General features: G+C 66.7%; 92 protein-coding genes, 1 tRNA gene and 1 pseudogene (2 of these 94 running past the window's edge). 44 read left to right on the top strand and 50 right to left on the bottom strand.

The genetic code is table 11. The features are described from left to right. The 6 genes from mdh to ACO06P_RS12480 form a co-directional block, all read left to right on the top strand. Window positions 1-476 carry the final stretch of a malate dehydrogenase gene (gene mdh, locus ACO06P_RS12505; RefSeq protein ID WP_420345573.1) on the top strand. Its footprint begins 538 nt before the window's first position, so only the last 476 of its 1,014 coding nucleotides appear in the window; the start codon falls outside the window, past its left edge; its stop codon occupies window positions 474-476. 288 nt (window positions 477-764) lie between these two features. Further along, entirely contained in the window at window positions 765-1,964 is a 1,200-nt protein-coding gene (sucC, locus tag ACO06P_RS12500; protein WP_420345572.1) for an ADP-forming succinate--CoA ligase subunit beta, read from the top strand. Window position 1,965: 1 nt separating this feature from the next. Beyond that, the gene (gene sucD, locus ACO06P_RS12495; protein WP_420345571.1) at window positions 1,966-2,841 is read left to right on the top strand and encodes a succinate--CoA ligase subunit alpha; all 876 of its coding nucleotides are present in this window, start codon (window positions 1,966-1,968) and stop codon (window positions 2,839-2,841) included. A 60-nt stretch (window positions 2,842-2,901) separates the two neighbouring features. Continuing rightward, window positions 2,902-5,823, top strand: coding sequence for a 2-oxoglutarate dehydrogenase E1 component (locus ACO06P_RS12490; protein WP_420345570.1), 2,922 nt, complete (start codon window positions 2,902-2,904; stop codon window positions 5,821-5,823). A 61-nt stretch (window positions 5,824-5,884) separates the two neighbouring features. Then, window positions 5,885-7,645 (top strand): 2-oxoglutarate dehydrogenase complex dihydrolipoyllysine-residue succinyltransferase, encoded by a 1,761-nt coding sequence (gene odhB, locus ACO06P_RS12485; RefSeq protein ID WP_420345569.1) that lies wholly within the window; start codon window positions 5,885-5,887, stop codon window positions 7,643-7,645. 40 nt (window positions 7,646-7,685) lie between these two features. Then, complete coding sequence (locus tag ACO06P_RS12480; protein WP_420345568.1) at window positions 7,686-8,126, top strand: hypothetical protein; 441 nt, start codon at window positions 7,686-7,688, stop codon at window positions 8,124-8,126. 188 nt (window positions 8,127-8,314) lie between these two features. Here ACO06P_RS12480 and ACO06P_RS12475 read toward each other — a convergent pair whose 3' ends face one another. From ACO06P_RS12475 to ACO06P_RS12445, 7 genes are all read right to left on the bottom strand, one after another. Further along, window positions 8,315-9,454 (bottom strand): ABC transporter permease, encoded by a 1,140-nt coding sequence (locus ACO06P_RS12475; protein ID WP_420345567.1) that lies wholly within the window; start codon window positions 9,452-9,454, stop codon window positions 8,315-8,317. Between the two features lie 11 nt (window positions 9,455-9,465). Further along, complete coding sequence (locus ACO06P_RS12470; protein WP_421935189.1) at window positions 9,466-10,434, bottom strand: ATP-binding cassette domain-containing protein; 969 nt, start codon at window positions 10,432-10,434, stop codon at window positions 9,466-9,468. Continuing rightward, on the bottom strand, window positions 10,431-11,387 hold the full coding sequence (locus ACO06P_RS12465; RefSeq protein WP_420345566.1) for an HlyD family secretion protein: 957 nt from the start codon (window positions 11,385-11,387) through the stop codon (window positions 10,431-10,433). The genes ACO06P_RS12470 and ACO06P_RS12465 overlap by 4 nt, the downstream gene beginning before the upstream one ends. Then, the gene (locus ACO06P_RS12460; RefSeq protein WP_420345565.1) at window positions 11,384-12,016 is read right to left on the bottom strand and encodes a TetR/AcrR family transcriptional regulator; all 633 of its coding nucleotides are present in this window, start codon (window positions 12,014-12,016) and stop codon (window positions 11,384-11,386) included. Before ACO06P_RS12460 ends, ACO06P_RS12465 begins: the two co-directional genes overlap by 4 nt. A 120-nt stretch (window positions 12,017-12,136) precedes the next feature. Next, entirely contained in the window at window positions 12,137-12,955 is an 819-nt protein-coding gene (locus tag ACO06P_RS12455; protein WP_420345564.1) for an alpha/beta fold hydrolase, read from the bottom strand. Window positions 12,956-12,964: 9 nt separating this feature from the next. Then, the gene (locus ACO06P_RS12450; RefSeq protein WP_420345563.1) at window positions 12,965-13,588 is read right to left on the bottom strand and encodes a LysE family translocator; all 624 of its coding nucleotides are present in this window, start codon (window positions 13,586-13,588) and stop codon (window positions 12,965-12,967) included. 10 nt (window positions 13,589-13,598) lie between these two features. After that, the gene (locus ACO06P_RS12445) at window positions 13,599-14,717 is read right to left on the bottom strand and encodes a threonine aldolase family protein (protein ID WP_420345562.1); all 1,119 of its coding nucleotides are present in this window, start codon (window positions 14,715-14,717) and stop codon (window positions 13,599-13,601) included. A 252-nt stretch (window positions 14,718-14,969) separates the two neighbouring features. On the opposite strand from ACO06P_RS12445, the gene lpdA reads away from it, so the two are divergent. Then, the gene (gene lpdA / locus ACO06P_RS12440; protein ID WP_420345561.1) at window positions 14,970-16,379 is read left to right on the top strand and encodes a dihydrolipoyl dehydrogenase; all 1,410 of its coding nucleotides are present in this window, start codon (window positions 14,970-14,972) and stop codon (window positions 16,377-16,379) included. A 52-nt stretch (window positions 16,380-16,431) separates the two neighbouring features. On the opposite strand, the gene ACO06P_RS12435 is transcribed toward lpdA, so the two are convergent. After that, window positions 16,432-17,409: an AraC family transcriptional regulator gene (locus ACO06P_RS12435; RefSeq protein ID WP_420345560.1), complete on the bottom strand. Its 978-nt coding sequence runs from the start codon at window positions 17,407-17,409 to the stop codon at window positions 16,432-16,434. 121 nt (window positions 17,410-17,530) lie between these two features. Between ACO06P_RS12435 and ACO06P_RS12430 the strand changes: the two genes are divergently transcribed. After that, window positions 17,531-18,157, top strand: coding sequence for a LysE family translocator (locus ACO06P_RS12430; protein WP_420345559.1), 627 nt, complete (start codon window positions 17,531-17,533; stop codon window positions 18,155-18,157). Between the two features lie 17 nt (window positions 18,158-18,174). Here ACO06P_RS12430 and ACO06P_RS12425 read toward each other — a convergent pair whose 3' ends face one another. Next, complete coding sequence (locus tag ACO06P_RS12425; RefSeq protein WP_420345558.1) at window positions 18,175-18,852, bottom strand: HAD family hydrolase; 678 nt, start codon at window positions 18,850-18,852, stop codon at window positions 18,175-18,177. Window positions 18,853-19,090: 238 nt separating this feature from the next. Here ACO06P_RS12425 and ACO06P_RS12420 point away from each other — a divergent pair, with 238 nt between their 5' ends. The 3 genes from ACO06P_RS12420 (at window position 19,091) to ACO06P_RS12410 (ending at window position 21,291) form a co-directional block, all read left to right on the top strand. Then, window positions 19,091-19,408 (top strand): TM2 domain-containing protein, encoded by a 318-nt coding sequence (locus ACO06P_RS12420; RefSeq protein ID WP_420345557.1) that lies wholly within the window; start codon window positions 19,091-19,093, stop codon window positions 19,406-19,408. A gap of 111 nt (window positions 19,409-19,519) precedes the next feature. Continuing rightward, window positions 19,520-20,776 (top strand): MFS transporter, encoded by a 1,257-nt coding sequence (locus ACO06P_RS12415; RefSeq protein WP_420345556.1) that lies wholly within the window; start codon window positions 19,520-19,522, stop codon window positions 20,774-20,776. Next, a complete protein-coding gene (locus ACO06P_RS12410; protein WP_420345555.1) occupies window positions 20,773-21,291 on the top strand; it encodes a GNAT family N-acetyltransferase in 519 nt (172 codons plus the stop codon). The genes ACO06P_RS12415 and ACO06P_RS12410 overlap by 4 nt, the downstream gene beginning before the upstream one ends. A 6-nt stretch (window positions 21,292-21,297) precedes the next feature. Here ACO06P_RS12410 and ACO06P_RS12405 read toward each other — a convergent pair whose 3' ends face one another. The 3 genes from ACO06P_RS12405 to fsa are packed head-to-tail and all read right to left on the bottom strand — an operon-like array spanning window position 21,298 to window position 23,799. Then, entirely contained in the window at window positions 21,298-22,317 is a 1,020-nt protein-coding gene (locus ACO06P_RS12405) for a tyrosine recombinase XerC (RefSeq protein WP_420345554.1), read from the bottom strand. Further along, on the bottom strand, window positions 22,290-23,117 hold the full coding sequence (locus tag ACO06P_RS12400) for a DUF484 family protein (protein ID WP_420345553.1): 828 nt from the start codon (window positions 23,115-23,117) through the stop codon (window positions 22,290-22,292). Before ACO06P_RS12400 ends, ACO06P_RS12405 begins: the two co-directional genes overlap by 28 nt. Next, on the bottom strand, window positions 23,110-23,799 hold the full coding sequence (gene fsa / locus ACO06P_RS12395; protein ID WP_420345552.1) for a fructose-6-phosphate aldolase: 690 nt from the start codon (window positions 23,797-23,799) through the stop codon (window positions 23,110-23,112). Before fsa ends, ACO06P_RS12400 begins: the two co-directional genes overlap by 8 nt. 85 nt (window positions 23,800-23,884) lie before the next feature. On the opposite strand from fsa, the gene ACO06P_RS12390 reads away from it, so the two are divergent. The 8 genes from ACO06P_RS12390 to ACO06P_RS12355 all read left to right on the top strand — a co-directional run bounded on the left by ACO06P_RS12390 (window position 23,885) and on the right by ACO06P_RS12355 (window position 33,099). Beyond that, on the top strand, window positions 23,885-26,185 hold the full coding sequence (locus ACO06P_RS12390; RefSeq protein WP_420345551.1) for a primosomal protein N': 2,301 nt from the start codon (window positions 23,885-23,887) through the stop codon (window positions 26,183-26,185). 232 nt (window positions 26,186-26,417) lie between these two features. Further along, window positions 26,418-26,918 (top strand): VOC family protein, encoded by a 501-nt coding sequence (locus tag ACO06P_RS12385; RefSeq protein WP_420345550.1) that lies wholly within the window; start codon window positions 26,418-26,420, stop codon window positions 26,916-26,918. Between the two features lie 204 nt (window positions 26,919-27,122). Then, entirely contained in the window at window positions 27,123-27,683 is a 561-nt protein-coding gene (locus ACO06P_RS12380; protein ID WP_299396260.1) for a F0F1 ATP synthase subunit delta, read from the top strand. Next, window positions 27,683-29,215 (top strand): F0F1 ATP synthase subunit alpha, encoded by a 1,533-nt coding sequence (gene atpA / locus ACO06P_RS12375; protein ID WP_420349630.1) that lies wholly within the window; start codon window positions 27,683-27,685, stop codon window positions 29,213-29,215. Before ACO06P_RS12380 ends, atpA begins: the two co-directional genes overlap by 1 nt. Before the next feature lie 49 nt (window positions 29,216-29,264). Beyond that, window positions 29,265-30,176, top strand: a complete 912-nt coding sequence (locus ACO06P_RS12370) for a F0F1 ATP synthase subunit gamma (protein WP_420345549.1) — start codon at window positions 29,265-29,267, stop codon at window positions 30,174-30,176. A gap of 63 nt (window positions 30,177-30,239) precedes the next feature. Then, window positions 30,240-31,661, top strand: coding sequence for a F0F1 ATP synthase subunit beta (gene atpD / locus ACO06P_RS12365; RefSeq protein WP_420345548.1), 1,422 nt, complete (start codon window positions 30,240-30,242; stop codon window positions 31,659-31,661). A 53-nt stretch (window positions 31,662-31,714) separates the two neighbouring features. Beyond that, window positions 31,715-32,119, top strand: a complete 405-nt coding sequence (locus tag ACO06P_RS12360; RefSeq protein ID WP_420345547.1) for a F0F1 ATP synthase subunit epsilon — start codon at window positions 31,715-31,717, stop codon at window positions 32,117-32,119. Between the two features lie 164 nt (window positions 32,120-32,283). Beyond that, window positions 32,284-33,099: a ferritin-like domain-containing protein gene (locus tag ACO06P_RS12355; RefSeq protein WP_420345546.1), complete on the top strand. Its 816-nt coding sequence runs from the start codon at window positions 32,284-32,286 to the stop codon at window positions 33,097-33,099. A 67-nt stretch (window positions 33,100-33,166) separates the two neighbouring features. Here the strand turns inward: ACO06P_RS12355 and ACO06P_RS12350 are convergent, their stop codons facing one another. From ACO06P_RS12350 to ACO06P_RS12250, 21 genes and pseudogenes are all read right to left on the bottom strand, one after another. Further along, complete coding sequence (locus ACO06P_RS12350) at window positions 33,167-33,658, bottom strand: RNA pyrophosphohydrolase (protein ID WP_420345545.1); 492 nt, start codon at window positions 33,656-33,658, stop codon at window positions 33,167-33,169. Further along, a complete protein-coding gene (locus tag ACO06P_RS12345; RefSeq protein WP_420345544.1) occupies window positions 33,658-35,157 on the bottom strand; it encodes a divergent polysaccharide deacetylase family protein in 1,500 nt (499 codons plus the stop codon). The genes ACO06P_RS12350 and ACO06P_RS12345 overlap by 1 nt, the downstream gene beginning before the upstream one ends. 163 nt (window positions 35,158-35,320) lie before the next feature. Beyond that, window positions 35,321-36,643 (bottom strand): S41 family peptidase, encoded by a 1,323-nt coding sequence (locus ACO06P_RS12340; RefSeq protein WP_420345543.1) that lies wholly within the window; start codon window positions 36,641-36,643, stop codon window positions 35,321-35,323. Beyond that, window positions 36,643-38,112, bottom strand: coding sequence for a murein hydrolase activator EnvC family protein (locus tag ACO06P_RS12335; protein WP_420345542.1), 1,470 nt, complete (start codon window positions 38,110-38,112; stop codon window positions 36,643-36,645). The genes ACO06P_RS12340 and ACO06P_RS12335 overlap by 1 nt, the downstream gene beginning before the upstream one ends. Before the next feature lie 2 nt (window positions 38,113-38,114). Then, window positions 38,115-39,701, bottom strand: coding sequence for a 2,3-bisphosphoglycerate-independent phosphoglycerate mutase (gpmI, locus tag ACO06P_RS12330; protein WP_420345541.1), 1,587 nt, complete (start codon window positions 39,699-39,701; stop codon window positions 38,115-38,117). 145 nt (window positions 39,702-39,846) lie between these two features. Continuing rightward, window positions 39,847-40,305 carry a 23S rRNA (pseudouridine(1915)-N(3))-methyltransferase RlmH gene (rlmH, locus tag ACO06P_RS12325; RefSeq protein ID WP_420345540.1) on the bottom strand — a complete coding sequence of 153 codons (459 nt, stop codon included), beginning with the start codon at window positions 40,303-40,305 and terminating at the stop codon, window positions 39,847-39,849. A gap of 148 nt (window positions 40,306-40,453) precedes the next feature. Then, window positions 40,454-40,759, bottom strand: coding sequence for a ribosome silencing factor (rsfS, locus tag ACO06P_RS12320; RefSeq protein WP_420349629.1), 306 nt, complete (start codon window positions 40,757-40,759; stop codon window positions 40,454-40,456). 115 nt (window positions 40,760-40,874) lie between these two features. Next, window positions 40,875-41,594 (bottom strand): nicotinate-nucleotide adenylyltransferase, encoded by a 720-nt coding sequence (locus tag ACO06P_RS12315; RefSeq protein ID WP_420345539.1) that lies wholly within the window; start codon window positions 41,592-41,594, stop codon window positions 40,875-40,877. After that, window positions 41,591-42,556 carry an ABC transporter ATP-binding protein gene (locus tag ACO06P_RS12310; protein ID WP_420345538.1) on the bottom strand — a complete coding sequence of 322 codons (966 nt, stop codon included), beginning with the start codon at window positions 42,554-42,556 and terminating at the stop codon, window positions 41,591-41,593. The genes ACO06P_RS12315 and ACO06P_RS12310 overlap by 4 nt, the downstream gene beginning before the upstream one ends. Beyond that, window positions 42,553-43,527, bottom strand: coding sequence for an ABC transporter ATP-binding protein (locus ACO06P_RS12305; protein ID WP_420345537.1), 975 nt, complete (start codon window positions 43,525-43,527; stop codon window positions 42,553-42,555). The genes ACO06P_RS12310 and ACO06P_RS12305 overlap by 4 nt, the downstream gene beginning before the upstream one ends. Further along, window positions 43,527-44,441: an ABC transporter permease gene (locus tag ACO06P_RS12300; protein ID WP_420345536.1), complete on the bottom strand. Its 915-nt coding sequence runs from the start codon at window positions 44,439-44,441 to the stop codon at window positions 43,527-43,529. Before ACO06P_RS12300 ends, ACO06P_RS12305 begins: the two co-directional genes overlap by 1 nt. A gap of 4 nt (window positions 44,442-44,445) precedes the next feature. Then, window positions 44,446-45,429, bottom strand: a complete 984-nt coding sequence (locus ACO06P_RS12295) for an ABC transporter permease (RefSeq protein ID WP_420345535.1) — start codon at window positions 45,427-45,429, stop codon at window positions 44,446-44,448. Between the two features lie 103 nt (window positions 45,430-45,532). Next, on the bottom strand, window positions 45,533-47,113 hold the full coding sequence (locus ACO06P_RS12290) for an ABC transporter substrate-binding protein (protein ID WP_420345534.1): 1,581 nt from the start codon (window positions 47,111-47,113) through the stop codon (window positions 45,533-45,535). Between the two features lie 607 nt (window positions 47,114-47,720). Continuing rightward, complete coding sequence (locus ACO06P_RS12285) at window positions 47,721-48,959, bottom strand: glutamate-5-semialdehyde dehydrogenase (protein ID WP_420349628.1); 1,239 nt, start codon at window positions 48,957-48,959, stop codon at window positions 47,721-47,723. A 98-nt stretch (window positions 48,960-49,057) separates the two neighbouring features. Beyond that, window positions 49,058-50,212 (bottom strand): glutamate 5-kinase, encoded by a 1,155-nt coding sequence (gene proB, locus ACO06P_RS12280; protein ID WP_420345533.1) that lies wholly within the window; start codon window positions 50,210-50,212, stop codon window positions 49,058-49,060. After that, the gene (gene obgE, locus ACO06P_RS12275; RefSeq protein WP_420345532.1) at window positions 50,209-51,240 is read right to left on the bottom strand and encodes a GTPase ObgE; all 1,032 of its coding nucleotides are present in this window, start codon (window positions 51,238-51,240) and stop codon (window positions 50,209-50,211) included. The genes proB and obgE overlap by 4 nt, the downstream gene beginning before the upstream one ends. Beyond that, window positions 51,237-51,815, bottom strand: a complete 579-nt coding sequence (locus tag ACO06P_RS12270; RefSeq protein ID WP_420345531.1) for a GNAT family N-acetyltransferase — start codon at window positions 51,813-51,815, stop codon at window positions 51,237-51,239. The genes obgE and ACO06P_RS12270 overlap by 4 nt, the downstream gene beginning before the upstream one ends. A 133-nt stretch (window positions 51,816-51,948) precedes the next feature. Then, window positions 51,949-52,230 carry a 50S ribosomal protein L27 gene (rpmA, locus tag ACO06P_RS12265; RefSeq protein WP_299393550.1) on the bottom strand — a complete coding sequence of 94 codons (282 nt, stop codon included), beginning with the start codon at window positions 52,228-52,230 and terminating at the stop codon, window positions 51,949-51,951. Between the two features lie 216 nt (window positions 52,231-52,446). Further along, window positions 52,447-52,749 (bottom strand): annotated as a pseudogene (gene rplU / locus ACO06P_RS12260) (50S ribosomal protein L21); the annotation flags it as partial. Window positions 52,750-52,933: 184 nt separating this feature from the next. Further along, window positions 52,934-54,529: an alpha/beta fold hydrolase gene (locus ACO06P_RS12255; RefSeq protein WP_420345530.1), complete on the bottom strand. Its 1,596-nt coding sequence runs from the start codon at window positions 54,527-54,529 to the stop codon at window positions 52,934-52,936. Continuing rightward, window positions 54,526-55,566, bottom strand: coding sequence for a hypothetical protein (locus tag ACO06P_RS12250; protein WP_420345529.1), 1,041 nt, complete (start codon window positions 55,564-55,566; stop codon window positions 54,526-54,528). Before ACO06P_RS12250 ends, ACO06P_RS12255 begins: the two co-directional genes overlap by 4 nt. Before the next feature lie 252 nt (window positions 55,567-55,818). On the opposite strand from ACO06P_RS12250, the gene ACO06P_RS12245 reads away from it, so the two are divergent. The 3 genes from ACO06P_RS12245 to ACO06P_RS12235 all read left to right on the top strand — a co-directional run bounded on the left by ACO06P_RS12245 (window position 55,819) and on the right by ACO06P_RS12235 (window position 57,723). Continuing rightward, window positions 55,819-55,908, top strand: a tRNA-Ser gene (locus ACO06P_RS12245). Window positions 55,909-56,090: 182 nt separating this feature from the next. After that, window positions 56,091-56,990: an HNH endonuclease gene (locus ACO06P_RS12240; RefSeq protein ID WP_420345528.1), complete on the top strand. Its 900-nt coding sequence runs from the start codon at window positions 56,091-56,093 to the stop codon at window positions 56,988-56,990. A 397-nt stretch (window positions 56,991-57,387) separates the two neighbouring features. Then, window positions 57,388-57,723, top strand: a complete 336-nt coding sequence (locus ACO06P_RS12235) for a GNAT family N-acetyltransferase (RefSeq protein WP_420345527.1) — start codon at window positions 57,388-57,390, stop codon at window positions 57,721-57,723. A 28-nt stretch (window positions 57,724-57,751) separates the two neighbouring features. On the opposite strand, the gene ACO06P_RS12230 is transcribed toward ACO06P_RS12235, so the two are convergent. From ACO06P_RS12230 to ACO06P_RS12215, 4 genes are all read right to left on the bottom strand, one after another. Further along, window positions 57,752-59,050 carry an HlyD family type I secretion periplasmic adaptor subunit gene (locus ACO06P_RS12230; protein WP_420345526.1) on the bottom strand — a complete coding sequence of 433 codons (1,299 nt, stop codon included), beginning with the start codon at window positions 59,048-59,050 and terminating at the stop codon, window positions 57,752-57,754. Between the two features lies 1 nt (window position 59,051). After that, on the bottom strand, window positions 59,052-60,788 hold the full coding sequence (locus tag ACO06P_RS12225; protein ID WP_420345525.1) for a type I secretion system permease/ATPase: 1,737 nt from the start codon (window positions 60,786-60,788) through the stop codon (window positions 59,052-59,054). Between the two features lie 18 nt (window positions 60,789-60,806). Beyond that, a complete protein-coding gene (locus ACO06P_RS12220) occupies window positions 60,807-74,576 on the bottom strand; it encodes a putative Ig domain-containing protein (RefSeq protein WP_420345524.1) in 13,770 nt (4,589 codons plus the stop codon). 1,206 nt (window positions 74,577-75,782) lie between these two features. Continuing rightward, complete coding sequence (locus ACO06P_RS12215) at window positions 75,783-76,247, bottom strand: fasciclin domain-containing protein (protein WP_420349627.1); 465 nt, start codon at window positions 76,245-76,247, stop codon at window positions 75,783-75,785. A 485-nt stretch (window positions 76,248-76,732) separates the two neighbouring features. Here ACO06P_RS12215 and ACO06P_RS12210 point away from each other — a divergent pair, with 485 nt between their 5' ends. From ACO06P_RS12210 to ACO06P_RS12200, 3 genes are all read left to right on the top strand, one after another. After that, window positions 76,733-77,539: an Fpg/Nei family DNA glycosylase gene (locus ACO06P_RS12210; protein WP_420345523.1), complete on the top strand. Its 807-nt coding sequence runs from the start codon at window positions 76,733-76,735 to the stop codon at window positions 77,537-77,539. A gap of 48 nt (window positions 77,540-77,587) precedes the next feature. Next, complete coding sequence (locus ACO06P_RS12205; protein WP_420345522.1) at window positions 77,588-78,229, top strand: NAD(P)-dependent oxidoreductase; 642 nt, start codon at window positions 77,588-77,590, stop codon at window positions 78,227-78,229. Between the two features lie 260 nt (window positions 78,230-78,489). Then, entirely contained in the window at window positions 78,490-79,497 is a 1,008-nt protein-coding gene (locus ACO06P_RS12200; RefSeq protein WP_420345521.1) for a sodium-dependent bicarbonate transport family permease, read from the top strand. A 38-nt stretch (window positions 79,498-79,535) separates the two neighbouring features. Here ACO06P_RS12200 and ACO06P_RS12195 read toward each other — a convergent pair whose 3' ends face one another. Next, window positions 79,536-79,850 (bottom strand): P-II family nitrogen regulator, encoded by a 315-nt coding sequence (locus ACO06P_RS12195; protein ID WP_420345520.1) that lies wholly within the window; start codon window positions 79,848-79,850, stop codon window positions 79,536-79,538. Window positions 79,851-80,077: 227 nt separating this feature from the next. Between ACO06P_RS12195 and ACO06P_RS12190 the strand changes: the two genes are divergently transcribed. The 4 genes from ACO06P_RS12190 to ACO06P_RS12175 all read left to right on the top strand — a co-directional run bounded on the left by ACO06P_RS12190 (window position 80,078) and on the right by ACO06P_RS12175 (window position 84,537). After that, window positions 80,078-81,577, top strand: a complete 1,500-nt coding sequence (locus ACO06P_RS12190) for an NADP-dependent isocitrate dehydrogenase (protein WP_420345519.1) — start codon at window positions 80,078-80,080, stop codon at window positions 81,575-81,577. A 257-nt stretch (window positions 81,578-81,834) separates the two neighbouring features. Further along, window positions 81,835-83,220 (top strand): FAD-dependent tricarballylate dehydrogenase TcuA, encoded by a 1,386-nt coding sequence (tcuA, locus tag ACO06P_RS12185; protein WP_420345518.1) that lies wholly within the window; start codon window positions 81,835-81,837, stop codon window positions 83,218-83,220. Further along, on the top strand, window positions 83,207-84,310 hold the full coding sequence (tcuB, locus tag ACO06P_RS12180; RefSeq protein ID WP_420345517.1) for a tricarballylate utilization 4Fe-4S protein TcuB: 1,104 nt from the start codon (window positions 83,207-83,209) through the stop codon (window positions 84,308-84,310). Before tcuA ends, tcuB begins: the two co-directional genes overlap by 14 nt. After that, entirely contained in the window at window positions 84,310-84,537 is a 228-nt protein-coding gene (locus ACO06P_RS12175; RefSeq protein WP_420345516.1) for a hypothetical protein, read from the top strand. Before tcuB ends, ACO06P_RS12175 begins: the two co-directional genes overlap by 1 nt. Before the next feature lie 127 nt (window positions 84,538-84,664). On the opposite strand, the gene ACO06P_RS12170 is transcribed toward ACO06P_RS12175, so the two are convergent. Then, window positions 84,665-86,035 (bottom strand): sensor histidine kinase, encoded by a 1,371-nt coding sequence (locus ACO06P_RS12170; protein ID WP_420345515.1) that lies wholly within the window; start codon window positions 86,033-86,035, stop codon window positions 84,665-84,667. Continuing rightward, window positions 86,035-86,703 (bottom strand): response regulator transcription factor, encoded by a 669-nt coding sequence (locus tag ACO06P_RS12165; RefSeq protein ID WP_420345514.1) that lies wholly within the window; start codon window positions 86,701-86,703, stop codon window positions 86,035-86,037. The genes ACO06P_RS12170 and ACO06P_RS12165 overlap by 1 nt, the downstream gene beginning before the upstream one ends. Before the next feature lie 211 nt (window positions 86,704-86,914). On the opposite strand from ACO06P_RS12165, the gene ACO06P_RS12160 reads away from it, so the two are divergent. The 3 genes from ACO06P_RS12160 (at window position 86,915) to ACO06P_RS12150 (ending at window position 91,294) form a co-directional block, all read left to right on the top strand. After that, window positions 86,915-88,009, top strand: coding sequence for a Bug family tripartite tricarboxylate transporter substrate binding protein (locus ACO06P_RS12160; RefSeq protein WP_420345513.1), 1,095 nt, complete (start codon window positions 86,915-86,917; stop codon window positions 88,007-88,009). Between the two features lie 128 nt (window positions 88,010-88,137). Further along, window positions 88,138-90,162: a tripartite tricarboxylate transporter permease gene (locus ACO06P_RS12155; protein ID WP_420345512.1), complete on the top strand. Its 2,025-nt coding sequence runs from the start codon at window positions 88,138-88,140 to the stop codon at window positions 90,160-90,162. Between the two features lie 37 nt (window positions 90,163-90,199). Further along, on the top strand, window positions 90,200-91,294 hold the full coding sequence (locus tag ACO06P_RS12150; protein WP_420345511.1) for a 4-oxalomesaconate tautomerase: 1,095 nt from the start codon (window positions 90,200-90,202) through the stop codon (window positions 91,292-91,294). Window positions 91,295-91,473: 179 nt separating this feature from the next. Here ACO06P_RS12150 and ACO06P_RS12145 read toward each other — a convergent pair whose 3' ends face one another. Beyond that, window positions 91,474-92,496, bottom strand: a complete 1,023-nt coding sequence (locus ACO06P_RS12145) for a ParA family protein (protein ID WP_420345510.1) — start codon at window positions 92,494-92,496, stop codon at window positions 91,474-91,476. A gap of 338 nt (window positions 92,497-92,834) precedes the next feature. Here ACO06P_RS12145 and ACO06P_RS12140 point away from each other — a divergent pair, with 338 nt between their 5' ends. Next, window positions 92,835-94,040 carry a hypothetical protein gene (locus ACO06P_RS12140; RefSeq protein ID WP_420345509.1) on the top strand — a complete coding sequence of 402 codons (1,206 nt, stop codon included), beginning with the start codon at window positions 92,835-92,837 and terminating at the stop codon, window positions 94,038-94,040. On the opposite strand, the gene ACO06P_RS12135 is transcribed toward ACO06P_RS12140, so the two are convergent. From ACO06P_RS12135 to ACO06P_RS12120, 4 genes are all read right to left on the bottom strand, one after another. Next, window positions 94,037-95,242, bottom strand: a complete 1,206-nt coding sequence (locus tag ACO06P_RS12135; RefSeq protein ID WP_420345508.1) for an MFS transporter — start codon at window positions 95,240-95,242, stop codon at window positions 94,037-94,039. The two genes, ACO06P_RS12140 and ACO06P_RS12135, sit on opposite strands and share 4 nt — an antisense overlap. A 118-nt stretch (window positions 95,243-95,360) precedes the next feature. Beyond that, window positions 95,361-95,597 (bottom strand): hypothetical protein, encoded by a 237-nt coding sequence (locus ACO06P_RS12130; RefSeq protein ID WP_420345507.1) that lies wholly within the window; start codon window positions 95,595-95,597, stop codon window positions 95,361-95,363. Between the two features lie 34 nt (window positions 95,598-95,631). Then, a complete protein-coding gene (locus tag ACO06P_RS12125) occupies window positions 95,632-96,402 on the bottom strand; it encodes a TSUP family transporter (protein ID WP_420345506.1) in 771 nt (256 codons plus the stop codon). Then, complete coding sequence (locus ACO06P_RS12120) at window positions 96,399-97,349, bottom strand: D-2-hydroxyacid dehydrogenase family protein (protein ID WP_420345505.1); 951 nt, start codon at window positions 97,347-97,349, stop codon at window positions 96,399-96,401. Before ACO06P_RS12120 ends, ACO06P_RS12125 begins: the two co-directional genes overlap by 4 nt. Window positions 97,350-97,414: 65 nt before the next feature. Here ACO06P_RS12120 and ACO06P_RS12115 point away from each other — a divergent pair, with 65 nt between their 5' ends. Together ACO06P_RS12115 and ACO06P_RS12110 are read left to right on the top strand one after the other, a co-directional pair. After that, window positions 97,415-98,041: a GntR family transcriptional regulator gene (locus tag ACO06P_RS12115; RefSeq protein ID WP_420345504.1), complete on the top strand. Its 627-nt coding sequence runs from the start codon at window positions 97,415-97,417 to the stop codon at window positions 98,039-98,041. A 98-nt stretch (window positions 98,042-98,139) separates the two neighbouring features. Then, window positions 98,140-98,748, top strand: coding sequence for a hypothetical protein (locus ACO06P_RS12110; RefSeq protein ID WP_420345503.1), 609 nt, complete (start codon window positions 98,140-98,142; stop codon window positions 98,746-98,748). Window positions 98,749-98,760: 12 nt separating this feature from the next. Here ACO06P_RS12110 and ACO06P_RS12105 read toward each other — a convergent pair whose 3' ends face one another. Further along, on the bottom strand, window positions 98,761-99,426 hold the full coding sequence (locus ACO06P_RS12105) for a hypothetical protein (protein ID WP_420345502.1): 666 nt from the start codon (window positions 99,424-99,426) through the stop codon (window positions 98,761-98,763). 248 nt (window positions 99,427-99,674) lie between these two features. Between ACO06P_RS12105 and ACO06P_RS12100 the strand changes: the two genes are divergently transcribed. Beyond that, on the top strand, window positions 99,675-100,427 hold the full coding sequence (locus tag ACO06P_RS12100) for a DUF2927 domain-containing protein (protein WP_420345501.1): 753 nt from the start codon (window positions 99,675-99,677) through the stop codon (window positions 100,425-100,427). A 63-nt stretch (window positions 100,428-100,490) separates the two neighbouring features. On the opposite strand, the gene ACO06P_RS12095 is transcribed toward ACO06P_RS12100, so the two are convergent. After that, on the bottom strand, window positions 100,491-102,074 hold the full coding sequence (locus tag ACO06P_RS12095; RefSeq protein WP_420345500.1) for an ATP-binding protein: 1,584 nt from the start codon (window positions 102,072-102,074) through the stop codon (window positions 100,491-100,493). Between the two features lie 273 nt (window positions 102,075-102,347). Between ACO06P_RS12095 and ACO06P_RS12090 the strand changes: the two genes are divergently transcribed. After that, entirely contained in the window at window positions 102,348-103,169 is an 822-nt protein-coding gene (locus ACO06P_RS12090) for a lysophospholipid acyltransferase family protein (RefSeq protein WP_420345499.1), read from the top strand. Between the two features lie 6 nt (window positions 103,170-103,175). On the opposite strand, the gene ACO06P_RS12085 is transcribed toward ACO06P_RS12090, so the two are convergent. Next, window positions 103,176-103,784: a TetR/AcrR family transcriptional regulator gene (locus ACO06P_RS12085; RefSeq protein WP_420345498.1), complete on the bottom strand. Its 609-nt coding sequence runs from the start codon at window positions 103,782-103,784 to the stop codon at window positions 103,176-103,178. Window positions 103,785-104,309: 525 nt separating this feature from the next. Here ACO06P_RS12085 and ACO06P_RS12080 point away from each other — a divergent pair. The 6 genes from ACO06P_RS12080 (at window position 104,310) to ACO06P_RS12055 (ending at window position 113,409) form a co-directional block, all read left to right on the top strand. Continuing rightward, the gene (locus ACO06P_RS12080; protein WP_420345497.1) at window positions 104,310-105,524 is read left to right on the top strand and encodes an RtcB family protein; all 1,215 of its coding nucleotides are present in this window, start codon (window positions 104,310-104,312) and stop codon (window positions 105,522-105,524) included. A gap of 126 nt (window positions 105,525-105,650) precedes the next feature. Beyond that, window positions 105,651-106,475, top strand: a complete 825-nt coding sequence (locus ACO06P_RS12075; protein WP_420345496.1) for a nucleotidyltransferase domain-containing protein — start codon at window positions 105,651-105,653, stop codon at window positions 106,473-106,475. Beyond that, entirely contained in the window at window positions 106,475-107,875 is a 1,401-nt protein-coding gene (locus ACO06P_RS12070; protein ID WP_420345495.1) for a 3' terminal RNA ribose 2'-O-methyltransferase Hen1, read from the top strand. Before ACO06P_RS12075 ends, ACO06P_RS12070 begins: the two co-directional genes overlap by 1 nt. Continuing rightward, the gene (locus ACO06P_RS12065; protein WP_420345494.1) at window positions 107,872-110,436 is read left to right on the top strand and encodes a polynucleotide kinase-phosphatase; all 2,565 of its coding nucleotides are present in this window, start codon (window positions 107,872-107,874) and stop codon (window positions 110,434-110,436) included. The genes ACO06P_RS12070 and ACO06P_RS12065 overlap by 4 nt, the downstream gene beginning before the upstream one ends. 140 nt (window positions 110,437-110,576) lie before the next feature. After that, window positions 110,577-112,490, top strand: a complete 1,914-nt coding sequence (locus ACO06P_RS12060; protein WP_420345493.1) for a C1 family peptidase — start codon at window positions 110,577-110,579, stop codon at window positions 112,488-112,490. Between the two features lie 25 nt (window positions 112,491-112,515). Next, window positions 112,516-113,409: a phosphotransferase gene (locus ACO06P_RS12055; RefSeq protein WP_420345492.1), complete on the top strand. Its 894-nt coding sequence runs from the start codon at window positions 112,516-112,518 to the stop codon at window positions 113,407-113,409. Between the two features lie 208 nt (window positions 113,410-113,617). Here ACO06P_RS12055 and ACO06P_RS12050 read toward each other — a convergent pair whose 3' ends face one another. Both ACO06P_RS12050 and ACO06P_RS12045 read right to left on the bottom strand, forming a co-directional pair. Next, the gene (locus ACO06P_RS12050; RefSeq protein WP_420345491.1) at window positions 113,618-114,121 is read right to left on the bottom strand and encodes an SRPBCC family protein; all 504 of its coding nucleotides are present in this window, start codon (window positions 114,119-114,121) and stop codon (window positions 113,618-113,620) included. Beyond that, window positions 114,114-114,485 (bottom strand): ArsR/SmtB family transcription factor, encoded by a 372-nt coding sequence (locus ACO06P_RS12045; RefSeq protein WP_420345490.1) that lies wholly within the window; start codon window positions 114,483-114,485, stop codon window positions 114,114-114,116. Before ACO06P_RS12045 ends, ACO06P_RS12050 begins: the two co-directional genes overlap by 8 nt. Window positions 114,486-114,600: 115 nt before the next feature. Here ACO06P_RS12045 and ACO06P_RS12040 point away from each other — a divergent pair, with 115 nt between their 5' ends. Further along, window positions 114,601-115,343: the 5' end (the start) of a GcvT family protein gene (locus ACO06P_RS12040; protein WP_420345489.1), read on the top strand. The gene runs 1,705 nt beyond the window's last position; 743 of the gene's 2,448 nt are visible here — the first part of the coding sequence; its start codon is at window positions 114,601-114,603; its stop codon lies off the right edge, out of view.

The following is a 115,343-nucleotide window of genomic DNA, read 5'->3' as shown; positions in this document are numbered from 1 at the left end:
TGGTGCCCATGGTGCGCTATTCCACCGTCGCCGGCATTCCCCTGCCGGACCTCATCAAGATGGGCTGGATCACCAAGAAGCGTCTGGACGAGATCGTGCAACGCACCCGCGACGGCGGTGCGGAGATCGTTGGCCTGCTGAAGACCGGCTCGGCCTTCTACGCGCCGGCTTCATCCGCCATCGCCATGGCGGAGTCCTATCTGAAGGACAAGAAGCGGGTGCTGCCCTGCGCGGCCTACCTGAACGGCCAGTATGGCATCAAGAACCTCTACGTCGGGGTTCCCTGCGTAATCGGGGCCAAGGGCGTCGAGCGCATCGTCGAGCTGGATCTCAACAAGTCCGAACAGTCGATGCTGAAGAAGTCGGTGGGGGCGGTCAGCGGCCTGGTCGACACCTGCAAGAAGATGATGAAGGCCGCGCCCGCGAAGAAGGCGCCCGCTAAGAAGGCTGCCGCCAGGAAAAAGGCCTCGGCCTGACGCGGGCGGACTGCGCACCGCGGACCGCGCCGGCGGCGATGACTCCGGAACCGCCGGAGCCCCCGGAAATCGCAATCTGGGCGGGTTTTCTGCCGGTTGCGCTACCTCGCCGGGGTGCTAAGGTACGCGGGAAAGCGGCACGAAAGGCCGTGTCTCGGTGACTTCGGCGGGGGGCGTCGGGGTGCGGGACGGCACGGTGGCTGGGACCGACGGAATGGAATACATCAGGACAGAGCGCTCTTGCTTCGGCTGTCCCGGCACCTCCAACCACACTAAAGACGGCGGGTCATGAATATTCATGAGTATCAGGCCAAGGCTCTCTTGGCGAAGTTCGGTGTTGCGGTTCCCAAAGGCGGGGTCGCGTTCACGCCGGAGGAAGCGGAAAACGCGGCGCGCGAACTGGGCGGGCCGATCTATGTTGTGAAGTCGCAGATCCATGCGGGGGGCCGCGGCGCCGGGCGTTTTCAGGACGATCCCGACGGCCAGGGCGGCGTGCGGGTCTGCAAGTCGCTGGACGAGGTGCGCGAGAACGCCCGCAAGATGCTGGGCCACGTGCTGGTGACCAAGCAGACCGGACCCGCCGGCAAGGAGGTCAAGCGCCTCTATATCGAGGACGGCTGCGACATCGCCCGGGAGCTTTACCTGGGTATGCTGGTGGACCGGGCGACCAGCCGCATCACCATCATGGCCTCCACCGAGGGCGGCATGGAGATCGAGGAGGTGGCGGCGGCCACGCCGGAGAAGATCCTGAAGCTGGCCATCGATCCGGCCGAGGGCTTCATGCCCTATCACGGCCGCCAGATCGCCTTCGGCCTGGGCCTGGAGGGCAAGCAGGTCGGCGCGGCGGTGAAGTTCCTCGCCGCCATGTACAAGGCCTTTCTCTCGCTCGACGCCTCGATCGTCGAGATCAACCCGCTGGTGGTGACCGGCGGCGGCGAGGTCATCGCCCTGGACGCCAAGATGAACTTCGACGACAACGCGCTGTTCCGCCACAAGGATGTGGCCGACATGCGCGACGAGGACGAAGAAGACGCCATGGAGCTGGAGGCGGCCCGCCACGACCTGAACTACATCAAGCTGGACGGCCAGGTCGGCTGCATGGTGAACGGCGCCGGCCTTGCCATGGCCACCATGGACATCATCAAGCTCTACGGCTCCGAGCCGGCCAACTTCCTGGACGTCGGCGGCGGCGCCACCAAGGAGCGGGTGACCGCCGCCTTCAAGATCATCCTCTCCGACAAGAACGTCGAGGGCATCCTGGTGAACATCTTCGGCGGCATCATGCGCTGCGATGTCATCGCCGAGGGCGTGGTCGCGGCGGCGCGGGACGTGGAGCTCCACGTGCCTCTTGTGGTGCGCCTGGAGGGGACCAATGTTGAACTCGGTAAGAAGATCCTGGCCGACTCCGGTCTGCCGATCGTCTCGGCAGACAATCTGGCCGACGCCGCCGAAAAGGTGGTGAAGGCGGTGAAGGAGGAGGCAGCGTAACATGGCGGTTCTGGTCGACAGGAATACCAAGGTCATCTGCCAGGGCTTCACCGGGGCGCAGGGCACCTTCCATTCCGAGCAGGCGCTGGCCTACGGCACAGCCGTGGTCGGCGGCGTCACCCCGGGCAAGGGCGGCACCACCCATCTGGACCTGCCGGTCTTCAACACCGTGGCCGATGCGGTTGAAAAGACCGGCGCGAATGCCAGCGTGATCTATGTGCCGCCGCCGTTTGCGGCCGACGCCATCCTCGAAGCCATCGATGCCGAGGTGGAGCTCATCGTCTGCATCACCGAGGGCATTCCGGTCCTTGACATGCTGCGCGTTAAGCGGGTATTGGCGGATTCGAAATCGCGCCTGATCGGGCCCAACTGCCCGGGCATCATCACGCCCGAGGAGTGCAAGATCGGCATCATGCCGGGCCATATTCACGCATCCGGCAAGATCGGGGTGGTTTCGCGCTCCGGCACGCTGACCTACGAGGCGGTGGCGCAGACCACGGCCGCCGGGCTGGGCCAGACCACCTGCATCGGGATCGGCGGCGACCCGATCAACGGCACCAACTTCATCGACTGCCTGGAGCTCTTCCTCGCCGATCCGCAGACCGAGGGTATCATCATGATCGGTGAGATCGGCGGCAGCGCCGAGGAAGATGCTGCGGAATTCTACAAGGCGTCAAAGATCAAGAAACCTATCTGTGGTTTCATCGCCGGCGTCACCGCGCCGCCGGGCCGTCGTATGGGCCATGCCGGGGCCATCATCGCCGGCGGCAAGGGCGGCGCCGACGACAAGATCGAAGCGTTGAAATCGGCCGGCTTCCTGGTTGCGGATTCACCGGCCAGTTTGGGATCGACAATGCTGCAGGCCATGGCCGCCTAGGCAGCGCAGAGAGAGAAGGCGGCCCGGTCCGGTTTCGCCCCGGCCGGGCCGGGACAGACAATGACCATCTACTCACCGTCCCAGGCGGCGGTTCTCGCGGATCTCTATCGCCAGTTCAGCCAGGCGCCGGGGTCCGTGGACCCGCAGTGGCAGGCGTTCTTCAGCGACCTGGACCCGGAGGCGAAGGCCGTCATCGAAAAGCTGAACGGCGGCGCGGCCAACGGGGCCGCCGCGGAAGCCGTCGCCGCGGCGCGGCCCGGCCCGGCCGTTGCGGCCGGGACAGGCGCCGATGTCAGCGACGCGGGGGTCAGGGCGGCCACGCTGGATTCCATCCGGGCCCTCATGCTGATCCGGGCCTACCGGGTGCGCGGTCACCTGGAAGCCGATCTCGACCCGCTGGGCCTCAAGCCCGTTGACCCGCATCCGGAGCTCGACCCCAAGAGCTACGGCTTCACCGAGGCGGACATGGACCGCCCGATCTTCATCGACAACGTGCTGGGCCTGGAGACCGCGAGCCTGCACAAGATCGTCGAGGTGGTGCGGGCCACCTACTGCGGCACCATCGGCGTGGAGTTCATGCACATCCAGGACCCGGCGCAGAAGGCCTGGATTCAGGAGCGCATCGAATCGATCCGCAACCAGCCCGACTTCACCGTGAACGGCAAGCGCGCGATCCTGGAACGCCTGACGGCGGCGGAGACCTTCGAGCAGTTCCTCAACAAGAAGTACACCGGCACCAAGCGCTTCGGCCTGGACGGCGGCGAATCCATGATTCCGGCGCTGGAGCAGATCCTGAAGCGCGGCGGCCAGCTCGGCCTGAAAGAGGTGGTCATCGGCATGCCCCACCGCGGGCGCCTGAATGTGCTGGCCAACTTCATGGGCAAGCCCTATTCGGCGATCTTCTCGGAATTCGAGGGCGGCGCCGCCCATCCCGAGGACGTCGGCGGTTCCGGCGATGTGAAGTACCATCTGGGCACGTCGTCCGACCGGGAATTCGACGGCAACGTCATCCACCTTTCCCTGACCGCCAATCCCTCCCACCTGGAGGCCGTGAACCCCGTGGTCGTCGGCAAGGTGCGGGCCAAGCAGGAGCAGGGCAAGTACAAGGACCGCAGCGAGGTCATGGCGCTGCTGATGCACGGCGACGCCGCCTTCGCCGGCCAGGGCCTGGTGCCGGAGACGCTGGACCTCTCCGAGCTCAAGGGCTACCGCATCGGCGGCACCATCCACTTCATCGTCAACAACCAGATCGGCTTCACGACCAATCCGGTGAACTCGCGCTCCGGGCCCTATTGCTCCGACGTGGCGAAGATCATCCAGGCGCCGATCTTCCATGTGAACGGCGATGATCCGGAGGCCGTGACCCACGTGGCGCGCATCGCCACGGAGTTCCGCCAGACGTTCAACAAGGACGTTATCATCGACATGTTCTGCTATCGCCGCTTCGGCCACAACGAGGGCGACGAGCCGGCGTTCACCCAGCCGCTGATGTACAAGGCCATCGCCAAGCACGCGACCACGCGCCAGGTCTACGGCCAGAAGCTGGTGGCGCAGAGCACCTTCACCCAGGAAGAGGTCGACGGCCTGGTGGCCCAGTGGACCGAACGCCTGGAGCAGGACTTCCAGGCCGCCAAGAGCTACAAGCCCAACAAGGCCGATTGGCTGGAGGGCGCCTGGTCGGGCCTGGATGTCGCCCGCGGCTACGACCCGCGCCGCGGCAAGACCGACGTGCCGATGGAGACGCTGACCGAAGTCGGACTTTCGCTCACCAAGGTGCCGGTCGACTTCAAGCTCAACCGCAAGATCGCGCGCCAGCTCGACGCCAAGCGCAAGATGATCGAAAGCGGCGAGGGCATCGACTGGGCAACCGCCGAGGGCCTGGCCTTCGGTACCCTGCTGGTCGAAGGCCATCCCCTGCGCCTTTCCGGCCAGGACAGCAACCGTGGCACCTTCTCCCAGCGCCATGCCGCCTTCATCGATCAGGAGACGGAGGCGACCTACAAGCCGCTGGCCCACATCCGCGACGACCAGGCGCGCCTGGAGATCGTCGACTCGCCGCTCAGCGAGCTGGCGGTGCTCGGCTTCGAATACGGCTTCTCCCTGGCCGAGCCGCGTGCGCTGGTGATGTGGGAGGCGCAATTCGGCGACTTCGTGAACGGCGCGCAGATCATCATCGACCAGTTCATCGCCTCGGGCGAATCCAAGTGGCTGCGGCTCTCCGGCCTGGTGATGCTGCTGCCGCACGGTTACGAGGGACAGGGGCCGGAGCACTCCTCCGCCCGCATCGAACGCTTCCTGCAGCTCTGCGGGGAAGACAACCTTCAGGTCGTGAACTGCACGACTCCGGCCAACTACTTCCATGTGCTGCGGCGCCAGTTGCACCGCGAGTTCCGCAAGCCGCTGATCGTCTTCACGCCGAAGTCGCTGCTGCGCCACAAGCGCTGCGTCTCCAAGCTGGAGGACTTCAGCGCCGGCAGCTGCTTCCACCGGATCCTCTATTGCGACGACCTGCCGAGCCCCAAGGAAGAGGCCAAGCAACTGGTCCTCTGCTCCGGCAAGGTCTACTACGACCTGCTTGAGGAGCGGGAGAAGCGCGGCATCAAGGACGTGCACTTCCTGCGGCTTGAGCAGCTCTATCCCTTCCCGGCCGACGGCATGATGCAGGAGCTGGAGCCCTACAAGCATTGCGATCTGGTCTGGTGCCAGGAAGAGCCCCGCAACATGGGCCCCTGGGGCTTCGTGTCGACCTTCATCGAAGAGGTTGCGGAAGAGGTCGGCTTCAAGTGCCCGCGGCCGCGCTATGCCGGCCGGCCCTCGGCGGCCTCTCCGGCAACCGGTTCGCACAAGCGCCACGTCGCCGAGCAGGCGGCCCTGGTGGACGACGCGCTCACCCTCGGCAAAAAGGCGATGGGCCGGATCCAGTCGCGCAAGGCGGCGGTCGCGGCGCGGCAGAAAAAGAGCAAGGGCGAGGCCGCCGAGTAGCGGGCCTGCGGAATAGCGGAACGGCCCTGCGGCCTGGCGGCAGAAGAGAAACGAGACGGATATGGCGACAGATATCGTGGTGCCCGCGTTGGGCGAGTCGGTGAGCGAAGCGACCGTGGCGCAGTGGCTGAAGCAGCCCGGCGAAGCGGTTGCGGTCGACGAGCCGCTGGTGGAACTGGAAACCGACAAGGTGACGCTGGAAGTCAATGCGACGGCGGCCGGCGTTCTGGCCGAGGTCGTCGCCGGCGAAGGCGACAACGTCGAGGTCGGCGCGGTTCTGGGCCGGATCGGCGAAGGCGAAGGAGCGGCTGCCGCCAGCCCGGCGCCGGCCAAGGTCGAAGCGGCCAAGGTCGAGGCGGCTCCTGCGCCTGAAGCTGCACCCGCGCCGGTCGCGGCTGCGCCTGCTGTTGCGGCGGCCGGCAACGGTGGCAGCCTGGATATCGTCGTCCCGGCGCTCGGCGAATCGGTCAGCGAGGCGACGGTCGCCCAGTGGCTGAAGAAGGCCGGCGATGCGGTGGCCGCCGACGAGCCGCTGGTGGAACTGGAAACCGACAAGGTCACGCTGGAGGTCAACGCGCCGGCCGACGGCAGCCTGCAGTCGATCGCCGCCGAGGAAGGCGCCACGGTAGAGGTCGGGGCCCTGCTCGGCGTGATCGCCGCCGGGGCCGCCGGGACTACCGCCGCGGCTCCTGCCGCTGCCGCACCTGCGCCTGCACCCGCAGCCGCGCCCTCCGCAGACGCCGCCGCGGCTTCCGCGCCCAATGCGGGCGGGGCCGCGCCCATCGCGCTCGATCCGGCGGCGGTGTCGCGCACCGGCGGCAAGATCACCAGGGCGGACCTGGAAGCCTTTCTCGCCGACTCCGCGGTCGGCAGCCTGGGGCCCGCCGTGCGCAAGCTGGTCGAGGAGAACAGCCTCGATCCCGCCGTCATCCCGGCCAGCGGCAAGGACGGCCGCCTGACCAAGGAAGACGTGGTGAACTTCCTGGACGGCAGAACCCAGCCGCTGCAGCCGCCCGTTCCCCCCAGCGCCCCGGCGGGCGCTCCGGCCAGCGCCCCAACCAGCGCGCCTGCTCCCGCTTCTGTACCCGTGCAGGCCCCCGCTGCTCATGCACCTGCGGCGGGGCCGCGCGAGGAACGGGTGCGCATGCCCAAGCTGCGCCAGACCATTGCCCGCCGCCTGAAGGAGGCCCAGAACACCGCGGCCATGCTGACCACCTTCAACGAGGCGGACATGTCGGCGGTGATGGCGCTGAGGGCCCAGTACAAGGAAAGCTTCGAGAAGAAGCACGGCGTGAAGCTGGGCTTCTCGTCGTTCTTCACCAAGGCGGTGGTGGGCGCGCTGCAGGAGCTGCCGGCGGTCAACGCGCGCATCGAGGGCGAGGAGATCGTCTACAATCACTTCTACGACATCGGCATGGCGGTCTCCACGCCCAACGGGCTGATGGTCCCGGTGATACGCGACTGCGACAAGAAGAGCTTCGCCGAGATCGAGAAGTCCCTGGGCGAGCTGGCGGGCAGGGGCCGCGACGGCAAGCTCGGCATGGACGAGATGACCGGCGGCACCTTCACCATCACCAACGGCGGGGTCTTCGGCTCGCTGATGTCGACGCCGATCCTCAACATGCCCCAGTCGGCCATCCTCGGCCTGCACAAGATCCAGCAGCGCCCGATGGCGGTGAACGGCCAGGTGGAGGTCCGCCCGATGATGTACCTGGCCCTGTCCTACGACCACCGCATCATCGACGGCCGTGAGGCGGTGACCTTCCTGGTGCGGGTGAAGGAAGCCATCGAGGATCCGCAACGCCTTCTGATCGGGATGTAATACCCTTGGCGCAACCGGCCGGCTGGGTCACTCTGCGGCGATGAGCGACGACGATTACAACGAGTCCCAGCTGCGCCGGCTGAAGCGGCTGCTCAGCCGATCCGGCGGCAGCGACTATGAACTCGACCTTACCGGCCTGGATCTTGCCCATTCCATCGGCTCCATCGACCGCATGGTCGAGCGCCAGCGCTTCCGCAGCGAGGAACGCCGGGTGACCATCCTGATCGACCCGGCGACGCCGGACAGCGGGGAGACGCAGTTCGGCCATCTCGGCCGCCACCTGCTCGATCTGCTGCGCCGCGGCCTGATCGCCCGCATGGCCCCGATCGATCCCGACCGTGCCGCCGGCTTCGACGTCGAGCTGCCGGCCGGCAAGGAGGCACCGCTCGATGAGACCGCGGGAGCGGAGCCGAACGGCGACGGATCCCTGGTCGATTTGGCCCCGGAACCCGAAGATGACCCCACTCCCGGCGGTACCTAGCAGAAGCCGCATTATCGGAGACCGATGGCCGATGCTTCGAGACGGGCCTTTCGGCCCTCCTCAGCATGAGGCTGTGCCTAGCTGCCACCTTAAGGCCTCATCCTGAGGTGTGGAGCGCAGCGTAGCCTCGAAGGATGCGCCATGTGTCTCCTGCGAAACGACTTATCGCAATGCTTCGCCGGGCGACTTCAGTCCAGGGTGCGCTTGTAGCGCAGCATGGCGATCGTGCCGACGGTGAGGATGAAGAGGGCGATGGCCAGGAAGGCACCCTGCATATCGGTGTAGCCGGCGCCCTTCAGCATCACCCCGCGCACGATGCGCAGAAAGTGGGTTAGCGGCAGCGCCTCGCCGATCACCTGCGCCCAGGCGGGCATGCCGCGGTAGGGGAACATGAAGCCCGACAGCAGGATCGACGGCAGGAAGAAGAAGAAGGTGAGCTGCATCGCCTGCATCTGCGACTTCGCGATGGTGGAGAAGGTGAAGCCGAGGGCCAGGTTGGCGACCAGGAACAGAACGACGCCGCAGAGCAGCAGCCAGAGCGCGCCGGCGAAGGGCACGTCGAAGAGGTAGCGCGCGGCCAGCAGGATGATGGTTGTCTGGACGGCACCGACCCCGATGTAGGGGGCGATCTTGCCGATCATCACCTCCAGGGGCCGGGCGGGCATGGCCAGCAGGTTTTCCATGGTGCCGCGCTCGGCCTCCCGGGTCATGGCGATGCCGGTGATCATCACCAGGGTCATGGTGAGGATCACGCCCAGGAGACCGGGCACGATGTTGTACTGGGTGATGGCCTCCGGGTTGTAGCGCGCATGCACCACCACCTCGACCGGACCTGCGCGGGGTGCGAGGTGGGCGAGGGCGCCTTTCAGGTCGTGCCGCAGGGCGCGGTTGACGATCTCTTCGGCCCGCGCCACCGCATTGGACGAGGCCGAGGGGTCGGAGGCGTCGGCCTCGATCAGGAACTGCGGGCGCTCGCCGCGCACAAGGTCCTCGGTGAAGCCGGCCGGGATCGACACGACGAAGGAGACCTCGCCGCGCGCCAGCAGGGCCGCGCTCTGCCGCGGGTCGTCGGTCTCGAAGACCAGATCGTAGTAGCCGGAGGTCTCCAGCGCCGTCAGCAGGCTGCGCACGATGGGCGTGCGCTCCTCCACGTGCACGGCGGTCGGCAGGTCCTTGGGGTCGGTGTTGATGGCATAGCCGAAGAGCACGAGCTGCAGAACCGGAATGGCCAGCATCATGGCGAAGGTCATCCGGTCGCGGCGCATCTGGATCAGCTCTTTCATGAAGACCGCGAGGATACGCGAGAGGCTGCCGGCGACGGCGTTCATCCCCGGGGCTCTCATCCATGGTCTCGCTGGTCGCCGCCGCTGCGGGCCATCAGGGTGATGAAGACGTCTTCCAGGCTGGGTTCCACCTCTTCCCAGACGGCGCTGTCGCGGCCGATGCCTTCGATGGCCTGCTCAAGCGCGCTGCGCTCCGGACCGCTGATGTGGAGGGCGGCGCCGAAGTAGGCGGCATGCTCGACGCCGGGCGCGCCGCGCAGCCTCTCCGCCAGTTCGCGCACGCCGGCGCCGCGGGCGCGGAAGGTGATAAGCCCTGACTGGGCGATGATCTCGGCCACCGGCCCCTCGGTGACAAGTCTGCCATGGGCCAGGTAGACGATGCGGTCGCAACGTTCGGCCTCGTCCATGTAATGGGTGGACACCAGAACCGTCAGCCCCTCGTCCGAAAGGCGGTGGATCTCGTCCCAGAAATCGCGGCGCGCCTGCGGATCGACGCCGGCGGTCGGCTCGTCGAGCAGCAGCAGCTTGGGTTCGTGCATGGTGACGGCGGCCAGGGCCAGGCGCTGCTTCCAGCCGCCCGAGAGGGCGCCGGCGAGTTGGTGCTGGCGGTGGCTGAGACCGAGGGTCTCCAGGGTCTCGTCGACCCGGCGGCGCAGGCGCGGCATCCGGTAGAGCCGCGCCACGAACTCCAGGTTCTCGCGGATCGTGAGGTCGCCCCAGAAGGAGAACTTCTGGGTCATGTAGCCGGTGGCCAGCTTGATGCGCGCCGACTCCTTCAGGATGTCGAAGCCCAGGCAGCGGCCTTCGCCGGCACTGGGCCGCAGCAGGCCGCAGATCATGCGGATCGTGGTGGTCTTGCCGGAGCCGTTGGGCCCGAGAAAGCCCCAGACCTGGCCCCGCGGCATCTGGATGTCGACCCCGTCGACGGCGGTCTTGTCGTCGAAGCGTTTCACCAGGCCGCGCACGTCGATGGCCAGATCCTGCGGGGCGGCAGGGTCGTTGGCGGCGGCGGCCGCGGCGGTCATGGCAACCGCACGTCGACCGGCAGGCCGGGCCTCAGCGCCGGGCCGGCGAGATGCGCCTCCACCAGGAAAACCAGCTTGTCACGCGATTCCGCGCTGTAGATCACCGGCGGCGTGAACTCGGCGTCGCGGGCGATGTGGGTGATGCGAGCAATGAGCGGTTCGGTCTCTCCATCGACCAGGATCTCCACCCCCGCATCGAGGGCGATGGCGGGCAGTTCGGCCTGGGGGACGAAAAAGCGCACCTTCGAGGCGTCGGCGGGCAACAGCGCCAGCACCGGATCGCCCTCCCGGACGTATTCGCCGGCGCGGTGGAAGACCTCTTCCACCGTGGCCTCGACGCGGGACAGCACGCTGCGTTGGGCAAGCCACCATTCGGCCTGGGCCAGGGCCGCCGCCGCGGCATCCCGCTCGGCGGCTGCGGCCTCGCGGGCGCCGTCGCGGGCGGCCAGGCGGGCGACCCGGATGTCGGCCTGGATGGTCCGCACCCTGGCCAGGGCTGCTTCGTATTCGGAAGTCACCTGATCGCCGCGGGCCTTGGGGGCGGTGCCGCGCGCCACCAGCTCCATCCAGCGCGTCTGTTCCAGCTTGGCGAGCTGCAGGTTCGCCCCGGCTTCCTCGAGCTGGGCCTCCAGGGCCAGGATCTCTTCCGCGCGCGCACCGGTCGAAAGGTCGCGCACCTGGGCCTCGGCCTGGCGCAGGCGGTCTTTGGCTTCGGTCACCTCGGCGTGCTGGCGGTCCTTGTCGAGTTCGAAGAGAACTTGTTCGCGCACCACGCTGTCGCCTTCGCGCAGGGGGGCCGTCACCATCCAACCGGACACCGGGGCGGCGACATAGACCAGTTCCGCCTCCACGTAGCCGGTGAAGCGCCCGGCTTCCGGCGCCGGCTCGCAGGCGGCCAGTGTCGCCAGCAGGGCCAGCGCCAGAAGGCGCGCCGCTGTCCGCCGGGCCGTCACGCCGCCGCTCCGCTGTCGGGCGCCAGGGCTCGCAGCAGCATGCGCTCGTGCTGTGCGAAGAGGGCGTCGAGGTCCACCTTCGCCTCCGGGTCGATTTCGAAGACCACGCGCCAGATGGCCGAGAGGATGACCGGCGCCACCACCAGGCGGGCGGCAAGCTTAGGGTCCTCGACAGCCAGTTCGCCGCTCTCCCGCCCGCGGGCGAGAATGCCGGCGACGATGCCGAGCACCCTGTCGACGATCTGGGTCCTATAGCGGCGCACGACGTCGGGAAAGGACCGCGAATCGGCAAGAATGACCTTGGCAACGCGGGGCAGCGGCGTGTCCCGGATCAGCCGGGGCGCCAGGGTCATCAGGGCGTGCAGCGCCGCCGCCGCCGATGGTGCGGCGGCAGCGGCCCGCTCCAGCCGTTCCACATTGGGCGCCGCGATGGTGTCGATCAGCGCGGTGAAGAGCGCTTCCTTGGACTCGAAGTAGAGGTAGAGCGCGCCCTTGGAGAGGCCCGCGCGGCGCGCGATGTCGTCCATGCGCGCGGCGGCGAAGCCGCGCTCGAAAAACTCGTCCAGGGCGGCGGTCAGAAAGGCCTGACGGCGTTCGTCCTTGGCCTCCAGGGTGCGGGCGCGCAGCATGGCTCCTCCAAATAACTGACTGGTCAGTTATTTAATGCAGCTGTCTGGAGGATTCAAGACCAGTCCTGGCTTTGGTCTTGAGAATTCTTTTAAATCAATAGGTTGTTGCGCGGACGCCCTTCAGGCGAAGAACCGCAGGGCCGCGGCGACGATGGCTTCCGGGGCATCTTCCTGCATCAGGTGCCCGGAGCCCGGGATGCGCTGGAGGGTCGCGCCGGGGATCATCGCCTGTAGCGCTTCGCCGCGCTCCAGGGGGATCCAGGCATCCTCCTCGCCCCAGAGCAGGGCCACCGGGCAGCGGATCTCGCCGTACTTCGGTTCCACCTCGTCGGTGTAGCGCAGGTCCATCTGGACGATCTGGCGGTAGAAGGCCGGCTGGCCGATGGGACCGCGCCAGGGCGCGCGGTAGGGCTCCAGTTCGCCGTCGGAGAGATCGCGGTGGATGGCGCTGCGCAGATAGGCGGTCAGCAGCGCCTCGTGCAGGTAGGGCGGCAGGCCGGTGAAGGCCTCCTCATGGCGGCGCGTGTGCTGCACGAAGGGCGAGCCCCAGGGGCGGATCGCCACCGGGTCGATCAGCAGCAGTCTTTCGTAGTCGCAGCCGTCCAGCAGGTGGGCGCGCAGGCTGGTTGCGCCGCCGAAGTCGTGGGCCAGAACCTTGGGGCGCTCGAGGCCCCAGTGCTCCAGAAGCGCCGCCAGCACCCGGTTCTGCACGCCCAGGGAGACGTCCTGTCCCGCACGCATGGTCGACTGGCCGTAGCCCAGCAGATCGAAGAGGTGGACGCGAAAGCCGCGGGCCAGCTCCCGGGCGATGGCGTGCCAGACGTAGGAGGAAAAGGGCGTTCCATGGACGAGGACCAGAGGCTCGCCCTCGCCCATGACGTCGTAGGCGATCTCGTCGCCCTCGAAGGGGAAGCGCCGGTTGAGGGACCAGTCCGTCATAGCTCGCTCCTAGCTGCGCTCGGCGCGCAGCAGCGACACCCCGAGGCCGACGAGCAGCGCGCCGGTGATCCGGTTCTTCCAGCGCTGCACTCCCGGGCGCGCGAACAGCCGCGCCAGCGTTCGACCGGCCAGGGCATAGAGCCCGAGGGCGGCCATGAAGAGTGCGAGATAGCTGCCGCCCAGCAGCAGCAGGTCGAGGCTGCCGCCCGCCGGGGCGAACTGCGGCAGCAGGGCGAAGTAGAACAGCAGGCCTTTGGGGTTGGTGGTGGAGGTCAGGAAGGCCTGCAGGGCGAGGGCCCGGTAGCGCAGATCCGGCGCCGCCGACGCGGCCCTTGGGAGCGTCAGAGTCGTGGCCGCCCGCCAGTACGATACCCCGAGCCAGATCAGATAGGCGGCGCCGGCGAAACGCAGAACCGTGAAGGCGGTTTGCGAGGCCAGGATCAGCGCGGCAAGGCCGAGCACCGTGACCGCGATCAGCATCAGATTGCCCAGCAGCGCGCCGAGGATGAGGCTGAGCGGCCGGCGCGGATCGCCTGTAAGGGCGTGGGACAGCACCAGCAGCGTCGAGGGCCCCGGCGCCAGCGCCAGCAGGGCCGCCGCGGCGAGGAAGAGCAGATAGGCTGCGGTGTCCACGGCGGCGGCCTCAGGCGACCTTGCCGCCGGCGCTTTGTTCGGCGAGCGCGCGCTGCAGGGCCAGGACGCCTTCGACGATCTCCTCTTCGCTCAACGCCATGGCGCCTTCGCGCACGGTGATCTCGAACACGCCGAGGCCGTCGTAGGGCGAGTCCAGCGGTTCGTTGAAGAGCCAGAGGCCGCTGGACTCGGCTACGTCGAGGGCGGCCTCCATCAGGTCGGCGCCGCCGGTCTCGACGATCACTAGCAGCGCGTTGGCCTGCGGCGGATCGGGGGAAACCCGCACCCCGGGCAGGGCGGCGAGCGCGCGGGCGATGGCCTTGGCTTTTTCGTGGTAGGCCGTCATGCGGGGCAGGCGCTCTTCCAAGCCTTTCATGGCCGCGGCGACATAGGGAAAGAGGTGTATCAGCTGACCGCCGCAGCGCTGGCGCCATAGGCGCACTTCGGCAACGACATCCTCCGGCCCCGCCAGGGCACCGCCGGCAAGCCCGCCCAGACCCTTGTAGAAGGAGACGTAGAGGGAGTCGAAAGGTGCGGCGATTTCCGCCGGGCTGCGTCCGTAAAAGGGCTGGCTCTCCCAGATCCGCGCCGCATCGGCATGAAACGGCAGCCCGCGCGCGCGGGCCAGCGCCGCGAAGGCCTCCACATCCTCCCAGGGATGCAGGCGGCAGCCAAGGCGGCGCAGCGGGATCTCCAGGGCGACGGCGCCCAGGGGCTCGGCGATGGCCTCCAGGTCCTCCGGCCGCGCCAGCCGGTTGGGTACGCCCAGGGCGGAGCCCTGCAGCCCATAGACCCGTTCTGCGGCCTCGGCCTCTTCCGCGACGATGTGGCTCTGGGGGTGCAGCGCAATGGTGTGGCACCCCTTGCGGTCTGCCCAAACCCGGAGCGCGGCGTTCTGCAGCATCTTGCCGCTGGGCCCGAACACGGCGGCTGGCTTGCCGAGCATGGCAGCAATGCGCTGCTCGAAATCCTCGATCACCGCCCCCTTGCCGTAGAAGTCCGCCTCCGCGTCCTCGGGCAGAACCTCCGCCAGGGCGGCCAGCGTCCGGCGCGGGTTCAGCGGCGGGTCGTGCGACAGGAAGCGGTCGCAGGCCCGGCGCAGGGTTTCCTTGTCTCGGCTTGCGGTCATGCGTGTCCTCCGGCGCGGATGCAATGCTTCGGAATGGTGAGCCTGGCGCAGCCTAGCCCCTTCTCCACCCCGGCGCGAGAGCCGGGCAAACTCGAACCCACTATAGGGCCTGAAGAGCCGCAGGCACCATGCATCCGTGGCAGGGCAGGCTTCCGCCTGCGGCAGCCCTTCCGGCCTTGTCCGCCCTGGCGCGATGCGGCAAGCTGCCGAGGCATTCCGCCCTTTTCAGGTGCCGCGAGGGAAAGCGAAGTCATGAGCGATACGCAGTATGATCTGGTGGTGATCGGCGGCGGGCCCGGCGGCTATGTTGCCGCTATCCGGGCCGCGCAGCTCGGCCTCAAAACGGCCTGCGTAGAAGGCCGCGGCGCGCTGGGCGGCACCTGCCTCAACATCGGCTGCATTCCCTCCAAGGCGTTGCTGCAGTCTTCCGAGAAATATGCGGACGCGGCCAAGCACTTCGCCGAGCATGGCATCACGGTGAAGGGCCTGGGTCTCGACCTGCCGGCGATGATGGGTCGCAAGGACAAGGTGGTGAAGGATCTCACCACCGGCATCGAGTTCCTCTTCAAGAAGAACAAGGTGGACTACGTCAAAGGCTGGGGCTCCATCCCCGCGGCCGGCAGCGTCAAGGTGGCGCTCGACGACGGTGGCGAGCAGGTGCTGAACGCAAAGTCCATCCTGATCGCCACGGGTTCGGAATCGACGCCGCTGCCCGGGGTCGACACCGACGAAGAGCAGATCGTCACCTCGACCGGCGCCCTCGCCCTCGACAAGGTGCCGGACCACATGGTGGTGATCGGCGCCGGCGTCATCGGGCTGGAGATGGGTTCGGTCTGGTCGCGCCTCGGCGCCGAGGTGACGGTGGTGGAGTTTCTCGACCGCATTTTGCCGGGCATGGATGCGGAGATCGCCAAGCAGACCCAGCGTGTGCTCACCAAGCAGGGCCTGAAGTTCAAGCTTGGCACCAAGGTGACCGGCGCGGCCAAGGCGAACGGCGCCGTCACCCTGACCCTTGAACCCGCCAAGGGCGGCGATGCCGAGGAGATGAAGGCCGACGTGGTGCTGGTGGCCATCGGCCGGCGGCCCTTCACCGAGGGGCTGGGCCTGAAGGAACTGGGGGTGGCCATGGACAACCGCGGCTTCATCCAGGTCGACAGGCATTTCCAGACCTCGGTGCCGGGGATCTATGCGATCGGCGACTGCGTGCCGGGCCCGATGCTGGCCCACAAGGCCGAGGAAGACGGCGTGGTCGCGGTCGAGGGGCTGGCCGGCCAGGCGAGCCACATCGACTACAACCTCGTGCCGGGGGTGGTCTACACCTGGCCGGAAGTGGCCGGGGTCGGCAAGACGGAAGAGCAGCTGAAGGAAGAGGGCGTCGACTACCGGGTCGGCAAGTTCCCCTTCACCGCCAACAGCCGCGCGCGCGCGGTGGGCGACACCGACGGGCTGGTGAAGATCCTGGCCGACAAGCGCACCGACCGGGTGCTGGGGGTGCACATCCTGGGTCCGTTGGCCGGCGACATCCTGGCCGAAGCGGTGACCATCATGGAATTCGGCGGCTCGGCGGAAGACATCGCCCGCACCTGCCACTCCCACCCCGGCATGGGCGAGGCGGTGAAAGAGGCGGCGCTCGCCGTCGACGGGCGGCCGATCCACATCTGAGGCTGAGGTCCGCCTGAGTGTGGGGTCCGCCTGAGCGTGGGGCCCGCCGCCTTCAGCGGCCGCGCGCGGAACGCCGGAAGGCGCCCGGGCCGATGCCGAAGGCCGCCTTGTGGCGGCGGCTGAAGGCGGGCAGAGAGGCGTAGCCGCAGCGTTCGGCAATCTCCGCCGTCGACAGATCGCTCTCCGCCAGCAGACGGCGCGCCTTCAAGAGGCGCCAGCGGGTGAGATAGCCGATCGCCGTCTGACCGACCATCTTCGCGAACTTCTCCGCAAAGCGTGCCCGCGACATGCCGGCGGTCCTGGCCAGCGCGGCCAGCGTCCAGGCCTTTGCGCAGTCCCGGTGTATGGCCAGCAGGGCCTTTGAAAGCTGCGGATCGGCCAGCGCGGCCATGTATTGCGAGGCGTATTGCGAGGCGTATTGCGAGGCGTATTGCGAGGCCTGCGGGTGTCCGGGCTCGCCGCTCTGGCGCATCGCCTGAATGAAGAGGATCTCCAGCAGCCGCGTGAGGATTCCCTGCATCCCCGCGCCGGCCAGCTCGCTCTCCAGGTCGAGCAGCCGCAAGGTGGCGCGGGTCCAGGGCTGGCGGCCGAGGTCCTGGGGGCGCAGCACCATCAGGGACGGCAGGTTGGCGAGAACCGGATGGTCGATTTCCTCGTCGAACTGGCAGAAGCCGCAGAGCAGCTCGGCGCGCCCGCCGCCTGCGCCGTAGCGCAGCACGCCATCGTCGCCCGGCGGGGCTGCAGCCAGCAAGGCAGGCAGCGGCAGCGGCGCCCGCTCGGCCGTATCGGACAGCACATGGGCGCCGCCGTTGGGCAGAATGACAAGCTCCCCCTCGCCAAGCTCTACCACGGCGCGTCCTTCTTCGGCCCGCACCCAGCATGTGCCGCGGCGCAGGAAATGAAAGCGCACAAGGCGCCGTTCCGCCGGCACTTCGATGGCGAAGGGACCCGCCAGGTCAGCGCGGAAGTAGAGTTCGCTGCGCAGCCGCAAGGTCGCAAAGACCTCACTCAGAAGATCCTGATTATCCATTCCGCATCAATACTGAGACGATCTGATAAAAAGCCTGGACGGACAGACAGTTACGTCTCCAGCCGTTTGGGTCAAGCTCCGATGAAACCGCCCCCGCGAGACTGCCCCGAGCGATTCTGCAATGGACACAAACCTGATCCTGGCCCTGGCCGGCTTTGCCTTCGTGACCTCGGTGACGCCGGGCCCCGGCAACTTCCTGCTCCTGACCTCCGGCGCGAACTTCGGGTTTCGGCGCAGCCTGCCCCTGGTGCTGGGCATCAGCTTCGGCTTCCTCTTCATGGTTCTGGTGATCGGATTGGGCCTCGGCCCCGTCCTGCAGCGCTATCCACTTGCGGCTGCGGTCCTGAAGATTGCCTGCCTCGGCTACGTCTTCTGGCTGGCCTGGAAGATCTTCCGCAGCGCGCCGGCGCCCGGCGACCCTGAGAGCGCCGCAGGGCGGCCGCTGCGGTTTCTGCAGGCCGCCTTGTTGCAATGGCTCAATCCGAAAGCCTGGGCGGTGGCTCTGATCGTCACCGTTTCCTACACCGCCGGCGGCGGATCGACGTCGGACTATGTGGCGCGCCTGGTTCTGGTGATCCTGCTCTTTGGCGCCGTGAACCTGCCCAGCATCAGCCTCTGGGCGGTCTCGGGCGTCGCCCTGCGCCGCCTGCTGGACGATCCGCTACGCCTGCGGCGCTTCAACGCGGCGATGGCGGTTCTGCTGGTGCTGTCCATGGTGCCGGTCATCCTGGACATCTCGATCTTCTAGGGTCAATGGCATGGGGGTCAGTCGGCGGCACCCATCCGGGCGGCGGCGCCGATTCCCAGGAGGCCCGGCAACTCCGCCATGTCGGTGAAGACCTGGCCGCCGGCGGCGGTGAGGGCGTCTGAATCGGTCTCCGCCGCATAGGCCAGAACCCGCATGCCCGCCGCAATTCCCGCCGCGGTGCCGAGCAGGCTGTCCTCGACGACCACGCAGGTCTCCGGCATCTGTCCCATCTGCTCGGCGGCGAAGAGAAAGAGGTCCGGATGCGGCTTGCCGCGTTCGACCATGGAGGCCGAGAAGATGCGCCCGTCGAAGTGATCTTTCAGGCCGGTGAGGCCCAGGGTCAGATCCATTTTTTCCAGACTGCCGGAGGAGGCCACGCAGAGCGGCAGGCCGTTGTCCCGGATCGTCTCGATCGCGGTGGCGACGCCGGGCACGGGCTTCAACTCCGCGCGGAAGGCCGCGTCGCGCCTGGCTTCGAAGTCGGCTTTCCAGTCCGGCGGCAGCGGGCGGCCGAGCCACTGCTCCACCGTGTCGATGACACGCTGCAGGGTGCCGCCGACGAAGCGGCTGCGGCAGTCCTCATAGGTGATCGGCAGGCCTGCGGCGGTGATGCACTCGGCCAATATGCGGTTTGCGATGGCTTCGCTGTCGACCAGCACGCCATCGCAGTCGAAGACGACAAGAGCGGGAAGCATTGTCCGAGTATAGCCGGTTTGGCCCCGGATGCCGATGTTTTCCGCGGGCCCGCTCCGCCCGCCGGTCCGGGCCCCCTTCCTGAAACCCTTTCCGGCTGCCGGAGGCGGCGTTGAACCGCCTGCGGCGGCGAAACGACAAAGAACAGGTCCAGGTTACCCCTCCCTGTGATGCACCGCCCTAAGGGAGCGGCGAACAGGTGCCGTCGTTCCGATTTGTCATCATGGAAAGGAAAGTAGGATGTCTGATATCAAGAATACCGTCTCCGAAGAGGAGGTGCGCTCCGCGCTCAAGTTCTCGATCGGCAGCAAGTCGATCATTCTGGCCTATGTGCTGTGGTTCTTTCTCGGTGTCCTCGGCGTTCACCGCATGTACCTCGGCAAGATGATCTCCGGTGTGATCATGGCGGTTCTGACCGTGGTCGGCTGGTTTACCCTGCCGTTCGTCGTCGGCATGCCCATCCTCGGTGTGGTCTTCCTGTGGTGGGTCGCCGATGCCGTGCTGATGTTCCTGGCGGTCCGCAAGCAGAGCGATATCATCGACAACATCGCCCGGTAACGCCTGCCGGCCCCTCTCTTCCGCACCAGGCATTTTCTCGGCAGTGCCGCCGCAAAGCGGCTAGGCTCTAGGCGATTCGTTTCGTTGGGGGCATTGCCGGAAAGAGCCGATATGGTGCGGGGACTGGAGCTCAAGGGCTGGCGGTTGGTGGCTTTGCTCTGCGTGACCCAGGTTCTGGGCATGCTGAGCAATGCCACCTTTCCCGCGCTCATCCCCGTCTTCCAGCCGCTCTGGTCGCTCAGCAATACGGAAGCCGGCTGGGTCAGCGGCATCTACTATGCCGGCTACACGGCGGCGGTGCCGGTGCTGGTCACCCTCACGGACCGGCAGGATGCGCGCAGCATCTATCTTCTGTCCTGCCTTCTCGGCGGCCTGGCGGCTCTGGGTTTCGCCGTTTTCGCCGACGGCTTCTGGAGCGCCATGGTGTTCCGGTTCTGCGGCGGGATCGGTCTGGCGGGCACCTACATGGTCGGGCTGAAGCTGCTGTCCGACCGCCTGCCGGAGCAGGGGCGTGCCCGCTCCGTCGCCATCTACACCGCGCACTTCGGCATCGGCGCCTCGTTCTCGGTGCTGGCGGCGGGTGAGGTGGCGGCCCTGGCCGGCTGGTCCTGGGCCTTCGTGGTCGGTGCCGCCGGGTCCTTCGCCTCGCTGCTGCTGATCGCGGCCTTCGTGCGGCCGCTGGCGCGCCGTACGGCGGAACCGCTGCCCGCGGTGGCGGTCTTCGATTTCCGCCCGGTCTTCCGCAACCGCCCCGCGCTGGCTTACACCCTGGGTTATGCGGCCCACATCTGGGAATTGTTCGGCTTTCGCGCCTGGCTGGTCGCCTTTCTGGTCTTCGCCTTCACTTGGCAACCGGCCCTGGCGGACAGCAGTTGGACGCCGACCCAGGTGGCGACGGTCCTGCTGCTGCTGGGCCTTCCGGCCTCGATCCTGGGCAACGAGGTCGCCACCACCTTCGGCCGCCGCCGCGTCGTTTCCCTGATTATGATTGGCTCCGGCGGGATCGCGCTGTTCCTCGGGTTCATCGCCGCAGTGCCGCTCTGGCTTCTGGCCGCGGTGCTGCTGGTCTACAGCGTGCTCATCATGGCGGACTCGGGGGCTTTGACCGCCGGCGCGGTCATTGCGGCGAAGCCCGAACGGCGCGGCGCCACCATGGCGCTGCATGCCCTGCTGGGTTTCGGCGCCGGTTTTCTCTCACCGCTGGCCTTCGGTGTGGTGCTGGATCTCGGCGGCGGCGCCGGGGCGGGGCTGGCCTGGGGCTTTGCCTTCGCCTTGCTCGGCCTCGGCGTCCTGGCCGGCCCGGTGATCCTCTATATCCTTGGCCGGCAGAGCCCGGACGGCGGCCAGGAGAGGCCTGTGGTCGGGTGATTCTGGAAACCGAGCGCCTGCTGCTGCGCCCGCCCACGTTGAAGGACGTCCCGGCGCTCTTTGCCTTTCTGGGCGACCCGCAGGCCATGCAGTTCACACATCTCGACCAGTCGCTGCGCCAATGCCGGCGGCGCATCGCCCTGCACGAGCGGCGCCGCCGCCGCGACGGCTGTGCCCCCTGGGCCATCCTGACCCGCGAGGCGAAGCGCATCGTCGGCTGGGGCGGGCTTTACGAGGATCCCTTCGATCCCGGATGGGGCGTGGAGGTCGGCTACGCCTTTCACCCGGAAGCCTGGGGAAAGGGCTATGCGACAGAGTTGGTGACGGCGGCGCTGGACCTGGCCGATGGTGTGCTGGGCCTTCCCGAGGTCAGGGCCTTCGTGCGGGAAAACAACCGGGCTTCGCGCCGGGTGCTGGAGAAGACGGGCTTCGAGGAGCAGCGCTTCGTCCCTGAACTGGGGCGCTTGCTCTACCGCCGCCTGCGCCCGGCCTCGGGTCATACCTTTCCCGCTTAACGTCGTTCAGCGCCCCTTTGCGCGCGCCCGGGCCCGAGGATGCGCCCTGTCGTAGACCGCCAGCAGCCCGGCGACATCGACGTCGGTGTAACGCTGGGTGGTCGAGAGCGAAGCGTGGCCGAGAAGTTCCTGGATGGCGCGCAGGTCGCCGCCGCCGGCCAGGAGGTGGGTGGCGAAGGAGTGGCGCAGGGCATGCGGCGTGGCGCCCTCCGGAAGCCCGAGCAGAGCACGCAGGGCCGCCATCTTTTCCTGAACCCGCCGCGGGCCGAGTGCGCCGCCGCGGGCGCCGCGGAACAGCGGCGCTCCGGCATCGCCGCCGAAGGGGCAGGCGGCCAGATAGTCGGCAACGGCGTCTCCGACCACCGGCAGCAGCGGCACCATGCGCTGCTTGTTGCCCTTGCCGGTGACCAGCAGGCTTTCCTGGCCGGGCTTCGGCGCCTCCCCCCGGGTCAGCGCCAGCGCTTCGCCGATCCTGAGCCCGCAGCCGTAGAGCAGCAGCAGGACTGCGCAGTCGCGCTTGCCGATCCAGTCGGACTCGCTCAGCTCGCCGACACTGTCGACCACTTCGCCCGCCTCCGCAGCGCTCAGCGCCCGCGGCACCGCTTTGGGGACCTTGGGTGTGCGCAGGGTTGCCAGCGCGGCATTCTCGGCAAGGCCGCGCCTTGTCAGCCAGCGGTACAGCCCGCGCAGGCTGGAAAGCGCCCGGGCCGTGGAACTGCGCTCCAGGCCGTCGGCGGCGCGGGCCGCCAGCCAGGCGCGAAAATCGCCGGCGGTCAGGGCGGAGAGGTCCTTCAGGCGCGCCGGCCCGCCGCGGTGTTCGGCGAGGAAGACGAGAAAGTGCTGGAGGTCGCGCCGATAGGCCAGGAGGGTGTGCGGCGAGGCACGCCGCTCGTCCTTCAGCCAGGTCTGCCAGTCGCGAAGGACGGCCTGCAGGTCCGGCGCCGCCGCCGTCAGAACCCCCTGCAGTTGGGTTTCGCGGCGCGGCGCTGCGGCTTTGCCTACAGCCTTTGCGGCAGGTTCAGCCATGACCGGAACGAGACCTCCAGCACCTCGGAGAGGAAGGTCAGCAGCTCGGTCCCCTGTCCGGCATGAAAGGCGCCGGGCTGGCGGGAGCCGAGCGCCAGCAGCGCCGGCGGGGTGGTCTCGCTGATGCTGAGGCGGATCAGGGCGTCGGACTGCACGATCCCGGCGGCGCCGTCGAAGATGGCCGGATCGCCGCTCACTTGGTCGCGCAGCAGAACCGTGCCGCTTGGACCGAGCAGGGCGTCGATGCTGCCCGCTTCCAGGCAGTAAACCCCGGCGGTGGGCCGCCAGGCACCGCCCTCGTCGGTCTTCTCGACACCGATGGTGACCACGTCCAGATCCAGGATCGCCGCCATGTCGGTGGTGATGGTCTCGACGAACTCCTCAAAGCTGCGTGCGTTGAGGATCGCCAGGACCGAGCGGTGAACCCGACTCTGGATCGAGAGGTTGTTGCGTCCGGCGGACAACAGTTCGTCGCGCAGAGAGGTCAGGCTGCCGACCTTGTCGCGCAGGCGCTGGACCTGAAACTGCTGCAGATCGATCACACCGTCGCCCTGGGCGCGCGCCGGCGGTTCCTGGCTGTCCAGAAGATCGGGGTTGGCGGCCAGGAACTCCGGGTGGCGGCGCAGATAGGCTGCCACCTGATCGCCCGAGATCGCTTGCGCGCAGGCACTCTTCGCTGCAGCCGCTTTGCTGGTGTCACCGGTTTCTTTGGGCGCGGCCTTTGCGCTGCCGTTCGCGCCGGCTTCGTTCTCGCGGTTCTTGTCCGGGCCCTCTTCGCCCTGGGTTCCGCTCTCAGGCACTGCGGCGCTCGGCGCTGTCGTCGCGGTGCAGGATGGACTGTCCGGTCTTTGCCCAGTCTGCCAGGAAGGCCTCCAGCCCCTTGTCGGTCAGCGGGTGCTTGTACATGGCGCGGAGCACCGCCGGCGGGATGGTGGCGACATGCGCACCCATCTTCGCGGCCTCGATGATGTGGCCGGAATTGCGCACCGAAGCGACCAGCACCTCGGTGGTGAAGTCCGGGTAGGCCTCGTAGATTTCGACGATGTCGGCAATCAGTTCCAGCCCGTCGATGCCGGTGTCGTCGAGGCGGCCGACGAAGGGCGAGATGTAGGTGGCGCCGGCCTTGGCGGCGAGGATCGCCTGAGCCGCCGAGAAGCAGAGGGTCACGTTGACCTTGGTGCCTTCGTCGGACAGCGTCTTGCAGGCCTTCAGGCCGTCGACGGTCAGCGGCGCCTTGACGACGATGTTGGAGGCCAGTGCCGCCAGCTTGCGGCCTTCGCTCACCATGTCCTCGTAGTCGACGGCCGTCACCTCGGCGCTGACGGGCCCCGGCACGACCGCGCAGATCTCGTGCAGCACCTCGAAGAAGTCGCGTCCGGTCTTGGCGACCAGCGAGGGGTTCGTGGTGATGCCGTCCACCAGGCCGGTGGCCGCCAGCTCGCGGATCTCCGCCACATCGGCGGTGTCGATGAAGAACTTCATGCTTCCAGGTTCGTCCTCTTTGCTGCCGGTGGTCTAGCCTGCCGGGCGATGGCCCTTCCCTTTGGCCTCGGCTAGAGTGTAGCCCATGCCCAAGCGCCTTGCCAGCACTGCCACCCTTCCCCTGGAGGATAGGGCGCCGGAGACACAGCCGCGCCGCGCCGCGGTCCTGCTGCCGCTGCCGCTGGCCGGTGCCTACGATTACCTGATCCCGGAGGATCTGGAGGTCGAGCCCGGGTCGGTGGTCACCGTACCGCTCGGCCAGCGGGAGGTTTTCGGCGTGGTCTGGGACCTGCTGCCGGAGGACGGCCGGCCGGGGGCGGCCGACGGGGGCGGGAAGGCCCTGCCGCTGGGGCGGCTGCGCCCGGTGATCGATGTCTGCCCGGTGCCGCCGCTGACCGCCGTCGCGCGGCGTTTCCTGACCTGGGTGGCGGACTACACCCTGGCGGCGCCCGGCGCCGTTCTGCGCATGGCGCTCAGTTCGCCCTCGGCACTGGAGCCGCCGCGCCCGGTCACGCTCTACCGCCGCGCCGAGCAGCCTCTGTCGGCCGACCTGCGGGTCACGCCGGCGCGGCGCCGCGTTCTGGAAGAGATGGAAGAGTCGCCGGCGCGCCCGCTGGCTGAAATCGCCGCGGCGGCCGGGGTTGGAACCTCGGTGGTGAAGGGGTTGGAGAAAGCCGGCATCGTCGAGGCGGTCTCGGTGCTGCGTGAGGCCCGCTTCGCAGCGCCCGATCCCGACCGCGCCGGGCCGGCGCTTTCCGACAGTCAGGGCGCCGCCGCGGCGGCGCTGCGCCAGAGTGTTGCGGCGGGGGACTTCTCCGTTACGCTGCTGGACGGGGTCACCGGCTCCGGCAAGACCGAGGTCTACTTCGAGGCGCTGGCCGCCGCCCTGGCGACCGGCCGCCAGGCGCTGGTGCTGCTGCCGGAGATCGCGCTGTCCGCCCAGTGGCTGCAGCGCTTCGAGGCGCGCTTCGGAGTCGCGCCGGCGCTCTGGCATTCCGATCTCACCTCGGCCCAGCGCCGCGCCGCCTGGCGGGCGGTCGCCTGCGGCCGCGCGCCGGTAGTGGTGGGCGCGCGCTCGGCGCTCTTCCTGCCGTTTCCCGACCTCGGCCTCATCGTCGTCGACGAGGAGCACGAGGCCGCCTTCAAACAGGAAGACGGTGTGCCCTACCACGCCCGCGACATGGCGGTGGTTCGCGCGCAGTTGGGCGGGGTTCCGGCCGTCCTCGCTTCGGCGACGCCGTCGCTGGAATCGCTCAACAACGTGCGCGGTGGCCGCTACGCCCACCTCCGCCTGCCGGAGCGCCATGGCGGCGCGCGCCTGCCGGAGATATCGCTGGTCGATCTGCGGGCCGACAAGCCGCCGCGCCTCGAAACCCCCGGCGGCTCCCCTGGCGGGGGCCAGGCCTGGCTCTCCGCCGCCCTGCGCGGGGCGATCGCCGAGACCCTGGAGGCCGGGGAACAGGTGCTGCTGTTTCTCAATCGCCGCGGTTATGCGCCGCTGACCCTCTGCCGCGCGTGCGGTCATCGCCTGCAGTGTCCGAACTGCACCGCCTGGCTGGTGGAGCACCGCCTCGCCGGGCGCCTGCAATGCCACCACTGCGGCTTTGTCGGACGGCTGCCGCGCAGCTGCCCCGACTGCGGCACGGAAGGCAGCCTGGTGGCCTGCGGGCCCGGCGTCGAGCGTCTGGCGGAGGAGACGCGGATCCTCTTCCCCGAAGCCCGCACCGGGCTGATGACCAGCGACACCCTGACCGGACCCGACGCAGCGGCCGATCTGGTGCGCGCCGTCCAGCAGCATGAGATCGACCTCCTGATCGGCACCCAGATCGTCGCCAAGGGCCATCACTTCCCTCAGCTCACCCTGGTCGGCGTGGTGGATGCGGACCTCGGGTTGTTCGGCGGCGACCTGCGCGCGGCGGAGCGGACCTATCAGCTGCTCCACCAGGTGGCAGGCCGCGCTGGCCGGGCCGAGCGGCCGGGCCGGGTGCTGCTCCAGACCAGCGAGCCGGACCATCCGGTGATGCAGGCTCTGGCCGGCGGCGGACGCGACGCCTTCCTGGCTGCCGAGGCCGAGGCCCGGCGGGAGGCCGGTCTGCCCCCCTTCGGGCGCCTGGCGGCTGTCATCCTGTCGAGCCCGGACCCGGGACAGGTGGATGCCGTGGCCGCGGCCCTGGCGCGCGCCGCGCCGCGACAGCCGGGTCTGACGGTGCTGGGGCCCGCCCCGGCGCCGCTGGCGGTGCTGCGCGGGCGTCATCGCCGCCGCTTCCTGGTGAAGGCGTCCCGCGGTTTTCGCATCCAGGCGGCGCTTCTGCCCTGGGTTCAGGCGGTCAAACTGCCCTCGAACCTGCGCCTGCAGGTGGATATCGATCCCTACAGCTTTCTTTAGCGGCCTGGCTACCGCACCGCGCACCGCGCCGCCGCGGTCCCGGATCACGCATTTTCGATCCGCGCGCCGTGGCGTGCTGCGCTAGACTGTCCGCGATCACCGCAGTGCAGAGCAGTTTCGCCAGCCGATTGTGCGCTGTGGCTGTGTGACGCCGTCTCGCGCAGAAGGGCCAGCAATCGGCGCCCGGGACCCTCCAACAGGCGGGGTTTCGGGCCAACCCATGGAGGACGAGATGAGCGACCCCGAGACAACCAACACTGGCAGTACGCCGCCTGAAGGCATGCATACGGTCACCCCGCACATCGTGGTGAAGGACGTGCCTGCGGCCATCGCCTACTACGCAAAGGTCTTCGGCGCCCGTGAGATCCTGCGCATGCCGACGCCCGACGGCAGCATGGTGATGCACGCCGAAATCGAAATCGGCGACTCCCGCATCATGATGGCCGAGGAGATGCCCGATTGGGGCAGCACCTCGCCGCTCAGCCTGGGAGGCACTGCCGTCAGCCTGCATCTCTATGTCGAGGATGTCGACGCCACCTTCGAGGCCGCGGTGGCCGCCGGAGCGCAGGGCGTAAACCCGCCGACCGACATGTTCTGGGGCGATCGCTTCGGGCGCATCGTTGACCCCTTTGGGCATTCCTGGGGCCTCGCCAAGCACCTCCGTACCCCCAGCATGGAGGAGATGATGGAGGGCATGAAGGCGGCCATGGGCGCGGCGCCGGAACCGGCCTAAACCCTTTGGCTTTGGGGGCTTTCCGGCTGTCGCCGAGGTTTCTTGCAACGCCCTTTCAGCTATGATACCAAACCCGCGCTCGTCGGCGGGAACCCCGCCGTGTGCAAGGCCCAGGCGGGATCGGACCTCTTCCACGTAACCGATTTCCGGATAATGGGTTAGCCGCGCGGGCAGGGGTAACAAGGACTTTCGAGGAAATCGGGCTTGGCTGGTGATAACACGAGCTTGAGCGACCTGGCAGGGCGCTATGCCTCCGCGTTGCTTGATCTGGCCGATGAGCGCAAAGCGCTCGATGAGGTCGCCGGGGACCTGCAGCAGTTGCGCAGACTCATTGCCGACAGCGGCGATCTGCAGCGCCTGCTGTCCTCTCCGCTGTACTCCCGCGCGCAGCAGAGCAAAGCCATCGCCGCGGTGATGGACCAGGCCGGCATCGGCGAATTGACCCGCCGCTTCGTGCTGGTCGTCGCCGACAACCATCGTCTCTTCGCGCTCTCCGCGATGATCGAAGGCTATCTGGCCGAGCTGGCGCGCCGGCGCGGCGAGGTGACGGCGGAAGTCACCTCGGCCCGCAGCCTCTCCGAAAGCCAGCAGGCAGCCCTTCTCGATGCCCTGCGTTCGACGGCGGGCAACAAGGTGAAGCTCGACCTCAAGGTCGATCCCGCCCTCATCGGCGGCCTCGTCGTGAAGGTCGGCAGCCGCATGATCGACTCGTCCCTGCGCAGCAAACTGCAAAGACTTCAACTCGCCATGAAAGGGGTCGGATGATGGACATCCGCGCCGCGGAAATCTCCGCCATTCTGAAAGACCAGATCGAAAACTTCGGCAACGAGGCGGATGTCGCCGAGGTGGGGCAGGTGCTCTCCGTCGGTGACGGCGTGGCCCGCATCTACGGCCTCGACAACGTCCAGGCCGGCGAGATGGTCGAGTTCCCCGGCGGCATCAAGGGCATGGCGCTGAACCTGGAGGTCGACAACGTCGGTGTCGTGATCTTCGGCGAGGACCGCGGCATCAAGGAAGGCGACACCGTCAAGCGCACAGGCGAGATCGTCGACGTGCCGGTGGGCCGCGGCCTGCTCGGCCGCGTGGTCGACGCCCTGGGCAATCCGATCGACGGCAAGGGCCCGATCGAGGGCGCCGAGCGGCGCCGCGTCGACGTGAAGGCCCCGGGCATCATCCCGCGCAAGTCGGTGCACGAGCCCATGCAGACCGGCCTCAAGGCCATCGACGCGCTGATCCCCATCGGCCGCGGCCAGCGCGAACTCATCATCGGCGACCGCCAGACCGGCAAGACCGCCATCGCGCTCGACACCATCATCAACCAGAAGCCCGTCAACCAGGGCGACGACGAGTCGAAGAAGCTCTACTGCATCTATGTCGCCGTCGGGCAGAAGCGCTCCTCTGTCGCAAAGTTCGTGAAGACCCTGGAGGACTACGGCGCGCTGGAGTACTCCATTGTCGTCTCGGCGACGGCCTCCGAGCCGGCGCCGCTGCAGTTCCTGGCGCCCTACACCGGCTGCACCATGGGCGAGTTCTTCCGCGACAACGGCGCCCATGCGGTCATCATCTACGACGATCTCTCCAAGCAGGCCGTCGCCTACCGCCAGATGTCGCTGCTGCTGCGCCGCCCGCCGGGCCGCGAAGCCTATCCCGGCGACGTTTTCTACCTGCACTCCCGCCTGCTGGAGCGGGCGGCGAAGATGGGCGACGATGCAGGCAACGGCAGCCTGACCGCCCTGCCGGTCATCGAAACCCAGGCCGGCGACGTCTCCGCCTACATCCCCACCAACGTGATCTCCATCACCGACGGCCAGATCTTCCTGGAAACCGGGCTGTTCTATAAGGGCATTCGCCCGGCGCTGAACGTCGGTCTCTCGGTCAGCCGCGTGGGCTCTTCGGCGCAGATCAAGGCGATGAAGCAGGTGGCCGGCACCATCAAGCTGGAGCTGGCCCAATACCGCGAGATGGAGGCCTTCTCCCAGTTCGCCTCCGACCTCGATGCCGCAACCCAGCGTCTGCTGGCACGCGGGTCGCGCCTGACGGAACTGCTGAAGCAGCCGCAGTACTCGCCGCTGACGGTCGAGGAGCAGGTGGCGGTGATCTTCGCCGGCGTGCGCGGCTATGTCGACGGCGTGCCGGTCAACCAGGTTTCGGCCTTCGAGGCCCAGCTTCTGGCGAAGCTGAGGGCCGAAGGGACAGACATCCTGACGGCCATCCGCACCGAACAGGTCATCTCCGAAGCGACCGAGGAAAAGCTCAAGACCTTCCTCGATGCCTTCGCCAAGACCTTCGCCGCCTGATCGCGGACCGGTTTGATCGACTAACAAGAGGGCGGAGCGGGGACGGCTTATGCCGAATCTCAAGGACCTGAAAATCCGGATCGACACCGTCAAGTCGACGCGCAAGATCACCTCGGCCATGAAGATGGTGGCCGCCGCCAAGCTGCGCCGCGCGCAGGAGCAGGCGGAGGCCTCGCGCCCCTATGCGCAGCGCATGGAGCGCATGCTGGGCTCCCTGGCCGCTGCGGCGGCCGGGCAGGCCGGCGCGCCCAAGCTGCTGGCCGGCAGCGGCAGCGACGAGACCCATCTGATCGTGGTGGCCACGGCCGACCGCGGCCTCTGCGGCGGCTTCAATACCTCCATCGTGCGCGAGGCGCGCCGCGCCGCCAACGCCCTGCTGGAGCAGGGCAAGACGGTGAAGATCCTCTGCGTGGGCCGCAAGGGCCGCGACCAGCTGCGCCGCGACCTCGGCGAGCGCATCATCGACACCGTTGAAGACATCGCGCGGCCCAGCCTTTCCTTCGACAAGGCGGCGGCTATCGGCGAGCGGGTGGTGGCGATGTTCGAAGCCGGCGAGTTCGACGTTTGCACCATGTTCTACGCCGAGTTCCGATCGGCCATCTCGCAGATCGTCAAGCCGCAGCAGCTGATCCCCTTCGCGGCGCCGCAAAAGGACGATGACGAGAACGGCGACGATGAAGCGGACGCTGACAGCGGGCTCGACGGGGCGGTCTACGAGTACGAACCCGGCGAGGAGGAGATCCTCACCGCCTTGCTGCCGACCAACATCTCCATTCAGATCTTCAAGGCTCTGTTGGAGAACGCGGCCAGCGAGCACGGCGCCCGCATGACCGCGATGGACAATGCGACGCGCAACGCCGGCGACATGATCAACAACCTGACGCTGGTCTATAACCGCACCCGTCAGGCCGCGATCACCGGCGAACTGATCGAGATTATTTCCGCTAAGGAAGCGATGTAACGGCGGCTGCCGCGGCGCGCTCGTCACGGCGAAGGGCGTAAGCGGCTACCAAGGAGCAAGACAATGGCAGACAACCTCGTTGGCAAAGTTACCCAGGTGATGGGCCCTGTGGTGGACGTGCAGTTCACCGGCGACCTGCCGCCGATCCTCAACGCGCTGGAGACCACCAACGACGGCAAGCGCCTGGTTCTGGAGGTCGCGCAGCACCTGGGCGAGAACATGGTGCGCTCCATCGCAATGGACGCCTCCGAGGGCCTGGTGCGCGGCCAGGAAGTGAAAGACACCGGCAGCCCGATTTCGGTGCCGGTGGGCCCGGAAATGCTGGGGCGCATCATCAACGTGGTGGGCGAGCCCATCGACGAGCGCGGACCCGTGAATACAGCGCGCAGCGCGCCGATCCACCGCGAGGCGCCGGAGTTCGCCGACCAGTCCACCGAAGCCGAGATGCTGGTCACCGGCATCAAGGTCGTCGACTTGCTGGCGCCCTATTCCCGTGGCGGCAAGATCGGCCTCTTCGGCGGCGCCGGCGTCGGCAAGACGGTGCTGATCCAGGAGCTGATCAACAACATTGCGAAAACCCACGGCGGTTATTCGGTTTTCGCCGGGGTCGGCGAGCGGACCCGCGAGGGCAACGACCTCTATCACGAGATGATGGAATCAGGCGTCATCAATCTGGACGGTGACTCCAAGGTGGCCCTGGTCTTCGGCCAGATGAACGAGCCCCCGGGCGCGCGTGCCCGCGTCGCCCTGACCGGCCTGTCCCAGGCGGAGTACTTCCGCGACGAGGAAGGTCAGGACGTGCTGTTCTTCGTGGACAACATCTTCCGCTTCACCCAGGCCGGTTCCGAGGTCTCGGCGCTCTTGGGCCGCATTCCCTCGGCGGTGGGCTATCAGCCGACTCTGGCCACCGACATGGGCACCCTGCAGGAGCGCATCACCACCACCAAGAAGGGCTCCATCACCTCGGTGCAGGCCATCTACGTGCCGGCCGACGATCTGACCGACCCGGCTCCCGCGACTTCCTTCGCCCACCTGGATGCGACGACGGTGCTGTCGCGCCAGATCTCAGAGCTGGGCATCTATCCGGCGGTCGACCCGCTCGACTCCACCAGCCGTATTCTCGACCCCCAGGTGGTCGGCGAGGAACACTACAACGTCGCCCGTGAGGTGCAGCGCATTCTGCAGAGCTACAAGGCGCTGCAGGATATCATCGCGATCCTGGGCATGGACGAGCTCTCGGAAGAGGACAAGCTCACCGTGGCCCGCGCGCGCAAGATCCAGCGCTTCATGTCCCAGCCCTTCGACGTGGCCCAGGTCTTCACCGGCAGCCCCGGCGTGCAGGTCTCCATCGAAGACACCGTGCGCGGCTTCAAGGGCATCTGCGACGGCGAGTACGACCACCTGCCCGAGGCTGCCTTCTACATGGTCGGCCCCATCGAGCAGGCCGTCGAGAAGGCCCGCAAGCTGGCGGCGGAAGCAGCCTAGTTTTTTACGCGCGGGCAAACGAAAGCCTGGAATAAAGGGCGGACGAAAAGGTCATGGCCGAAGGCAAGGTGTCATTCGAACTCGTCTCTCCGGAGCGCCTCCTGCTCTCCGAAGAGGTCGATATGGTCGTGGTTCCGGGTGAGGAAGGCGACTTCGGCGTGCTGACGCGTCACACGCCGCTGATCTCCACCCTCCGGCCCGGTGTGATCCAGGTCCACAACGGCGGAGCGGTCAGCGAATCGATCTTCGTCGCCGGTGGCTTTGCCGAGGTGACGCCCGCCCGCTGCACGGTCTTGGCGGAGGAGGCCGTGGCGGTGGGCGACATCGACCGCGCCGCCACCGAGCAGCGCCTGAGCGACGCCCGCGACGACCTTCTGGACGCCAAGGACGACGCCGAGAAGGCCAGTGCCGAGCGCCGCATCGCGGTTGCCGAGGCCATGCTGCAGGCAGCCGCTTAAGCCCCTTTCGGGGGCGGCCCCTCTTGCGAAAGGCTGCCTTCGTTCGCACCTCATTGTAGTGGTTGATTGTCCGCAACCCTATGTTAGGCTGCGGCGATTCTCCGCGATTCACTAAAGTGTCATAGTGCTGGAACACGGTTTTTTGGTGGGCGTAGGCAATCACGATGGCGGTCGGTCACTGGACTCTCGACGACATTTCCTGGCAGCGCTTCGATCCTGAGAAGGTGGATCCGGAGTTGCTCAAGCTCGTAAAAGCAGCCGGCATGGTCGAGTATAACGGCGGCGTTTATGCCGACTATCTCTGCAATGTCTTTCCCGACGATGCGGAGTTTCAGCAGGCTGCCAAGGTCTGGGCGCGTGAGGAAGTCCAGCACGGCGAAGCGCTCGGCCGCTGGGCGACCCTGGCGGATCCGGACTTCGACTTCGGCGCCTGTTTTGAGCGCTTTCGCGAGGGCTACCAGATTCCGGTGGATGCCGCCGCCTCGGTGCGCGGCTCGCGCTCCGGCGAACTTGTGGCCCGCTGCATCGTGGAGGTCGGAACCTCGTCCTTCTACGCCTCCATGGCATCGATGACCGATGAGCCGGTGCTGAGGGAGATCTGCCGGAAGATCGCGGCGGACGAACTCCGGCACTACAAGCTCTTCTACAATCATCTGAACCGCTACCTGGAGCGGGAGAGGATCGGCCGCTGGCGCCGCATCGGGGTGGCTCTCGGCCGGATCGGCGAAAGCGAGGACGATGAACTCGCCTATGCCTACTACGCGGCCAACGGCGACGGCGCCCCCTACGACCGCAAGCGTTACGGCACCGCCTACCTGCACCGGGTCTACGCCTGTTATCAGCCCGCCCATGTGCAGCGCGCCGTGTCGATGATCTTCAAGGCGGCGGGCCTCAACCCGCAGAGCCGCCTGTCATCGCTGGTGTCCCGGCTGGCCTTTGCCATGCTGCGCCTGCGCAGCCGCCGCGCCGTCGCCGCCTAGAGCGGGTCGGTCACTCAGACCTTAAGGGTTTCACGGTCTTTGGTCGCCGAGGGCGGGCGACCGCGCCTCACGGGACAAGATGCGCGAACTCCCGCAGCACGGCCTGATAGGTGTCGCGCTTGAAGGCGATGGTGAGGTCCGGCAGGCGGTGGAAGTCTTCCCAGCGCCAGTCGCTGAATTCCGGGTGCTCGGTTTCCAGGTTGATCTCGCTGTCGGCGCCGAGGAAGCGCATGGCGAACCACTTCTGTTCCTGCCCGCGGTAGCGCCCGCCGCGCACCCGCTCGATGAGCGCCGGCGGAAAGTCGTAGCGCAGCCAGTCCCGGCTCTCGGCGAGCACCGTCACATTGTCTGTGCCGATCTCCTCGTGCAGTTCCCGCCGCGCCGCCGCCTCCGGGTCTTCCCCCTTGTCGATGCCGCCCTGGGGCATCTGCCAGGCCAGCGGGTTGTCCTTCTTCGCGTCGATCCGCCGGGCGACGAAGACGCGGTTCTCGGTGTTCAAAAGCAGGATGCCGACGCAGGGGCGGTAGGGCAGCTTGGCAATCTTCTTCGCGCTCAGCATCAGCGGCTCTCCTGCCGGCCCACCAGGGCGGAGATCGGCGCGATCACCATGCCCCGGGCCGTGATCTCGGTCGACCAGTCGGCGAGGCGTTGCAGGGTGACGGGGTAGGGCTGGGCCATGGCCACAGCCGATCCTTCGGAAAGCGCGATGCGCTCGATCTGCGCCAGCCGCGCATCGATGGCCACGCGGCTGGCCTGGCGTTCGTCGATGGAGCGGTTGTTGAAGGCGCTCTTCAGGCCGATCTCCGCGGCCACCGCCGGGGCCACCGAGCGTTCGGTGGTGCGGTTGTCGAGGAAGATAAGTCCGCGCGATTTCAGCTCCTGGAGAAGGACTTCCATGTGCGTGCGCGACGCGGTGAAGCGCGAGCCCATGGCACCGGCCACGCCGACATAGGCGCTGCCGCGGCTCAGCACCCAGTCCAGACGGTCGAGGTTGTCCTCTGTGCTGAGGCTGGTGAGCAGGGCCTGCGGACCGGGATCGTCGTTCGGAAAGCTTGCCGGCTCCATCGGCAGATCGATCATCACCTCGTGGCCGCGCGCCCGCGCCAGCGCAATCCAGCGTTCCAGCCCGCGGGCGTAGGGACTGAAGGAGAGGGTGATGGCGGGCGGCAGGTTGTCGATGGCCGCCTGGGTGGCGCTGTCGGAAAGCCCGAGCCCGGTCAGCACGACGGCGATCCGCGGCCGCTGATCCTCTGTGTTGAAGGGCTGGCGAAAGCGCTCCCAGTACGGCAGGTCTTCCGGCGCCGGGGGGATAATAGGCACGCTGACGCTTTGTGGGACGTCGGCTTCTGCTTCCGGCAGCGCGGCCGCCTGATCCGACCCTGGTGGGTTTGGTGTTGCGGCCAGATCGCTTTCGGTCAGCGCTGCAGGAGCGGCCGGCTTGGGCTGCGGCAGGGCGACGCTGGCCGCGTCGCCGCTGCCCAGGGGCGCACCGCCCTCGTCCGGGCTGCCGTCCTCTTCGGGGGCACGATCTTCTTCAGGGATGCTGGTTTCTTCAGGGATACCGGCTTCTTCAGGGATACTGGCCTGCTGGGATGGCTCGGCCGGCTCCGGTGTCCCCGACGCTGGTGTCCCCGACGCTGGTGTTTCCGGCTCGGGTGTCTCCGGTTCGGATATCTCGGGCGCCGTGTCTTCAGCAGCCGCCGTTTCGTCGGTGGCGGACTCTGTGGCCGGCGCCTCGGAAGGTGCAGGGTCGGGCGCTGCCGGGGTCTCGGCGGCGCCGGCGGGTTCGGCTTCTGCGTCCGGACTGCCGGACCCTTCGGTGCCCCTCTCCCCAGTGGGGTCATTCGCGACTTCTTCGGGGGCCGCGGGCGGCCCCTCCGCCGGCGGCTCCAGCGCGACGATCAGGGGTGGAGGGGGTGGCGGAAGCGCGACCTGGACCGGATCGGCCGAGGGTGGCGGAGAGGTGAGCAGGGCGTATGCCACGGCGGCGCCCAGGGCGCCGAGCACCAGCAGCCAGGCGCCGGCCAGCAGCAGGGAACCGGTCGGGAGTCTAGGCAAGACGGTTGCCGCTACCGTGCCGCAGGCCGCGCGCGGTCAACCCACGCGCGGCGCTGTCGCCAGCGAGCTGTCCCAGGACGACTCGTCATGCTTCGATTCCGGGCTCCTATGGCGGCCCGCTCTCCGGCACCCCCTGCGCCGAATCAGCGTTCGTATCCTCTCGCTAGTTTACGACACGCTGGTTGTAAAGGGCCAGACCGCGAAGGAGGTCGATGGCGCGGGCCAGCTGATAGTCCTGCTCCGCCGCTTCGGAGAGCGCGTGGACTTCCGGCTGGTCTCCTTCTGCACCCTCGGGCGCTTCTTCGCCGAGCCCGCTCTCGTCAAGCCCGTTGTCGCCATTGGGATTGCCCAGGGCGCCGCGCAGGTCTGCCTCGCGCCGCCCAGGCCCGTTGTTTTCCTCGGTTTCGATGGTGGCCGGTTCGACGACGATGTCCGGGTCGATGCCGAGCGCCTGAATGGACCGTCCGGAGGGCGTGAAGTAGCGCGCCGTCGTCAGGCGCATGGCGCCGTCGAGGCCGAGAGGAATGATGGTCTGGACCGAGCCCTTTCCAAAGGAGCGCGTGCCCATGATGATCGCCCGGCGGTGGTCCTGCAGCGCTCCGGCCACGATCTCGGAAGCGGAAGCCGAGCCGCCGTTGATCAGCACCACCATCGGCAGGCCCTCGGCCATGTCACCGTCCTTGGCGTTGAAGCGCTGGGAATCATCGACGATGCGTCCGCGCGTCGAAACGATCTCGCCCTGATTGATGAAGGCGTCGGAGACGTCGATGGCCTGATCCAGCAGCCCGCCCGGGTTGTTGCGCAGGTCGATCACATAGCCCTGCAGATCGCTGCCGAGTTCCGCCTTGATCTCTTCGATCGCCGTCTTCAGGCCCGGCGTGGTCTGCTGGTTGAAGGTGGTGATGCGGATGTAGCCGACGTTGTCCTCGACGCGGCTGCGCACGGAGCGGATTCTGATGATGTCGCGGGTGATGGTGAGATCGAAAGGCTCGGAGCCTTCGCGGCGGATCGTCAGTTCCAGATCGGTGTTGACCGGCCCGCGCATCTTGTCGACCGCCTCGTTGAGGGTCAGGCCGAGGATGGGCTCACCATCGAGATGGGTGATGAAGTCACCGGGCTGAACGCCGGCGCGGTGCGCGGGCGTGTCGTCGATCGGCGAAACCACCTTGACGAAGCCGTTCTCCATGGTCACCTCAATGCCCAGCCCGCCGAACTCGCCCTTGGTCTGCACCCGCATGTCGCCGAAGGAATCAGCGTTCAGGTAGCTCGAATGTGGGTCGAGCGTGGAGAGCATGCCCTGAATGGCATACTCGATCAGCTGCTCATCGGTCACCTCCTCGACGTAGTCCGCGCGCACCCGCTCGAAAACGTCGCTGAACAGCTTCAACTGCCGATAGGTGTCCGAACGGTCTTCCTGGGCGATGGAAACCGTAGGCAGGACAATGAGTAATGCGGCCGCAAGTGCCGTAATCTGGAATTTGCGCATTAACCTCGCACCTTGTCATCTTTGGTCGCCAGCCAGGGCAGGGGATTTATAGCCTGCCCGGTGCGGCGAAGTTCCAAATAAAGCTCCGGATTACGGCCCGCCAGGTCGCTCATCTGTGCCACCGGCTCGCCTGCCAGAACCCACTGTCCGACCACGGCATCGATACGATCGAGACCGGCAAGTATGCTATGATATCGCTCGCCGTGGTCGATGATCAAGATTTGGCCATAACCGCGGAATTCCCCGGCATAGGCGATTCGGCCGTCGAAGGGCGCGACAATCTGCGCCCCCGGGCGGCCCTGAATGGTGATCCCCCTGGCAATTTCACCATCTGTTGAACTCTTGTGGCCATAAAGCCGCACGATTTCGCCGCGCATGGGCATGCTCAGGCTGCCGCCGTCGCTGGGGAAGGGCCGCAGGCTGCGCGGCGGGGCCAGGCGGGCGGTCTGCTGGGCGCGTGCGGCCGCATCGGCTCTGGCCCTGGCTTCGGCGGCTTCGCGGCGCGCGGTTTCGGCCCGGCGCTTTTCCTCGGCGGCGCGGCGCTCCGCCTCGGCCAGGCGGCGCTCCTCGGCCAGCCGGCGCTCCTCCGCCAGACGCCGTTCTTCGGCCAGACGGCGCTCCTCGGCCAGGCGCCGCTCCTCCGCCAGCCGCCGCTGCTCTTCCAGGCGGCGCTGTTCTTCCGCTTCTGCCTCCAACTGCGCCATCAGTTCGCGCAGATCGCCGGCCTCCCGGGCCAGACGGGCGAGGCGCCTGTCGGTTTCCTGGCGCTCGCTCTCCCGGCGCTCCTGCAGGGCGCCCTTGCGGGCCAGCAGGGCGGTCAGACGCTCGCCCTCGATCGACAGGGCGCCCTGGGCGGTCTGCAGGTCGTCGCGCTTGATGGCGATGCGGGTCCGCAGGACCGCGAGATCGCCCAGTTCCGCGCGCAGGGTCTCCGCGCGGGCTTCCAGGGCCGGTACGGCGACGCGCAGAAGCATTGCGGCCCGGGCGCTGTCCAGCGGCTGCTCGGCGCGGGTCAGGGCCGCCTCGGGGGGCTGCAGCGCAAGGCGCTGGAGCGCGCCCAGGGTGCGTTCCAACTGGTCGCGGCGGGTCGCAAGGTCGGCTGATTTCGCAGCCTCCTCGGCGTCGAGGCTTGCCAGTTCCCGCTCGGCGGCAGCGATCTCGCTCTCCAGGTCCTGGGCGCGGGCCGCCGCGGCAATGGCCTGCTGGCGCAGCGCGTCGATCTCCTCGGCCAGGGCCCTGGTTTCGCGGGACAAGGCTTCGGCCCGGGCGCGGTCTTCCTTGATCGCGCGCTCCAGGGCCTGCAGGTCGGCGGCGGGCTGTTGGGCCGCGGCCGGTGGCCCCGCGAGAACCGCTACGAGGGCCAGAACTGTTACGGGGGCCAGAACCGCTGCGAGGGACGGCAGGCAGGCGCCCGGAAGGGAGCGCCGCCGATACCCGGCCCTGTCGGCTCGGAGGACCTGGAAAGGCAAGGTTACTCTGCCGCCTCGCCGCGGGTCAGCGCCGGCTTGATCAGGCTGCGGCCGGTCATCACGGCCGGGCGCGGCAGCGCCATGAGATCCAGCACGGTCGGCGCGATGTCGGCGAGGCGCCCGTCGCTCAGTCCCGTAACCCGGTCCGGGCCGGCGATCAGCAGCAGCGGCACCTTGTTCATGGTGTGGGCGGTATGGGCCTGGCCGGTTTTCTCGTCGGTCATCTGCTCGGCGTTGCCGTGGTCGGCCGTCAGCAGGATGCAGCCGCCGGCCTTCTCCACCGCCTCGGCCAGGCGGCCGACACAGGTATCGACACAGGCAACCGCCTTCATCGCGGCGGCGAGATCGCCGGTGTGCCCGACCATGTCGCCGTTGGCGTAGTTCACCACCACCAGGTCGAAGCGGCCGGCGCCGATGGCCTCGACCAGCTCGTCGGTGACCTCCGGCGCCGACATCTCCGGCTTCAGGTCATAGGTAGCCACGTCGGGCGAGGGCACCAGGATGCGCTCCTCCCCCTCGAAGACGTCCTCGCGGCCGCCGTTGAAGAAGAAGGTGACGTGGGCGTACTTCTCGGTCTCGGCGATGCGCAGCTGCCGCTTGCCAGACCTGGACACGACCTCGCCCAGGGTTTCGGCCAGGTCCTCCGGCGGGAACAGGGTTGTGAGGAAGTCATTCAGTTGGGCCGAGTACTCCACCATCCCCAGGGCGCAGGCGAAGGTCGCCTGCTTCTCGCGCTGGAAGCCGTCGAAGGCCGGGTCCAGCAGGGCGGTCAGGATTTCGCGGGCCCGGTCGGCGCGGAAGTTGGCCATGAAGATGCCGTCGCCATCGGCCATACCCGGGTAATCGCCGACGACCGTCGGCAGCACGAATTCGTCGTTGGTGTCCGCCCCATAGCTTTGCTCCACCGCCTGCAGGGCATCGCCGGCACGCTCCCCTTCCGCCTGCATCAGGGCGCGGTAGGCCTTCTCGACCCGCGCCCAGCGCTTGTCGCGGTCCATGGCATAGTAGCGGCCGGAGACCGTGGCGATCGGGGCATTGGGTGCCTTGGCCTGAAAGGCCTTGAGGAAGTCCGTTGCGCTGCGCGGTGGCGTGTCGCGGCCGTCCAGGAAGGCATGCACGGCAACCGGGATGCCGGCCCTGGCCAGAACCTCGGCCAGCGTTGCGATCTGATCCTGGTGGGAGTGCACGCCGCCGGGCGACATCAGGCCCATCACGTGGGCGGTACCGCCGGACTGCTTCAGGGCGGCGATGGCGTCCCGCAGCGGCTGCATCTCGGCGAAGGAGCCGTCGGCGATGGCGGCGTCGATGCGCGGCAGGTCCTGCATCACCACCCGTCCTGCGCCCAGGTTCATGTGGCCGACCTCGGAGTTGCCCATCTGGCCCGACGGCAGGCCGACCTCCCCTTCGGAGGCGTCGACCAGCGCATTCGGCAGCTCCTTGAGCATGCGGTCCAGGTTCGGCGTCGGCCCTTCGCAGATGGCGTTGTTCTCGCAGCTCGTACGGTGGCCCCAGCCGTCCAGGATGCAAAGGACCACCGGTTTTGGCGTCACGCGCTTGGGTGGTCCGGCTCGGTCGGCGGTTTCGGTCATGTCGGTCTACCCAGTTCGTCTCGATGCGGCCGTCGTTGTATCACGTCTGCACATATGGGCCGGTCTCAGGTCCTGTAAATCCTAGGCCCCGTAAATCCTAGGCCCCGTAAACCCCAGGCCCTATAACTCTTAGGCCCCGTAAACCCTAGGCCCGGTGATAGGGGTGGCCGGAGAGAATGCTCTCGGCGCGAAACAACTGCTCCGCCAGAAGGCCGCGGACCAGCATATGGGGCCAGGTCAGCCGGCCCAAGCGGAGAATGACGTCGGCGGCCTGGCGGGCGGTCTCCGAAAGCCCCTCGGCGCCACCGATCATGAAGGCCAGATCCTGCACGCCATCGTCCTGCCAACGGCCGAGCAGACCGGCGAACTCGGCGCTGCTGAAGTCTTTCCCGCGTTCGTCGAGGGCGATCACCTTGGCGCCGCGGGGTAAGGCCGCCAGCAGCAGTTCGCCTTCCTGTTCGCGCAACAGGTCCGGTGTCAGGGGGCGGCGTTCCTCCACCTCCTTCAGGGTCAGTTTCCAGCGCAGCCGCGCGCTGTAGTGCTCGAAGAGTTCTTTCGTGACGCCGGTCTTGGCCTTGCCGACGGCCGTCAGCGTAATCCGCATTTCCGCACCCTAGCCGTCCGCATTTCAGTCTTCCGGCACCGTGCCACCGGTGCCGGCATAAACGCCCGATTGACCAGGGCCGGCGTCTACCTGCCGCCCTGCCGCACATGCGATGCGTTCCGGGGGGCGTTTCTGGGGGCCGCTTGGGTCAGGCGGAGCCGACCGTCACGCCCGCTTCTCCTTCCGCCGGATGCAGATCCACGCCCCACATCTTCTCGAGATTGTAGAACTCCCGGACTTCCGGGCGGAACAGATGAACGATGACATCGCCGCTGTCGATCAGCACCCAGTCGCTGCGCTCCAGGCCCTCCACGGCAACGCCGTGAACGCCTGCGGCCTTCAGCTTTTCGCGCAGATGCTCGGCCATCGCGCCCACCTGCCGCTGCGAGCGGCCGCTGGCGATGACCATGAAATCTGCGATGCTGGATTTTTCGGCGAGATCGATGACGACCATGTCGTCAGCCTTGTCGTCCTCCAGGGAGGACCGGACCAAGTCCAGCAGGTGCCGGCTCCGGGCGAGGGCGTCCTGCTTGTCGGCCTCTAGGGCCCCGGTATCGTGCAGTATGACGTTACATCTCCTGTCTGTTTGCACTTCTGCCAGGCGCCGCTGCCGGGTCTTGCGGTCCGGCCGCGCGGCCTTGGCGGTCGCTCGCTGCCCGGATGTCGGTCGCTGATTGGGGGTTCAAGCGGCATCGAATGAATACCCAAGCCGGCGGCCGCTCCTCCGCCAGGCGCCTCGCCGAACCTTCGTGGAGACGGTACCGGGCAAAGGAAAGCGCTGCTCTTCCAGACAACGCCCTGAAAGCATAGGAGGGGCGGTCAAAAACCGCAACGGCTACGGTGTTAAAGATTTGCTGCCAGTCCTGCCAATGATGAACTTGAATCAAGTTATCTGCACCCATCAGCCAGACCAGGCGCACCCGGGGCAGCAGGCCCGCCAGGGCCCTGAGGGTATCGGCGGTGTAGGTGGTGCCGAGCCTGTCCTCGAGCCCGGTGGGCAGGATTCTGGGGTCCCGCGCCAGCGCGCGGGCACTGGCCAGCCGCTCGGCCATGGGGGCCATGCCGTGACGCGGTTTCAGGGGGTTCTGCGGCGAGACCAGCCACCAGACCCGGTCGAGCCCCAGGCGCTTCAGGGCCTCGCGGCTGATCTCCAGATGCCCCTCATGGGCAGGGTTGAAGGAGCCGCCGAGAAGGCCGATCCGCGCCCCCGCAGGCGGTACCTGGCCGTCCAGGGCGGCGCCCAGGGCGGCGGGGGTCAGCGGCGCGCTGCGGGCCCGACCGACGCTCATTCAGCAACGTGGCAGGCGACCCGGTTCTGGCCGAGTTGGCGCATTTCCGGCCGCTCCTGGGTGCAGCGGTCGATGGCGAAGGGGCAGCGCGGGTGGTAGGCGCAACCTGTGGGCGGATTGATCGGGTCAGGAATCTCGCCCTTGGGCGGCGCCACCTCGCGGCCGAAGCCGTCCAGCTTGGGCGCCGCGGCAAAGAGCATCTGGGTGTAGGGATGCTTTGGGCTTTCAAAGAGCGCGTCGCGGGGCGCTTCTTCCACCAGCCGGCCCAGGTAGAGCACGCCGATGCGGTCGGCCATGTGCTCGACCACCGTCAGGTCGTGGCTGATGAAGAGGTAGGTGAGGCCGAACTCCTCCTTGAGGTCGCTCATCAGGTTCAGCACCTGGGCCTGCACCGAGACGTCGAGCGCCGAGGTCGGCTCGTCGCAGACGATCAGCTTGGGCTCCGAAGCCAGCGCCCGGGCGACGCAGATGCGCTGGCGCTGTCCGCCGGAGAACTCGTGCGGGTACTTGCTGGCATCGCTGGCGGCCAGGCCCACCTGTTCCAGCAGCCGCTCCGCCAGGCCGTCGGCCTTGCCGCCGCGGGCGGTGACCGGCTCGGCGATGATGTCGCGCACCCGCCAGCGCGGATTGAGGCTGGCATAGGGGTCCTGGAAGACCATCTGGATGTCGGTGCGGATCTTCTCGACGCGCACCTGGTCCGCTTCGCGGAAGAGGTCGACGCCTTCGATCTCGATGACGCCGTCCGACGGCGCCAGGAGGCGCACGACCATCTTGCCGATGGTCGACTTGCCCGATCCGCTCTCGCCCACCAGGGCGTAGACGCTGCGCTCCTCGATCTCGAAGCTGACGTCCGAAACCGCATGCAGAAAGGCCTTGGGCTTGCCTTCCAGCAGCCGGTTCAGCCAGGGCTTCGAGACGTCGAAGATCCGGGTCAGGTTCTTGACCGCGACCAGCGCGCTCATGCCACCTCCTCCGTCGCGAACCAACAGGCGGCGCGCCCGCCGCAACCGCTAAGGGTCGGGCCGGGGTCGCTCAGGCACTTGTCCTGAACCTCGGGACAGCGTGGATGAAAGGCGCAGCCATCCGGCAGGCGGGCCAGCGGCGGCATGGCGCCGGGGATCTGGTTCAGGCGCTTATGGCCCTTGGAGGCCAGCGGTGTCGAGGCCATCAGACCGCGGGTATAGGGATGGGCCGGGCGGGTCAGCACCTCGCGCACCGGTCCCAGTTCCGCAAGGCGCCCCGCGTACATCACCGCCACCCGGTCGACGGCCTCGGCGATCACGCCCATGTCGTGGGTCACCAGCATCACCGCGGTGCCGCGCTCCCGGCAGAGCTGCTTCAGGAGCGCGATGATCTGCGCCTGCACCGAGACGTCGAGCGCCGTGGTCGGCTCGTCGGCAATCACCAGTGAGGGTTCGGCGCAGAGCGCGAGGGCGATGACCACACGCTGGCGCATGCCGCCGGAAAACTCGTGCGGGTAGCTGTTGATGCGCGCTGCGGCGGCGGGAATGCCGACCTCCTCCAGGGCGGCGACGGCGCGGTCCTCTGCCTCCTGCTTGCTGACCGGCAGATGCTCCAGGATGGTCTCGGTGAGTTGCTCGCCGATGGGCAGCAGCGGATTGAGGGAGGTCAGCGGGTCCTGGAAGACCATGCCGATCTCCTTGCCCCGGACGCTGCGGATCTGGTCCCTGCGCAGGTTGTCGACACGCTGGCCGTTCAGCCAGATCTCGCCGCTTGCGATGTGGGCCGGGCGGTCGAGCAGGCCGATCACCGCGTTGCCGGTCATGGACTTGCCGGCGCCGCTTTCGCCGACGACACCCAGGATTTCGCCGGGCGCGATGTCAAAACTGACGGCATCGACCGGGCGCAGCACGGCATAGCGGGTCGGGATCTCGACCACCAGGTCGCGCACGCTGAGCACGGGTTGCGCCATCAGCGCAGCCTCGGATTCAGCACGTCGCGCAGCCAGTCGCCCAACAGGTTCACCGAAAGCGCCAGGGCGAGAAGGGTGACCGCAGGAAAGAACAGGATCCACCACTCGCCGGAGAAGAGGAAGCCCTGGCCGATGCGGATCAGGGTGCCGAGGGAGGGCTGGGTCGGCGGTGCGCCGACACCCAGGAAGGAGAGCGTGGCCTCGGCGATGATCGCCAGGGCCAGGCTGATGGTCGCGATCACCAGCACCGGGCTCACCACGTTGGGCAGGATGTGGCGGATCATGATCCCCACCGCCTTGCGGCCGTTGAGGTGGGCGGCCTGGACGTACTCCTTGTTCTTTTCCACCAGGGTGGCGCCGCGCACGACGCGCGCGAACTGCACCCAGTCCGACAGGCCGATGGCCAGGATCAGCACCCAGATGGCCATCTGGTCGCGCAGGTGGACCGGGGTGAAGCCCTTGGCGATGCCGAAGATCAGCATGGCGACCAGGATCGCCGGAAAGGTGAGCTGCACGTCGGCGACGCGCATGATGACAGTGCTCACCATGCCGCCGGAGTAGCCCGCGATCAGCCCGAGGGTGACGCCCAGCACCATGGCGAAGAGCACCGCGCAGAAGCCGACGAAGAGCGAAATGCGCATGCCGTAGAGAATGGTGGAAAAGACATCGCGCCCCTGGTCGTCGGTTCCCAGCCAGAAGACCTCGCCGGTGAAGGCGTTGGGCTGCATCGGCTGGGAAAAGCCGTTCATCAGGTTTAGCGAGGCGGGATCGAAGGGGTTGTGGGGGGCGACCAGCGGCGCAAAGACCGCGCCGAAGACCAGCACCAGAACGACGATGAAGGAGACCACCGCCACCGGAGAGTGGCGGAAGGACCACATGAAATCGGAACGCCAGGCCTGGGCGAGTGCGGTCATCGGCTCAGCCCTTCGCCGTTACGCGGTCGCCGCGCAGGCGCGGATCGATCACGAAGTAGAGCAGGTCGACGACCAGATTGATCGCCACGAAAAGAACGGAGATCAGCATCAGATAGGCGGCCATCACCGGGATGTCGACGAACTGAATGGCGTTGATGAACAGCAGGCCGACGCCCGGCCATTGAAAGACCGTCTCCGTGATGATGGCAAAGGCGATGATGGCGCCGAGCTGCAGCCCTGTTACGGTGATCACCGGCACCAGGGTGTTCTTCAGCGCGTGGCGGAACAGCACGGACTTCTCCTTCAGGCCGCGGGCGCGGGCGAAGCGGATGTAGTCCTGGCGCAGCACCTCCAGCATCTCGGAGCGCACGAGGCGCATGATGAGGGTCATCTGGTAGAGCCCGAGCGTGATGGACGGCAGGATCAGCGCCTTCAGCCCGGACTCGGTCAGGAAGCCGGTGCGCCACCAGCCGAGGTCGACCACCTCGCCGCGCCCGAAGCTGGGCAGCACATTCAGTTCCACCGCGAAGACGTAGATCAGCAGGATGCCGATCAGGAAGGTCGGCAGCGACACGCCGACCAGCGAGAGCGTCATGATGGTGTTCGCGGCCCAACCGTCCCTTCTGATCGCTGTAAAGACGCCCAGCACAAGTCCGAAGAAAATGGCCAACACTGCGGAGACGCCGGCGAGTTCCAGGGTCGCCGGCAGGCGCTCGCCGATGATCTCCGCCACCGGCCGGCCCTGACGGTAGCTGATGCCGAAGTTGCCCTGCACCGCGCCTTCGAGGAAGCGCAGATACTGGACCGGAAAGGGCTGGTCGAGCCCAAGCTGGCTGCGCAGCCGTTCGATGTCGGCGCCGGTGCGTTCCTGGCCCAGCATGTTCTCGATCGGGTCGCCGACGAAACGGAACATGGAAAAGGCGACCAGCCCGACCACGAGCAGGACGACGAAGGACTGGAAAACGCGGCGGATTGTGAAAGCGAGCATCGCGGCAGTTACCGGCTGGTGGCGCTCAGGCCTAACACGCTACGCAGACCCGGCCGGGGCGGCGGGAGGTCCTCCTTGGAGGCCTCCCGCCTGTCAGGCCCTGCTAGTTCAGGGTGAAGTACTTGAACTTGGCCACGTCGTCCGGCGCGACGATGGTTTCGACCTTGTTCGCCATACCCCAGTTCAGCACCTGGTGATGGATCGGCAGGTAGAGCACCTCGTCCTGCACCACCGACCAGATGTTGGCGATCATCAGGTTGCGCTCGTCCAGGTTGGTCTCGGAGGCCAGACGCACGATCTGGGAATCCAGGTCCGGGTTGGAGTAGCGCGTGCCGTTCCAGGAACCGTACTTCTCGCCCTTGGTATGGGCCAGGAAGTTGAAGATGTACTCGGAGTCATAGGTCGGAACGCCCCAGCCGAGCATGTAGAAGTCGGTTTCCAGGTTGTTGATCAGCGGGAAGTGCTGCGCCTTGGGCTTGGCGTCGAGGCGCACGTTGACGCCGATCTGGGCCAGCATGCCCACGGCCGCCTGGCAGATCGCCTCATCGTTGATGTAGCGGTCGTTCGGGCAGTCGAGCTGGATGGAGAAGCCGTCGGCGTAACCCGCGTCGGCCATCAGCGCCTTGGCCTTGGCGATGTCGTTGGCCGGCACCTGGTCGAGGGCTTCGGTCCAGCCGTTGACGAAGGGCGGCATGGCGACGCCGGCCGGGATCGACTGGCCGCGCATCACCACCTGCTTGATGGCATCGCGGTTGATGGCCATGTTCATCGCCTGGCGCACGCGCTTGTCGGCGAAGGGGTTCTTGCCCTCCACGTCGTCGGCCTTGAGGTCCGCATCGCCCTGGTTCATGCCGAAGAAGATGACGCGGTTCTGCGGTGCGGTGATGACCTTCAGGCCGTCGGTCGAGCTGACGCGGCCGAGATCCTGAACCGGCACGTCCTGAATGAAGTCGACCTCGCCGGAGAGCAGGGCGGCCACGCGGGTCGCGGCGTTCTGGATGGGGGTGTAGACGATTTCCGTCACCGCCATCGGGAACTCGTCCTTGCCCCAGTAGTTCTCGTTGATGGTGAGAACCGTCTTGGCGTCGGGCTCGCGGCTGACCAGCTTGTAGGGGCCGGTGCCGTTGGCGTTGCGCGCGGCAAAGGTGTCCTCGCCACCCTCGAAGTCCTGCACCTTCACGGCGTTGTTCGCCTCGGCCCAGTCCTTGTCGATGATGAAGAGGTTGGTCAGATTCGACGGCATGATCGGGTTCGGGCCGTCGGTGACGATCTCGAAGCCGTACTTGCCGTTGGCGCGCACTTCCTTCACCGACGCCAGCAGCTCCTTGAAGTCGCTGTCCGGGCTCATGGCACGATTGAAGGAGAAGACCGCGTCTTCGCTGTCGAACTCCGCGCCGTCGTGGAAGGTCACGCCTTCCCGCAGCTTGAAGAACCAGACATTCGGGTCTTCCTCGCTGGGCGCCCACTCGGTGGCCAGTGCCGGCACGATCTTGCCGGTCATGTCGCGGATCACCAGCGATTCCATGATCTGGTGCGCCAGCGCCGTGGTCGGGCCCTCGTTCTGCGCATGGGGATCTAGGGTCAGGCTGTCGCCGGCGCGGGCCCAGCGAAGGGTCTCAGCGGTGGCAAAGCTGCTCGTGCTGGCCAGCAGTACGGCGGCCAGCAAGGCTGTTTTGGACTTCATTCTTTGTCTCCCTGTTACTTGAGCTTCTACTTTGACGTCATGCTGTCAGCAACCGGACGGAAGGTCCAGGGCCGCTTGGACACTTTGGGATCAATTTAAAGAGGGCGGTCATTGCGCCCCGGGGCGGCCCGCCTTGCGAAGGGACGGCCCCGGTTTTCGCGGTGATTCAGGCTGCAAAGGGGGTTATCGAAGATCGCCGGACAGACCCGGTCCCGCGTTAACCAAACCTGCCTGGGCTTTTACAGCCCGGCGCAGGGCGCCTTCCCCACCGTCGCCAGATCACCCCTTGTTCAAATCGGCCCCACCATCCTCACGCTGCCAAGGTCCCTGTTCTCCCTGGTTCTCCCTGGTTCTTCCTGCGGCTGCCTTTGCGGCTTCTCTGCGCACCTCACGGTGCATGGAGCGGCTATATCGCGCTCTCTCTGAATGTGCAAGCTACAGAGGCTGGAGATTGTATGTCAACGAACAAGAAGCTCGGTCCGGCCCGCAGAAAACTGCGCTTTCTTGTTTGCAGGCAGCCGGTCTGCGGCTCCGACCTCGGCTCTCGGGCCGCCCTCAGGGCCTGCTCTCAGAGCTCGTTCTTAGGGCTCGTTCTCAGGGCTCGTTCTCAGGGCCGGGTCTGGCCGCTGCCGATCACCTTGTACTTGTAGCTTGTCAGCTGCTCCGCCCCGACCGGCCCGCGGGCATGCATCTTGCCGGTGGAGATGCCGATCTCGGCCCCCATGCCGAACTCGCCGCCGTCGGCGAACTGGGTGGAGGTGTTGTGCATGACGATGCCGGCGTCGACTGCGTTCATGAAACGGGCGGCTGCTGCCTCGTCTTCGGTGATGATCGCTTCGGTGTGGTGGGAGCCATGGCTGTTGATGTGGTCGATGGCTTCGTCCAGGCCGCTCACCACCTTCACGGCGATGACCGGGGCCAGGTATTCGGTGTCCCAATCCTCGGCGGTCGCCGGGACGACACCGGGCAGGGCCGCCTGCGCGGCCTCGTCGCCGCGGATCGCGCAGCCCGCCTCCTGCAGGGCGCCCAGCAGCGGCACCAGTTGGCTCTCCGCCGCAGCACGGTCCACCAGCAGCGTCTCCGTCGCCCCGCAGATGCCGACCCGGCGCATCTTGGCGTTGACCACCAGGTCGCGGGCCATGGCCGGGTCCGCCGCCGCGTGGACATAGGTGTGCACCATGCCGTCGAGGTGGGAAAAGACCGGCACCCGGCTTTCCCGCTGCACCCGCTCGATGAGGCCGCGCCCGCCGCGGGGCACGATGACATCCACGGTGTCGCTCATGGTCAGCAGCATGCCGACGGCGGCGCGGTCGGTGGTGGGCAGGCGCTGAATAGCGGTGGCCGGCAGGCCGGCCTCTTCCAGGCCCTGCTGCAGCGCCGCCAGGATCGCGCCGGACGACCGGAAGCTTTCGGAGCCGCCGCGCAGAATGGCGGCATTGCCCGACTTCAGGCAGAGCGCGCCGGCATCGGCGGTGACGTTGGGCCGGCTTTCGTAGATGATGCCGATCACGCCCAGGGGGACAGAAACCCGGGCGATCTTCAGGCCGTTGGGCCGCTCCCACTCGGCCAGCACCCGGCCCACGGGGTCGGGCAGCTCGGCGATGTCCTCCAGGCCCTTGGCCATGGCTTCGATGCGCGGCGCTGTGAGTTCCAGGCGGTCCAGCAGAGCGGCGGTCAGGCCCTTCTCGCGGCCGCCGGCCATGTCTTCGGCGTTTGCGGCGGCGATCTCCGCGGCGCGGGCGCGGATCGCCGCAGCGGCGGCCCGCAGGGCGCGGTTCTTGGTTTCCGGATCTGCCAGCGCCAGATCAGCAGCGGCCGCGCGCGCAGCCTGGCCAAGGGCGGTCATCTGCTGTTGCAGGTCCTGGTCCTGCTCTCCCGCGTGCAGGGGCGCCGCTTCGGCGGACATCATCTCGTTCTCCCTAACAGGCTCTCTGGCTCACGGCTTCACGACACCACCAAGTCGTCCCGGTGGATCAGCTCTTCGCGGCCACGGTAGCCGAGAATGGCTTCGATTTCACGGCTCTTGTGGCCGATGATACGGCGCGCGTCGGCGGCGGAGTAGGCCGCCAGACCCCGGGCCACTTCCTGGCCCGTGGGATCGCAGACCAGCACCGCGTCGCCGCGCTGAAACTCCCCTTCAACGGCGGTCACGCCGGCCGGCAGCAGCGACTTGCCGCTGCGCAGCGCGCTGAGGGCGCCGGCGTCCAGGCGCAGCTTGCCGCTGGGTTTCAGGCTGCCGGCGATCCAGCGCTTGCGGGCGGTGCGCGGCTCTACCGAGGCCAGGAACCAGGTGCAGCGGGCGCCCTCCATGACGGCGGCCAGAGGGTGCAGGCGCTGGCCGTCGGTGATCACCATGCGGCAGCCGGCCCCTGTCGCCACCTTGGCGGCGGAGAGCTTGGTCACCATGCCGCCGTTGGAATAGTCGCTGGGGGCGATGCCCGCCATGGCCTCGATCTCCGGCGTGACGGCGGCCACCTCGGGAATGAAGTCCGCCTCCGGGTTCTGGCGCGGGTCGGCGCTGTAGAGTCCGTCGATGTCCGACAGCAGCACCAGGGTGTCGGCGCCCAGCATGGCCGCGACCCGGGCCGCCAGGCGGTCGTTGTCGCCGACGCGGATCTCGCTGGTGGCCACGGTGTCGTTCTCGTTGATCACCGGCAGGGTGCGCATCTTCAAGAGCGTGTTCAGGGTGGAGCGGGCATTGAGATGGCGCCGCCGTTCCTCGGTGTCGTCCAGGGTCAGCAGGATCTGAGCCACCGAAATGTCGTGGCGGGCCAGGGATTCCTGATAGGCATGGGCGAGGCGGATCTGCCCGGTCGCCGCGGCGGCCTGCTTTTCTTCCAGCTTCAGGCCCGATTGGGTCAGCCCCAGGTGGCGGCGTCCCAGCGCGATCGCGCCGGAGGACACCAGCACCACCTCGGTGCCCGCCGCCATCAGTTCGGCGACGTCGTCGGCCAGCGCGTCCAACCACTGGCGGTGGATCGCCCCGCGCGCGTGGTCGACCAGCAGGGCCGAGCCGATCTTCACCACCAGGCGCCGGGACCGTCCGAGCTCCTGTCCGCCGACCGCCTTTGCGTGCTTCTGCGATTGGGGCGCGCTCATGGCTGGTAGGCCGCCGCCCGGTCTTCGCCACGCTCGGCGCGCGCCGCTTCGATGTGCTGCAGCAGGCGGGCGAGGACGGTATCGACCCCTTCGCCGCTGGCGCCGGAGAGCAGCAGCACCTCCGCTCCCGAGGCCGCCTCCAGTTCGGCCTTTCTGACGTCCCGTTCTTCCGGCGCGAGGACGTCGATCTTGTTGAGGCCGACCACTTCGGTCTTGTCGGCCAGGCCGCCGCCGTAGGCTTCCAGTTCATGGCGCACGGTGCGATAGGCGCCGGCGGCGTCCTCCTGCGTCCCGTCCACCAGGTGCAGCAGCACACCGCAGCGCTCGATGTGGCCGAGGAAGCGGTCGCCCAGGCCGGAGCCTTCGTGGGCGCCTTCGATGAGGCCGGGGATGTCGGCCAGCACGAAGTCCGCCTCGCCCAGCGTGACGACGCCGAGACCCGGATGCAGGGTGGTGAAAGGGTAGTCGGCGATCTTCGGCTTGGCGCGAGAGACGACGGAGAGAAAGGTCGACTTGCCGGCGTTGGGCAGCCCGACGAGCCCGGCGTCTGCAATCAGCTTCAGGCGCAGCCAGACCCAGCACTCCTGCCCCGGCCAGCCCGGGTCTGCACGGCGCGGCGCCTGGTTGGTGGAGGACTTGAAGCGCGCGTTGCCGAAGCCGCCGTCGCCACCCTCCAGAAAGGTGACGCTCTGTCCCTCTTCGGTGAGGTCGGCCAGCACCGTCTGCTTGTCGTCATCCAGCACCTGGGTGCCGACGGGGACCTTGACCACCAGGGGCTTGCCGGCGGCGCCGGTCATGTTGCGACCCTTGCCGTTTTCGCCACGCTTGGCCTTGAAGTGCTGTCGGTAGCGAAAGTCGATCAGGGTGTTGAGGCCGCCCACTGCCTCGAAGACCACGTCACCGCCGCGCCCGCCGTCGCCGCCGTCGGGCCCGCCAAACTCCACGTACTTCTCGCGGCGGAACGACATGCAGCCGTTGCCGCCGTCGCCGCTCTTCAGAAAGACCTTGGCCTCGTCGAGAAACTTCATGACGCCAGGTCCAGGGCGGCCCGCCAGTCCGCGCGCTCCAGGATGAAGCGCCGGCAGGTCACGAAGTCCCGGCGCGCGACGCTCCACTCCTCCGCATCGGAGGTCGGCTGAAAGCCGCATTTTTCGAGCACCCGGCCGGAGGCCGGGTTGTCGGTGAAGTGGCCGGAGGTCACTGCGCTCATCTTGGGGTGGGCGAAGCCATGGGCCAGCAGGGCCCGCGTGGTTTCCGTCGCCAGACCCCGGCCCCAGAACGCCGGCGCCAGCCAGTAGCCGATCTCCGCGGTGTCGGGGCGGTCCTGCTTGGGTTCTGCCCGGTGCAGGCCGGTCGCGCCGACCACGTCTTCGTCCAGGGTGATGGCAAAGACAGACTCGCCGTTTTCCTTCTCCATGGCCGCGTGGCTGTCGATCCACGCGGCGGCCGAGCCCGGCGGATAGGGGTAGGGAATGCGGGTGGTCATGCGCGCGACGTCCCAGAGGCCGGCATAGCGCTGCACGGTCTCGGCGTCGTCGGCGCGAAAGGGGCGCAGCAGCAGCCGCTCGGTTTCAATCTCTCTGCGCTCGATGGACCAGCTCATGGGTTTCGTTCCGATGGTCGGCCCCCTCGAAGGAAATTGGGCGAGGGAAAGGGGCAACAAAAAAGGGAGATGGCGGCCCATCTCCCTCGCATCAGATCCTCAAGATGGGCGCCCCGGTGGACACCCACCGGCGTTATTCAGCAGCGCTCGGCGACGGCTGCTCGGCCGCGTCGACGGAGACATAGGTCCGGCCGCCGGACTTGGTCTGGAAAGAGACGGCGCCGGAGACCTTGGCAAAGAGGGTGTGGTCCTTGCCGATGCCGACATTGCGGCCCGGATGGAACTTGGTGCCGCGCTGGCGCACCAGGATGTTGCCGGCCAGCACCGCCTCGCCGCCGAACTTCTTCACGCCGAGCCGGCGCCCGGCTGAATCCCGGCCGTTGCGTGAACTGCCGCCCGCTTTCTTATGCGCCATGGCTTAGTCTTCCTTCTTCTTCGCCGCAGTTTTCTTGGCGGCGGTCTTCTTGGTGGCGGTCTTTTTCGTCGCGGCCTTCTTGGCGGTCGCCCTTTTTGCGGTCGCCTTCTTTGCCGGCGCTTCCTTGGCGGGTGCGTCCTCGTCCGCCTTGGGCGCTTCCTCGGTCTTAGGGGCCGCCTTCTTGGCCTTGGCCGCCGCCTTCTTGCCGTCGGTCAGAATGTCGGTGATGCGCACCACCGTCAGGTCCTGGCGGTGGCCGTTCAGGCGGCGATGGTTCTTGCGGCGCTTCTTCTTGAAGATCAGCACCTTGTCGCCACGGGTCTGCTCGACGACTTCGGCGGCTACGCTGGCACCTTCCACGAAGGGCGCGCCGGCCTTGGTCTCGGCGCCCTCGCCGACCATAAGCACGGAGTCGAAGGACACGGCCGCACCGGCCTCGCCCTCGAGCTTTTCGATGACGATCACGTCGTCCTTGGCGACTTTGTACTGCTTGCCGCCGGTCTTGATCACTGCAAACATTGCGCTGGCTCGCCCATCTTCGGCTGGACCGTCCCGGCAGGCGCGAAATTGCGCGGTTTTCCGGGGCCGTCAACATAAAACGCCGCGGTCCAGAGGGCCGCGGTTAACGGTCGCGCACTATAGCTCCGCCGCCCGGGCTGTCAACGCCCTTTTCGGCGGTTTTCCGGTGTCTTTCCCATAGCTCTCATGGCCCCTCGCGGCGCCTCGGGAGATCGACGAAATCGCTTGCCGAACAATGGCTTCGCGACGGCGGTCTCAGGGTCTCCAGAAACCGGGCCAGCAGCAGTTGGGCACAAAGGCTTTCATAGAGGACCCCGTGGCTGACGCCCGCCAGGGCATAGGCCCGGCCGTTGGTGAGATGGGCGGCGGCCGACTGCGCCAGGGCCGGCGGCGTAATGGGGTCGCGTTCCCCGGCCAGCAGCAGGGCCGGCACCGCGCTGGCGACCGGTGTGTTTTCGATCGGGTCGGCCTCCCCGGCCGGCCAGTGGTCGCAGAGGTAGCTGGTCCAGGCCCGGTCGATCAGGTGACCCTGGGATCCGGCCGCGGCCACGGCGGCGGCGATCTGCTCGGGCGATTCGAAAGGCGCCTCGTCGTGGCAGACGTGGGAGAGGTAGACGGCCGCGTGTACGCTGTAGGAGATGGTGTAGAGCAGGTAGTCGCGAAACCGCTCCCGCAGGACGGTGGTGCCTCTCTGCGCAGTCTGCTGCAGCAGGCGTGGAATGCCGAGGCGCGCATCGGAGCTGTAGAGGGCATCGAAGAGCAGTTCGTCCAGCGTCGGCTTGTCGAAGAGGATCGCCTGATCGATCCAGTCCGCGTCGTCATCGGGCCTGTAGCGGTAGCGCCGTGTCCCCACCGCGAACTCCGCTTCGACGGGGCCGAAGATCTCCCGAAGGGTGTAGCTCGGCGGACTTGCCTCCAGCCAGGCCCCGGCCGCCGCGTAGGCCGTGCGCAGGTCGCCGTAGCGTTCCCGGCAGGCCGGCGTTGCGGCGCAGTCGTCGAACACGCGCTGCAATGCCGCGTCGAAGTGCTTGGCGAGGTCGACGGTCTGGGTGCTCTCAGGCGGGAACACCGAGTCCAGCACCACGGCGCGCACGCCTTCGGGGTGGTAGCGCAGCGTACTGAGCGCCAGGCGGGTTCCGTAGGAGATGCCGTAGAGCGTCCACTCTTCGATGCCGAGCGCCTCGCGCAGCTCGGCGACATCGGCGGCGCTCTCGCGGCTGTTGTAGGCGGTCAGGTCGACGCCATCCTCGGTGAGTTGCGCCGCGCAGTCCGTCACGGCTTTGATGGTGAGGGCGTGAATGTCCGGGGGTGGCGTGCCCAGGTTGTATGCCAGGAGCCCGACCTCCGGTGTCCCGAACGCATCGCAGCCGAAGTCCGGCTCCTCGAGACCGGTGCCGCGCTGGCCCATGACAATCAGATCGTGGCCCTGAGGAAAGAGGCGGCGCTCCTGCCACCAGCCTTGGATCTGGTGCCGCTCCGCCAGGTAGGCGGAGGCGCCGGGGCCGCCGGTCAGGTAGAGGATCGGCTCCTTCCGAGGGACGTGGCTTTGCGCTTCGAAAACCACCACCGGCAGGCGGATCGTACGGCTCTCCGGGTCGCTGCGGTTTTCCTTGACCACCAGGAAGCCGCAGCGGGCTCCCCCGGTGATACCGGTGGGAAACCAGCAGTCCCGCGCATGGAAGCCGGGCTGGGTCAGTTCCCAGGCCTGCCAGCCGCGGTATCCGGCGAAGGCCAGGATGCCGAGCAGGGCAAGGGCCAGCACGGCCCTGCCTCGGGTCACGGCTCCGCCTTGGCGGCCGAGAGCTCCGTCACTGCCGTGGCCGCGGCGGCTGAACCGTCTTCGGCGGCCTCGAAACCCTGGGCCACGAGGCGGCCGCTGGCGGGCTCGGCGTAGAGCGCCAGGCGGGTGGTCTCATTCAGCACCGGGGGTTTCAACCAGGCCAGATCGGCACCGGCCTCGGCGGCCTCGGCCCGCATCAGCCGGCCCCGCCCTTCGGAATCGACGCCGCGCGGGCGGGCCCGGGGCAGGGGGCCGAGCCAGTGGTTTGCGGCCACCTGCGGGCCCTCATGAACGACGGCGTGGTGCTCGATGCGTTCGATCACCACCTGCTCATCCGGGCCCGGCCCGACGAGGGAGAAGATCGCCGGCATCGCCAACGGGCTCTGGATCAGCTCCTGCTTGGCGTCGGCGAAGCTGCGCGCGCGCTCGAAGACCTGGCGCAGCAGGTGGCCGGGCGGCAGGGCGCGGCGGCGCCAGAGACCGATGCGGTCGAGCCCCCAGTCGATGATCCGCGAAGGGCTGCGCCGGCGCATGGGGGCCTGGTTGAAGGCGGCGGCGAAGCGCCCCGGCGCCATGCCCTGGATCGAGCCGGTGAAGCCGGGCCAGGTGAGGTTGATCCACTCCCCGGCCGGACCGCTCTGCCGGGCCGCGAGGACCTGGGCCCCAAGGCCGTCGAAGGGCCAGTCCAGCACCCGGGTCAGGCGGCTGGCGCGGCCGTCGGCGGTGGGGCCGACGCTGCAGGTGCAGGCCCACTCGTAGGAGAGGTTCAGGAAATAGGCGCCGGGCCGCCCGAGCGCCCGGTCGACCATCTCCACCTCCTCCAGGTAGGGGTTGCCGCTGCGCTCCAGCCAGCGGCGGGAGAGCCGGTCGCCCAGTGCGATCACGGCCTGCGGATAGCTGCGCTCCGCCGCGGCGATCAGCGCATTCAGGCGGCCGCGCTCGGCCTCGAGCAGGCCCGCCATGCCGCCGACCCTGCGCAGCGGAATGGGCGGCAGAGCGGTGCTGCCGGCCGGTTCGGGCCTTGGGGATGGGGTCATGGCTGCGGTGCCTTCGGCGGATCGTTCCGGGTCGGGTCTCTCCAGGTTGGGGCGACTATAGCAACACCGGGGAACGCCATGCTGGGAAATTCGGGGCCGGAGGTTCAACCCAGGCGGAAGCCGGGGTACTTGGGAGGCTCTGGGAGGCCGGCGAAGCCCGTGCTTGCAAGCGGCGCGGCGCTTGGGCTAGTAAAGGCCCGCCGTTCGCGGCGGCCCGGGCTCCTGTCGTTTCCGGTCTGCCGCGTCCCTTGCGGAGGGGTGCCGGAGTGGTTGAACGGGGCGGTCTCGAAAACCGTTGTGCGCGCAAGCGTACCGAGGGTTCGAATCCCTCTCCCTCCGCCATTCTCCAAAGACTTCCCCTGGGCAGCCGGCTTCACTGGTTTGCCGTGCGTGTTTTCGATTAGGTATGTGGCCATCGAGGACTGTTTTCGCGTGGACCCCCGAGTGTCATCACAACAAACATAGACTACAACATAGGCTAGGGCGCCTCTGAGTGGGAACGAGGAGCGGGTGAAGGTTATTGCATGGGTTATTGCGTTTTCATGCTGCGTCCCGATTCGATCTATGACGATAGCCCATCCGAGCGATACCAGTTTCCGAAACAGTATCTCGATCGGGCGAGAACCTCCGTTGGCGACTGGGTCGTGTATCTGGAACCAAAGAAGGTGCGGGAGACCCGTGGATACTTCGCACTTGCACGCGTCGAGAAGATAATACCGGACAATGCGGAGCCCGGACGTTTCTTGGCTTTGATTGAGTCCGGAAGCTATCTCGACTTCGCAAACCCGGTTCCGTTCAATGACGAGGATGGCCCCATCGAGCGTGGTCTCCTCAATGAGCAGGGTAAACTGTCCGGCCGCGCCCAAGCCGCAGTCAGGCCAATATCGCCTGCGGACTTTTTGCGCATCCTCCAGAGAGGACTAGGTCAGACCGATCCGGTGCTGCCTCGTCGGGGAGCCGTCGGTTCAACCGAGGGCTTCGAGGAAGACAGATCTGCTTTTGTTATTGAGCCAGAACGGCAGCGGCTCCAGCACTTGGTTAGCCGCCCGGTGCGGGATCGGGCTTTTCGGAGTGTTGTCCTTCGCGCCTACGATGAGCGATGTGCGTTTACTGGGCTGAAATTCATCAACGGAGGTGGGCGTGCTGAGGTCAATGCCGCCCACATCAAGCCAGTGGAACATGACGGTCCGGATAGTGTTCACAACGGCATTGCGTTGTCGGGCACGGCGCATTGGATGTTTGACCGAGGTCTGGTCAGTTTATCGGACGATCTTGAGATACTGATTTCCAGACAGATTAATGACATCGACAGTGTGCGATCCTTCATCAACAAAAGCGGCCGCGCGACACCACCAATTCGCGCAAAGGATTGGCCCGATCCGCGTTTCCTCGAATGGCACCGAGAAAACGCTTTTAAAAGTTGATGGTGCACCAGTCTTTAACGCTTGGCTCGTCGCCGTAGAGACGGGTTCACAGCAGCCTGCCTGCACCGACAATCCCGCGAGCGCGACTTTGCTTCTCGCAGTCGCCCGGCTGCCGCAGATAACCGCCGCTAACCACCGCTGTGCCGATGGAGCGGGCGCGCGACCCCGGCAGCTTCCCGGCCGGTTCGAAGATCGGTCTCGACCTCCCGCTTCCGCGCGCTCCGGGTGGCACGGAGATAGACAGAGAACGCTCATGCAAGACACTTCCCTGGCTTTTCTGCGGCTTTGCTGCGTCACCGTCGACGACCTTCAGGCACTGAAGGTCCGCGACACGGAATGACACCTGATCGCCCCGAATCCCGAGTGGATCACCCAGGTCGCGTTTCTCGAAGAGACCTTGAGCTTCGGGCTGTTCGCCGGCGGACGAGCGGTCGAGTTGATATCCCTGGTCGATCCCCGGCTGGTCGAGGACACGGAGGACCGCGAACACTTTCAGAGCGATTGTCTTTTCGTCTGGCGTGTCATGGTCGACCGGACGCAGCAGGGACGCGGTTATGGAACCCAGGCGATTCACTTCGCATGCAACTATGCGCGCCTCGTCGGCCTGCAGGGCGTTTCCTTGACGACGATGGACCAGGAAGCCGGCAATGCCCTGCCGTTTTACGAGAGGCTCGGCTTCCATCCGACGGGGCGCCGGCTCGATGGAGAGATCGAGCTCGTTCGGCGCGCCTGATGCGCGCGCTGCCTGCGCTGCACCCGCCTCAGCCGTCACGGAACGCATGGGTGATGTGATCCGACAGCGGCTTGACCAGATAGGACAGGATGGTGCGGGAGCCGGTGTGCACGAAGGCTTCCACCGGCATGCCCGGCAGCAGGGTCTTGCCGTTCAGCCGCGCAAGCTCGTCTTCCGTCAGCGCAAGGCGCGCTCGGTAGTAGGACTCTCCGGTGACCGGGTCCTGCATCAGGTCGGCGGAGACCGTGAGGATTTGCGCTCTCAGCTCCGGCGTCGTGCGCTGATCGAAGCCGGGAAGCCGGATCATGGCCGCCTGGGCGGGCGCCAGCTGGTCGATGTCGGTCGGGGCGACCTGGGCCTCGATCAGGAGCACGTCCTCATGCGGCACGATCAGCATGAGGTCCTCCCCCGGCGCCACTACGCCGCCGACGGTGTGAACGCTCAGCTGATGGACGAAGCCCGTCCGCGGTGCCCGGATGTCGATCCGGTTGAGCTGCTCCTCAGCCGCGACTCTCTCTTCCGTCAGCTGGGCGATTTCGGCGCGCACGGCCTGCAGCTGCTCGACCACCTCCGCCCGCATCTCCTCGTCGATCTGCAGGATCTGAATCCTGCGTTCGGAGATCGCCTGCGCCGCCTGGGACATCTCGGAGACGAAGCCGCCGCGCTCCCCTTCGAGGCGCGCCATATCGCGCTGCAGCCCGGTGATGCGGGACTGCTGGACAAGCCCCTTCTCGAGAAGGCCTGAGAGGTCCTCAAGCTCCTTCGCGACGAGCTGAATCTCCGTGGACTTGGCGTTGCGTTGCGTGCGCAACCCGGTGATCCGCTCCTCGAAGCGCTTGATCTGCTCTGCAAGCTGGGCCTTCCGCCCCTCGCGGGAGGCCAGCCGCGCCTCCAGAAGATTGCGCTGTCCGTCCAGAGCGGCGGCAACCTTGGGGTCCGCCTGATGGGCCGCCAGCGCGCCGGGCACGGTGAGCGTCGGGCGGCCGTCCCGTTCGGCGCCGAGGCGTGCCTCCTGGGCCTGCAGTTCCTGAAGCCGGGCGACGACAACGGCAAGACCCGCGCGGGTCAGCGTATCGTCGAGGCGGACCAGCAGGTCGCCGGCTTCCACCGCTTGCCCCTCACGCACATGGATCTGCTGGACAATGCCGCCTTCCAGATGCTGCACCCGCTTCACATTGGTTTCGACCACCACGCTCCCGGGGGCGATGACCGCGCCGTTGATTTCGACGAAGACCGCCGAGGCGATGATCCCGCCGACCAGCAGCGAAATGGCAAGCAAGGCGACAGCCATGTGCCGGCGCAGGCTCTGTGATATCGCGTGTTCCATCTCAGCCCTCGTTTACGACTTTAAGGCCGACGCCCTCGCGCACGTTGCGCGCAAGCACGGTCTTCAGCACCTCGTCCTTCGGGCCATAGGCTCCGACCTGCCCGTCGGCGAGACACATCAGGGAATCCACCGCGGCAATCGCGCTGGGGCGATGGGCGATGACAACGACCGCGCAGCCGGCCTTGCGCATGCGGCGCAGCGCGTCCGTCAGTGCCGCCTCGCCCTCGGCGTCGAGGTTCGAGTTCGGCTCGTCCAGGACCACCAGAAAGGGATCGCCGTAGAGCGCGCGGGCGAGGGCGATGCGCTGGCGCTGTCCGCCGGAGAGGACGGCGCCGTCCTCGCCCACCTGGGTGTCGTAGCCCTCCGGCAGGCGGGAGATCAGGTCATGGGCGTTGGCCAGGGTGGCGGCCTTGATCACGTCCTCTGTCTTCCAGTCTGGCTGAAAGCGGGCGATGTTCTCGGCCACGGTCCCGGCGAAGAGCTGAACGTCCTGCGGCAGATAGCCTATGGACCGGCCCAGGCGCTCCGGCTCCCAGTGGTACAGGTCGGAGCCGTCGAGACGCACGATGCCCTTTGCCAGTGGCCACACACCGACCAGGGCGCGGCCCAGACTCGACTTGCCCGAGCCTGACGATCCGATGATGCCCAGCGCCTCCCCGGCTTTCAGCTGAAAGTTGACGTTCTGGACAATCGGCGCGGTCATGCCGGGCGCAGTGACAAAGGCGCCCGCCACCTCCACGTTTTGCGTCGGCAGGGGCAGTTCGACCTCCGGCTCCGCCTGCCGCGCGCTGCCCAGCACCTGCTTCAGGCGGGCCAGCGCCTGGCGTGCGCCGAGGAAGCCGCGCCATTGCCCCACCGCCTGTTCGATCGGCGCCACGGCCCGCGAGGTGATGATCGAAGTTGCGATCATGATCCCCGGAGTGATGGCGTCGCCGATGGCGAGATAGGCGCCGAACCCCAGGATCGCCGACTGCAGGACGAAGCGGAATGTCTTGATCATCGAGCCGAGAACGGCGGTGCGATCGGCCGCCTTGCCCTGAAGGGCGAGGAAGGCCTCGTTCTCGGCCAGCCAGCGTGCCCGAAGGCCGGCGACCATCCCCATCGCGCTGGCCGCTTCCGCATTCGCCCTGGCGCCCTCGACAAGCGCATTCCTTCGGAGCGACTGGGCCGCGGCCTCCGCCATCGGTTTTCTGGACAGCACCTCGTTCAGGCCGATCAGCACGCACATGACGAGCGCGCCGCCGGTCGCAATGAAGCCCAGCAAGGGATGGAAGAGAAACACCAGGCCCAGATAGAGGGGCATCCAGGGCATGTCGAAGAAGGCCGAAGGGCCGGAGCCGGAGAGAAACTGGCGCACCGTATCCAGGTCGCGCATCGGCTCCAGCCGCTCGGCGCGGCGTCCCCCCAGCAACGGCAGGGCGACCGAGCGTTCGAAGGTGACCCCGGACAGGCGGGTGTCCAGGCCGGCGCCGATGCGTCCCAGAATCCGGGTGCGCAAGGCCTCCAGAACCCCGAAGAAGGCATAGAGTCCGAGCACGATGCCGGCGAGGGCCAGGAGCGTCGGCACCGACCGGCTGGTCAGCACCCGGTCATAGATCTGCAGCATGAACAGCGGCCCGGTCAGCATCAGCGCGTTGATCACCAGGCTGACGAAGCCGACCCCTCCGAAAGCGGCCCTGCAGGATCTCAGCGCCTCGGCGAGGGCCGGACCTTTCGGCTGCATTTGATGTCCGATCATGGTCCGCTACCCCTCGCCCTAGCTCAGGAACCGGAAGTCGTCGGCCTGCAGGTCTTCCAACTCCACATCCTCGAGCAGAACCGAGTTCTGGTCGTCGAAGGTGATGAGCGTATCGTCGCCGGCTTCGCTCAGCAGCGACTCCAGCTCGGCAAAGTCGGTGATCCCGCGGCCCCTGACCTCGACGATGTCTCCGGCTCCGAAATCGGCGACCTTGTCGTTGCCGAAGTCCTCGCGGAAGACGAAGGTGTCCGCGTCCGCGCCGCCGATCAGCAGATCGTCACCGGCCCCGCCATCCAGCGTGTCCTCGCCGGCGCCGCCGTCCAGGGTCTCGTTGCCATCGGTGCCGGAAAGACTGTCGTCCTGCGCGGTTCCGTTGACGACGTCATCGCCGGCAAGGTCGCTTGCGAAGAGAGCCGTCGCGGCAAAGCTGCTGGCTGCAGCCGCCGAGGGATCGCTGTACTCGATCACAAGCTTCGGTTCGGCGCCCCCGGTCGCTGCGGCGAAGGCCTCGCGCTCCGTCCCGTCGCTGCCGTTGGTGCGCTCGATCCGGAATGCGAGTGCATCGTCGGAGCCCAAGCCGCCGTTCTGGATCAGATCGTTCAGCAGGGCCGAGAGGTCCGGCGTTTGATAGGTCTGGCCGGCCTGCCAATTGGGCACGTCGTTCCAGGCCACGCCATCCGCCGTGGTCACCGCACGCCCTGCGGCCTGCGTGCCGGAGGTGTAGACGGCGGCATTCAGGGAGTCTTCCAGGAAGATCTCGAGGTCGAGAACGCCGGCCTCGTTCGAGGTGGCTTCGAACTCCAGGTAGGCGCTGGTGATGACGGCGCCGGCCGGGATTCCGCTGCCGGTGAAGCGAATGGAGGTCGCCTGGCCGTTTTCGCCAAATTCCAGGGTCGGACTGGTCAGGCTGCCGTCCTCCTCGACATCGTCCGCAGCGGTCTTTGCGGTCCAGACGACACTGCCCGTGGGGTTGCCCCCACCGCCGCCGCCGGTTCCGCCGCCGGGTACCAGTTCGACGTAGTCGAAACGGCCAAGCTCCCCATCGCCGTTGCCGTAGCTGAGCTGCAGCGTGTCGCCGGGAGAAACCGTCACCTGGCCGAGATCGAGCTCCACCCGGTTGGCCGCCTGGCCCGCATTGCCCTGGCCCGTGAAACTGCCGCCGAGGGTGAAGTTGAGGGTCGTCGAGCCGACCGTGACCGAACCGGACCCGGCCCCGTCGTTCTCGTCATAGGCCAGCAGCTTCACGGTATAGGTGCCGGGCGCCACGCTTTGCAGCGAGATCGATGCCGTGCCGCTGTCCGATCCCGGAGCGAGCTTGATGATGTCGGTCTGCTGCGGATCTGCAGTGTCCGGCGCAAAGCCCGAGAGGCTGAAGGTCTCGGCTTCCAGGCGGATCGGATCGCCGGGAACCACGACCGCGCCGACCGTCAGGTCGAACTCGGCGGTTGCGACGTTGCCGTCGTCATCCTGAACCGAAAGCGAGATCGCATAGACGCCCTCGCCGGCGTCGGGCTTGCCGGAGAAGGTTCCCGTCGCCGTGTCGAAGGACATGCCCGGCGGCAGGCTTGGCGGCAGGAAGGTGAGCGTGTCGCCATCCAGATCGTTGAAGGTCGACGCCGGCACGACAAAGGAGAAGTCCTCGTCGGGTGTGATGGTCTGATCGGCAATCGGATTGGCCACGAAAGGCTCTGTATCCCCGAGCGGAATGAACGGTGAATCGCTGCTTCCGACCGCCGGTGCGCCGCCCTTGTAGAGCTCGAAGTAGTCCACGTGGTAGCCCTCGGACCGGCCGGCGAAGGTGATCGTGTGGAAGCCGGGCTCGAGATCGAAGACCGCCGTGAAGTTCGGATCGTCATCGGAGACGCTGTCGATCTGGTTCGAGAATCCGAAGTTGCCCGTCGCATTGCCGAACAGCTTGATGAAGCCGCTGTTGGACACGGCGTTGACGTCGCTGACAAGCAGGCTTTCGGCGTCGTCGTTGATCTTCACCCAGATGTCGTTGCGGGCATCGCCGGGGTCACTCGTGTCGCGCGAAGTCCTCAGACGCAGGGTAAATTCGCCGCCTTCGCCCTCCGGGATGAAGATCTGGTATTCGAGGAAGCTGTCCGCCTCCGGCCCGTTGAGCGCCGTGCTGCCGTTCTCCGAGCCCCAGAAGTAGTACCCGCTGCCCTGGAAGTTGGATTGGTTGCCGGCACCGTCCTGCGCGTCGGCATAGGTCCAGTCGCCGCCGGGATCGGTGCCGCCTGGCCCGTTGGGATCCTCGAACTGGATCTTGAAGCGGGCGGCGTTGCCGCTGCCGATCATCTCGAAGAAGCCGGTGCTGTCGGGCGGTGGGTCGCCGACCACCGGGCCGCCGACATTCTCCAGGTAGATCGGCTGGCTGACCGGACCGACAGGCAGATCGTCGTTGGAGGGATCGATCACCGCGACCGCGAACCCGATGGGCAGGACATCGCTGCCCGTGAAGTCGCTTTCACCGGAGCCGGCGAAGTCGTCGTAGTCGAACTGATCGGAGATGTCGACGGATCCGCCGACCGGGATCACCACATCGACGATCTGGAAATCGACGGCGTTGCTGACGCCGAAGTCGGGATGAGCGTCGTTGAGGCGAGCCTCGACGAGCGCGGCGACCCCCGAAGAATCGTTGGTGACGGGGTTGAAGCCCTTGGTGAGGACCACCCGTACGGTATCGCCGACCTCGCCGGTCACGATGACCGTCGGCAGCGTGCCGCCGTAGGTTCCGGTTCCGCCGTCGTCGACACCGTTGACGGAGAGGGACGCGACCTTGGCGGCCACCTCCGCCTGGGTTGCCAGGGCGTGGGACCCGGCCTGGCTGCCGTCGCTGTGGAGCTCGCCGCTGGCCGTGGTGCCGTCGTCGAAGAGCACAATGAACTTCGATCCGATCAGCTCGGCACCCGACACGCCACCGACGTCCCAACCCAGGATGGCCCCGGTATCGACGCCGTTGGGTCCGCCCTTGAGCAATCCGGCAATGGAATTCGGGTCCATATCGCCTGAAAAGCCGACGATCTCGCCGTTTTCGAAGCCGCCGTCGACGCCGGCGTTGAACTTGATGAGCGTGCCTTCGAAGCCGCCGTTGCTGGCGTTGCCCGTGCCCGTGGTGTTGGGCAGGGGGTCGGCCCCCGGCAGCAGATAGCCGCTGCCGGTCACGAAAGCGCCGGTGCCTCCGTCGGTGTTGATGGTCATCGTCTTGCCGACCGAATCGCCGCCCTGGCCGTCGGGATCGAACACGCTGTCGCCATAGAGGGCGTCGCGCACATCGATGAAGATTGCCGAGATCTTCTTGTCGCCGGTGTTCTCGACCTGGAAGGAGTTTGCACCGAAGTTCGATGACTCGACGTTGTTCTCCCCTTCCATGATGCGCAGCACCGCCGCGCCGACCGCGCCGTCGGCATAGGTGGCATCGGTCACGATGTCGCCCTGGGTGTCCAGGATCTCCTGGACGTCGGCGGGCACGCCACCGACATCGGCCGCGGCGCCGCCCTTGGTGATCTGCAGGTAGTCGTAGGCCGCCTCGAAGCTCGGCCCGCTGCCGATGTTCGTCTGCGTCACGCCGACGCCGTAGGACTCACCGGGGTTGACGATCGCCGCTTCGAGCACGCCGGTCAGCGTCTGCACGGGCGTCACCACATCGTCTCCCAACTGGGCGCCGTTTTCGTCCAGGAACTGCGCGACACCCACGGCCGTTGCCTGGCCGCCGGTGACCGTCACGTCGATCGTCAGGACCACATCCTTGATCTGGTCGATGGTGACGCCGGTCGGCAGCGCCGCAGTTTCCTTGGCCTGGGTGCCGTCGTTCTCGAAGGAGAATTCCAGCGGCGCCCCCGGGTTGCCGAAGGTGAACTTCAGGTACTGGTCCTGATCCAGGCTGATGTTGAGGCCCAGCTGCGAGAAGCTCGCGGGCGGTGCGGAGCCGAACCAGGGGTTCGCGATCTTGGTCTCGACCGAGAGATCGTCGCTGTGATCGATGCTGACGAAGTAATTGTCCTGGGCAGTGTCCGCACCGCCGGCGTCCCCCGTCGTCGTCTGGATGCGCAGCGCCCCGTCCGAGACCACCGCCGTCCCCGTCTCTTCCGACACAAAGAGCGGATCGGGGCTCTGGGTCAGTCCGTCGAAGCCGGCGTTCAGCGGGTCGTTGGTGTCGGTGCTGAAGTTCAGCAGGATGACGTTGGGGTCGGCGCCGACGTCGTCCTCGGTCACCGTGCCGTTGGCCACGGCAGCCGCGCCGTCGATGGCGAACTGCGTATCGTCGACCCCGGTCAGGGTGACTTCCACGGCTTCCGGGCCGTCATCGATGTCGTCGTTGCCCACCGCGACCTCCAGCGTGCCGGCGCCGTTCGTGAAGCTCACGAGCTGCGTCGTCGTGGTGGTGCCGCCGTCCAGGCTGTAGGTCAGCGTCAGATCGCCGCTGAACGCCGGATCGTCGGCCGTGACCGGAAAGGAGAGGACGGTGTCGCTGCCGAGGCCGCCCGCCTCGACCACTTCGCCGGCATCGCCGATGGCGATCAGCGTCGGGATGTCGTCGTCGGTGATGGTTACCGTCGCCGAAGCCGCCGTGGCGTCGACGGCGACCGCGCCGTCGCTGTCCTCCGCGCTGACAATGGCCACCGTGAAATCCTCATCGCCTTCGACGTCCAGATCGTCGGCAATCGCAACGCTCACCGTCGCCGTGAGTTCGCCCGCCAGGATGACCGCCGTCAGCACCGCTGGGGGCGTGAAGTCCGATCCGGCCGTCGCCGTTCCATCGGTCAGCGTGTAGGTGACCGTGATGTCCTTGGCGGGATCGCCTGCACGGGTGAAGACAATCTCCGCGGTGCCGCCGCTCTCATCGACCGTGACGTCGGCGACCGAGATCTCGGCCGGGATGGGATCGACGGTAATGGTGAAGACCTGGGACTTCTGTGCGCCGGAGCCGGTTTCGTCCGTCGCCGTCACCGTGACCTCGTAGTCGCCCGGCAGCGGCGGCTGGCCGACCAGCGCATTGCCGGCCGGGTTGACCGACAGCCAGTCCGCGCCGCTCACGGAGTAGGTCAGCGGGTCTTCCTCGGGGTCGCTGAACGCGCTCAGCAGACTGATGCTGACGTCGGAGCTCTGATCGACGGTGACGTCGTCCAGGGGCAGCGCGACCTGGGGGCCGAAGTTCCCCGCGCCGCCGCCGGTCGGCGTCAGCTCGATGTAGTCGATGCGGACGAATTCCGTGCTGTCGGTCGTGCCGTTGATGGTGATCTGCGAATCGGGGTTCAGCGTCACACCTTCGAAGGTGATGCTGCGCAGGTTGCCGGCCTGGGCGGCATTGCCGGGGCCGTCGTTGTCGAAGATCCAGGAGCCGATGGAGTTGCCGTCGACGAAAACCTCGGCCGAAGACTGGCCGTCGTTCTCATCGAAGTAAGCGATGGTGACGGCATAGCTGCCGGCATCGACGGAACGGCCGGAGAGGTCGAGCTCCGCCTCGCCGCTCTGGTTGAACTGCAGCCGGATCACCTTACCGCCGTCTGCCGCAGTCTGATCCTCGATGAAGAAATCACCGGGATCTTCAATGTTGTCGAAGCTCTCGGCCTGGATGCGCACGGGGTCGCCGCCCGAACCCGCCCCGAAGACATCGATATTGAACACCATCTGCGCGGTCGCGTCGGAAGTGTCCGTCGCCGTCACGACGATCGAGCTGGTGCCAGGCTGGGTCGGCGTGCCGGAGATCGTGTTGGTACTCGGGTCGAAGGTCAGTCCCTCCGGCAGTTCCTCGACCGTCATGGTCAGGACGTCACCCTCGTCGACATCCTCGAACAGGCCATCGGGCAGCTGGAAGCTGAAGAAATCACCGGTCTGCCCTTGCTGGTCCTCGATAGAGCCGGCGACCGTCGGTGCATCGTTGATATCGGCCACCGTCACTTCGAAGCTCGCCGGGATCGAAGTCCCGTCCCCGTCCGTCACGGTGAAGCTGACGACAACCGGGTCGGTCGTGATGTCGTCCTGCTCCGGCGTGCCGGTCAGCAGGCCGTTTTCGTCAAGGCTCAGCCAGGCCGGTCCGTCAACCAGCGCAAATGTCAGCGCCGTCTCTTCGGGATCGACGAAGGCGGTGCTGAGATCGATCGACACAGCCTCGCTCTGCGTGGCGGCGAGATCCGTCAGGGCCCCGGGCACCTCCTGAGGTGCCAGGTTTTCCGAACCATCCTCCTCGACGGGGATGAGCGTGATCGAGTCGACGCGCACGAACTCGCCGCCGTTCGTGACCCCGGCCAGGGTAAAGTTGGTCTGACCCTCCGGGATCGTGATGTCGAACTGCTGGATCCGCTTGTTGTTGAGCGCGGCGATGGAGGAGGGAGTCGCCTCGTCCCAGGTCCACTCGAAGGTCTCGCCGCCGACCGTCACCGAAGCGGTGCTGGCGCCGTCGTTTTCGTCGAAGTAGGCGACCTGGAGCGTGTACTTCCCGGGCTTGATGCCGAAGCCGGCCAGATCGACCGTCAGATCGTCCGATGTGCCGGAAGGCAGGCGGATGACCTGGTTGCCTTCGGCGGCTCCGGAGATTTCAGCGAAGAAGCTCGTGGCTTCGAGCGCCGCCGGCAGAAGGTCTTCGGCCTGAATGGTGACCGGAGCGAGCGACTCCACGGTCAAGACAGCGCCCTCCGGCCCGTTCGTCAGGGTCGGCGTCAGATTGTCCTCATCGAAGGTGATCTTGATCTGGTCGTTGGTTGTCGCCTCGTCGCCGTCGAGATCGATGGTGACGATGGTCGAGCCCGCCTCGACGTTGACGATGGTCGCGTTCTGACCGTCCTCGATGATCACCGAGTCCTCTTCGCCGGCGTTCTTGATCATCGTACCGTCGAGATCCTCGCCCGAGCCGGTGACGGTATCGGCGCCGCCGTCCTCTTGCAGGTCGACAGTGTCCTGGCCGCCGCCGAGCTTGAAGGTGTTGTCTGCGCTGTTGCCGGTGGTGTTGGTGTTGCCCGTGGAACCGGAGGTATCGATGTTCTCGACCATATCCGGCAGCACGTAGGGCGCCTCCGGCGCGCCGACATCCTGGGAGCCTTCGACGATGATCTCGTCCTCGCCGTCCGTTCCGACATCCGGGCCGGGCAGAGCCTCGCCGTCCTCGACGACGTTGCCGACCGGCAGCGCCAGCGGCGCGGAAACGATCGGGCCGCCCTGGTCGTCCTGCGCCGTTACCGCGATGTCGAGGCTTGGATTGGTCTCAAAGTCGAGCGCCGCCCCGGCTTTCAGGAACAGCTCGTTGCCGACGATCTCGAACAGGTCCGCATCGTCACCGGTCACCGCCAAGGTGTTGGTGCCGGTTCCGTCGTCGGTGACGGCGATGTCCGCCACCTTGATCGCGGCAGTCGTGTCGGCGTTTTCCAGAATGGAGGGCAGAACGTTCTCGAGCGCGACCGCGCTGGGCGGGTCGTTGACCGGCGTCACCTCGAGAGCGAAGTCCTCGAACACCGTGCCGCCGCGCTGGTCGTCGGCCGTCACCCGAACGGTGATGGTGCCGACATCCGGATCGTCCGGGGTGCCGGTGAAGGTGGTGCCGTCGAACTGCAGCCAGGCCGGCAGCGGGCTGCCGTCCGCCAGGGTGGCGGTCAGCACCAGCACATCCTCGACATTGGCATCGGCAAAGGCATCCGCCGGAACGGCGAAGGTGAAGTTTGCTTCCTCCGCCGTGGTCTGATCGTCGATCCCCGCATCGACCGTCGGGTCGAAGTTTGGCAGCGGCGCGATGGCGTTGATGGCCAGGCTGTCCCAGGAGCCGGTGAACGAACCGGCACCGCCGAAATCGGTGATCGAGATGCCATAGGCGATGCCGCCGTCGCCGCCGGTCAGCGGGTTCTCGCCGTTCAGTGCCGCGGCAAAGGAGCCGTCGGGGTCGATGGCGCGCACGGCGGTCTGAACGCTGCCGAGCTCGCTGCCGTCATCGCCGAGCAAGGTCGCGGTGCCCTGGACAGTGCCGGCCACCTTGTCGACGGTCAGATTGAAGATCACGTCCTTGATGTCGGCGGGGTCGACCCCGGCGGCCGCGGAGGAAAGCGGGAGGTTCTCCTCCTTATCTCCGGTCAGGCTTGATTCCTGGGCAAGCTGAATGCGCGGGCCGTCACCTGAACCGCCAAGCACGAACTTCATGTAGTCGTCGGTGCCGCCGGCGCCGAGGGTGATGCCGAAGGAGGCGAAGCTCGTGGGTCCGGATGTTCCGAAGAAGGGGTTGGCCGCCTTGGCCTCGACCTCGAAGACGTCGATGCCGGTAACGTCGGCTGCCGACTGGTAGTTGTCCTTGACGATGTTGTTCCCCGCCGTCCCGGTCGAGAACAGGTCGTCGTTCGAAGACTCGACGGTAAGCGCACCGCCGGAGATGGAAACGCCGGACTCCGTCGTGCGGTCGCCGTAGGGATCGTCTGCAGAGGCGCCGGCGGGATCGAACGCCGGGTTGACGATGATCCCGGTGAAGCCGGCCTCGGCGCTGAAGGGATCGCTCGTGTCGGTGTTGAAGTCCTGCACGAAGGAGCCGCCGGGCAGCAGTGCCTTGCTGTCGCCGTTGGTCCCGTCGAAGGCAAAGGGATCGTCGGTGTTGGCGATACCGTCGCTGTCGATATCGTTCGGATCGAAGACATCGTCCTCGGTCACGCTGCCGCTTGCCGTCGCCGCGGTCGGATCGATGGCGAAGTCAGGCTCCACGACAGAATCGAGAGTGACGGAAACCGCTTCCGGACCGTTGTCCTCGTTGTCGTTGGGCACCTCGACCGTCAGCGTGCCCACCCCCGCGGCGAAGCTGACGACACGCTGCTCGGCGACACTGTCGACCGTGACGTTGACGGTGAGGTCGCCGGTGAAGCCGCCTGTTGCGGTCATGCCGAAGACGAGGCTGGTGACACCGGAATCACCGCTTTCGACAACATCACCGGCATCCGCGATCGCCAGGATCGCGCTCGGCAGGCCGGCGATGCTGAGCGGCGTCGAAGAGGTTTCGGCGATGCCGTTGCCGGCTTCGTCGGCCACCGAATCCGCGGCCAGGGTCGCCGTGTAGTCGCCGTCCGCCCAGCCGCCGACCGGGGCCGCGAAGCTGTAGGTCGCCGTATTGGTGTCCGGATCGTAGGAGAAGTCCACCGGGCCCGGCGTGCTGGGGCCGGTAAGTGTAAGGTCGGCAGGCCCCACGCTGGCGTCGTCGAAGGCCTCGTTGTCGGAGAAGACCACCGTCGCGACGATGGGGTCCTTGTCGGTGACCAGCGGCGCAAAGGAGATAGCGGCCTCCGGCGCGGTGGTGTCCGCCGCGACCTCTACTGCTTCGTAGAGCGCGAAAGCCTTGAGCGCCGCATTGTCGGCCGTGGCCGTCATCGAGATGGTCAGGACGCCATCGGACCCGATGGTGACCGGAACGTCGAAGTCCTGCGCCTCGTGCAGCGCGCCGCTCGTCATCAGGTCCAGGTTCTCGATCACCACGACGCCGTTCACCGTGACGCTGAAGACCCGCTCGCCGACGCTGGCATTGGGATCATAGATCTCCGCGAACTTCAGGGTGAGGATCGCGTCGCCTTCGGGCAGACCATCGGCCGTGTAGACCAGCGGAGCGCCGCCCGGCGAACCGCCGAAGCGTTCCGTCGCATAGAGGACATCGTCGCTGTCGGTGTCGCCGTCGCCGTCGTAGTCGCCGCCGACCAGGGCCTCGTCGGGTCCGCCCTGACCGTCGACATAGGTGGTGGAGCCGGTCCAGCTGGTGGCCAGATCCGCCTGATAGACGACGCCGTCGGTGGCGGTGACCTCCGGGCCGCCGACGTTGACGGCCAGCAGTACCGCGCCCTTCTCGATGACGGGCACCTCGTCGTCCTGAATGGTGCCGAGCGCCTGGCCGTCGCCGATGCTGGCTTCGCCGCCGGTCACGCCGGTCAGGTTGACGGTGAACCCGCGGGTCCCGTCGAGCAGGTCGTTGTCGATCGACTGGACGATGACGTTCTGATCCGAGGATCCCTTGGCGATCGTGACCGACCCGGTGATGACCCCATTGCCGTCCGGGGTCTCGCCCGCAACCTGATAGTCCACGCCCGGCTGCGCCGTGTCGGGAACGATCTCGTAGGTGATGGTGACCGGTGCGGCCGCGTCGGCCGGCACCGCCTTGTTGAGCGAAACCGCGAACAGGAGGTCGCCGCCCTCGGTGACCGTGACGTCGCCGATCGATGCTTCCGGCGGGGCGTCGGCTGCGGGGAACTCGATAATCTCGATCCCGTTGATCTTCGGGTTCTGGATCGCCGGATCGTTGTGCAGGAAGGCCAGGTTCAGCGCTGCATCGCCGGGGTCCTGCGTCACGAAGAAGCTGCGCTTGTGGGCGACGCCGAGCTGCGAGGCGGACTCCTCGTAGGGATTGATGTCCGAGAACTCGCTCGGAATGACACCGTTTACCGCAACATCGAATTGCCGCGGACCACCGGTCACGATGCCCGGCCAGTTCTCGGTGTAGTAGATGTTGACGAGATAGGTGCCGCCCCCGGTGACCGGGAAAGTATACTCGAGGATGTCAGCATCATCGGTGTTGTCGGACCGCTCGATGAAGAAGATTGCCTCGGGCACTTCTGTGCCGTCGACATTCGACAGGGCGCTTTCGCCTGCGACGAGGATCTCTCCCGCTTCGTCTGTCGCACCCGAGGTAAAGGTGCTGTCGGTGCCGTCCGAGGTCAGATACTGGCTCGGGTTGCTCACGGCGTCCGCTTCCCAGTTGGGGCCGCCGTCGAGGGCCGCCACCTCGGGACCGCCCGCATTGACGCGGTAGAGCACGTTGCCCGGGCCGCCCGGCAGGGTCACCGTGACGCTGGCCTGCGCCTCGGTCGTCGAGGTGCCGTCGCTCACCACGTAGGTGAAGCCGGCGCCGGACAGACTGGTGGCGGTGAATTCGATCTGCCCGTTCACCAGTTGCACCGTTCCGCCGGTCGCGTCCTTGACCTCGACGATGCTCAGCGTGCCGCCGTCCAGATCCCGGTCGTTGGCGAGCAGTGCCGCCGGGTCGATGGTCAGTGTCTGATTGAACTCCACGCTGCCGGCGTTCTCGCCTTCGACGACCGGTGCGAAGTTGCCGTTGGCGTCCGAAGCCGCGACCAAAAGGTTGTCGAACTCCGGTGCAAAGGTGGTGCCGCTGGGGTCCGATCCCAGGGTGTCGACGCGTCCGTTGATCCCGACCGCCAGGCCGAGGGGAACGCCGAAGCCCTGGCCCAGGTCACCGAAGAGCACGTTGCCCTGTTCACCCGGCGCGTTGGGCTTTTCCCGCGCCAGGAAGCCGCCGTTGGCGGCGCCAAAGAGCGCCTCTTCCAGGTTGTTCAGCGTGGCCGGGTTGTTGTCGGTGTCCAGCGAGATCGGATCGGCGCTGCCGGTGACCGTCCCGCTGCTGGTCTCGTATTCCCAGAACGGCGTCACGGTGCCGGCGTCGCGGTCGATGACGACCCGCATGATCATGTCGGAGTCCAGGCCGTCGAGCAGCCCCGGCGCCGCATAGGTCTCGGTCACGACGGGCACGTCGTTCAGTTCGATGGTGACCTGAACCTCCGCTTCGCCCTGGTCATTGACGCCGAAGTTGAACATCGCGAAGTCGAACTGCGTGCCGGTGCCGAACTGGATGCCCATCGACTGGCCGGGCTGCGGCGTCGACCCGCTCCAGGGGTTGGACATCGTGGATTCGAGAATGATCTTGTCGGAGGCATCGTCGAAGTTCACGCCGGCCTGCAGGGCATAGGTCGCGCTGTTGCCGGTTCCGCCGCCGGAATCCGAACCGACCGCCGTGCCGGTGCCGATCGCGTCGAACTCCAACTGCAGTTTGCCGGCGATACCGCCCTCGAGAATGCCGCCCTTCACCACGCCGGAGGCATTGGTGAAGTACTCGGTGTCGTAGTTGACCATGTGGCCGGTGAAGCCGAGCGCAAAGCCCTGCAGGCCGTTGGGCGTCGGCAGCTCGGTTTCCATCGAAAACTCGAAAACCTCACCGGGGTCGACCTTGCTGTTCTCCCCAAGGCCGTTCTCAGCGTCGAGCTGGAAGGGGTCGAGGTTGTCGAGCAGGTTGTCGTTGTCGTCGTTGTCGGTTTCCTCGACGGGGATGCCTTCGGGGATGAAAGCGAAGATGTTGTTGCCGCCGTGCGCGGCGACCCAGATGGAGCCGCCCGGCCCCACCGTGACATCAAGCGGATTCGCCCCGGGGCTTGCCTGCCAGGCGTTGTTGGAGATCTCGATGTCGACGCGGTTGAGCGCGACGGTGCCGTCTTCGTTGAACTCGACACGCAGGATCTGCTCGTCGAAACCGGTGGCGAAGAGGTTGCCGTCAAACTCCTCCATTGAGGCCGGATGGATCGCCGGATCGTATTCGAAGACGAAAAGGCCGTTGGTCGAACCGTTGTTCAGCACCAGGGTGCCGTCGGAGCTGTTGCCGCCCGGCGCCGGCTTCAGGTAGTGGCCCTCCAGCGGGTCGACGGCGTAGCCGTTCAAAGGATCGTTGACGCCATCGGGCAGGAAGTCCCAAAGCCCCAGAACGTTGGCGCCGGTCGCCGGCTGGTTTGGATCGACAATGAATTCCGGCGCGACCTGGCCGAAGTTGTTGGCGCCGGTTTCGATCTCCGGCTTCAGATAGAGCGGCGTGTCGGGATTGACGCGGCTCGGATTGGGGCTGCCGTAGTAACCGCCCCGCTCGACAATGTGCAGCTGGTCCTGGGCGCCGGGCGCCACCGGCGTGTTGTCCTCCACCACAGGATAGTTGGTCGCGTCCTGTGGGTTGGCTTCGGTCACCGGCACACCGTTGGCATCGAGGGGCGGATCGCCCCAGCCGTTGTTGGCGCCGTTGTCCCAGGTATATACGCGGAAGTTGTCCGGGTTCGGGTTCTGGTCGGTCGGTTCGACGTAGCCGACGTCGCCCGGCTCCAGCTCGACGACCGCGATGTCGTAGGTGTTGCGGAAACCGGTGGCGAAGATGGAGACGGGGCCGCCCGGTTCCAGATAGGCCTGGTTGTAGCCGTCATTGCCGCCGAAGGGATTGTCGGGATTGCTGGAGAAGCCGATTCCCTCGACGTCGTTGCGGCTCGGATCGTCGAGCCTCTCGATGCCCAGCGTCGGCAGGTCGTATTTGTACTCCTGGCCCGACAGATCGGTCTTGGTATCCATGGCCTCGATGGCCGCGACGTCGACTTCGATAATCGCCGCCGAGAGGAAGTACTCCGGCGTGTAGACAAGGTTCTGCGAGGGGGCACCGGTATTGGTGAAACCGCCGACCGCGACCAGCAGCTTGCCTTCGGGCGTGAACTCCAGGCCGTTGACCGAGTGGTTTTCCTCGGAGCGCGGCAGGCCGCGCAGCAGGTCGATCTTGTCGGCGCCCCAGCCGGTATCGGGCACCGAGGCGTCGGCCGGAACCTCGATCGAAACCTTCGACAGCACGCCGGAGTTGGTGTCGAGGTTCTTGTCGTCGACGCTGTTCCCGCCGCCGCCGCCGATGCGCGGATCGCTCGAGGTCACATAGATCTGGATGTCGCCGTTCTCGTCGACCAGCGCCTTGAAGCCGGTGATCTGCCGGTCGGTCACACCCAGATTGACCTGGCCGTCATCGTCGTGATTGAGGATCGTCTTGACGATATCGGTTTCGAAAACCTTGGTTGCCGAGAAGTCCTTGTCGGCACCGCTGCCGGTGCTCGTCACATTCCAGACCGTGAGCGTTCCGTCCTGCTGCGAGGTCACCAGAAGATCCTCGCCGTTCGGCCCTTCTACGAACTGCAGGGACGTGGGGCTGCTGTACCCGGCAATCACCGGATCAAAACCGAAATCGACCATCTGAGTTCTCCCGACTCGAAACGGTTAATGCAACGCTGGGGTCGCCGCGGCACGGCCGCGCCCCCTGCAAGCTGACGTTATGATTGGCAACGAACGCATCCCTCCGCGAAGCCGACATCGCGGTTGGGTACAAGCCGCCGGAACGGCGGCAAGCAGGCGCCTGTCCACCCGAGGCGCGTTCTGCGATCGGGCAGCGGGCGGCTTCACTGTCCAGGGGAACCGGAAGCCGTAGTGTAATGAAGAGGGCAGTACCGGCGCTGCGCCGCTGCGGCGCTTTGCTCCGGTGCTGGCGTTCCCCGGATCTCCACCTCCGGGAAAAACGGCATCCTGCCTGAACTCCGTCTCAGCCTGAGACATCCGCGTTCGCTCCCACCGATCCCGCAGCTCTCACCCAGGCGCACAGCGCCTCGATCAACCGAGGGTTCGTCCTTTGACACTTTTACAAAGGGGGATGACCTGTCCCGCCTCGTTTTCCCTGTGTGGTCGGGCTGTTTGCCCAACTCATTTATGCATACGTTGTCTTATATCGGAGGCGGAAGAATTTTTCAAATAAATTAGCTTAAATCGATCACAAATCACTAATATGAACACAAATAAAAGCCTATTCTTATGAATATGGTAAATTAACCAAAGAATATATCTGACGATACTGATGGTATATTCTAAGTATAAACCGAAGTAATAAGCTCAGAATAAACCAAAGGAATAGGGTGTCTGGTAGATTCTCAACCCGTGCAAGCACTTACAGTTGATATCATTCGCATAGGAATGAGGTGGCGTTTGCGATTCTGTTCCTGATCGCGGCGTGCCCGCCGTTGCCGAGGACGGGAGCGAAACCGCCCTCGACAGCGGGGCCGGTATTGCAGCCGCCAGGCTGAAGAGCCGCTTCGCGAGGGAAGGCGGAATGAAAGGTTGGATCGGTGACGATGTGCGCCAGGTTTTTCCTGCCGGGACGCCCGGGGCCGTACCGGAAGGACCCGCGCTGCCCCACCGCTTCACCGGCCCGCGGGCGACCGCCTTCAGGGGACCGGTCTCACTGCGGCTGCTCTGCCGGCAAGCTGCGCCGCGCGTTGTATGTTGTATATGAAGGCGCGGCCCTGAAGGGCGCGACGGCCGTGCGACGATGAAGGGACGTCGCAGTGGCGATGCGGAGACAAGGAGACCCGCTCCCGGCAGCTGCTGGCCGGAGCGGGTCTCACCCGGCGGTCAGCTTCCCGGGATGATCACGGTGTCGATGACGTGAATGACGCCGTTCGAGGCCTCGATGTCGGCGGCGACAACGGTCGCCTCATCCACCTTCACGCCGCTGGTCGCGTTGATCGCCACCTCGCTGCCTTCAAGCGTCTTGGCCGAGAGCTCCTTGCCAGCCAGATCGCTCGACATCACCTTGCCCGGCACGACGTGGTAGGTGAGGATGGCCACAAGCTGATCCTTGTTTTCCGGCTTGAGCAGGTTTTCGACAGTGCCCTCGGGCAGCTTGGCGAAGGCTTCGTCGGTCGGCGCGAACACGGTCAGCGGACCGTCACCGTTCAGCGCATCGACCAGGCCGGCCGCTTCGACCGCCGCAACCAGAGTGGAGAGGTTTTCGGCCTCAGCCGCATTGGAAACGATGGTTTTTTCGGAAGAGAGGTGGCCACCTGCAAGGGCCGGGACAGCGGTGCCGGCCAGCATGAACGCGGCCGCGATCAGGGTAAAGAAACGACGCATCGAGATTTCTCCTTTGGAACTGACTTGTCTTTTGAGTGCAAGGCCGAGGCGCCGCGTTCAAGTGTCAGGGCAGGCAACGACGAAGCCTGTTGTAAGCCGCACGCGATCTTGTACGCAGACTGTGGTGCTTCGGATGATGCGTCCCGTCACGATCCCGCTGCCGCTGCCGCTGCCGCTGCCGGTGCCGGTGCCGGAGCCGGGGCCGGAGCCGGGGCCGGTCGCATGGCGGAGCCCGGGCCTCGCCTCTGCCGGCTCCGACAGGGTTTTCCGCGTCGGTGTGTTGACGGAACTCCGGCCAGGAATAGCTCCCTGTCTGATGATCGCGCCCCACAGCGGCCGCTTCGCACCGCCGGCTTGGGCGCAGCCCGATCCGATGTTAAGTGTTCGCTGTTGCAACGGCAGCCATCGGACTGCCCCGGTCGTTGAGCTTGGGCGAGAGTTGGGAGAACATGCCGGAAGGTCATACAATCCATCGCGCGGCGCGCGACCATCGCCGGGTACTGGCGGGCCGGGTTCTGGCCGTGTCCTCCCCGCAAGGACGTTTCGCCGAAGGCGCGGGCCGGATCGACGGCAAACGCTGCCTCAGCGTTGAAGCTTATGGGAAGCATCTGCTCTATGGGTTCGAGGGCGGCGAGACGCTGCACATCCACCTCGGCCTGTTCGGCCGCTTTCGTGTTGCCAGGCTGCCCTCGGCCGAGCCGCGTGGCGCCGTGCGGGTCCGGCTTGTCGGCGCGACCCACGTTGTCGATGTGAACGGCCCCAACACCTGCCGCTTGCTCGATGAGCCCGAAAGGTTGGCTCTCGTCGCGCGGATCGGGCCCGATGTCCTGCGCAGTGATGCCGATCCCGACCGCGCCTTCGCGCGCATCAGCGGCAGCCGTGCTGCGATCGGCCGGCTCATCATGGACCAATCGGTGATGGCAGGGATCGGCAACATCTACCGCTCGGAGATCCTCTGGCGCCAGGCGGTCCACCCGGAAACCCCCGGGCGGGCCATCGACCGGGAAACCTTTGACCGAATCTGGCAGGACGCGAAGGCGCTTTTGGCCATCGGGGTCAAGCGCAACGCAATCGTTACGGTGGACGGCGCGCCGGCGTCCAGGACGCGCTATGGGGAGCGGGTGAACATCTTCGGGAAAGACAGCTGCCCCGCCTGTCTTGGGGAGATTCGGCGTTTCGAGATGGACGGACGCCGCGCCTTCGTGTGCGAGCAGTGCCAACCCCTTGAAGCCGCTGCGGAGAAGGTGACCGCCTAGGGCCAAGGCCCTGACCGAGCACGGGATCACGTGAACAAGGAGCTGGGTTTGGCCAGAGTTCTCATCATCGGCGCAAGCAAGGGGATCGGCCTCGCCACCGTGAAGCGGGCGCTGGCCGGCGGGCATCGCGTCCGGGCCATGGCGCGCAGTGCCGGTCAGATCGGCCTCGACCACGACATGCTCGAAAAGATCAAAGGCGATGCGCTGAATGCGGAGGACGTGACGGCCGCGCTCGCCGGAATCGACATCGTGATCCAGGCGCTGGGGGTCCGGCCCGGTCCCCAGATGATCTTCGGGCCGATCACGCTGTTTTCAGAAGCCACGCGTATTCTCGTGCCGGCGATGGAAGCCGCCGGGGTCAGACGTCTGCTTTGCGTGACCGGGTTTGGGGCCGGCGACAGCCGTGCCGCCATCGGCTGCCTGCAGCGCCTTCCCTTTCGGCTGTTTCTCGGCCAGGCCTACGATGACAAGACGGTTCAGGAAGCGATAATCAAGGACAGCGCCCTGGATTGGACCATTGTCAGGCCGGGCGTGCTGACCAAGGGGCGCGAGACGGGGCGCTACCGGGTTCTCGTGGAGCCGCGGCGGTGGCGCAACGGTCTCATATCGCGTGCCGACGTCGCCGACTTCCTGGTGAAGCAGGTCGACGATGACAGCCTGCTGCGCGAGAGCCCCGTGATAGTCTATTGACCAGTCATCGTTTATTGACCGGTGATCGTCTGTTGACCTGTGGCCGCCGTGTGTTTATGCGGCTGCGGCGTTCCTCATTTCGGCAAAGCCGCGGGCAGTTTGTGGTCCGCCCGCTCTGACGCCATACTTGGCAAGGTCATCTCCAAGACTGCGGTCTGCGGTCTCTGGGAGAGTCAACGGGGACGGGGGCTCCGGCCACGGTCCGAGGCGCTTGAGATGCCCGCGGCCTCGGCTGCTGCAACGAATCGGGGGAGCGGCGAATGGATCTGCTGCTGGAGTTTCTGACGCGCTTTGTCACCCAGTTTCAGTCCCCGGCGCTCGCCTTTCTGGTGGGCGGGATGGTGGTGGCCGCCCTCGGCAGCAAGCTGGCAATTCCCGATGCCATCTACCGCTTTGCGGTCTTCATGCTGCTGATGCGCATTGGCATCGACGGCGGCATTTCGATCCGCGAGGCCGATCTGGGCGAGATGCTGCTGCCGGCCGCCTTCGCCGCGGCCCTGGGCTGCGGGATCGTTCTTCTGGGCCGGGTGACCCTGGTGTTCCTGCCGGGGGTCAGGGCCGAGGACGGCATTGCGACGGCGGGCCTGTTCGGCGCGGTCAGCGCGTCGACCCTGGCTGCGGCCATGGTCATTCTCGAGGAGGATGGCATAGCCTATGAGGCCTGGGTCCCCGCCCTCTATCCCTTCATGGACATTCCGGCTCTGGTGCTGGCGATCGTGCTGGCCAACGTCTATCTGACCAAGCGCGAAGGCGGCTCCGATTCAAAGGTGGCGATCTGGCCTATCGTCGTGGAGAGTCTGCGCGGGTCGGCGCTGTCCGCCTTGCTGCTGGGCCTTGCCCTGGGTCTGCTGACCCGCCCCGATCAGATTTTCGAGAGCTTCTACGACCCGCTGTTCCGCGGGCTGCTGTCGGTGCTCATGCTCATCATGGGCATGGAGGCCTACACCCGTCTCAACGAGCTGCGCAAGGTGGCGCACTGGTATGCGGTCTACGCCGCACTGGCGCCGCTGGCGCACGGGCTGCTCGCCTTCGGCCTCGGCTACCTTGCCCATCTGGCCACAGGCTTCAGCCCCGGCGGCGTGATTCTGCTGGCAGTGATGGCCTGCTCCAGTTCCGACATCTCGGGGCCGCCGACGTTGCGGGCCGGCATCCCCTCGGCCAACCCTTCCTCCTACATCGGCGCGTCGACCAGCATCGGCACGCCGGTGGCCGTTGCCCTCGGCATTCCGCTGTTCCTGGCCTTGGGCCAGGCCGTGTTCGCCATGTGAGCGGAAGGGCGCGGTCTGGCGCTGTCTGCGGCGCCCCCCTAAAACTTGTGGACGCGCAGGATCTCCACCTCCTCGAGGTAGGTCACGCCCGAGTAGTTCTCGAAGTATTGCGCGGCCACCTTCTCCGCGATCTGCTCGGCCATTTCCCGGCTGGCGGTGATGACCTCGATCTTCACGTTGGCGAAGGCGTCCACCACGGCCGCCCGTCCGGAGGTCCGCACGCCACGGCTGCCCTTGCCGCCGGCGGCGACCACGGTATAGCCGCTGGCGCCGGCCTCGTCGATGATGCGAACCACACCGTCAAAGATGAGCTTCTCCGTGATGATCACAGTCTTGGTCGCTTTGTGGGTCATGCTCCGCTCTCCTTTGCCGGCCTGCATTCGTCGTAGCCATGCTCTCCGCCCGAGGTCAAGCGGCCTGCGGCCGGGCTTAAGCAGGCTGGCGGCCCGCGACGGCGGCTCTTCATGATCGAGAAATCCAATCAAAGCGCTCGTGTAATTCGATTTTAACAATTCATTAGCGATCCCCACCTGCCGCCAGATTGCTGGATTCCAGAAAAGCGAGACCACGGAGAATGGAGATGAATGTAGAGGTGAAGCTGGGCGACGTCGTCAGGCAGCAGATGGCATCGACCAGCAAGGGGGCCGTGCCGGTCACGGTCGCCTTCGGGGACGGGATCGGCCCGGAGATCATGAACGCCAGCCTGAAGGTGCTGATCTCCGCCGGGGCGGACATCGCCATCGAGCCGATCGACATCGGCGAACAGGTCTATCTGGCCGGCAACAGCGCCGGCATCACCGCCGACGCCTGGGACAGCCTGCGCCGTACCAAGGTCTTCTACAAAGCCCCGATCACCACGCCGCAGGGCGGCGGGTTCAAGAGCCTCAACGTCACGGTGCGCAAGTCGCTCGGCCTCTTCGCCAACGTGCGCCCCTGCAATGCCTACATGCCCTTCGTCGCCAGCAAGCACCCGGGTATGGACGTGGTCGTGATCCGTGAGAACGAGGAGGATCTCTACGCCGGCATCGAGCATCGCCAGACCGACGAGGTCTATCAGTGCCTGAAGCTGATCAGCCGGCCGGGCAGCGAGAAGATCTGCCGCTACGCCTTCGAGTACGCGAAGGCTTACGGCCGCAAGAAGGTCACCTGCTTCACCAAAGACAACATCATGAAGCTGACCGACGGCCTGTTCCACAAGGTCTTCGACGAGGTCGCGGCCGAGTATCCTGAGATCGAGAGCGAGCACTGGATCATCGACATCGGCGCGGCGAAGCTGGCGGATACGCCGGATGCCTTCGACGTCGTCGTCATGCCCAACCTCTACGGCGACGTTCTCAGCGACGTGGCCGCGCAGATCGCCGGCTCGGTCGGCCTCGCGCCCTCCGCCAACATCGGCGCCCACTGCGCCATGTTCGAGGCCATCCACGGGTCCGCGCCGCGCCGCGCCGGACAGGACATGGCCAACCCCTCCGGCCTGTTGCTGGCCGGCGTCATGATGATGGCGCACCTCGGCCGCACCGAGGTCGCCGAGCGGGTCCACAACGCCTGGCTGAAGACGATTGAGGACGGCATCCATACCTACGACATCTTCAAGGACGGGATCTCGGAGCAGAAGGTCGGCACCGATGCCTTCGCCGACGCGGTGATCGAGCGCCTCGGCCAGAAGCCCGCCGAACTGCCGGCGGCAACCTATGGGGACGATACGAGGCCCTTCATCATTCCCGAGCCGACGCAGCGCCCGGCGGCGAAGAAGGAACTGGTGGGCGTCGACGTCTTCGTGCACTCCGCGGAGCCTCTGGAGGAACTGGCTGAGAGCATGCAGCGTGCCGCGAACGGGCTTATGAAGCTGGAAATGATCACCAACCGCGGCGTCAAGGTCTGGCCCGAAGGCCTGCCGGAAACCTTCTGCACCGATCACTGGCGCTGTCGCTACGTGGCCAAGGCGGGCCAGGTGTTCAACAAGGCGATGATCGTCGAGCTGCAGAAAAGCCTCGCCTTCAGCGGCGTCGACTTCATCAAGACCGAGCATCTGTACACCTTCGACGGCGAGCCCGGGTATTCGCTGGGTCAAGGGCAGTAAACGCGGACAAACGCCACAGGGCCGGGTCTTAACGGGAACCCGGTCCAACAGGGAGGCGGTCGGCTGGGGTCCTTCGGGTGCATGCCGGAAGGACCCCAGTCCGGTTCCCTCTGCAGCCCGGTCAAATCCAAAGAGCTTCTGGCAGACTTCTGCCGCTTCTGGGGAGCGGCGGGTCCACTGCGGGCCCGCCGCTTTTCTGTGCTTGATTTTGCATTCTGAATTGTATACATTTGCATACAACAAGGTAGTGAGATCAGGTGGAAGATTACGACGTGCTTATAGCCGGCGGCGGCAACGCGGCGCTCTGCGCGGCCATCATGGCCCGCAAGCAGGGTGCGCGCGTGCTGGTCGTCGAGGCGGCGCCCAGGGACTGGCGCGGCGGCAACACGCGCCACACCCGCAACCTGCGCTGTGCCCATGACGAGGGCAACGGCATCCTGACCGGACCCTATCCGGTCGAGGAATTCATGGACGACCTGCTGCGGGTCACCGAAGGGGAGACCGACCGGGACCTGGCGGAACTGACCCTGGGGGAATCCAAGACCCTCTGGGACTGGATGGAGGCACAGGGGGTACGGTTTCAGCCCTCTCTCGGCGGCACCCTCTCCCTCGGGCGCACCAACGCCTTTTTCCTGGGCGGCGGCAAGGCGCTGATGAACGCCCTCTACATCACCGCCGAGCGTCTGGGCGTCGTGGTGCGCTACGAGACCGAGGTGGTCGATCTGCAGATCGAAGACGGCTTCTTTCTCGGCGCGACGGTGGCGGGCGAACACGCCGAAGAATTCATTCCCGCCCGCGCCTTCGTCGCCGCCTCCGGCGGTTTCGAGGCCAACATCGACTGGCTGAAGGAGGCCTGGGGGCCAGCGGCGGAGAACTTCCTCATCCGCGGCACGCCCCACAACAAGGGGCGCGTCCTGCGCCTTTTGCTGGACAAGGGGGTTCAGGCCACCGGCGACCCAAAACAGTGCCATGCCGTGGCCGTCGACGGCCGCGCGCCGAAATTCGACGGCGGCATCGTCACCCGCCTGGACTGCGTGCCCTTCGGCATCGTGGTCAACCGGCACGCCGCGCGCTTCTACGACGAGGGCGAGGACTTCTGGCCCAAGCGCTATGCCATCTGGGGGCGGCTGGTGGCGGACCAGCCCGACCAGGTCGGCCATGTCATCATCGACGCCAAGTCCATCGAACTCTTCATGCCGTCGGTCTTCCCGCCCGAACAGGCGGACACCATCGCGGATCTTGCGGTGAAGATGGGGCTCGACGCGGCAGCGCTAAATGAGACGGTGACGGCCTTCAACGCCGCCTGCGTTCCCGGGGCTTTCGATCACACGATTCACGACGACTGCCGCACCGAGGGGCTCGACCCGCCCAAGACCCATTGGGCCCGGCCCATCAACGAACCGCCGTTCTACGGCTATCAGCTCCGCCCCGGCATCACCTTCACCTATCTGGGGGTCAGGGTGAACCGGGAGGCGCGCATGGTGATGTCCGACGGCGCGGTCTCCCCCAACATGTTCGCCGCCGGGGAGATCATGGCCGGCAACGTTCTCGGTAAGGGCTACCTTGCCGGGATCGGCATGACCATCGGCGCCGTCTTCGGGCGCATCGCGGGTGAGGGGGCCGGGCGCTATGTCGCTAACTGAGCTGGCCTCCGGCAAGGCCGAAGAAGTCGCGCGGGTGATGGGCATCTGCAATGCTTGCCGCTACTGCGAAGGCCTCTGCGCCGTCTTCCCGGCGATGGAGAAGCGCCGCGTCTTCGGCCAGGGCGATGTCGATTACCTGGCCAACCTATGCCACAACTGCGGGGCCTGCTACCACGACTGCCAGTACGCACCGCCGCACGAGTTCGCCGTCAACGCGCCGGTGGCGCTTGCCGAGCTGCGCGAGGAAAGCTACCAGCGCTACGCCTGGCCCGCGGCCCTGGCCCCGCTCTTCGAGCGCAACGGGCTTTGGATCACGCTGCTGGCTGCGCTCAGCGTCGCCGGGTTCATCGCCGGCTTCGTCGCCTGGCACGATCCGGCTGTGCTCTTCGATCCCCACGTCGGCGAGGGCGCCTTCTACCGGCTGATGCCCCACAACGCCATGGTGGCGGTCTTCGGCACGGTCTTCCTCTTCGCCCTGCTCGCCATGGCGATGAGCCTGCGGCGTTTCTGGGTGGAGACCGGCGCGCGCGGCAGCCTCGACGGTACGACGCTCTGGCGCGCGATGAAGGATGCCGGGCGCCTGCGCTACCTCGACGGCGGCGGGCCGGGCTGCATGAACGCAGACGAGAAACCGGACGACACCCGCCGGCTCTACCACCACCTGACCTTCTACGGCTTCCTGCTCTGCTTCGCCTCGACCTCCACGGCGACGGTCTTTCATTACGGCTTCGGTTGGGAGGCGCCCTATTCCTGGTACTCCCCGGTGAAGATCTTCGGCGTGCTCGGCGGCATCGGCCTGCTGATCGGCCCCTGGGGCCTGGCCGTCGCCAAGGCCAAGCGCGCCAAGGCCGTGAAGACCGCCAGCGCCTCTGGCATGGACACCGCCTTTCTCGTCATGCTGTTCCTCACCAGCCTGACGGGGCTCGCCCTCTATCTGCTGAGGGAGACGCCGGCCATGGGCCTTCTGCTGGCCGCGCACCTCGGCATCGTCTTCGCGCTGTTCCTGAGCTTCCCCTACGGCAAGTTCGTCCACGGCCTCTATCGTTTCGCCGCGCTTGTTCGCCACGCAGCAGAGGAGCGCAGACCGTGATGGCCACCCATCCTACCCCCTCCGGCTGGCCGCTGCCCGAACCGGACCGCGGCCGCGAGCCCTGCCCTGAACCGTTATCGTGGTGGCGGGCGCTGCCCCGGAGGACCGCCGCTTTCCTGCGACTGTTCGGCGCCGCCCGTCGCGTCGCCGCCGCGCGGGAGTATGGCCGGCGCCCGGCGCCCGAAGATCTGGAAACCCTGGGCGTCGACCCGGACCGCTTCGAGTAACCTGTGAGACCGGGGCGCGAGGGCGTCCCCCTCCCTCTCCCAAGGAGGGGAGAGGGAAAACATCCCTGCCGCCCACGAACAAACCCTCTCCCCTGGTGGGAGCTGGGTGAGGGAGATTGGCTCCGCCTCAGCCCTGCTGGAACGCGATCTCGCAGCGGGTGCCCTTGCCCGGGCCGGGGGCGGCCAGGCGGAAGACGGCGCGGTGCTGGTCGGCGACGTCGCGGGCGATGGTGAGGCCGAGGCCGCTGCCGGCGGTGGTGGTGGCGCCGCTGACGAAAGGCTCCAGGATCTTCTCGCGGTCTTCATCGGCGATGCCGACGCCGTCGTCCTCGACATAGACCACGGCGCCCTCCGCTTCCGCCGCCACGCCGACGGTGACGGTGGTGGCCGGCGGATTGTGGACGATGGCGTTGTCGATCAGGTTGGCGATGGCTTCTTCCACGAGGGTGCGGTGGGCGGTGACCCGCAGCGGCGCCGCCTCCGCCTGGAATTCCAGCGCCTGATCGGTCTTCACCGCCTTGGGCACGAAGCGCTTGGTCACCTCGCGCGTGGTCTCCACAAGGTCGATGTCCTCGTGGCCGGTGATCCCGGCCTGGGCGGAGTGGATGCGCGCGCTGGTCAGCAGCTGGTTCACCAGCCGGCTGACCCGGTTGCTGGAGCGGACGATGCCCTCCACGCGCCGGCGCATGTCGGCTTCGGTTTTGGCGCCGGCGGCGGTTTCCGCCTGGGCCTTCAGGCCGGCGATGGGATTGCGCAGTTGGTGGGCGGCATCGGCGATGAAGCGCTCGCGCAGATCGATGGAGGCGCGCACCTTGTCGAAGAGTGTGTTCATGGCCTGAACCAGGCTTTGCGCCTCCACCGGCACCGCGCGGCGGATCGGCGAGAGGTCGGAGGAGGAGCGCTTCTCCACCGCTTCGCGCAGATCGAGCAGCGGTTTCAGGCCGATGCGGACGGCGAACCAGGCGATCAGCCCGGCGCTGACCACCAGCAGGCCGAGGCGCAGAAGCGAGTGGCCGAACAGCCGCAACGACAGGTCCTCGCGCTGGCTGGTGCGCTGCCAGGCGGTCACCGTGATCCAGCCGTTGAGGTTGCGTTCGGAGACGAGTTGGCGGATGGCGACCACGCGCACCGGATCGCCCTGATAGCTGCCGTCGTAGAACAGCGGCACGCCGCCCTCCAGCTCTTTCGCCGGCGGCCGCCGCGGATAGCCGGAATAGCCGGTGACGAACACGTTGTCCGGCCCGGCCACGTGGTAGAAGAACTGGTCGCCCAGGTTCTCGGTCAGCACTTCCAGCACATTCTCCGAGAGGAGATCGCCGTCCGAGGCGAGCACGTTTTCCGACACCGTCAGCATCACGGCCAGCAGGGTCTTGTCGTAGAGCTCGTCGGCGGTCTTGCGGGCGGTCAGGAAGGTTTCTGACGCTGCGGCGACGGCAATGAGGCTGAGCGGCACGATAAGCCAGAGCAGCAGGCGGCCGCGGATGGAGCGCGGCACCATCAGACCTGCTCCTCCATGCAATAGCCGAGGCCGCGGAAGGTGCGGATCGTCAGCCCGCAGCCCGTGATGCGTTTGCGCAGGCGATGGACGTAAAGCTCCGCCGCCGCTTCCTCCGCGTCGGAGCCGGTGCCGTAGAGATGATCGAGGATCTGATCCTTGGAAACCACCTGGCCGAGCCGGTTGGCGAAGAGCTCCAGCAGGGCGAATTCGCGCCGCGGCAGCTCCAGCGGCCTGCCGTCGTGGAAGACCCGGCGGGCGCCGGGGTCGAAGACCAGGGCGCCGACCGCCATCTGCAGGCTGTCTCTGTTGGCGCTGCGGCGCAGCAGCGCGCGCACCCGGGCCAGCAGCTCGGCAATGTCGAAGGGCTTCACCAGATAGTCGTCGGCGCCGCTGTCGAGGCCGACCACCCGGTCCTTGGTTTCGGAACGGGCGGTCAGCAGGATGACCGGCACGGCCGATCCGGCGGCGCGCAGCTCCGTCAGCACATCCAGGCCGCTCTTGCCGGGCAGGTTGATGTCCAGGATCACCAGATCCGGCTTTTCCCGGCCCAGGAAAAGCGCGGCGTCGCCGCCGTCGTGGATGACATCGACCCCATGGCCCTCGTCCGAGAGGGATGCGGCGACCGCCTCTGCCAGGGACTCGTTGTCTTCTACGACGGCGATGCGCATGAAGTCCTAATTCTTTCCCGTTCGGTCAAGAAAGGTTGATGAAAGGTTCGCGATGTAATCACACTTGCTAGCTGTTCGCCATCCTGTCGAGAACGTGCAGAAAAGCGCGCCGGGGATGGATGTTTTCTTGGGGAGGTGGGGCCGCGGGATACTGCGGGCCTTATGGGGATTCTTTCCGGCCTCCCGGCTTTTGACCCTATGGGAGGACCCAATGTCACGGAATTTCCTGTCTTCTTTCGCCAAGACCGCGGCCATGACCGCGGCTGCGGCGGTCATCTCCGGCTCGGCGCTGGCCGCCGATTTCTCCGGCGAGACCATCGAGTGGATCATTCCCTTCTCTGAAGGCGGCGGCTCCGACAAGTGGGCGCGCTTCTACGCGCCTCTGCTGTCCGAGGCTCTGCCCGGCAAGCCCGCCGTCGTCGTCAAGAACATGCCCGGCGCCGGCTCGACCAAGGGCGCCAACTTCTTCGCCGACCGCGCCCGGCCCGACGGCCTGACCATTCTCGGCACCTCGGGCTCGACCCAGTTCCCCTTCCTTCTGGGCGATCCGCGGGTGAAGTTCGACTACGCCGACTGGAACGTGGTGCTGGCCTCGGCCACCGGCGGCGTCGCCTACCTGCCGGCCGATCTCGGCGCGCAGTGGAAGGAAGATCCCAAGGCGGTTATCGAGAACACCGACTTCATTTACGGCTCGCAGGGTGCGACGCGCCTCGATCTCGTGCCGCAGCTCGCCTTCGAGCTGCTGGGCATGCAGGTCGACGTGGTCTTCGGCCTGAAGGGCCGCGGCGACGGGCGGCTGATGTTCGAGCGCGGCGAAGCCAACATCGACTACCAGACCTCCTCCAGCTTCCTCTCCAAGGTGACGCCGCTGGTGGACGAGGGCCGGGCGGTGCCGATCATGACCTGGGGCGCGCTGGATGCGGATGGCAACATCGTCCGCGACCCGACCTTCCCTGACATCCCGACCTTCAAGGAGGTCTATACCCAGATCAAGGGCGAGGAGCCCTCGGGAGAGGCCTGGGAAGCCTGGAAGGCTTTCTTCGTTGCCGGCTTCCCGGCGCAGAAGATGGTGTTCCTACCCAACGGCACGGATCAGGACATCATCGACGCCTATACGGCGGCTTTCCAGACGGTGATCGAACGGCCGGACTTCGCGCAGATTTCCAAGTCGCGGCTGGGCGTCTATCCGCAGGCCACCGGCGCCAAGGCCGAGACCTTCAAGACGGCCGGCACCGTGGTTGCGCCCGAGCCCATCGCCTGGGTGAAGGGCTGGCTGAAGGACCGCTACGGTGTCGAGCTGAAGTGACCGGCTAGCGCCGATACTTCCGCTGGAATCAGCATCTCTCGAAGCCGGGCGCAGGTAGACCCCTTCCAGCGCCCGGCTCTTTCTTTACACTCCCGATCTTTCCACCCGCCTTGGGGGGAGGCCCGACCATGGACATCTTTGCCACCGCCCTGCCGGCGCTGAACGAGGCGTTTTCGCTCATTCTGCAGCCGCAGCAGATCGCCTATCTCGCCACCGGCGTGCTGCTGGGGCTTTCGGTCGGCGTCTTCCCGGGTCTGGGCGGCATCGCCGGTCTCTCGCTCGTTCTCCCTTTCATTTTCGGTATGGACCCGGTCTCGGGCCTTGCCCTGATGGTCGGCCTGGTGGCGGTGATTCCCACCTCCGACACCTTTGCCTCGGTGCTGATGGGCATTCCCGGCTCCTCGGCCAGCCAGGCGACGGTGCTGGACGGCTTTCCCCTGTCCAAAAAAGGCCAGGCCGCCCGCGCGCTGGCCGCCGCCTTCGTCTCCTCGCTGTTCGGCGGGCTCTTCGGCGCCGTGGTGCTGACCTTCTTCATCCTCATGGCGCGCCCGCTGATTCTCGCCTTCGGGCTGCCGGAACTGCTGATGCTGACCATCCTCGGTTTTTCCATGGTCGGCGTGCTGGCCGGGCGCAGCCTCTTGAAGGGTCTGGTCGCCGCCGGCCTGGGCATGGCCATCGGCGCCATCGGCGAGGCGCCGGCCCAGGGAAGCCCGCGCATGGACTTCGGGTTCTGGTACCTGCAGGACGGTCTGCAGCTTGTCATCATCGGCCTCGGCATCTTCGCCATACCCGAGATCATCTCCCTGCTGCGCCAGAACCGCGCCATTGCGGAGGGCGCGCGCCTGGGCGCGGGCTGGATGGACGGCATCCGCGACTGGTGGCGCAATATCTTCCTCTCCATCCGCTGTGCCACCATCGGCGTCATCGTCGGCGTCGTTCCCGGCCTCGGCGGCTCGGTGGTCGACTGGATCGCCTACGGCCACACGGTGCAGACCTCCAAGAACAAAGAGAACTTCGGCAAGGGCGACATCCGCGGCGTGATCGGGCCGGAAAGCTCCAACAACGCCAAGGAAGGCGGCGGCCTGGTGCCGACCCTGCTGTTCGGCATTCCCGGCTCCGGCTCCATGGCCGTCTTTATCGGCGGCATGATCCTGCTGGGCTACGAGGCCGGACCGCAGATGATCCGCAACGACCTGCCCATCACCTACACCGTGGTCTGGTCGCTGGCGCTGGCCAACGTCTTCGGCGCCGGGCTCTGCATCTTCCTCTCCGGCGGCATCGCAAAGCTCACCACCATCCGCTTTCCGCTGCTGGTGCCCTTCCTCTTCATGATGATCTCCTTCGCCGCCTTCCAGTCGCGCCAGACCCTCTGGGATCTGGGGGCGCTGGTGGCCATCGGTCTGCTCGGCATCTTCATGCGGCGCTTCGAATGGCCGCGCCCGGCTTTTCTCATCGGCTTCGTGTTGGCCGATCAGGCGGAGGTCTATACTTACCAGGCCACCCAGATCGCCATGACCCGCTTCCGCCGCGGCTTCGGGGAGGGACTGGAATACATCTTCTCGCCGACCGTCATCGTGCTGCTCGTCATCACCGTGGTCTCCATCTGGCTCGGTACCCGCCAGAAGCCGGGCGGCGATCAGGAGGCGGACCGCATCCGCCCGGGGGCCAACAGGATGGCGCCGGTGGCCTTCGCCGGGCTGGTGACCGCCTTCATGGCGGTGATGTTCGTGGTGACTGCGCAGCTCTCGGTGCTGATCGACAAGGTCTTCCCCATGGTCGTCTCGGGCTTCGCTTTCATCGGCGGCCTTATCCTGCTGCTGCAGATGTGGCGCGCGCCGGAAAGCGGCATCCTCTTCGCCGACGGCGAGTCCCGCGGCGAAGACTCCATCGCGCCCCACGGCCTCTGGGGTACCCTGGTCTGGTTCGTCGGGCTGCTGGTGCTGACGGCGCTCTTCGGCTTCGTCATTGCTCTGGCGCTGTTCTTCGTGATCTTCCTGCGCCTGCGCGAGAGACTGAGCTGGACGCGTATCGCCATCATGACAGGGGGCGGCATCGGCGTGCTGCTGGTCATGGCCGGCGCCCTCAACCGTGACTTCCCGCCGGGTTTGCTGCAGGCTCTGGTGGAGCTGCCCTGGCCCTTCGCGGGGCGTTGATAGCGGGCCTTAATCCAAGCTCAAGGAGACCTCGTTGGTGCAGAGAGACATCCCCTGCCTTCTGATGCGCGGCGGCACGTCCCGCGGCCCTTACTTCAAGGGGGCGGACCTGCCGGTGGATCGAGAGACCCTGGCCCGGGTGCTGATCGCCGCCATGGGCGCGGGCTCGCCGCTGCAGGTCGACGGCATCGGCGGCAGCCGGCCGACCACCAGCAAGGTGGCCATGCTCTCGCCCTCCGACGACGACTGGGCGCAGGTCGACTACTTCTTCGCCCAGGTCCATGCGGAAAAGGCCGAGGTGGACTTCTCGCCCAGCTGCGGCAACATCCTGGCCGGTGTCGGGCCGGCGGCGCTGGAGATGGGGCTGGTGACGCCGGAGGGGGAGGAGACGCGGGTGCGGATCCGCAACGTCAACACCAGTTCCCGCATCGAAGCCGTGGTGCAGACGCCGGGCGGCGCGGTGCGCTACGACGGCGATGCGCGCATCGACGGCGTGCCGGGCACTGCCGCGCCGGTGATCCTCAACTTCATGGACGTGGTGGGCTCCAAGACCGGAGCCCTCTTTCCCACCGGCAACCCGGTCGATGTCATCGACGGCATCGCGGTGACCTGCATCGATGTCGCCATGCCCATGGTGATCGCCCGGGCCGAGAGCTTCGGACTGACCGGTGCCGAGAGCTGCGAAGACCTGGACGAAAACAAGGCCTTCTTCGAGCGGATGGAACCGCTGCGCATCAAGGCCGGGGAAGTGATGGGCCTGGGCGATGTTTCCCAGTCCGTCGTGCCCAAGTTCGGCCTGCTGGCGCCGCCGCGCGCCGGCGGTGCCATCGCTGCGCGCTACTTCATGCCCTGGAACTGCCATCCCAGCTACGCCGTCACCGGGTCGATCTGTACCGGCTCCTGCCTGCTGGCCCCGGGCACGGTGGCGGAGGGGCTGGCGGTTATCCCGCCGGAGCATCCGACGCCGGTGAAGATCGAGCATCCCTCCGGCAGCATCGATGTTGTCTTCGACTACGAAATCGTCGACGGCCGATTCAAGCTGAACTCGGCGGGCCTGCTGCGCACGGCGCGCAAGCTCTTCGCCGGCGCGGTTTCGATCCCCGGGGACGTCTGGCCGGAGAAGGCGGCTTAGTCAAGAAGCTGCAAGTACATGGTGGCCGTTGGATCAATTGCATCAATTGGGGAGCTTCAACCTCAACTCAGCTTGCCGCAGCTCTGGCGATCGACTAGCGCAGTTCATGCACTACGGTGTCTTCCGCACAAATGTGCGGTTGCGCGAATCAGTTTCCGGTCTCTTGAGCGAGAGCACATCTACCAGAGCTTTGAAGCAAGCTCTTCGACAATTTCGCGGTTCTCATTGAGCTGATCACGGTTAACCTGAACTCTCTGTGTAGCTACGCTAAGTGTTCCGGAGTTCATTGATACAAAGGGGGTGCCCCTGGCAAAGGCCACGACGCCAGCTGTTTGAAAGTCCTTCACGTTGATCATCCCATCTTCAACATTGTCAAAAGTGAAGAAGGCCGGGGAGGATTTGTGAACAGTATTCAGGTCTTCTGTAATTCCGTTGAGAACAGCGGCATAACTCTTTGCCACTTTGATGTATTGAGTAAGGCGATTCTTGGCGATCATGTGAATCTTAGGATGCGGCAAGCCAGCGCCCTCCATGCGGGTATGGAAGTTATGCTGGGCGTAGATCTCAGATGGGAGCTTGATCCCGAAGATTAGGCTTAGCGCATTCTGGATTCCTCGCCTCGACGAGTCATCGGCTGTAACGGGAAGCACTAGACGCTCACATGCCGCTAACGCTATCTGCGTGTACATGGAAAAACTTGGGTTCATGTCCACGAAACAGTAGTCGAAATCGAGCTCGCTAGCTGTCACAAAATCCTTCAGCCAGCTCGCAACCGAGGACCAACTGTCTGTTCCTGGGATTTGTGTGTTGGCTAAGGTCGAAACAGCATTCGACTGCAGTTCGAGAAGAGGGTCACCAGCAAGGAGCGAGATGTTTCCAGGGATTTTCTCGTTATACTTCCCAGGAGTGCTGATAAAGCTCGACACATCTATGCTGCTGTTGTCGAAGGGTTTGGGCAGTCTACTCTGAAAGTATCCACCTATTGATCGTCTCACCAACTCGCCATGCAACGTGAGGAGGTTCTTTCCCCCTTCGTTCTCCTGCCCGCCAAGGAGAAGCTCGCTTAGGTTTGCTTGTGGGCAGACATCAATGACCAAGATTTGGGCGTCTTTGTTCTGGCCAGCAAATGAGCAGATTGCTTGAAAGGCTAGGCTTGTTTTGCCTGTTCCACCTTTGTTGTTCCAAAATCCAAGTACCTTCATGTCGGTCGCGATCTCCTTGGAGAGTGATTAGTCAGTAGTGATCAAAAGCTACGTTATAATGTAGAATATCTACATAGATTTGTCAATATGAGACCGCACGAAGTCCTTGTTGGTGGCTTGTGGGCAACAGCAGGCGATCATTGGGGCGCTACTGCCAGAGACTCATCAGAAGCCTAAGAGGTGATGTGCGCCCTGTTCACCTTCCAACGCGAATGTCATGGAAAGTGCGCATTGAACGCCGTATTTGGTTTGTAGCTTTCCGTCCGATGCTTTGCGGCAGCCGAGAGACTGGTTTTCAACCCTGCGCTCGCGTCTTAGCTCGGACAAATGGGTATCCCATGTCGATCTTGTTTCTTCGCTTTGCGATCGCCTTCAATCTTTGCGTTGCTGCTATGCCTGCCACCGCAAAGGCCGCCGATCCGCTGCCGGCGCTGCGGCTCGATCCCGCCGGCACCACGGTCTCCGGGCTGTCGAGCGGCGCCTATATGGCGGTGCAGCTGCATGTCGCGCATTCGAAGAGCATCATCGGTGCCGCCGTGGTGGCGGGCGGTCCGTACTTCTGCGCCGAGGGGCAGCTCATGACGGCGCTGAACCGCTGCATGCAGACGACGTCCGAGCTGCCGGATGTGGCGGCGCTTCTGGCCCAGGCGCAAAGCCTCGCCGATGCCGGGCGCATCGATCCTCTGGCGAACCTTGCCGGCGACCGCATTTATCTGTTCAGCGGGACCGAGGACAACACGGTGACGCCGCCGGTGATGGCTGCTGCCCGCGACTTTTACCGTCAGGCCGGCATCGTCGATCAGGACATCGAGACTGTGACCGACGTTGCCGCCGGCCATGCCTTCATTGCCGAAGGGGCGCCTGTTCCCTGTGCCGAGACCGAAACGCCCTTCCTCAACGACTGCGGCTTCGACCAGGCCGGCGACATCCTGCAGCATCTCTACGGGGCGCTGCTGCCGCCCCAACCGGCGGATGCCGGCCGTCTGATCGTCTTCGACCAGACGGAGTTCCTGGCGGACCCGGAAAGCCACGGCATGGCTACCGGCGGCTTTGCCTACGTTCCGGCGGCCTGTGCCACCGGCGAGGACTGCCGCCTGCACATCGCCTTTGCCGGCTGCCGGCAGACGCCGGAACACATCGGCGATCTCTATGCGCGGACGGCCGGCTTCAACCGCTGGGCCGAGAGCAACCGCCTGGTCGTTCTCTACCCGCAGTCCAGTACCTCACCCGGCAATCCCAACGGCTGCTGGGACTGGTGGGGTTACGACGATTCCGCCTATCACACCAAGAGCGGGCGGCAGATCAAGACGGTGGCGGCCATGGCGGCGCGCCTGGGTGTCGCCTTCGTCGATCCGGCGCCGGCCTTCTGCGAAACTCACGACGCCTGGAACTGGAGCCATTGGTTCGAGGGCCGGGCCGAGGTCTGCGGCTGGGGCTCGCTCTGTGCCGTCGGCTCCGGCGATCCGGTGGGATTCTTTTACGGCTCCGCTACGCTCTACGAGAGCCCCGAAGGCAGCTTCTCCATGACGTCCTGCAGCCCTTAGCTCCGCAGCAACAGCGCGCAGAGGATCGCCACGACCGCGCCTGCGGCCAGGGTCGAGAAGGCGATGCCCCAGCCAAGGGTGTCCGGCGAGAGATCCAGGGCGAGGCCGAAGATCGCCGGCGAGAGGGCGCCCGCGCCGACGCCGAGGACCGAGCGCAGGCCCAGCACCCGCCCCAGTTGCTCGGGCGGCACGGCATCGGTCATGGCCGAGGACAGCACGGAGGAGTCGCCGATGGTGGCAAAGCCGTAGAGGGCCGTCACCGCCAGCAGCACAACCACGCCCAACCCGTCCAGCCAGCCGATGGACAGCGAGCAGACGGCACCCAGCAGGGCGAAGGCGATGAGCACCGGTCTGGCGCCATAGCGGTCGGCGGCGTAGCCGGAGAGGAAGGAGGCGAAGAAGCCGGAGACGTGAAGGGCCAGCGCCGTCCAGAGGCCCAGTTCAATGGGCGAGACGGCGTTGCGGGCCAGCAGCGCCGCCGCGAGAAAGGCGGGGATCCAGGCCCAGGCGCCGAAGAGCTCCCAGCAGTGACCGATGTAGCCCAGGGTCAGCAGCCGGGAGCGCTTTTTCATCGCGCGGTCGAAGGTGCCCCGTCCGGGACTCGCTTCCGCCAGCAGTTCGCGCGCCTGACGGACGGCGATCTGGCCGAGCAGCCAGCCGAAGACGGTGATGGCGGCGGTGGCGAAGAAGGCAGTTTCATAGCCGTGGACTGCCATCAGGGCGGTCGAGAGAAAGATGGAGATCACGTAGCCCGCCGACATGCCCGCGAGGACCCAGCCGATGGCGGAGGCCCTGCGCCTCTGCGGCGTGTTGGCGGAGACCAGCATGATGGCCGGGGTGTAGGTGCCACCCTGCGCCAGGCCCATGAGCGCCATGAAGACAACGGCAGTCTCGAAGGAGCGGGCGAAAGACGCGAAGAGCAGGGCCGCCGCCGCCGCAAGCAGGGTCGATACGGAGAACACGCGCTTCGCGCCGATCCGGTCGCAGAGGAAGGAGGACACCAGCAACGAGAGAGCGAAGGCCGCCGTGAAGACGCCCTGGACGATGCCGGCCCGCGTCGCCGTCATCTGCCATGCGTCCAGGAGCGTGTTGAGGCAGGCCGGATAGGTCATGAAGATGGCGGTGGTGCAGACCCGCGCCATCACGAGTGAGGGCAGGTGGAGCGACCCGCTCTTCGGGGTGGCACTGGCCTGGGCCGTCATGGGGGTCCGTTCTCTGGCGACCGCAGCAACAGGCAGCGGTCCTCACGCCGGCCCCGGCGAGAAGCGGGCACGGCGCGTTGGTGGCGCGGCGACGTCAGTGCTGTTACGAACGGCCCGGCTAGTGTAGCCGGCCTTCTTGGCGCAGGAAAGTGCGCCCGGCATCGGTCACCGTGACCAGGGCTTCGCCTGCCGCGTTGCTTTCGCGCGCCAGATATCCGTGGTCGACCGCATCCTCCCAGACCGATAGACGCGGGCAGGAGGTGCGCCAGGCCTCCATGACCTCGCTGTAGCGCCGCGGCGTCCGTGCGACCCATTCGACGAGGTCGAGCACCAGCGCGGGGTTATCCATGGTCATTGGTCTCTCCTTTTCCTCAGCGCGTGTTGTCGCCTCACGCGCGGTACGCCAGCCAGAAGAAGTTCAGGGCGCCGACCACCGTCAGGGCATCGATGACTCCGCTGTGGCCCTCGTTGGTCAGGCGCCGCAGGATCGCCCGGCCGATCCAGTTGCCGGGTATCGTGACCAGGCCGACCAGCACGCCCAGCATCAGGAACTGCGCGTCCAGCAGGTCCGTACCGCCGAAGACCGAAACCCGCGTGATGTTCGTGGTGAGCGCAATGGCCGCCAGGGTGGCGACGAAGGCTTCCTTGGTGAGGCCGTAGCCCAGCATGAACGGCACCAGCAGCATGCCCGGCCCGACAGAGGCGCCAGAGAGGCCGCCGTAGACGGCGCCGGCGGCGTGCAGGGCCGGTCGGCTGGTCTTGATCGCCCGCGCCTTTGCCCAACGGCGCAGTGGGATGGAGGCCAGGATGATGCAGCCCAGCAGCACCCCGATCGCCGCCGCCGGCAGGCGTCCGTAAAGAACCGCCCCCGCGATGATGCAGGGCACCGCGGGAAGCGCGATCGCCAGGAAGACGCTGCGGTCGAAATCGCGCAGATTGAGCAGCGCGCGAGCCCCATGGCTGATCAGCAGCGCGACGCTCATCACCGGGACCACCGCCTTCACGCCAATGATCGGGGCGATGGCGGCGGCCATCAGGAACCCGCCGGCCACCCCGGTCGCCCCGTGAATGGCCGAAGTGGCGATCACCGCGAGGATCAGGACGGCGATCAGGGGCCATCCTAGATCGGCGACGAGGCCGCTCAGCAGCGGCTCGATCACGGCGCGATCCGGCGGATCGGCGCGCCGTCGAGCCAGGCTTCGAGGGCGGCCAGGGTTTCGCCGTAGAACACCGCATAGGTCTCCCGCGTCACGTAGCCGATGTGCGGCGTGAGCAGCAGCTTGGGCGTGCTCAGTGTCCAGTGGTCCGGCGGCAGCGGTTCCTGATCGAAGACGTCCAGCGCGGCGCCGGCGATCATGTCGCCCACCAGGGCGCGCTCCAGCGCCTTGGCATCGACGATGGGCGCGCGCGAGGTGTTCACCAGATAGGCCCGCCGCTTCATCAGGTAGAATTCCTCCGCGCCGACCAGGCCGCGGCTGCGCTCCGACAGGCGCAGATGGATGGTGATGAAGTCCGCCTCGGCGAAGAAGCGCGCCTTGTCGCGGTAGCCGACGCCGGCGTCGCGGCAGCGTTCCTCCGTCAGGTTCTCGCTCCAGGCAATGACCTCCATGCCGAAGGCCCTGCCGAAGGCAGCGACCTGGCTGCCGAGGCGCCCGAGGCCCAGAACCCCCAAAGTCGCGCCCTTCAGGTCGCGGCCGATGCCCTGTTGCCAGCGCCCCGCCTGCAGCGCGTTGCTCTGCGGCACCAGGCCGCGGGCCAGGGCGAGGATCAGACCGAAGGCCAACTCGGCGGTCGCATGGCCGGGGGAGGGGGTGCCGCTCACCGTGATGCCGCGGGCGCTGGCCGCGGCCACGTCGATCGCCGCATTCTTCATGCCGCTGGTCACGATCAGCTTCAGTTTGGGCAGCGCTTCGATCACCTGTCGCGGAAAGGGCGTGCGCTCGCGCATCAGGCAGACCGCATCGAAGGGCTGCAGCGTCTCGATCAGTTCTGCCTCGCCCTCAATGGGCTCGGCGAAAAACGTAACAGTCGCACGTCCTTCGAGGCGTCGCCAATCGGCAAAGTCTTGGGCAAGCGACTGGTAGTCGTCTAGAACGGCAATCTTCACGGGACACCTCTTGCCCTTATTGTATGCTAATGTATACAATAAGGGCAAGGAGAGATTGGAACACCATGGCCTCGCACGGCGGCACCGACATCTTCCGGCTTCTGGTGGAAGCCATCGAATCCGGGGATCTGGCGCCGGGAACGCGCCTGCGCGAGACCGAACTGGCCGAGCGTTTCGGCGTCAGCCGCACGCCGATCCGCGAGGGCCTGAAACAGCTTGAAGCCCAGGGCCTGGCGCGCCACGAGCCCAACCGGGGCATGGTCATCCCGGTGCTCGACAACGACGAGATCAACGAACTCTACGTGATCCGCGAGGTGCTGGAAGGAACGGCGGCCCGCCTGGCCGCCCAGCATGCCACGGAGGCGGAGATCGCACTCCTGCAGGACATGGTGGCCGCGGATCAGGAGCGGCTGGACGACGTCGAGGCGCTGATTGCGTCGAACCGGGGTTTCCACAGGCGCCTCACCCTGGCGTCCCACAACCGCTACCTCGTTGCCCAGATGGAACATATGAAGCAGTACCGCCTTCTGCTGGGCGGAACGACCCTTGGCGGCGCCGAGCGGCGCGCCGAGGCGGTGGCGGAGCACGCCAGACTGGTCGAGGCCATCGCCGCGCGCGACACGCAGAAGGCCGAGGAACTGGCCCGCGCCCATATCCTGAGCGCCCACCGCGCCCGGCTGGACATCCTGTAACGGTTCCCGCTGGAACGTTTCGCGCCGTAACGTTTCCCCGGGCCTGTTCCCTTCACCTCCGTTTCTTTCGACGGCGGCGCGGCTTACCCTGACCTTCCTTGTCTGCTGAAGGAGGTCCCGCGCTGAACACGCCGACCCACCTGTTGATCGGCGCCGCCGCCCTGGCGCGCCCGGCGGAGGACGCTGCGGCACGGCGGCACAATCTGGCGATCCTGGCCGGGGCGCTGATGGCCGATGCCGCGATCTTCGTGCTCTTCGTCTGGGCGCGCCTCGTTCAGGGCGTTTCAGAAGCACGGCTCTGGCGCGAGGTCTACTGGCAGGAACCCTGGCAGACCCTGGTTGCCGTCGGCAATTCGCTGCCTCTCTATCTGGCACTCTTGACCGTCGGTCTTTGGGCCCGCAGCCGCATTGCCGTCGTCTTTGCCGCCGCGGCGCTGCTGCATCTCGCCTTCGACCTGCCGTTCCACCGCGACGACGCCCATCCGCACTTTTGGCCGTTCAGCGACTGGCGCTTCCGCTCTCCGGTCTCCTACTGGGATCCGGCCTACCATGGCGGGCTGGTTTCGCTGGCCGAAGCGGCCCTGGGGCTGGTGCTGATTGTCCTTCTGTGGCGGCGCTTTCAGTCCCTGCCGGTGCGCGCGGCCCTGCTGCTGGCCTTTGCGACCTACATCGCCGTTCCGGCCTACTTCACCGTGATGCTGGGCTAAACCGCAGAGGCTTCAGAAGCGCGGGGTGCTTTGCAGTTGCGGCAGGCGATCGACGGTCTCGCGGCGCCACTCGATGACGTCCTGGACGGCGTCCAGGGTCAGTGTCTCGCCGGTCTCCTCGTTCACCAGGGACTCACCGACGGGCAGACCGGAGACGCTGCGATAGACGGGCCCCGCAAAGCCGGCGGCCGGTGCGATAGCCGGTGCGACGATGGCACGGTCGGCTGCGGTGAGGGGCGACACAATGAGGGGCGTCGTTGCCCGCGGCGGCGACACCGGCAAAGGCGATACGGCGGCAGGCAGTACGGCGCTAGGCAGTACGGCGGCAGGCGACAGAGTCACGGGCGCCGCGCTGCTGACGCCGGGACGCGCGCCGGCCGGCATGACGACACGGCCGAGAACCGTGGGTGTGAGCGAACTGAGCTTCGGATTGGGTTTCGGGGCTTTGGGCCCGGTTGCCGGCCGTTGCGTCGCCCGCGGGGCGGTCGCCGGGGCTATGGTGGGTGAAGCGCCGGCCGCCGGCGCGGGCGCAGCCTGCGGCGCCTTCACGGTCTGCGCCGACTCTTTCGGCACCTTCAGCTTGTAGACCACCAGCGGCCCGTGTTCGCCCTGCTGGACGGTAAAGACCGTGGCCAGCGCCACGGCGGCGCAGGTGGTGATGGCACGTTTCGTCAGCACAAGGTTCCCCCGAACTTTCTATCGCCGCCCGCGCAGCCAAGGCGCGAAGACGAATCGGTCCCACCATAGGCGGTGCCCGAGTCGCTGTCTAAGAGTTTTTGTGAATAACAAGTTATAAGTCTGTGTAATATATAGAGCATGAGATGCACTGCGCCGAAGATAATGGCAAACCATGCCTTTTGTTGAGCCCATGTTCTTCAACCGCCATAATGTCGTAAGCGATTGGAAGGCGGGGGGGGCATAAAGGCATGTGGAAAGCGCCGGCTTGGGTGCAGTTCTTCTTGATTTCCTTCTGCCTTACCTCAGGAGCCAACGCGGCTGAGCAGACCGGGTCAGAGTACCCGCTTGCGGAGCATCGGCTGTTTTTCGAGGAGGTTGCGTTCCAGGACAACCCACCCTTCCACGGTCGTGCCAGCAAGTGGGCGACACCGATCAACCTTGCAATCATCAACGAAGGTCTCAAGGCAGACAGGAAAGTGACCCGTCAACTCATCGACCAAGTGGCGGCGGTCACACAGCACGACATTAGGGTGACCGATTTTGATGACGGCAAAAACGTACTCGTTTTTTTGGTCAGGTCCGTCAGAGACAGCGCATCTTCGCGCTATCGCGACACCTATCGGAAGTTCTTTCAAAGTGATGCCGCGATGGACTCTGTCTTGAGGAATCTCCGGCGCGATCAACGCTGTCTCTTCCAGTTCGGTTATGGCGCAGGTGCAGTGAGGGGCGGCATCATTTTCGCGCGAGTCGGCGAGAGCGAGACTGAGACGGCTGCCTGCCTATCCTTCGCCTTCCTTCGCCTCATGGGGCTGCAAAAACACCGTGGAGACCAGATCGTTTCTGTTCTGGCATACCCCCAGGCGGGCCACCTGACAGAGTTTGATCGGGTTGCCCTTGCAGCGCTCTACGACACTCGAATCGCTGTCGGCACAAGGTTCGAGGAGATTGACGATCTGGACGCGATTTTGAAGACAGCTCTAAGCCGTGTTCTGAAGAACTGAGGTCGCCAAACCAGCTTGGCGGCACTCCCGACAACTCAGCTAAAAGATGTCGAATGGCAATGCTCACGCTGCTGGCGAGGCGTGGTCCTGCGCATTCAGAATGCGCTCCAGCGGCAGGCTGAGCACGGCGGTGGTGCCCAGGCCGGGCTTGCTTTCCAGGTGCAGGGCTCCGTCATGCAGTTCCACGAAGGAGCGCGCGATCGGCAGGCCGAGGCCGGTGCCCTCGCGCGGGCCGATCAGGGCTGCCGACTGCTCGTAGGGTCGGAACACGAGGTCGAGCATTGCGGGCTCGATCCCGCGGCCTTCGTCGCTGATGCGGATCTCCAGGATCCTGGGCAGCCGCCTGACCGAGACGCTGACGACGCCGGCCTCCGGGCTGAACTTGGCGGCATTGGTCAGCAGATTGATGGCGACCTGCTTCAGCAGCCTGTGGTCGCCGCGCAGACGCACCGCCGGTTCCTCGCTGTCCAGGCGGAAGGTCTTGGAGCGCCCGTGGCCGGTCGCGCCGATCATCTGGAAGCCGTCGTGGAAGAGCTTCAGAAGGTCGACCTCGCCCTCCTGCAGGATCATCTTGCCCGCCTCGATCTTGGCGAGGTCAAGCAGGCCGTCGATCAGGCTGAGCAGGTGCTGGGCGGAATGGTGGATGTCACCGACATAGTCCTGGTAGCGGGTGTTGACCGTCCCGAAGACCCCGAGTTGGATGATCTCGGAAAATCCGAGGATGGCATTCAGGGGTGTGCGCAGTTCGTGGCTCATATTGGCCAGGAACTCGGACTTGATGCGGTTGGCTTCCTCCGCCTGGTCGCGCGCGACCACGGCCTCGAAGGAGATGCGCTCCAGCTCCGCGGTGCGCTCACGGACCCGTTTCTCAAGCTCGATGTTGAGATCGGCGAGGCGCGCTTCAGCCTCGACGCGCTCGGTGATGTCGGTTTCGGTCAGAACGATGACCCACTCCCCGCTTTGCGGGTCGCGCCCGCGCTGGCCGTTCACCTGATGCCACCGGCGGCCCTTGGCGGTGGGGATGCTCAGGTCCTGATGAAAACCGTTGCCGGCGAGAACCGCTTCGCAGAGGGCGGCGGCAAGCTCCGCATCACCCAGATGCCGGGTCAGGTCCGGGCGCGGATCGTCGTCCTGAAGGCTACCGCCGCCGGCGCCGAAGGCCTCGACCGCTGCCGGATTGCGCGACAGCAGGGCGCCGTTCGGCGCGAAGACGCTGACCATCAGGGAGGTGTAGCGTGTTGCTTCCAGGAGACGGACGATTTCCTCGTCGCCCTTGACGTCCAGGGCGCCGGAGGACTCGATCAGGATTGCATCGGCGCCGTCCTCGATCAGGACCGGTGTGATCGCCAGCTGCAGGGTGACCGGATGACTGCCGGGATAGAGCGTCCAGGTCTCGGTCGCCACCGCGCCCGGCGGCGTGTTCTCGACGACCTGGGCCAGCCGGCGGCGCACGGTGTCGCTGTCGGAGCCGTAGTCCCGCGCCAGCAGATCTTCCAGCGAGTCGGCCTGCCAGAACGCGATGGCGCGCCTGTTGGCCCACCACATACGATGGCGCTGCACGTCGAAAACCCACAGCGGAGTATGCAGAAGATCGTAAGGAGCGAGGACGGCGGGAGTCTTGAAGCTGGGTTTCTCGAATCGTCCCATGTACGCGCAAATCGGTCTGTCTAACGTGTCGCCCCCGGACGGCGCCTCTAATCCGCCATCCAATCCCAAGAGTGTTAACGAAACCCTAACAAGGCTTCGGAGACGGCGGATTTCAGCGGCTTTTCACAGAGAATCAATCAGCTGGAAAGCCATGCGGCGGAGCACTAAACCGCCGCGCTAGCCCGGCGGCGGCTCCGAGCCGGCGTCAAGGAATTGCCACGAAAGCGCAGCATCGGCGTCACGAATCCGGCGTAAGACTTGCCGACTGTCATCATGAGCATTCTGTCGCCCACGACCGACTTCACCTACGCCTCGCCGGAGGACGCGCCCTGGCGGCGGACGGTGATCCACACAATCGAGCAGCTCACCGGCAAGCCGCGCCTCTGGCGCCTCTACGAGGATTATTGCCGCGGGCCGGCGGCGGAGAACTTTTTCTCCGAAGCGGTACTGCGCCTCTGCCTGGACGTCGCGGTGGACGAACGCGATCTGGCACGCATTCCGCGCGAGGGTCCTTTGGTCGTTGTCGCCAACCACCCCTTCGGCGTGGTCGACGGCATCGTTCTCGGCTACCTGATCTCCCGCGTGCGCCGCGACTTCCGCATCCTCGTGAACTCGGTGCTCTACCGCCTGCCGGAGCTGCATCCCTACATGCTGCCCATCGACTTCGCCGAAACGCGCGCGGCCCTGAAGACCAACATCCAGACCCGGCGTCAGGCACTGGGCGATCTCGCCGCCGGCAAGGCGATTGCGATCTTTCCCGGCGGCACCGTCTCCACGGCCAAGCCGCCGGGCGGTGTGGCGGTCGATCCGGAATGGAAGCCCTTCGTCGGCCGCCTGATCCAGGAAGGCCAGGCCACCGTGGTGCCGTTTTTCTTCGAAGGACAGAACAGCCGACTCTTCCAGTGGGCCAGCCTGATCTCCATGACCTTGCGCCTTTCGCTGCTTTTCCGCGAGGTGGTGAACAAGATCGGCAGCGACGTGCCGGTGCGCATCGGCGAGCCCATCGACTACGCCGAACTGGCCGCTTTCGAAGACCGCCGCCGGCTCACCGACTATCTGCGCGCCCTGACCTACGCCCCGCAGCGGCAGCTGTGAGGCCTGTCAGTCCGGTTTCGCCTTCAGCCCGCGCAGGAAGTTGCGGATCAGCAGCTCGCCCATGTCGGCGGCGGTCATGCCCTCCGGCTGGTTCAGGCGCTCGGTCACGTGCAGCAGCGAGATGCCGTGCACGCCGGACCAGAGCGCCCGGCCCGCCGCATCGCGCAGCCGCTCCTCTCCCGCGGCGAAATACGGGGTCAGGCAGTCGGCCACCACGGCAAAGAGCAGCGCCACTGCCTCCTCGAACAGCGGCGGCGGCTTGCTGTCCGGGGCCGGGCGGAAGTCGAAGACCGCGAGCCAGGGCTGCGGGTGCTCGGCGGCGTAGTCGACATAGGCGCGGCCCAGGGCGACGGCCCGCTCCAGGGAATCGGTCTTGTCGGCGAGAGCCGCCATGGCAAAGGCGGCCAGTTCGCGCAGGGTGCCGGCGTTCACCTGGTAGACGATGGCGTCGATGTTCTCGAAGAGGTTATAGAGCGTGCCCGGCGAATAGCCGATGCGCTTGGCGATGGCGCGGGCGGAGACCTGGGCCACGCCCTCTTCGACCATGATCGCCCGCGCGGCCTCCACCGCCAGGGTCACCAGCTCTTCACGCGAATGATCGGAACGGCGTCCCACAGAATCTCCGGCCGAGTCGGTTTGGAAGCTCTCTCGTTAGCACAGCCGGTGAACGCCGTTCAAATTCGCATTCCTGCGTGCGCGGTCGATCTGTGCGCAGCAGCGATGCCATGAACATAAGTGTGAGTTTGCGGCCCGGTCCGGTGGGCTTCCTTGACTTCCGCAGCCGAAACGATCATAACCGTCTCCGGAATTCGCGGCACGCGACCGTGCCGCAGAGCAAAGAATCCAAAGCGGTATCAGACAAACAACAGACAGACGTACGATGAAACGGGTCCACCTCATTAATCAGACGAGCGTACAGAGCGCCAAGCCTTGGATGGCTTGTGGCGATCGTGCGTTCACTCTGTTGCGCCTGAGGGAGGGCCTGCCGGAGCTGCTGTAGAAACAGCGCCACCGGTTCAAGACACCAAGGACCCTCCCGCGGCAGAAGCCACGGGAGGGTTTTTCTTTTGCAGTGCCCGCCCCTTGGCCGGACAGGGGGAGACGTGAGGACCCGCCAGAATGAGAACGAGGAGAGAAGAGATGGCGGCATACGAGGAGTTTCAGACCGGGCGCGCCCCGGTGAAGGCCTGGGTCAAGGGCGTCCCGGTGGAGGATGCGGCGCGGCGTCAGCTTGAGAACATCGCACGCCTGCCGTTCATCCATTCCCACGTGGCGGCGATGCCCGACGTGCATCTCGGCCGCGGCGCCACCGTGGGCTCGGTGATCGCCACCAAGGGCGCCATCGTCCCGGCGGCGGTCGGCGTCGACATCGGCTGCGGCATGATGGCGATGCGGACCTCGCTCACCGCCGCGCAGCTGCCGGATTCCCTGGCGGCGCTGCGCAGCGATATCGAGCGTGCCGTGCCCCATGGCGGCATCGGCGTCAAGGGCGGCTGGAAGGACGGCATCCCCGATGCGGTGGGCAAGCGCTTCGCGGCCTCGGGCCTCGCCGCGCGGCTCGACGCCATCGAGGCCAAGCACGAGAAGATCGCGGGGGCGAACCACGTGATCCACCTCGGCACGCTTGGCACCGGCAACCACTTCATCGAGATCTGCCTCGATGAGGAGGACCGGGTCTGGGTGATGCTGCACTCCGGCAGCCGCGGCATCGGCAACCGCATCGGCAGCTACTTCATTGCCGAGGCGCGGGAAGCCCTGTTGCGGCGCGACGGGGCGGCGGCGGTGCCGGACCGCGACCTCGCCTGGTTCGAGGAGGGCGAAGCGCTCTTCGAGGACTACGTCGAGGCGGTGCATTGGGCGCAGGATTTCGCCCGCACCAACCGCGATGTGATGATGGCGCGGATCCTCATGGTTCTACGCAACCACTTCCCGGCCTTCCGGGTCGAGAAGGAAGCCGTGAACTGCCACCACAACTACGTGGCGCGGGAGCGGCACTTCGATGCGGAGGTCTGGGTCACCCGCAAGGGTGCGGTCCGGGCCGGCAAGGACGAGTTGGGGATCATCCCCGGCTCCATGGGCGCGCGCTCCTACATCGTGCGCGGCCTTGGCAATGCCGAGTCCTTCCAGTCCTGCTCCCACGGGGCGGGCCGCACCATGAGCCGGTCGGAGGCGAAGCGCCGCTTCACCCTGGCCGACCACGCCGCCGCCACCGAGGGCGTCGAGTGCCGCAAGGACCAGGGGGTCATCGACGAGACCCCCGCGGCCTACAAGGACATCGACGCCGTCATGGCTGCCCAGCGCGACCTGGTGGCGGTGGAACACACCCTGAAGCAGGTGGTCTGCGTGAAAGGGTGACACCCGGACCGGCGGCGGCGGATCGCCGGCCCGGAACGGGGCCGGCGGTTCTCACCCAGCCGCCGGCCCCGGGCTACGGAAGAAAAAGATCGAGCAGAGAGTAAGACTGGGAAAGAGGAGGAAGACATGACCGCGCTGGCCTATGCCCCCGTTGCAGCGGAGCCCCGCGCCCTGATCGCCGAGCGGCTGGATGCCATCGAGCGCGATCACGACGTGCGTCTGCTCTTCGCCATCGAGTCCGGCAGCCGCGCCTGGGGCTTCCCCTCGCCGGACAGCGACTACGACGTGCGCTTTGTCTACGTCCACCGGCCGGAGTGGTATCTCTCCATCGAGCAGCGCCGCGACGTCATCGAGCTGCCGATCGAGGGCGACCTCGACATCAACGGCTGGGATCTGCGCAAGGCCCTGGCCCTGTTGCTGAAGCCCAACCCGGTGCTGCTGGAGTGGCTGCGGTCGCCCATCGTCTACCGTGCCGACGGGGAAGCCATGGTGAAGCTGCTGGACCTGGCGGAGAAGACGGCGCACCGGCGCCCTTCGGCCTATCACTACCTGCACCTCTGCCGCGGCCAGTACCGCCGCTTCATCGAGGACCAGGACCGCGTGCAGCTGAAGAAGTACTTCTACGCCCTGCGACCGGCCCTGGCGCTGATGTGGCTGCGCCGTCACCCGGAACGCGCGCTGCCGATGAGCTTCGCCGAGCTGCGGTCCGGGCTCGACCTGCCGGCCGGCCTCTCGGACTTCCTGGACGAGATGCTGGCCCGCAAAGCGCGCAGCCGCGAGCTGGGCGAGGGTCCGCGCCTTGTGGTGCTCGACGCTCTCATTGAGGAGGAGATGGCGCGGGCCGAACGGGCCCTGCCCGGTTGCGTTCCGGTGTCGCCGGACCTGACTGCTGAGGCCGACAATCTGTTCCGGGATCTGGTCTGCGAAGACCGGAAAGGCGGGCGGGCCTGATGCTCTTGACCATTGCGACAACGCACAGGCCCGCCACGGACCTGGGATATCTGCTGCACAAGAATCCGGCGCGCTGCCACGAGAAGCCGCTTCCTTTCGGCAGAGCGGTGATGTGCTTTCCCGAGGCGGAGGAGGACCGCTGCCGCTTTGCTCTTGCCGTCGACGTCGATGCCATCGGGCTCGTGCGCAAGCCGGGGCGGGCGCCGGGTCTGCACGACCACTACGTCAACGATCGCCCTTATGCAGCCTCCTCCTTCCTCTCGGTGGCCATTGCCCGTTCGCTGAACACCGCCTTTGCCGGGCGGTCGAAGCATCGCCCGGATCTGGCGCAGGCGGCTCTGCCCCTGGAGGCGACGGTGGTTCCCCTGGCCGCGCGCGGCAGCGAAGGCATCGCGCAGCGGCTCTTCGAGCCGCTTGGCTACCGCGTCACGGTGACAAACCATCCGCTGGATCCGGCCCTGCCCGATTGGGGCGAGAGCCCTTACATCACCCTGCACCTGGAAGGCACGCTGCGCCTCAAGGAACTGCTGACGCACCTCTATGTCCTGGTCCCGGTCCTCGACAATGCCAAGCACTACTATGTTGCCGGTGACGAGGTGGAAACCCTGGTCGCCAAAGGCGAAGGCTGGCTGGAGGCCCACCCGGAGCGCGACTTTATCGTCAAGCGATCCCTGAAACGCAGGGAGAGCCTGGTCCGTGAGGCGCTGGCGCGCCTCAGCGAAACCGACGCCGAGACGGAAGCCGGCGAACCGCAGGCGCAGGATGCCCGCGAGCAGGACCTGGAAAAGCCGATCCGTCTGAACGATCAGCGCATGGCCAGGGTTGCCGAAGTTCTGGCGGCCGCCGGCGCCAAGCGGGTGATCGATTTCGGCTGCGGCCAGGGCCGCCTGCTGCGGGAGCTCATGCGGAATCGGCAGTTCGAGGAGATCGTCGGGGTCGACACCTCCATCGTCGCCCTGGAGCGGGCCGAGCAGCGTCTGAAGCTTGACCGCTTGCCGCAACGTCAGGCCGCAAGAATGAAGCTGCTGCATGGCGCTCTCACCTACCGCGACCGCCGACTGGAGGGCTACGACGCCGTGGCGCTGGTCGAGGTGATCGAGCATGTCGACCTGGACCGGCACAACGCCCTGGAGCGTGTAGTCTTCGGCGGCATGGCGCCGGGCCTGGTCGTCGTGACCACGCCGAACCGCGAGTATAATGCCCTGTTCGAGGGAATGGCGCCGGGTGCGCTGCGCCACGGCGATCACCGTTTCGAGTGGACCCGGCAAGAGTACAAGGACTGGGCCGAAGGTGTCGCCGGCCGCTTCGGCTACGAGGTTCGGTTTGACGGAATCGGTGAAACGCATTCTGAGCTTGGCGCACCGACGCAGCTCGCTGTCTTCGAGCGGAGCGCCCCGTGACCCGTATCGCCTTGCCGGATTTCTGTCTCGTGGTTCTGATCGGCCCGTCCGGGGCCGGAAAGTCCACCTTTGCCCGCAAGCACTTTCTGGAGACGGAGGTGATTTCCTCCGATGCCTGCCGGGGCATGGTGGCGGATGACGAAAACGACCAGGCGGCCACCGGGCCGGCCTTCGACCTCGTCCATTTCATCGCGGAAAAGCGCCTGCAGGGCCGCCGTCTTACCGTGATCGACGCAACCAACGTGCGCAGCGAGGACCGCGCCGAGTACGTCCGCATCGCGCGCCGGCAGCATGCCCTGCCGGTCGCTATTGTGCTCAATCCGGGGGAGGACGTCTGCCACGCCCGCAATGCGGAAAGGGCGGACCGGCAGTTCGGCCCCCATGTGGTGCGCAACCACATCCGCGCCCTGAAACGCGGCATTCGCAAGCTCCCGAAAGAAGGCTTCCGGCAGGTTCACGAGTTCCGCAGCGTCGCGGAGATGGAGGCGGCGATGGTGACCCGCCAGCCCCTGTGGACAGACAAGCGCAGCGAGGCCGGGCCCTTCGACATTATTGGCGACGTGCACGGCTGCTGCGACGAGCTGGAGGCCCTTCTGGCCCGGCTCGGTTACGACGTGCGCTTTGAGGGAGAGGGCGAGGAGCGCCGCTGCACCGTGACCCCGCCGGAGGGGCGCCGGGCCGTCTTCGTCGGCGACCTCGTTGACCGCGGACCGCGCTCGCCCGATGTCCTGCGGCTCGTCATGTCGATGATGGCCGCGGGCGACGGCTTCTGCGTCATGGGCAACCACGAGAACAAGTTTCTGCGCTGGCTGAACGGCCGCAACGTAAAGCTGACCCACGGGCTGGCGGAGACGGTGGCGCAGATGGAGGCGGAGACCGAGGGCTTCCGCGAGACGGTGCGGCGGTTTCTCGACGGGCTTCTTTCCCATCACTGGCTGGACGATGGCCGCCTGGTCGTTGCCCATGCGGGTCTGCGCCAGGACATGATCGGACGGGCTTCCGGGGCCGTGCGCTCTTTCTGCATGTATGGCGAGACGACGGGAGAAACCGACGACTTCGGCCTGCCGGTCCGCTACAACTGGGCAGCGGATTACCGGGGCGACGCGATGGTGGTCTACGGCCATACGCCGGTGCCGGAGGCTGACTGGCTGAACGGGACCATCTGCATCGATACCGGCTGTGTCTTCGGCGGCAAGCTGACGGCGCTGCGCTACCCGGAGTGTGAGCTGGTTTCCGTGCCCGCAGCGCAGACCTACTTCGCACCGGTCAGGCCGCTGGAAGGCCCTGAGGACCAGCGCAGCGCTCAGGCGATCGACGACGACATGCTGGACTTGGACGATGTTCGCGGCAAGCGGATCATCCAGACCGGTTTGCAGCGCAGCGTGACGGTCAACGAGGCGCAGGCCGCCGCGGCCCTGGAGGCGATGACCCGCTTTGCCATCAATCCGAAGTGGCTCGTCTACCTGCCGCCGACCATGTCGCCGTCCGAGACCTCCGAGGAAGACGGCATGCTGGAGCATCCGGCGGAAGCCTTTGCCTATTTCCGCAAGCAGGGCGTCGCCACCGTGGTGTGTCAGGAAAAGCACATGGGTTCCCGCGCTGTCATCGCCCTGTGCCGCTCGCCGGAAGCCGCGCAGGCCCGCTTCGGTACCGAAGGCAATGAGACCGGGGTCATCTACTCGCGCACGGGCCGCGATTTCTTTTTCGATCAGGACAAGACAGAGGCCGTGCTGGCGCGCCTGCGCTCGGCGGTCTCTTCAGCCGGGCTCTGGGCGAAGCTGAAGACGGACTGGCTGCTGCTGGATGCCGAGATCATGCCCTGGTCGGCCAAGGCGCAGTCCCTGCTGCGGCAGCAGTATGCCCCGGTGGGCGCGGCGGCCCGGCTCTCGCTGGCGGCCCAGGAATCGGTCTTCAAGACCGCAGTGTCCCGCGGCGTCGATCTGGACGGCTTCGAGGGAACCGTCTCCGAACGCGCTGGGCGGGCGGCGGACTACGCGGCAGCCTATCGTCGCTATTGCTGGCCGGTGGAGAGCCTGGACGACTATCGCATCGCTCCCTTCCACCTGCTCGCCAGCGAAGGGGCGGTTTATATGGACAAGGACCACCGCTGGCACATGGATCAACTGGAGCGGCTGACGGCAAACGGCGATCCGCTGCTGATGGCGACGGCGCACCGCTTCGTCGATCTCGGCAACACGGCGGCCGAAGCGGAGGCGACGGCCTGGTGGACGGCGCTGACCGGGGCCGGGGGCGAGGGCATGGTGGTCAAGCCGCTGGACTTCGTCGCCCGCGGGCCGCGCGGGCTGGTCCAGCCCGCGGTGAAGTGCCGCGGGAAGGAGTACCTGCGGATCATCTACGGCCCCGACTACGACGCCCCGGCCAACATCGCCAGGCTGCGCAAGCGCGGGCTTGGGCGAAAGCGCTCCCTCGCGCTGCGTGAGTTCGCCCTGGGCAAGGAGGCTTTGCACCGCTTCGTTGCACGGGCGCCGCTGCGCCGCGTGCATGAATGCGTTTTCGCGGTTCTGGCGCTCGAGAGCGAGCCGGTGGATCCCCGACTCTAGGGCAGATTCGCGGGCGGCCTCTGCAGCGCCGCGGTGTCGTAACTCCAAAGATCGCCTGCTTGGCAGATGGCCCCATTGACGCCGCGGCTTGGATGGGCGGAGACTGAACGCTTCAGCCGACACGCAACGGGGGGTGTGCCATGCCGGGCTCCGCGAACGACGAGCGCCGCGCCTTTACCGGGGTCACCAAGGATCCGCTCGACCTGCGCGACCTGATCTACGAGAGCAGCCTGCTGGAACTGCCCTTCACCCTCGATCACCGTCCCTCTGTCCCGCGGGTGCTCGACCAGGGGCGCGAGGGGGCCTGCACCGGCTTCGGCCTTGCCGCCGTGGTGAACTTCCTCCACTACAACCGCAGCGAATTCACCGAGGCCAGGCGCCGCAGGTATCGCAGCCAGAAGAACGGTGCCTCGGCGCGCATGCTCTACGAGATGGCGAAGCGCTACGACGAGTGGGAGGGCGAGAACTACGACGGCTCCTCCATCCGCGGCGCCATGAAGGGCTGGTCGCGCCACGGGGTCTGCACCTGGGGCGACTGGCCCTACGAGGCCGACGATCCCGGGCGCCTGACGCCGCAGCGCCAGCTCGCCGCCCTGAAGCACCCCCTGGGCGCCTACTACCGCGTCCGCCACCTGCACCTGAACCAGATGCAGTCGGCCCTCAACGAGGTGGGCATTCTCTACGCCAGCGCCGCCGTGCACGAGGGCTGGTACGAGGTGGACAAGCGCAGCGGGCGCATCCCCTACCGCAGCACCAAGGTCGGCGGCCATGCCTTCGCCATCGTCGGCTACGACGAACGCGGCTTCTGGGTGCAGAATTCCTGGGGTCCCACCTGGGGGCTGAAGGGCTTCTGCCACCTGGGCTACGACGACTGGCTGGAGAACGGCTACGACTGCTGGGTGGCGCGCCTGGGCGTGCCGACCGCGGCCCTGGCCGAAGAGGGCACGCGGCTGCGCGGCCGGGTTGCCGACTTCGACTACATCCCGCATGAGTCGGTGGTGCTGGAGAACATCCGCCCGCACTTCGTCAACCTCGGTAACGACGGGCGCTTCTCCTCCACCGGCCTCTACTCCAGCGACGAGCGGGAGGTCGACGAGGTGGTGCTGGAGGGCTTCAAGAAGACCTCCGCCGCCTGGGAGGGGCCTAAAAAGCTGCTGGTCTACTGCCATGGCGGGCTCAACAGCGAAAAGGCTTCCGCCGCCCGCATCGCCAGCCTCAGGCCCACCTTCCTCGCCAATCAGATCTACCCCCTGCATTTCATGTGGGAGACCGGCTTCGGCGATGCGGTTTCGGGGATCGTCGAGGACGCCTTCCGCAAGGGCCGCTTCAAGGGCTGGCGCCGCGAACTGAAGGAGCGCTTCTTCGACCTGGTGGACGAAGGGGTGGAACTGGGCGCACGCGGCCTCGGCAAGCCGGTGTGGAACCAGATGAAGCAGAACGCCGCCCTGGCCTCCGTCGATCCCGAAGGCGGCGCCCGCTATACCGCCGCGCGCATCAAGGCCTGCTTTGCCGAACTTGACGGCAAGGCGGAGCTGCATCTGGTGGGCCACAGCGCCGGCAGCATCTTCCTCGCCCACCTGATCCCGGTGCTCAAGACGCTGGACCTTTCGGTGAAGACGCTGACGCTTTATGCGCCTGCCTGTTCCACTGCGCTGTTCGAGGACACCATCCTGAAGGAACTCGGTGAGACCGTCGAACGCTGTGCGGTGTTCAATCTCACCGACGCGACCGAGCGCGACGACTCGGTCGGTCCGGTCTACCACAAGAGCCTGCTCTACCTGGTCTCGGAGGCGTTCGAGGCCCAGCGCGGCACGCCGCTCTTGGGCATGGAGGCCTTCCTGGAGGCCGGGGTGGGCGCGAAGGCGCGCCGCGCCCTCGGCAAGCCGGTCTTCGACAACGGCAAGTCTGTCGTGCGCGGATTCAACCTGCCGGCGGCCTTCAAGCCCGCGTCTGAAAGCACCACCCACGGCGGCTTCGACAACGACGAGGCGACGCTCAACGCCACCCTCAGGCTGGTAACCGGCAGGCAGCGCCTGGCGCAGCCCTTTGCCTGAAGCCTCTGTTGACTGAGATCCGCTCATGACCGCCGCAGTAGCAGAGGATGCCCTCAAGGAGCGGGTGCGCAAGCTGCCGCTCTGGTCCGGCGTCGTCGAGCCGAGGCGTCTGGAAGGCGGTATCACCAATGTCAACTTCCATGTGGTCGACGGGGATGCGGGCTATGTCGTGCGTCTCGGCGACGACATCCCGGTGCATCACGTCATGCGCTTCAACGAGGCCGCGGCCAGCCGCGCCGCCGCGGCGGCTGGGGTGTCGCCGGAGGTGATCTATGCCGAGCGCGGCGTGCTGGTGGTGCGCTTCGTCGAAGGCCGCACCCTGGGCGAGGCGGACCTGCGTACGGCAGAGATGCTGGACCGCTTTGTGCCGCTGCTGCAAAAGGTGCACTGGCAGGTGGCGCGCGCCTTCCGCGGCCCGGCGCTGACCTTCTGGCCCTTCCACGTGCTGCGTGATTACGGCCGCACGCTGGAAGAGGGCGAAAGCCGTCACCGCGCCGACCTGCCGGAGCTGCTGCAGATCACCGAGGATCTGGAGGTCGCCGTCGGAAAGATCGATCTGGTCTTCTGCCACAACGATCTGCTGCCGGGGAACATCCTCGACGACGGCGACCGGCTCTGGCTGATCGACTGGGATTACGCCGGCTTCGGATCGCCGCTCTTCGACCTTGCCAACCTGGCGACCAACTGCGGGCTCGACCGGGACCTGGAACGCCACCTGCTCGAGCGCTACTTCGAGGCACCGGCGGACGAGACGCTCTACCGCCGCTTCAGCGCCATGAAGTGCGCATCGCTGCTGCGCGAAACCCTTTGGTCCATGGTCTCAGAGATCCATTCAACCCTGGACTTCGACTATGCCGCCTACACGGCGGAAAACCGCCGGCGCTTTGAGCGCGCCTACAAGGCCTTCACGGCGCTTTAGGCGATCTGCGCTCTAACAGGCTGTCGAGAATGCGCTCGGAAGGCCTTGCCTTGCCCTTCGAGACAGCCCCCAATTGGACGTGAAAGGGGCTTCCTCAGGGTGAGGCAAGGCGTTGGAATGACTGACCTCATGCTTCGAGACGCCCCCTTGTTCCAACCGGGCTCCTCAGCATGAGGTCAGTCATCGAGCCGACTTTTTTGGCAGTCTGCTAAACGGCTTCGGCCTGCAGTTCGGCCAGCAGTTCCTCCAGCAGGTCCATGCCCGAAGCCCAGCCCTTGTCGGCGCCCGCCATCGCTTCGGCGAAGCAGGCGATCTCCGCGGCGCTGGCCTCGTGCGGGACCCAGGTCAGCCGCAGCTTCGTGCGCGCGCCGTCCTCCTCGAAGGTCACGGTGGTCAGCAGCACCCGCGGCCAGTTCTCCATCATCGGCGAGGCGACGACGTTCCACTCGGCATCGGCAGAGGAATGCAGCCAGACCAGCCGCTCGGGCGGCGTCACCTCGGTGTACTCGACCCTTTGGAAGTGCGCGTTGCCGCCCCAGCGCATCTCGACCAGCCACAGGCCGCCGGGCTTGACTTCCAGCCGGTGGATGATCGTTTCCACCTGCGGCCCGTACCAGCGCGGCAGCAGTTTCGGGTCGGTCCAGGTCTTCCACACCAGCTCCCGCGGTGCGTTGAAGACGCGCTCCAGCACATAGGTCGGCAGATCACTCACGCTCGGTCCCCCTGTTGTCGGCTTGCTTCAGTTCTTCCAGCAGGTCGTCGAGCTGATCGAAACTGGACGACCAGAACCGCTTGAACTCCTCCAGCCACTGCACGGCGGCGGCCATGGGCTCGGCCTTCAGGCGCGCCGGGCGGCGCTGCCGGTCGACCGCCCGTTCGATCAGCCCGGCCCGCTCCAGCACGCCCAGGTGCTTGGAGACGGCGGGCTGGCTCATCGCAAAGGGGGCGGCGATTTCCTTCACCGAGGCCTCGCCGGCCGCCAACTGGATCAGGATCGCCCGCCGGGTCGGGTCGGCCAGGGCAGCGAAGACCGCATCGAGTGCCTCAGGCTGATTTCCATAACCGATTTGTTCCATAACTATATAGTTATTAAAAACTTCAGGCAGAGTCAAGGCCCTGGCGTTGGGCGCCTTGCGAGGGAGCCGCCGGGCAGGGCAGACTCCCGGCGGTTTGCCGGACGGGGAGTGGGCGGTGCTGCCGAAGGACGCGAAGATCATCATCATCGGCGGCGGTATCATCGGCTGCTCGACCGCCTATCACCTGGGCAGGCTCGGCATCACCGACTGCCTGCTCCTGGAGCGGCACAAGCTCACCTCCGGCAGTACCTTTCACGCCGCCGGGCTGGTCGGCCAGCTGCGCAGTTCCGCCAACATCACCCAGCTGCTCGGCTACTCCGTCGATCTCTACGACCGCCTGGAGGCGGAGACGGGACAGGCCACCGGCTGGAAGCGCAACGGCGGCCTGCGCCTGGCCTGTAACGACGAACGCTGGACCGAGGTGAAGCGCCAGGCGACGACGGCCCATTCCTTCGGCCTGGAGATGGCGCTGCTGACACCCAGGGAGGCACAGGACCTCTGGCCGCTCATGGCCGTGGACGACGTGGTGGGCGCGGCCTTCCTGCCGAGCGACGGCCAGGCCAACCCTTCCGACATCACCCTGGCGCTGGCGAAGGGCGCCCGGCAGGCCGGCGTGACCCTGATGGAAGACACGCCGGTCACCCGGATCGTGCTGGACGACGGCGGCCGCATCGCCGGCGTGGAGACTCCGCAGGGGACAATCGCCTGCGAGAAAGTCGTCTGCTGCGCCGGGCAGTGGTCGCGGACGCTGGCCGCGACCGTCGGGGTCACGGTGCCGCTGGTTTCGGTCCAGCACCAGTACATGGTGACCGAGCCCATCGCGGGGGTGACCCGCGACCTGCCGACCCTGCGCGATCC

The organism is Pelagibius sp. (genome assembly GCF_965227505.1).
Classification (GTDB): Bacteria; Pseudomonadota; Alphaproteobacteria; order Kiloniellales; family Kiloniellaceae; genus Pelagibius.
Note: the sequence above shows the minus strand (reverse complement) of the source record. Positions and strands in the feature narration are given on the sequence as shown.

Bases quoted from the DNA above. Each gene is read 5' to 3' on its own strand.
- sucC (WP_420345572.1), top strand. From the start codon at position 765: ATGAATATTCATGAGTATCAGGCCAAGGCTCTCTTGGCGAAGTTCGGT.
- sucD (WP_420345571.1), top strand. From the start codon at position 1,966: ATGGCGGTTCTGGTCGACAGGAATACCAAGGTCATCTGCCAGGGCTTC.
- ACO06P_RS12490 (WP_420345570.1), top strand. From the start codon at position 2,902: ATGACCATCTACTCACCGTCCCAGGCGGCGGTTCTCGCGGATCTCTAT.
- odhB (WP_420345569.1), top strand. From the start codon at position 5,885: ATGGCGACAGATATCGTGGTGCCCGCGTTGGGCGAGTCGGTGAGCGAA.
- ACO06P_RS12480 (WP_420345568.1), top strand. From the start codon at position 7,686: ATGAGCGACGACGATTACAACGAGTCCCAGCTGCGCCGGCTGAAGCGG.
- ACO06P_RS12475 (WP_420345567.1), bottom strand. From the start codon at position 9,454: ATGAACGCCGTCGCCGGCAGCCTCTCGCGTATCCTCGCGGTCTTCATG.
- ACO06P_RS12470 (WP_421935189.1), bottom strand. From the start codon at position 10,434: ATGACCGCCGCGGCCGCCGCCGCCAACGACCCTGCCGCCCCGCAGGAT.
- ACO06P_RS12460 (WP_420345565.1), bottom strand. From the start codon at position 12,016: ATGCTGCGCGCCCGCACCCTGGAGGCCAAGGACGAACGCCGTCAGGCC.
- ACO06P_RS12455 (WP_420345564.1), bottom strand. From the start codon at position 12,955: ATGACGGACTGGTCCCTCAACCGGCGCTTCCCCTTCGAGGGCGACGAG.
- ACO06P_RS12445 (WP_420345562.1), bottom strand. From the start codon at position 14,717: ATGACCGCAAGCCGAGACAAGGAAACCCTGCGCCGGGCCTGCGACCGC.
- lpdA (WP_420345561.1), top strand. From the start codon at position 14,970: ATGAGCGATACGCAGTATGATCTGGTGGTGATCGGCGGCGGGCCCGGC.
- ACO06P_RS12435 (WP_420345560.1), bottom strand. From the start codon at position 17,409: ATGGATAATCAGGATCTTCTGAGTGAGGTCTTTGCGACCTTGCGGCTG.
- ACO06P_RS12430 (WP_420345559.1), top strand. From the start codon at position 17,531: ATGGACACAAACCTGATCCTGGCCCTGGCCGGCTTTGCCTTCGTGACC.
- ACO06P_RS12425 (WP_420345558.1), bottom strand. From the start codon at position 18,852: ATGCTTCCCGCTCTTGTCGTCTTCGACTGCGATGGCGTGCTGGTCGAC.
- ACO06P_RS12420 (WP_420345557.1), top strand. From the start codon at position 19,091: ATGTCTGATATCAAGAATACCGTCTCCGAAGAGGAGGTGCGCTCCGCG.
- ACO06P_RS12415 (WP_420345556.1), top strand. From the start codon at position 19,520: ATGGTGCGGGGACTGGAGCTCAAGGGCTGGCGGTTGGTGGCTTTGCTC.
- ACO06P_RS12405 (WP_420345554.1), bottom strand. From the start codon at position 22,317: ATGGCTGAACCTGCCGCAAAGGCTGTAGGCAAAGCCGCAGCGCCGCGC.
- fsa (WP_420345552.1), bottom strand. From the start codon at position 23,799: ATGAAGTTCTTCATCGACACCGCCGATGTGGCGGAGATCCGCGAGCTG.
- ACO06P_RS12390 (WP_420345551.1), top strand. From the start codon at position 23,885: ATGCCCAAGCGCCTTGCCAGCACTGCCACCCTTCCCCTGGAGGATAGG.
- ACO06P_RS12385 (WP_420345550.1), top strand. From the start codon at position 26,418: ATGAGCGACCCCGAGACAACCAACACTGGCAGTACGCCGCCTGAAGGC.
- atpA (WP_420349630.1), top strand. From the start codon at position 27,683: ATGGACATCCGCGCCGCGGAAATCTCCGCCATTCTGAAAGACCAGATC.
- ACO06P_RS12370 (WP_420345549.1), top strand. From the start codon at position 29,265: ATGCCGAATCTCAAGGACCTGAAAATCCGGATCGACACCGTCAAGTCG.
- atpD (WP_420345548.1), top strand. From the start codon at position 30,240: ATGGCAGACAACCTCGTTGGCAAAGTTACCCAGGTGATGGGCCCTGTG.
- ACO06P_RS12360 (WP_420345547.1), top strand. From the start codon at position 31,715: ATGGCCGAAGGCAAGGTGTCATTCGAACTCGTCTCTCCGGAGCGCCTC.
- ACO06P_RS12355 (WP_420345546.1), top strand. From the start codon at position 32,284: ATGGCGGTCGGTCACTGGACTCTCGACGACATTTCCTGGCAGCGCTTC.
- ACO06P_RS12350 (WP_420345545.1), bottom strand. From the start codon at position 33,658: ATGCTGAGCGCGAAGAAGATTGCCAAGCTGCCCTACCGCCCCTGCGTC.
- ACO06P_RS12340 (WP_420345543.1), bottom strand. From the start codon at position 36,643: ATGCGCAAATTCCAGATTACGGCACTTGCGGCCGCATTACTCATTGTC.
- gpmI (WP_420345541.1), bottom strand. From the start codon at position 39,701: ATGACCGAAACCGCCGACCGAGCCGGACCACCCAAGCGCGTGACGCCA.
- rlmH (WP_420345540.1), bottom strand. From the start codon at position 40,305: ATGCGGATTACGCTGACGGCCGTCGGCAAGGCCAAGACCGGCGTCACG.
- rsfS (WP_420349629.1), bottom strand. From the start codon at position 40,759: ATGGTCGTCATCGATCTCGCCGAAAAATCCAGCATCGCAGATTTCATG.
- ACO06P_RS12315 (WP_420345539.1), bottom strand. From the start codon at position 41,594: ATGAGCGTCGGTCGGGCCCGCAGCGCGCCGCTGACCCCCGCCGCCCTG.
- ACO06P_RS12310 (WP_420345538.1), bottom strand. From the start codon at position 42,556: ATGAGCGCGCTGGTCGCGGTCAAGAACCTGACCCGGATCTTCGACGTC.
- ACO06P_RS12305 (WP_420345537.1), bottom strand. From the start codon at position 43,527: ATGGCGCAACCCGTGCTCAGCGTGCGCGACCTGGTGGTCGAGATCCCG.
- ACO06P_RS12300 (WP_420345536.1), bottom strand. From the start codon at position 44,441: ATGACCGCACTCGCCCAGGCCTGGCGTTCCGATTTCATGTGGTCCTTC.
- ACO06P_RS12295 (WP_420345535.1), bottom strand. From the start codon at position 45,429: ATGCTCGCTTTCACAATCCGCCGCGTTTTCCAGTCCTTCGTCGTCCTG.
- ACO06P_RS12290 (WP_420345534.1), bottom strand. From the start codon at position 47,113: ATGAAGTCCAAAACAGCCTTGCTGGCCGCCGTACTGCTGGCCAGCACG.
- ACO06P_RS12285 (WP_420349628.1), bottom strand. From the start codon at position 48,959: ATGACCGCCCTTGGCCAGGCTGCGCGCGCGGCCGCTGCTGATCTGGCG.
- proB (WP_420345533.1), bottom strand. From the start codon at position 50,212: ATGAGCGCGCCCCAATCGCAGAAGCACGCAAAGGCGGTCGGCGGACAG.
- obgE (WP_420345532.1), bottom strand. From the start codon at position 51,240: ATGAAGTTTCTCGACGAGGCCAAGGTCTTTCTGAAGAGCGGCGACGGC.
- ACO06P_RS12270 (WP_420345531.1), bottom strand. From the start codon at position 51,815: ATGAGCTGGTCCATCGAGCGCAGAGAGATTGAAACCGAGCGGCTGCTG.
- rpmA (WP_299393550.1), bottom strand. From the start codon at position 52,230: ATGGCGCATAAGAAAGCGGGCGGCAGTTCACGCAACGGCCGGGATTCA.
- ACO06P_RS12250 (WP_420345529.1), bottom strand. From the start codon at position 55,566: ATGACCCCATCCCCAAGGCCCGAACCGGCCGGCAGCACCGCTCTGCCG.
- ACO06P_RS12240 (WP_420345528.1), top strand. From the start codon at position 56,091: ATGGGTTATTGCGTTTTCATGCTGCGTCCCGATTCGATCTATGACGAT.
- ACO06P_RS12230 (WP_420345526.1), bottom strand. From the start codon at position 59,050: ATGGAACACGCGATATCACAGAGCCTGCGCCGGCACATGGCTGTCGCC.
- ACO06P_RS12225 (WP_420345525.1), bottom strand. From the start codon at position 60,788: ATGATCGGACATCAAATGCAGCCGAAAGGTCCGGCCCTCGCCGAGGCG.
- ACO06P_RS12220 (WP_420345524.1), bottom strand. From the start codon at position 74,576: ATGGTCGATTTCGGTTTTGATCCGGTGATTGCCGGGTACAGCAGCCCC.
- ACO06P_RS12215 (WP_420349627.1), bottom strand. From the start codon at position 76,247: ATGCTGGCCGGCACCGCTGTCCCGGCCCTTGCAGGTGGCCACCTCTCT.
- ACO06P_RS12210 (WP_420345523.1), top strand. From the start codon at position 76,733: ATGCCGGAAGGTCATACAATCCATCGCGCGGCGCGCGACCATCGCCGG.
- ACO06P_RS12200 (WP_420345521.1), top strand. From the start codon at position 78,490: ATGGATCTGCTGCTGGAGTTTCTGACGCGCTTTGTCACCCAGTTTCAG.
- ACO06P_RS12195 (WP_420345520.1), bottom strand. From the start codon at position 79,850: ATGACCCACAAAGCGACCAAGACTGTGATCATCACGGAGAAGCTCATC.
- ACO06P_RS12190 (WP_420345519.1), top strand. From the start codon at position 80,078: ATGAATGTAGAGGTGAAGCTGGGCGACGTCGTCAGGCAGCAGATGGCA.
- tcuB (WP_420345517.1), top strand. From the start codon at position 83,207: ATGTCGCTAACTGAGCTGGCCTCCGGCAAGGCCGAAGAAGTCGCGCGG.
- ACO06P_RS12175 (WP_420345516.1), top strand. From the start codon at position 84,310: ATGGCCACCCATCCTACCCCCTCCGGCTGGCCGCTGCCCGAACCGGAC.
- ACO06P_RS12170 (WP_420345515.1), bottom strand. From the start codon at position 86,035: ATGGTGCCGCGCTCCATCCGCGGCCGCCTGCTGCTCTGGCTTATCGTG.
- ACO06P_RS12165 (WP_420345514.1), bottom strand. From the start codon at position 86,703: ATGCGCATCGCCGTCGTAGAAGACAACGAGTCCCTGGCAGAGGCGGTC.
- ACO06P_RS12160 (WP_420345513.1), top strand. From the start codon at position 86,915: ATGTCACGGAATTTCCTGTCTTCTTTCGCCAAGACCGCGGCCATGACC.
- ACO06P_RS12155 (WP_420345512.1), top strand. From the start codon at position 88,138: ATGGACATCTTTGCCACCGCCCTGCCGGCGCTGAACGAGGCGTTTTCG.
- ACO06P_RS12145 (WP_420345510.1), bottom strand. From the start codon at position 92,496: ATGAAGGTACTTGGATTTTGGAACAACAAAGGTGGAACAGGCAAAACA.
- ACO06P_RS12140 (WP_420345509.1), top strand. From the start codon at position 92,835: ATGTCGATCTTGTTTCTTCGCTTTGCGATCGCCTTCAATCTTTGCGTT.
- ACO06P_RS12135 (WP_420345508.1), bottom strand. From the start codon at position 95,242: ATGACGGCCCAGGCCAGTGCCACCCCGAAGAGCGGGTCGCTCCACCTG.
- ACO06P_RS12130 (WP_420345507.1), bottom strand. From the start codon at position 95,597: ATGACCATGGATAACCCCGCGCTGGTGCTCGACCTCGTCGAATGGGTC.
- ACO06P_RS12115 (WP_420345504.1), top strand. From the start codon at position 97,415: ATGGCCTCGCACGGCGGCACCGACATCTTCCGGCTTCTGGTGGAAGCC.
- ACO06P_RS12100 (WP_420345501.1), top strand. From the start codon at position 99,675: ATGTGGAAAGCGCCGGCTTGGGTGCAGTTCTTCTTGATTTCCTTCTGC.
- ACO06P_RS12095 (WP_420345500.1), bottom strand. From the start codon at position 102,074: ATGGGACGATTCGAGAAACCCAGCTTCAAGACTCCCGCCGTCCTCGCT.
- ACO06P_RS12090 (WP_420345499.1), top strand. From the start codon at position 102,348: ATGAGCATTCTGTCGCCCACGACCGACTTCACCTACGCCTCGCCGGAG.
- ACO06P_RS12080 (WP_420345497.1), top strand. From the start codon at position 104,310: ATGGCGGCATACGAGGAGTTTCAGACCGGGCGCGCCCCGGTGAAGGCC.
- ACO06P_RS12075 (WP_420345496.1), top strand. From the start codon at position 105,651: ATGACCGCGCTGGCCTATGCCCCCGTTGCAGCGGAGCCCCGCGCCCTG.
- ACO06P_RS12070 (WP_420345495.1), top strand. From the start codon at position 106,475: ATGCTCTTGACCATTGCGACAACGCACAGGCCCGCCACGGACCTGGGA.
- ACO06P_RS12060 (WP_420345493.1), top strand. From the start codon at position 110,577: ATGCCGGGCTCCGCGAACGACGAGCGCCGCGCCTTTACCGGGGTCACC.
- ACO06P_RS12055 (WP_420345492.1), top strand. From the start codon at position 112,516: ATGACCGCCGCAGTAGCAGAGGATGCCCTCAAGGAGCGGGTGCGCAAG.
- ACO06P_RS12045 (WP_420345490.1), bottom strand. From the start codon at position 114,485: ATGGAACAAATCGGTTATGGAAATCAGCCTGAGGCACTCGATGCGGTC.